General features: G+C 44.2%; 103 protein-coding genes and 2 pseudogenes (1 of these 105 running past the window's edge). 53 read left to right on the top strand and 52 right to left on the bottom strand.

Annotated features, from left to right (window positions below):
- Positions 1 to 578, bottom strand: partial view of a M9 family metallopeptidase gene (locus R7070_RS09155; protein WP_054574450.1) — the 5' end (the start) only. The gene continues 1,849 nt to the left of window position 1, outside the view; the window shows 578 of its 2,427 coding nt (coding positions 1-578); it begins with the start codon at positions 576 to 578; its stop codon lies off the left edge, out of view.
- 448 nt (positions 579 to 1,026) lie between these two features.
- Here R7070_RS09155 and R7070_RS09150 point away from each other — a divergent pair, with 448 nt between their 5' ends.
- The gene (locus R7070_RS09150; protein ID WP_065275418.1) at positions 1,027 to 2,004 is read left to right on the top strand and encodes a hypothetical protein; all 978 of its coding nucleotides are present in this window, start codon (positions 1,027 to 1,029) and stop codon (positions 2,002 to 2,004) included.
- Between the two features lie 31 nt (positions 2,005 to 2,035).
- On the opposite strand, the gene accD is transcribed toward R7070_RS09150, so the two are convergent.
- Positions 2,036 to 2,899 carry an acetyl-CoA carboxylase, carboxyltransferase subunit beta gene (gene accD, locus R7070_RS09145; RefSeq protein WP_017821534.1) on the bottom strand — a complete coding sequence of 288 codons (864 nt, stop codon included), beginning with the start codon at positions 2,897 to 2,899 and terminating at the stop codon, positions 2,036 to 2,038.
- Between the two features lie 141 nt (positions 2,900 to 3,040).
- Here accD and R7070_RS09140 point away from each other — a divergent pair, with 141 nt between their 5' ends.
- Entirely contained in the window at positions 3,041 to 3,940 is a 900-nt protein-coding gene (locus R7070_RS09140; RefSeq protein ID WP_005375376.1) for a LysR family transcriptional regulator, read from the top strand.
- Positions 3,941 to 4,088: 148 nt separating this feature from the next.
- Here the strand turns inward: R7070_RS09140 and R7070_RS09135 are convergent, their stop codons facing one another.
- Both R7070_RS09135 and R7070_RS09130 read right to left on the bottom strand, forming a co-directional pair.
- The gene (locus R7070_RS09135; RefSeq protein WP_031778895.1) at positions 4,089 to 5,648 is read right to left on the bottom strand and encodes a methyl-accepting chemotaxis protein; all 1,560 of its coding nucleotides are present in this window, start codon (positions 5,646 to 5,648) and stop codon (positions 4,089 to 4,091) included.
- 549 nt (positions 5,649 to 6,197) lie between these two features.
- Positions 6,198 to 7,274 carry a nickel/cobalt efflux protein RcnA gene (locus R7070_RS09130; RefSeq protein ID WP_213904544.1) on the bottom strand — a complete coding sequence of 359 codons (1,077 nt, stop codon included), beginning with the start codon at positions 7,272 to 7,274 and terminating at the stop codon, positions 6,198 to 6,200.
- A 137-nt stretch (positions 7,275 to 7,411) separates the two neighbouring features.
- Between R7070_RS09130 and rcnR the strand changes: the two genes are divergently transcribed.
- On the top strand, positions 7,412 to 7,684 hold the full coding sequence (rcnR, locus tag R7070_RS09125) for a Ni(II)/Co(II)-binding transcriptional repressor RcnR (RefSeq protein WP_005375370.1): 273 nt from the start codon (positions 7,412 to 7,414) through the stop codon (positions 7,682 to 7,684).
- Positions 7,685 to 7,950: 266 nt separating this feature from the next.
- Here the strand turns inward: rcnR and R7070_RS09120 are convergent, their stop codons facing one another.
- The 6 genes from R7070_RS09120 to ltnD form a co-directional block, all read right to left on the bottom strand.
- Positions 7,951 to 9,444 (bottom strand): GntP family permease, encoded by a 1,494-nt coding sequence (locus R7070_RS09120; protein ID WP_005375369.1) that lies wholly within the window; start codon positions 9,442 to 9,444, stop codon positions 7,951 to 7,953.
- Entirely contained in the window at positions 9,444 to 10,403 is a 960-nt protein-coding gene (gene denD / locus R7070_RS09115) for a D-erythronate dehydrogenase (RefSeq protein WP_064369125.1), read from the bottom strand. The genes R7070_RS09120 and denD overlap by 1 nt, the downstream gene beginning before the upstream one ends.
- Before the next feature lie 61 nt (positions 10,404 to 10,464).
- Positions 10,465 to 11,241 (bottom strand): 2-oxo-tetronate isomerase, encoded by a 777-nt coding sequence (otnI, locus tag R7070_RS09110; RefSeq protein ID WP_005375365.1) that lies wholly within the window; start codon positions 11,239 to 11,241, stop codon positions 10,465 to 10,467.
- Positions 11,241 to 11,888, bottom strand: coding sequence for an aldolase (locus tag R7070_RS09105; protein WP_256900393.1), 648 nt, complete (start codon positions 11,886 to 11,888; stop codon positions 11,241 to 11,243). The genes otnI and R7070_RS09105 overlap by 1 nt, the downstream gene beginning before the upstream one ends.
- Positions 11,889 to 11,899: 11 nt before the next feature.
- Positions 11,900 to 13,156 carry a 3-oxo-tetronate kinase gene (gene otnK / locus R7070_RS09100; protein WP_033906866.1) on the bottom strand — a complete coding sequence of 419 codons (1,257 nt, stop codon included), beginning with the start codon at positions 13,154 to 13,156 and terminating at the stop codon, positions 11,900 to 11,902.
- A 25-nt stretch (positions 13,157 to 13,181) separates the two neighbouring features.
- The gene (ltnD, locus tag R7070_RS09095; RefSeq protein WP_213893300.1) at positions 13,182 to 14,090 is read right to left on the bottom strand and encodes an L-threonate dehydrogenase; all 909 of its coding nucleotides are present in this window, start codon (positions 14,088 to 14,090) and stop codon (positions 13,182 to 13,184) included.
- Between the two features lie 274 nt (positions 14,091 to 14,364).
- Between ltnD and R7070_RS09090 the strand changes: the two genes are divergently transcribed.
- A complete protein-coding gene (locus R7070_RS09090; protein WP_005375354.1) occupies positions 14,365 to 15,123 on the top strand; it encodes a DeoR/GlpR family DNA-binding transcription regulator in 759 nt (252 codons plus the stop codon).
- Positions 15,124 to 15,300: 177 nt separating this feature from the next.
- Here R7070_RS09090 and R7070_RS09085 read toward each other — a convergent pair whose 3' ends face one another.
- From R7070_RS09085 to ppiC, 6 genes are all read right to left on the bottom strand, one after another.
- Entirely contained in the window at positions 15,301 to 17,055 is a 1,755-nt protein-coding gene (locus tag R7070_RS09085) for an ABC transporter permease subunit (RefSeq protein ID WP_390509592.1), read from the bottom strand.
- Between the two features lie 4 nt (positions 17,056 to 17,059).
- Positions 17,060 to 18,574 (bottom strand): ABC transporter substrate-binding protein, encoded by a 1,515-nt coding sequence (locus tag R7070_RS09080; RefSeq protein ID WP_025768505.1) that lies wholly within the window; start codon positions 18,572 to 18,574, stop codon positions 17,060 to 17,062.
- The gene (locus R7070_RS09075; protein WP_225491760.1) at positions 18,564 to 19,412 is read right to left on the bottom strand and encodes an ABC transporter ATP-binding protein; all 849 of its coding nucleotides are present in this window, start codon (positions 19,410 to 19,412) and stop codon (positions 18,564 to 18,566) included. The genes R7070_RS09080 and R7070_RS09075 overlap by 11 nt, the downstream gene beginning before the upstream one ends.
- A gap of 20 nt (positions 19,413 to 19,432) precedes the next feature.
- The gene (locus R7070_RS09070; protein ID WP_225491761.1) at positions 19,433 to 20,194 is read right to left on the bottom strand and encodes an ATP-binding cassette domain-containing protein; all 762 of its coding nucleotides are present in this window, start codon (positions 20,192 to 20,194) and stop codon (positions 19,433 to 19,435) included.
- Between the two features lie 171 nt (positions 20,195 to 20,365).
- Positions 20,366 to 21,670: an MATE family efflux transporter gene (locus R7070_RS09065; protein WP_225491762.1), complete on the bottom strand. Its 1,305-nt coding sequence runs from the start codon at positions 21,668 to 21,670 to the stop codon at positions 20,366 to 20,368.
- Positions 21,671 to 22,013: 343 nt separating this feature from the next.
- Entirely contained in the window at positions 22,014 to 22,355 is a 342-nt protein-coding gene (gene ppiC / locus R7070_RS09060; protein ID WP_081007916.1) for a peptidylprolyl isomerase PpiC, read from the bottom strand.
- 215 nt (positions 22,356 to 22,570) lie between these two features.
- Between ppiC and R7070_RS09055 the strand changes: the two genes are divergently transcribed.
- A complete protein-coding gene (locus R7070_RS09055) occupies positions 22,571 to 23,485 on the top strand; it encodes a chemotaxis protein (RefSeq protein ID WP_005385059.1) in 915 nt (304 codons plus the stop codon).
- 80 nt (positions 23,486 to 23,565) lie between these two features.
- Here R7070_RS09055 and R7070_RS09050 read toward each other — a convergent pair whose 3' ends face one another.
- From R7070_RS09050 to hutW, 4 genes are all read right to left on the bottom strand, one after another.
- Entirely contained in the window at positions 23,566 to 24,102 is a 537-nt protein-coding gene (locus R7070_RS09050) for an ATP:cob(I)alamin adenosyltransferase (RefSeq protein WP_033906781.1), read from the bottom strand.
- 97 nt (positions 24,103 to 24,199) lie between these two features.
- Complete coding sequence (gene hutZ / locus R7070_RS09045; protein WP_005375331.1) at positions 24,200 to 24,730, bottom strand: heme utilization protein HutZ; 531 nt, start codon at positions 24,728 to 24,730, stop codon at positions 24,200 to 24,202.
- Between the two features lie 56 nt (positions 24,731 to 24,786).
- Entirely contained in the window at positions 24,787 to 25,290 is a 504-nt protein-coding gene (gene hutX / locus R7070_RS09040) for a heme utilization cystosolic carrier protein HutX (RefSeq protein ID WP_005375329.1), read from the bottom strand.
- Positions 25,291 to 25,322: 32 nt separating this feature from the next.
- Positions 25,323 to 26,693 carry a heme anaerobic degradation radical SAM methyltransferase ChuW/HutW gene (hutW, locus tag R7070_RS09035; RefSeq protein ID WP_256900392.1) on the bottom strand — a complete coding sequence of 457 codons (1,371 nt, stop codon included), beginning with the start codon at positions 26,691 to 26,693 and terminating at the stop codon, positions 25,323 to 25,325.
- A 160-nt stretch (positions 26,694 to 26,853) separates the two neighbouring features.
- Here hutW and R7070_RS09030 point away from each other — a divergent pair, with 160 nt between their 5' ends.
- The 6 genes from R7070_RS09030 to R7070_RS09005 are packed head-to-tail and all read left to right on the top strand — an operon-like array spanning position 26,854 to position 31,432.
- The gene (locus R7070_RS09030; protein ID WP_081008275.1) at positions 26,854 to 27,597 is read left to right on the top strand and encodes an energy transducer TonB; all 744 of its coding nucleotides are present in this window, start codon (positions 26,854 to 26,856) and stop codon (positions 27,595 to 27,597) included.
- The gene (locus R7070_RS09025; protein WP_005385044.1) at positions 27,597 to 28,295 is read left to right on the top strand and encodes a MotA/TolQ/ExbB proton channel family protein; all 699 of its coding nucleotides are present in this window, start codon (positions 27,597 to 27,599) and stop codon (positions 28,293 to 28,295) included. The genes R7070_RS09030 and R7070_RS09025 overlap by 1 nt, the downstream gene beginning before the upstream one ends.
- A complete protein-coding gene (locus R7070_RS09020; protein ID WP_005375322.1) occupies positions 28,292 to 28,705 on the top strand; it encodes an ExbD/TolR family protein in 414 nt (137 codons plus the stop codon). The genes R7070_RS09025 and R7070_RS09020 overlap by 4 nt, the downstream gene beginning before the upstream one ends.
- Before the next feature lie 28 nt (positions 28,706 to 28,733).
- Positions 28,734 to 29,603 carry a hemin ABC transporter substrate-binding protein gene (locus R7070_RS09015; RefSeq protein ID WP_005375320.1) on the top strand — a complete coding sequence of 290 codons (870 nt, stop codon included), beginning with the start codon at positions 28,734 to 28,736 and terminating at the stop codon, positions 29,601 to 29,603.
- 9 nt (positions 29,604 to 29,612) lie between these two features.
- The gene (locus R7070_RS09010) at positions 29,613 to 30,650 is read left to right on the top strand and encodes a FecCD family ABC transporter permease (protein ID WP_054578656.1); all 1,038 of its coding nucleotides are present in this window, start codon (positions 29,613 to 29,615) and stop codon (positions 30,648 to 30,650) included.
- Positions 30,650 to 31,432, top strand: coding sequence for a heme ABC transporter ATP-binding protein (locus R7070_RS09005; RefSeq protein ID WP_005385036.1), 783 nt, complete (start codon positions 30,650 to 30,652; stop codon positions 31,430 to 31,432). The genes R7070_RS09010 and R7070_RS09005 overlap by 1 nt, the downstream gene beginning before the upstream one ends.
- Positions 31,433 to 31,544: 112 nt before the next feature.
- Here the strand turns inward: R7070_RS09005 and R7070_RS09000 are convergent, their stop codons facing one another.
- Positions 31,545 to 32,006: a TetR/AcrR family transcriptional regulator gene (locus R7070_RS09000; RefSeq protein ID WP_005385033.1), complete on the bottom strand. Its 462-nt coding sequence runs from the start codon at positions 32,004 to 32,006 to the stop codon at positions 31,545 to 31,547.
- Positions 32,007 to 32,613: 607 nt separating this feature from the next.
- Between R7070_RS09000 and R7070_RS08995 the strand changes: the two genes are divergently transcribed.
- Complete coding sequence (locus R7070_RS08995; RefSeq protein ID WP_005375307.1) at positions 32,614 to 32,913, top strand: YfcZ/YiiS family protein; 300 nt, start codon at positions 32,614 to 32,616, stop codon at positions 32,911 to 32,913.
- An 88-nt stretch (positions 32,914 to 33,001) separates the two neighbouring features.
- Here the strand turns inward: R7070_RS08995 and R7070_RS08990 are convergent, their stop codons facing one another.
- Positions 33,002 to 33,274: a YnjH family protein gene (locus tag R7070_RS08990; protein WP_104976467.1), complete on the bottom strand. Its 273-nt coding sequence runs from the start codon at positions 33,272 to 33,274 to the stop codon at positions 33,002 to 33,004.
- A 319-nt stretch (positions 33,275 to 33,593) separates the two neighbouring features.
- On the opposite strand from R7070_RS08990, the gene R7070_RS08985 reads away from it, so the two are divergent.
- Entirely contained in the window at positions 33,594 to 34,193 is a 600-nt protein-coding gene (locus R7070_RS08985) for a hypothetical protein (protein WP_017821237.1), read from the top strand.
- 74 nt (positions 34,194 to 34,267) lie between these two features.
- Here R7070_RS08985 and R7070_RS08980 read toward each other — a convergent pair whose 3' ends face one another.
- Positions 34,268 to 35,377, bottom strand: coding sequence for a 1-acyl-sn-glycerol-3-phosphate acyltransferase (locus tag R7070_RS08980; protein ID WP_005385027.1), 1,110 nt, complete (start codon positions 35,375 to 35,377; stop codon positions 34,268 to 34,270).
- Positions 35,378 to 35,568: 191 nt separating this feature from the next.
- Here R7070_RS08980 and R7070_RS08975 point away from each other — a divergent pair, with 191 nt between their 5' ends.
- Positions 35,569 to 36,177 carry a hypothetical protein gene (locus R7070_RS08975; RefSeq protein ID WP_005375302.1) on the top strand — a complete coding sequence of 203 codons (609 nt, stop codon included), beginning with the start codon at positions 35,569 to 35,571 and terminating at the stop codon, positions 36,175 to 36,177.
- A gap of 118 nt (positions 36,178 to 36,295) precedes the next feature.
- On the opposite strand, the gene R7070_RS08970 is transcribed toward R7070_RS08975, so the two are convergent.
- Both R7070_RS08970 and R7070_RS08965 read right to left on the bottom strand, forming a co-directional pair.
- On the bottom strand, positions 36,296 to 36,778 hold the full coding sequence (locus R7070_RS08970; protein ID WP_104976466.1) for a hypothetical protein: 483 nt from the start codon (positions 36,776 to 36,778) through the stop codon (positions 36,296 to 36,298).
- Positions 36,779 to 36,792: 14 nt separating this feature from the next.
- Positions 36,793 to 37,326, bottom strand: coding sequence for a nicotinate-nicotinamide nucleotide adenylyltransferase (locus R7070_RS08965; RefSeq protein WP_005375300.1), 534 nt, complete (start codon positions 37,324 to 37,326; stop codon positions 36,793 to 36,795).
- 178 nt (positions 37,327 to 37,504) lie between these two features.
- Here R7070_RS08965 and nadE point away from each other — a divergent pair, with 178 nt between their 5' ends.
- Positions 37,505 to 38,335, top strand: a complete 831-nt coding sequence (gene nadE, locus R7070_RS08960) for an ammonia-dependent NAD(+) synthetase (protein ID WP_005385021.1) — start codon at positions 37,505 to 37,507, stop codon at positions 38,333 to 38,335.
- 100 nt (positions 38,336 to 38,435) lie between these two features.
- Here the strand turns inward: nadE and R7070_RS08955 are convergent, their stop codons facing one another.
- Positions 38,436 to 40,253, bottom strand: coding sequence for a hybrid-cluster NAD(P)-dependent oxidoreductase (locus tag R7070_RS08955; RefSeq protein WP_104976465.1), 1,818 nt, complete (start codon positions 40,251 to 40,253; stop codon positions 38,436 to 38,438).
- A gap of 267 nt (positions 40,254 to 40,520) precedes the next feature.
- On the opposite strand from R7070_RS08955, the gene R7070_RS08950 reads away from it, so the two are divergent.
- Together R7070_RS08950 and pyrC are read left to right on the top strand one after the other, a co-directional pair.
- A complete protein-coding gene (locus tag R7070_RS08950; RefSeq protein WP_005375297.1) occupies positions 40,521 to 40,685 on the top strand; it encodes a YqaE/Pmp3 family membrane protein in 165 nt (54 codons plus the stop codon).
- 155 nt (positions 40,686 to 40,840) lie between these two features.
- Positions 40,841 to 41,869, top strand: a complete 1,029-nt coding sequence (gene pyrC, locus R7070_RS08945; protein WP_104976464.1) for a dihydroorotase — start codon at positions 40,841 to 40,843, stop codon at positions 41,867 to 41,869.
- A 95-nt stretch (positions 41,870 to 41,964) separates the two neighbouring features.
- Here pyrC and R7070_RS08940 read toward each other — a convergent pair whose 3' ends face one another.
- Positions 41,965 to 42,870 carry a DUF808 domain-containing protein gene (locus R7070_RS08940; protein WP_104976463.1) on the bottom strand — a complete coding sequence of 302 codons (906 nt, stop codon included), beginning with the start codon at positions 42,868 to 42,870 and terminating at the stop codon, positions 41,965 to 41,967.
- Between the two features lie 172 nt (positions 42,871 to 43,042).
- On the opposite strand from R7070_RS08940, the gene R7070_RS08935 reads away from it, so the two are divergent.
- From R7070_RS08935 to R7070_RS08905, 7 genes are all read left to right on the top strand, one after another.
- Positions 43,043 to 43,963, top strand: coding sequence for a M14 family metallocarboxypeptidase (locus tag R7070_RS08935; RefSeq protein WP_104976462.1), 921 nt, complete (start codon positions 43,043 to 43,045; stop codon positions 43,961 to 43,963).
- Between the two features lie 761 nt (positions 43,964 to 44,724).
- Positions 44,725 to 45,669, top strand: a complete 945-nt coding sequence (locus R7070_RS08930) for an ABC transporter permease (RefSeq protein ID WP_033906772.1) — start codon at positions 44,725 to 44,727, stop codon at positions 45,667 to 45,669.
- Positions 45,666 to 46,619, top strand: a complete 954-nt coding sequence (locus R7070_RS08925) for an iron chelate uptake ABC transporter family permease subunit (protein ID WP_318141186.1) — start codon at positions 45,666 to 45,668, stop codon at positions 46,617 to 46,619. Before R7070_RS08930 ends, R7070_RS08925 begins: the two co-directional genes overlap by 4 nt.
- Positions 46,620 to 46,672: 53 nt before the next feature.
- Complete coding sequence (locus R7070_RS08920) at positions 46,673 to 47,641, top strand: siderophore ABC transporter substrate-binding protein (RefSeq protein ID WP_104976460.1); 969 nt, start codon at positions 46,673 to 46,675, stop codon at positions 47,639 to 47,641.
- A gap of 94 nt (positions 47,642 to 47,735) precedes the next feature.
- The gene (locus tag R7070_RS08915; RefSeq protein ID WP_104976459.1) at positions 47,736 to 49,916 is read left to right on the top strand and encodes a TonB-dependent receptor; all 2,181 of its coding nucleotides are present in this window, start codon (positions 47,736 to 47,738) and stop codon (positions 49,914 to 49,916) included.
- Between the two features lie 264 nt (positions 49,917 to 50,180).
- Positions 50,181 to 51,791 carry an ATP-binding cassette domain-containing protein gene (locus R7070_RS08910; protein WP_005375287.1) on the top strand — a complete coding sequence of 537 codons (1,611 nt, stop codon included), beginning with the start codon at positions 50,181 to 50,183 and terminating at the stop codon, positions 51,789 to 51,791.
- On the top strand, positions 51,788 to 53,479 hold the full coding sequence (locus tag R7070_RS08905) for an ABC transporter ATP-binding protein (RefSeq protein WP_017821247.1): 1,692 nt from the start codon (positions 51,788 to 51,790) through the stop codon (positions 53,477 to 53,479). The genes R7070_RS08910 and R7070_RS08905 overlap by 4 nt, the downstream gene beginning before the upstream one ends.
- A gap of 203 nt (positions 53,480 to 53,682) precedes the next feature.
- On the opposite strand, the gene R7070_RS08900 is transcribed toward R7070_RS08905, so the two are convergent.
- Complete coding sequence (locus R7070_RS08900) at positions 53,683 to 54,471, bottom strand: AraC family transcriptional regulator (RefSeq protein ID WP_005385013.1); 789 nt, start codon at positions 54,469 to 54,471, stop codon at positions 53,683 to 53,685.
- Positions 54,472 to 54,569: 98 nt separating this feature from the next.
- Here R7070_RS08900 and R7070_RS08895 point away from each other — a divergent pair, with 98 nt between their 5' ends.
- The 3 genes from R7070_RS08895 (at position 54,570) to R7070_RS08885 (ending at position 56,523) form a co-directional block, all read left to right on the top strand.
- A complete protein-coding gene (locus tag R7070_RS08895; protein ID WP_085569343.1) occupies positions 54,570 to 55,475 on the top strand; it encodes a DMT family transporter in 906 nt (301 codons plus the stop codon).
- A 145-nt stretch (positions 55,476 to 55,620) separates the two neighbouring features.
- Positions 55,621 to 56,106, top strand: coding sequence for an acyl-CoA thioesterase (locus R7070_RS08890; protein ID WP_005375279.1), 486 nt, complete (start codon positions 55,621 to 55,623; stop codon positions 56,104 to 56,106).
- A 171-nt stretch (positions 56,107 to 56,277) separates the two neighbouring features.
- On the top strand, positions 56,278 to 56,523 hold the full coding sequence (locus R7070_RS08885; RefSeq protein ID WP_005375277.1) for a hypothetical protein: 246 nt from the start codon (positions 56,278 to 56,280) through the stop codon (positions 56,521 to 56,523).
- Between the two features lie 367 nt (positions 56,524 to 56,890).
- On the opposite strand, the gene malG is transcribed toward R7070_RS08885, so the two are convergent.
- From malG to malE, 3 genes are all read right to left on the bottom strand, one after another.
- Complete coding sequence (malG, locus tag R7070_RS08880; protein WP_005375275.1) at positions 56,891 to 57,781, bottom strand: maltose ABC transporter permease MalG; 891 nt, start codon at positions 57,779 to 57,781, stop codon at positions 56,891 to 56,893.
- Between the two features lie 12 nt (positions 57,782 to 57,793).
- Complete coding sequence (gene malF, locus R7070_RS08875; protein ID WP_005375273.1) at positions 57,794 to 59,368, bottom strand: maltose ABC transporter permease MalF; 1,575 nt, start codon at positions 59,366 to 59,368, stop codon at positions 57,794 to 57,796.
- Positions 59,369 to 59,447: 79 nt separating this feature from the next.
- On the bottom strand, positions 59,448 to 60,626 hold the full coding sequence (gene malE, locus R7070_RS08870; RefSeq protein WP_318141185.1) for a maltose/maltodextrin ABC transporter substrate-binding protein MalE: 1,179 nt from the start codon (positions 60,624 to 60,626) through the stop codon (positions 59,448 to 59,450).
- Between the two features lie 672 nt (positions 60,627 to 61,298).
- Here malE and malK point away from each other — a divergent pair.
- The 17 genes from malK (at position 61,299) to R7070_RS08785 (ending at position 79,432) form a co-directional block, all read left to right on the top strand.
- Positions 61,299 to 62,417 (top strand): maltose/maltodextrin ABC transporter ATP-binding protein MalK, encoded by a 1,119-nt coding sequence (malK, locus tag R7070_RS08865; protein ID WP_005375271.1) that lies wholly within the window; start codon positions 61,299 to 61,301, stop codon positions 62,415 to 62,417.
- 423 nt (positions 62,418 to 62,840) lie between these two features.
- Positions 62,841 to 64,241, top strand: coding sequence for an undecaprenyl-phosphate glucose phosphotransferase (locus R7070_RS08860; protein WP_042521578.1), 1,401 nt, complete (start codon positions 62,841 to 62,843; stop codon positions 64,239 to 64,241).
- A gap of 10 nt (positions 64,242 to 64,251) precedes the next feature.
- Positions 64,252 to 65,457 (top strand): outer membrane beta-barrel protein, encoded by a 1,206-nt coding sequence (locus R7070_RS08855; RefSeq protein WP_213899129.1) that lies wholly within the window; start codon positions 64,252 to 64,254, stop codon positions 65,455 to 65,457.
- A gap of 12 nt (positions 65,458 to 65,469) precedes the next feature.
- Positions 65,470 to 66,003 (top strand): polysaccharide biosynthesis/export family protein, encoded by a 534-nt coding sequence (locus R7070_RS08850; RefSeq protein ID WP_005375265.1) that lies wholly within the window; start codon positions 65,470 to 65,472, stop codon positions 66,001 to 66,003.
- A gap of 15 nt (positions 66,004 to 66,018) precedes the next feature.
- Positions 66,019 to 68,199 carry a GumC family protein gene (locus tag R7070_RS08845; RefSeq protein ID WP_171342490.1) on the top strand — a complete coding sequence of 727 codons (2,181 nt, stop codon included), beginning with the start codon at positions 66,019 to 66,021 and terminating at the stop codon, positions 68,197 to 68,199.
- The gene (locus R7070_RS08840; RefSeq protein ID WP_005375261.1) at positions 68,177 to 68,986 is read left to right on the top strand and encodes a putative capsular polysaccharide synthesis family protein; all 810 of its coding nucleotides are present in this window, start codon (positions 68,177 to 68,179) and stop codon (positions 68,984 to 68,986) included. Before R7070_RS08845 ends, R7070_RS08840 begins: the two co-directional genes overlap by 23 nt.
- Before the next feature lie 2 nt (positions 68,987 to 68,988).
- On the top strand, positions 68,989 to 70,041 hold the full coding sequence (locus R7070_RS08835) for a glycosyltransferase (RefSeq protein ID WP_206949078.1): 1,053 nt from the start codon (positions 68,989 to 68,991) through the stop codon (positions 70,039 to 70,041).
- Positions 70,007 to 71,254: an O-antigen ligase family protein gene (locus tag R7070_RS08830; RefSeq protein WP_206949079.1), complete on the top strand. Its 1,248-nt coding sequence runs from the start codon at positions 70,007 to 70,009 to the stop codon at positions 71,252 to 71,254. Before R7070_RS08835 ends, R7070_RS08830 begins: the two co-directional genes overlap by 35 nt.
- Positions 71,255 to 71,269: 15 nt before the next feature.
- On the top strand, positions 71,270 to 72,103 hold the full coding sequence (locus tag R7070_RS08825; RefSeq protein ID WP_005375258.1) for a putative capsular polysaccharide synthesis family protein: 834 nt from the start codon (positions 71,270 to 71,272) through the stop codon (positions 72,101 to 72,103).
- On the top strand, positions 72,100 to 73,131 hold the full coding sequence (locus tag R7070_RS08820; RefSeq protein ID WP_206949080.1) for a glycosyltransferase family 4 protein: 1,032 nt from the start codon (positions 72,100 to 72,102) through the stop codon (positions 73,129 to 73,131). Before R7070_RS08825 ends, R7070_RS08820 begins: the two co-directional genes overlap by 4 nt.
- Before the next feature lie 8 nt (positions 73,132 to 73,139).
- Positions 73,140 to 74,447, top strand: a complete 1,308-nt coding sequence (locus R7070_RS08815) for an oligosaccharide flippase family protein (RefSeq protein WP_206949081.1) — start codon at positions 73,140 to 73,142, stop codon at positions 74,445 to 74,447.
- A gap of 2 nt (positions 74,448 to 74,449) precedes the next feature.
- Complete coding sequence (locus tag R7070_RS08810) at positions 74,450 to 74,845, top strand: VanZ family protein (RefSeq protein WP_206949082.1); 396 nt, start codon at positions 74,450 to 74,452, stop codon at positions 74,843 to 74,845.
- Positions 74,846 to 74,912: 67 nt separating this feature from the next.
- A complete protein-coding gene (yqfB, locus tag R7070_RS08805; RefSeq protein WP_005385855.1) occupies positions 74,913 to 75,233 on the top strand; it encodes a N(4)-acetylcytidine aminohydrolase in 321 nt (106 codons plus the stop codon).
- Between the two features lie 50 nt (positions 75,234 to 75,283).
- Positions 75,284 to 75,883 (top strand): TetR/AcrR family transcriptional regulator, encoded by a 600-nt coding sequence (locus R7070_RS08800; protein ID WP_005385858.1) that lies wholly within the window; start codon positions 75,284 to 75,286, stop codon positions 75,881 to 75,883.
- Positions 75,884 to 76,034: 151 nt separating this feature from the next.
- Complete coding sequence (locus R7070_RS08795; RefSeq protein WP_256900390.1) at positions 76,035 to 77,069, top strand: NADP-dependent oxidoreductase; 1,035 nt, start codon at positions 76,035 to 76,037, stop codon at positions 77,067 to 77,069.
- 14 nt (positions 77,070 to 77,083) lie between these two features.
- A complete protein-coding gene (locus R7070_RS08790; RefSeq protein ID WP_005375238.1) occupies positions 77,084 to 77,701 on the top strand; it encodes a glutathione S-transferase family protein in 618 nt (205 codons plus the stop codon).
- A 291-nt stretch (positions 77,702 to 77,992) separates the two neighbouring features.
- Positions 77,993 to 79,432 carry a catalase gene (locus tag R7070_RS08785; protein ID WP_017821260.1) on the top strand — a complete coding sequence of 480 codons (1,440 nt, stop codon included), beginning with the start codon at positions 77,993 to 77,995 and terminating at the stop codon, positions 79,430 to 79,432.
- A gap of 195 nt (positions 79,433 to 79,627) precedes the next feature.
- On the opposite strand, the gene R7070_RS08780 is transcribed toward R7070_RS08785, so the two are convergent.
- The 4 genes from R7070_RS08780 to norV form a co-directional block, all read right to left on the bottom strand.
- Positions 79,628 to 80,506, bottom strand: coding sequence for an NAD(P)-dependent oxidoreductase (locus R7070_RS08780; protein WP_017821261.1), 879 nt, complete (start codon positions 80,504 to 80,506; stop codon positions 79,628 to 79,630).
- A 184-nt stretch (positions 80,507 to 80,690) separates the two neighbouring features.
- Positions 80,691 to 81,029, bottom strand: coding sequence for a DUF1971 domain-containing protein (locus R7070_RS08775; RefSeq protein WP_005375231.1), 339 nt, complete (start codon positions 81,027 to 81,029; stop codon positions 80,691 to 80,693).
- 42 nt (positions 81,030 to 81,071) lie between these two features.
- On the bottom strand, positions 81,072 to 82,220 hold the full coding sequence (gene norW, locus R7070_RS08770) for an NADH:flavorubredoxin reductase NorW (RefSeq protein ID WP_318141184.1): 1,149 nt from the start codon (positions 82,218 to 82,220) through the stop codon (positions 81,072 to 81,074).
- 8 nt (positions 82,221 to 82,228) lie between these two features.
- Positions 82,229 to 83,734: an anaerobic nitric oxide reductase flavorubredoxin gene (norV, locus tag R7070_RS08765; RefSeq protein ID WP_167415893.1), complete on the bottom strand. Its 1,506-nt coding sequence runs from the start codon at positions 83,732 to 83,734 to the stop codon at positions 82,229 to 82,231.
- A gap of 190 nt (positions 83,735 to 83,924) precedes the next feature.
- Here norV and norR point away from each other — a divergent pair, with 190 nt between their 5' ends.
- The 4 genes from norR (at position 83,925) to azu (ending at position 88,082) form a co-directional block, all read left to right on the top strand.
- Positions 83,925 to 85,457, top strand: a complete 1,533-nt coding sequence (gene norR / locus R7070_RS08760) for a nitric oxide reductase transcriptional regulator NorR (RefSeq protein ID WP_033906752.1) — start codon at positions 83,925 to 83,927, stop codon at positions 85,455 to 85,457.
- A gap of 398 nt (positions 85,458 to 85,855) precedes the next feature.
- The gene (locus R7070_RS08755; RefSeq protein ID WP_005375218.1) at positions 85,856 to 86,374 is read left to right on the top strand and encodes a hypothetical protein; all 519 of its coding nucleotides are present in this window, start codon (positions 85,856 to 85,858) and stop codon (positions 86,372 to 86,374) included.
- 269 nt (positions 86,375 to 86,643) lie between these two features.
- Complete coding sequence (locus R7070_RS08750; protein WP_053307895.1) at positions 86,644 to 87,294, top strand: HAD family hydrolase; 651 nt, start codon at positions 86,644 to 86,646, stop codon at positions 87,292 to 87,294.
- A gap of 335 nt (positions 87,295 to 87,629) precedes the next feature.
- Positions 87,630 to 88,082: an azurin gene (gene azu / locus R7070_RS08745; RefSeq protein ID WP_005375211.1), complete on the top strand. Its 453-nt coding sequence runs from the start codon at positions 87,630 to 87,632 to the stop codon at positions 88,080 to 88,082.
- A gap of 226 nt (positions 88,083 to 88,308) precedes the next feature.
- On the opposite strand, the gene R7070_RS08740 is transcribed toward azu, so the two are convergent.
- From R7070_RS08740 to R7070_RS08715, 6 genes and pseudogenes are all read right to left on the bottom strand, one after another.
- On the bottom strand, positions 88,309 to 88,659 hold the full coding sequence (locus R7070_RS08740) for an ethanolamine utilization protein EutQ (RefSeq protein ID WP_005385875.1): 351 nt from the start codon (positions 88,657 to 88,659) through the stop codon (positions 88,309 to 88,311).
- Complete coding sequence (locus R7070_RS08735; protein ID WP_005385877.1) at positions 88,656 to 89,972, bottom strand: NAD(P)/FAD-dependent oxidoreductase; 1,317 nt, start codon at positions 89,970 to 89,972, stop codon at positions 88,656 to 88,658. The genes R7070_RS08740 and R7070_RS08735 overlap by 4 nt, the downstream gene beginning before the upstream one ends.
- Before the next feature lie 12 nt (positions 89,973 to 89,984).
- Positions 89,985 to 91,268: an NAD(P)/FAD-dependent oxidoreductase gene (locus R7070_RS08730; RefSeq protein WP_256900734.1), complete on the bottom strand. Its 1,284-nt coding sequence runs from the start codon at positions 91,266 to 91,268 to the stop codon at positions 89,985 to 89,987.
- Positions 91,257 to 91,418, bottom strand: a pseudogene (locus R7070_RS08725) (rubredoxin); the annotation flags it as partial. The pseudogene R7070_RS08725 and the gene R7070_RS08730, both read right to left, overlap by 12 nt.
- A 157-nt stretch (positions 91,419 to 91,575) precedes the next feature.
- A complete protein-coding gene (locus R7070_RS08720; RefSeq protein ID WP_005375192.1) occupies positions 91,576 to 92,997 on the bottom strand; it encodes an aldehyde dehydrogenase family protein in 1,422 nt (473 codons plus the stop codon).
- Between the two features lies 1 nt (position 92,998).
- A complete protein-coding gene (locus tag R7070_RS08715; protein ID WP_005375185.1) occupies positions 92,999 to 94,186 on the bottom strand; it encodes an aromatic ring-hydroxylating oxygenase subunit alpha in 1,188 nt (395 codons plus the stop codon).
- Between the two features lie 319 nt (positions 94,187 to 94,505).
- Between R7070_RS08715 and R7070_RS08710 the strand changes: the two genes are divergently transcribed.
- On the top strand, positions 94,506 to 96,242 hold the full coding sequence (locus R7070_RS08710; RefSeq protein ID WP_115386779.1) for a BCCT family transporter: 1,737 nt from the start codon (positions 94,506 to 94,508) through the stop codon (positions 96,240 to 96,242).
- A 93-nt stretch (positions 96,243 to 96,335) separates the two neighbouring features.
- Here R7070_RS08710 and R7070_RS08705 read toward each other — a convergent pair whose 3' ends face one another.
- The 6 genes from R7070_RS08705 to R7070_RS08680 all read right to left on the bottom strand — a co-directional run bounded on the left by R7070_RS08705 (position 96,336) and on the right by R7070_RS08680 (position 103,496).
- Entirely contained in the window at positions 96,336 to 97,262 is a 927-nt protein-coding gene (locus tag R7070_RS08705; RefSeq protein WP_115386780.1) for a LysR substrate-binding domain-containing protein, read from the bottom strand.
- 247 nt (positions 97,263 to 97,509) lie between these two features.
- A complete protein-coding gene (locus R7070_RS08700; RefSeq protein WP_115386781.1) occupies positions 97,510 to 98,874 on the bottom strand; it encodes a TrkH family potassium uptake protein in 1,365 nt (454 codons plus the stop codon).
- 1 nt (position 98,875) lies between these two features.
- Positions 98,876 to 99,529 (bottom strand): potassium channel family protein, encoded by a 654-nt coding sequence (locus R7070_RS08695; RefSeq protein WP_005375180.1) that lies wholly within the window; start codon positions 99,527 to 99,529, stop codon positions 98,876 to 98,878.
- Between the two features lie 151 nt (positions 99,530 to 99,680).
- Complete coding sequence (locus R7070_RS08690; protein WP_256900733.1) at positions 99,681 to 100,379, bottom strand: response regulator transcription factor; 699 nt, start codon at positions 100,377 to 100,379, stop codon at positions 99,681 to 99,683.
- On the bottom strand, positions 100,376 to 101,410 hold the full coding sequence (locus R7070_RS08685) for a DUF4118 domain-containing protein (RefSeq protein ID WP_256900732.1): 1,035 nt from the start codon (positions 101,408 to 101,410) through the stop codon (positions 100,376 to 100,378). The genes R7070_RS08690 and R7070_RS08685 overlap by 4 nt, the downstream gene beginning before the upstream one ends.
- 259 nt (positions 101,411 to 101,669) lie before the next feature.
- A complete protein-coding gene (locus R7070_RS08680) occupies positions 101,670 to 103,496 on the bottom strand; it encodes an ABC transporter ATP-binding protein (RefSeq protein WP_256900731.1) in 1,827 nt (608 codons plus the stop codon).
- 145 nt (positions 103,497 to 103,641) lie between these two features.
- On the opposite strand from R7070_RS08680, the pseudogene R7070_RS08675 reads away from it, so the two are divergent.
- The 4 genes and pseudogenes from R7070_RS08675 (at position 103,642) to fhuB (ending at position 109,465) form a co-directional block, all read left to right on the top strand.
- Positions 103,642 to 105,744, top strand: a pseudogene (locus R7070_RS08675) (TonB-dependent siderophore receptor).
- A gap of 51 nt (positions 105,745 to 105,795) precedes the next feature.
- Complete coding sequence (locus R7070_RS08670; protein WP_256900729.1) at positions 105,796 to 106,581, top strand: ABC transporter ATP-binding protein; 786 nt, start codon at positions 105,796 to 105,798, stop codon at positions 106,579 to 106,581.
- Entirely contained in the window at positions 106,572 to 107,501 is a 930-nt protein-coding gene (locus tag R7070_RS08665) for an iron-siderophore ABC transporter substrate-binding protein (RefSeq protein WP_250654564.1), read from the top strand. The genes R7070_RS08670 and R7070_RS08665 overlap by 10 nt, the downstream gene beginning before the upstream one ends.
- Positions 107,498 to 109,465, top strand: coding sequence for a Fe(3+)-hydroxamate ABC transporter permease FhuB (gene fhuB, locus R7070_RS08660; RefSeq protein WP_115386784.1), 1,968 nt, complete (start codon positions 107,498 to 107,500; stop codon positions 109,463 to 109,465). The genes R7070_RS08665 and fhuB overlap by 4 nt, the downstream gene beginning before the upstream one ends.
- Positions 109,466 to 109,560: 95 nt before the next feature.
- Here the strand turns inward: fhuB and R7070_RS08655 are convergent, their stop codons facing one another.
- The 5 genes from R7070_RS08655 to R7070_RS08635 all read right to left on the bottom strand — a co-directional run bounded on the left by R7070_RS08655 (position 109,561) and on the right by R7070_RS08635 (position 115,144).
- A complete protein-coding gene (locus tag R7070_RS08655; RefSeq protein ID WP_005375171.1) occupies positions 109,561 to 110,409 on the bottom strand; it encodes a mechanosensitive ion channel family protein in 849 nt (282 codons plus the stop codon).
- A gap of 95 nt (positions 110,410 to 110,504) precedes the next feature.
- Complete coding sequence (locus tag R7070_RS08650) at positions 110,505 to 111,845, bottom strand: HlyD family type I secretion periplasmic adaptor subunit (RefSeq protein WP_065275455.1); 1,341 nt, start codon at positions 111,843 to 111,845, stop codon at positions 110,505 to 110,507.
- Entirely contained in the window at positions 111,820 to 113,538 is a 1,719-nt protein-coding gene (locus tag R7070_RS08645; RefSeq protein WP_005375169.1) for a type I secretion system permease/ATPase, read from the bottom strand. The genes R7070_RS08650 and R7070_RS08645 overlap by 26 nt, the downstream gene beginning before the upstream one ends.
- A gap of 152 nt (positions 113,539 to 113,690) precedes the next feature.
- On the bottom strand, positions 113,691 to 114,281 hold the full coding sequence (locus R7070_RS08640) for a calcium-binding protein (RefSeq protein ID WP_005375168.1): 591 nt from the start codon (positions 114,279 to 114,281) through the stop codon (positions 113,691 to 113,693).
- 206 nt (positions 114,282 to 114,487) lie between these two features.
- Entirely contained in the window at positions 114,488 to 115,144 is a 657-nt protein-coding gene (locus R7070_RS08635; protein WP_031777174.1) for a LuxR C-terminal-related transcriptional regulator, read from the bottom strand.
- Between the last annotated feature and the right edge of the window lie 199 nt (positions 115,145 to 115,343).

Genomic DNA, 115,343 nt, shown 5'->3' with positions numbered 1-115,343 from the left:
TCGACCCATTGCGTGTCCTGCGCGGTTTCACGATTAAAGTGCATCAACGCGGCCATCATGCTATCCATGGTCAGCGGCAACTGCTTAACGTTATCAACCATCAAAGTCAGGCTCTTCATTGCACCAACTTGTTCACGACCTTGATCCAAAGCATGAGGGTTGTTTAGGAATAGGTTCGTCGACTGAGCAAAACGCTGACTCAACGCTTGCGAAAACTCAGGTGTACCAGTACCAGCGTTGTAGCGAACGTAGTAGGCCGCTCGAATAAATTCGCCTAGGTTCTCTAGAATACGAGCTTGATCTGCTTCACCACGATAGCGAGCGATTTCTTGATCCAGCGCGACTTGGATACGGCTTAGGCTCGCTTCACTATAGATATCATTCAGCGTTTCTGAAGGTGCTGAAAACCAAGCGTGGTAGCAATCATACTCAGCACCAGAAACGGCAGTAGCCAGATCTCGCGATTGTTGTAAATCAGCAACAGCACACTGATTTTGTGCAAAAGAGAAGCCAGACACACTCGCTAGCATACAAGCAAGCGCCAAACGATGGCGCGGGAAAAAACGGATATGAGACATAACAACACTCATTGATTATTAACATACATTGAGTGGGGGTTTATATTCTTTACAGCTCAAACAGTGAAATCAGTGTCATAAAATTTATGAAACCGCTCCCAAAAATAGGTCTTTTACTCTAATTAAATGGGAGCAGTCCCACTCCAAAAAAACTCACAATTATCAATAAAAACATTAATTTACCTTTTTCTAAATAACGACTTTATGAGGAAAATTGCCCTTAAACGCCCCCCTTAACTCTTCCAGATAGAGTTCACGACAATCAAAGGTTCTAAATTAAATTTTGATGCTTGATACCATCTATTTTTATTTGTGACTCATTCCCAATAAGTCATAGAGTGCATATCAAAAGGTTGGCATTAATGGTAAATTCTCCGCCAAATCAAACACATTTACTCCTCCAGTCATTGATGAGTGAATAAAGCAGATATTTGGCTAGGGATAATACATGTCACTTTGGGGATTTTGGGGAGCGGGGATTGCCTACTTCATGACAACGTTTGCCTTTGTTTTTGGCGGCATTTTTTGGTTATGTTCTGAAGGTAATACATTAAGAGAAACAAAGCGCCAATCATCAATAATGTCCGGGGTTATTGCTTGTACTATTGGAACTTGGGTGCTTGCTTTTGGTGTTTACGTTTACGGTTACTTTTGGGATAACTCTTCTCACTATTATTTTTATTTGCTCGCTCCATGGGGACTTGCCATTTTTGGGGTAAAACTTCGTAACCGCTGGGTTAAGCAATACGCGCGTGTAAAACACGCAAAAGAAGAACAGTGGCAAAAGCACTGGCGAGAATTATTAGGGGAAGATACTGAAGAGCTTCCACCATATACACATGATTACGAGCTCTACTCGGGCATTTGGCAAGCCAATGAAGCGCTTCAAGAACAGTGTTTTGCAGCCCTTCCTCACGGGAAAGCAGTCTACGAGAGAGTGAAAGCCTTCCAAACGATGGCCTCCCCCGCTGGTGACATAAACAATCAAGTTTTGCTGAGTAAACTCGATCAACTAGAGGATGAAATCATTCAAGTTCTTGAGCAACACTCGCAAAAGAAAGTAAGCATTGAAACTGGCGCAGGTACTTTACACAAAGAGTCAAAACGCAATGTTTATCACCATGAGAATGGCCCAACAGAAGAGCAACTGTACGACTCAATCAACCTCCAACATGATTTGGATCGAGAGCTACGCAACATTATCTATGATCGGCTCGGTTACGATGGCGAAGATGAGTACTTTTTCCTCCAAGCGCCACTCGAAGAGCTTACCGAGAATGAAACCGCAATCAACTGGATGCTCTGGGGGTTAGTAAGCAACCATTTTGCTGTTGACCCATACCAAACGGCGTTGGATCTCAGCCTAATGAATGCGGAACCAAGATGGGGGCAAAATGAACGGTTTGTAATGATTACGGCTCAATAAACGCAAGTACTAAGTCTAATTTTAATACAACCTATTCTGAGACCACCCTCGCGTTGGTTAACTTAGCCAGTAAGCGGCCAACGCGATCGCGCATTTCACGTCTATCGACAATCATATCTAGCGCACCATGCGCTAGTAAAAATTCACTTCGCTGAAACTCGTCTGGTAACTTTTCACGTACCGTTTGCTCAATGACCCGTCTTCCCGCAAAGCCAATACTTGCTTTAGGTTCACCAATATTGATGTCTCCTAACATGGCTAAACTCGCCGAGACGCCACCATAAGTTTGGTCCGTCAATACTGAGATATAGGGTAATCTGTGCTCAGATAAGTGGTTTAACGCGGCGCTGGTTTTTGACATTTGCATTAGTGCCACCAAAGACTCTTGCATGCGCGCCCCTCCGCAAGCGGAAAAACATACTAACCCAGATTTTGTATTAATTGCGCTTTCAACTGCTCGGACAAACTTCTCGCCAACCACTGCGCCCATCGAGCCTGCCATGAAAGAGAATTCGAATGCACACGCAACAACAGGCAGCCCCAATAACTTGCCCTCCATCACCACCAACGCATCTTTTTCTCCAGTCGTTTTCTGTGCTAAAGCTATTCGCTCTTTATATCGCTTTAAGTCTTTAAAACCCAAAATATCTTGTGGCTCCAACTCACTTGCCAACTCTTGTTGTGTTCCATGGTCCAGAAAAGAGATCAACCTTTGACGCGCAGCCATTCTCATGTGATATGAGCATTTAGGGCATACTTCCAAATTTTCTTTTAACGCGGCACGATAAAGTATTTGTTCACACTCAGGACACTTTGTCCAAACGCCCTCAGGGATAGACGCTTTGCGCGAACCTATTATATTTTTATTCTCAAATAACCGTTCTAACCAGCTCATAAATTCACCACTATTGATTACGTTCTAGCGCGATATCTCGTTGTTTGTTCGCTTAAACTTGTAAATAAAATTGTATGTAACTTAGTACAGGGATAAAGTGCGATATGCTGGCTTGATAATCCAATAAAGTGGGATAATGAAATGTTTGATAACGTTGACCAAATCTGGTTAAAAAGTTTTCACTGTGTTTATGAGAACAACAGCTTTAAGCGAGCCGCTGAGTGTTTGAATATACCAACATCAAATATCAGCCGACACATTGCCCTGCTTGAAGAAAAGTTAAACATTAGGTTGTTCAATAGAACAACAAGGCGAATGACGCCTACCGAGGCTGGAGAAGAGCTCTATAGCAGCACTCGTCCGTTATTGGAGCAACTCAACGCCGCACTAGAAACGGTAACGCGCCACTCGCACACGGTAACAGGGGAACTGCGAATTCTTATGCCAGACACACCTGTACTGGCCAAAGCGGTTGTCACCTTTTGCACGCAATACCCGTCAATCTCTTTGTCTTGCGATACAACGCTAAACCCTAAAGATGATGTTATTGACAGCTTTGATGTCATTTTGAGTTTTCATAGAGGGACTTTGTCAGACAGTAACTGGGTGGCGAGAGAGATAAAACGCTGGCCCAGTGCCATTTTAGCCGCGCCTCAACTAATTGAGAAATACGCCACCCCTTACAAAATTACGGATCTAAGTCATGTTCCCTGCATCACGACGCTTACCGCAGTAAATGGTGCACCATGGGTATTCAGAAACCCTGTTGGAGGCCATATTACTCAAACTGTGCAATCTTCATTCAAAGTAAACAGCGGTCATCTCGCCAGATATGGCGCGTTATTAGGGCTTGGATACGCAATATTGCCAATTGAGTCATGCCAAAATGAGATCAAAAATGGTGAGCTAGAAATCGTCACTCTAGAGTACGAACCTGAGGATTTAGTGCTTTACGCCTTTTACTCGTCTAGAAAACATGTAGCGAAGAAAATATCTATGTTTGTTGAACATTTAAAGCAAAACGCAAAACTTAACGCCTAGCTAAGCTTTACTCAACTAATTTATCATATTTTGTTTTATCGTCTAGAAAGGACAGACACCGCTAAGCGATTTGAGACTCGATTTTTTCAAATAAAAAAGCCAGCAATTAACATTTACTGGCTTTTTATTAAAGAGGGTCAGTTGGCGTTTAGATTCTAAACGCTCCCACGTGACGATCGAGTGTTCGCGATAGCTCCGCGAGTTGTTGACTTGATGCTTCTAGTTGCTCACTCGCCGTTAGCGCACTTTTCACTGAGTGGCTGACGGTATCCATGTTCATATTAATTTCGTTTGCTACCGTTGATTGCTGTTCTGTTGCGGTTGCTACTTGAGTATTGATATCTGAAATAGTCGTCACTTGTGCAGCTATTGCTTCTAAAGCCTGTCGAGCTAACTCAGTTTCTGCCGTTCCTTCTTCAATAAGAGTCTTACTATTACTCATTGAATTCACCGCACTTTGAGCTTCAGTTTGTAGCTGGTGAATCATATTGTCAATTTCATCGGTAGAATGAGCCGTTTTAGTCGCTAGGTTGCGAACTTCATCAGCTACGACTGCAAAACCTCGGCCGGCATCACCAGCGCGTGCAGCTTCGATAGCCGCATTGAGAGCCAATAGATTGGTTTGCTCCGAAATACCTCTAATCACCTCTAGAATACTACCAATCGACTGAGTATTTTCAGCAAGACTCACGATAATGTTGGAAGTGCTGTTCATCTCGTTTTCAAGATTAGTCATCGCCGTTTTGGTTCTTTCTAGCGTCGTGTAGCCATCTTGCGCTTCATTACTTGCTGCACTCGCAGCATTTGCCGCTCCAGCAGCATTGGAGGCAATTTCATTGACCGTCGCAATCATTTCGTTCATGGATGTGACAACCAGCATGGTTTGCTCGTTCTGCTCTTGCCCTCTTGTGAGCGCTTGTTGAGATTGCCCACGCAAAGCGACAGCTGAACTATTAAGCTCCACACCAGTATTTACAACTTGTGTAATAATCTCATGTACTTTCCCAACAAAAACGTTGAAAGCAGAAGAAATTTGCGCGACTTCGTCATTACCTTTCGCTGGCAAACGAACGGTTAAGTCTCCGTCTCCTTTTGAGATGTCTTGTAGAGCGTCTTTAAGCGCAGAAAGCGGTCTCATCAGTTTATTTAGCAGAAGTGACAGAATCAAAACACACATAACGAAGATCGCCACCATAGAGATCAACTGGTAAGTAATAATTCCATTCGTCGCTTGGCTCACTTCGGTAATAGGAATACCAATATCAAAAGTACCGTATAACTGACCATCCACATAAATTGGTGCCATGATGTCAAACACCCATACTTTCTGTACATCGGCATACCACTTTGAGTACTGTTGAACACCTCTCGTCGCGCCTTCAACAGTATATTCATCGTTATAGGTTTTGTTCAGCTTGTGCTTATCACTGTGGGCTACTGCCGTCACGTTACGATCAATTACAACGGCATAACTCACGTCTGAACGTTGTTTCAGCCCCTCAACAAGCGATTGTAAATCTTGCATTGGATTGGCTGAGTTCTCCAAAATATAACTCGCATTTCCCGCTAGAAACTCAGCTTGAACTTGGGATTTGTTTAAGATGATGTCATCGATTTTCTGACTCGAAATTAGGTACGTTGATGCCATACTCGCCACGACAGCAATACCAAACATGGCGCAGACTGCTAATAAGATGATTCTTTTCATTATAATTGTCTCAATACAATTCAATTGATGCTCATTAATCGAGCGCTAAGCCTTTCTTCTCCAAAACCAACCAAACTGCATTTTGGGTCTGTTTGGCAGAGCAAGACATAACTTTATAACTATGTATCTGCTTGGTTCCCGATTACTTTAGACAGAAGGAAAAAAAGTCTTCAAAACGTCACATTTCTACGAGGTTTGGCGAAGGGACGAGTACGCAAAAGGAAACGTTTGCATAGTTAAATTTAACTATGCGACCAAATTGGTATCGAACATTAAAGAAAAGACTTCTAATTAGCGTTTTGACCGTCGGGAGCGCTGTGGTCAGTGCTCCCGTTTTATCATTTAGTATCTCAGGTTCAGATATTAGAGCCACAATCGCAGCGGTTGTAATACGAGATGTTTGGTGAAGCGAGAATGACTTGGTTTGTAGATATGGCAGCGATGTCAGATCGAGTGATTCTCAATAAAGAATCGGCAGCAAAATAGGCAAACCAAGGCATTAAGCCATTGCCCATAAAAAAGAAAGGAAAAGAATCTTTACCACAGAGTTTAACTCGTCAGCGATATGTATCCATGCATACCCATGTACAAACCAACTGCACTGATCAAGACGCCCGATAAGTAAGGAGCTCGACGTGCAACATCATTCAAACCGCTCCATTTAGATGTCGCTTTTTGCACGCCCACTGCTGCCACAACGCCAACAGCAACCAGAGTCAAGGCTAAGCCAATACTGAATGACACAACTAAAGTCGCACCAAGAGTCATTGCCTTAAGCTGCAAACAGATAAGCAAAACCGTTACCGCAGCAGGGCATGGAATCAAACCGCCCGTTAATCCAAACAGCAGAATTTGCCCATTCGTCACGTCTCGATTCTCAAAGCGCTTTTGAATGTCTAAAGCGTGAGCGCGCTCGTGAGCATCTTGATATTCCTTATCTTCGCTTTCTAAATGAGAACCAGGACGAAAATGTACATCAAAGTCATGGGTATGATCATGGTGCCCGATGATCAAAGTGACAGAAAGTCCATTAGAGACTTCAATGCAAGACGCCGATTCCAAGTATCCATCACGCTCTATAAAGTGATAAATATCAGAAGGTTGATAACCATCACTCGATACCGAAACCTTGATACCTTCAGCAGTTAAAGGTTTACCGCTGAGTGTTCGCAACTGGAAACGGTGATGCTCCCCTTCCTCTGTAATCGAAAGCGAAACATGCCCATGTCCTGTATCCACAACTTGCGTCGTCCAGTCGCGAGCATGATCCTGAGCTTTGTTCCAAGCTCGCTCATCGCTCCATGTCCGCCAAAACATCCATACGCCGGTTGTCACGATAATGACCCCAGAGATAAGTTGCATCCATGGTTCAGCCGCTTCAGCGGTGAATTTCTGGCTAATATACATCCCGCCAACAGCGATTAACCATACAATTATAGTGTGAGAAAGTGTGGCAGCTAAACCCAGCATCACGGCTTGTTTGACCGTTCCTTTCACAGCGACAATGAACGCCGCCATCATCGTTTTAGAGTGCCCAGGTTCTAAACCATGCAAAGCGCCAAGCAAAATGGCACTGGGAATAAAGAACCACCCATTACCTTGTTGTAGTAACGCGACAAAATCCATTGTTGTTCTCTGTTGTTGATTCTAATTTATCGCAAACTATACTCCCCCCCCTAGTATTAAATACTACCCCCCAGTATAAATTGAGTGCTACATTATCAGTTAGAATAACTCGGCCCGTAACTTAAAGAAGATAAGACATGTCGCATACAACCAGAGATCAAAAGAAGCTCAACACTCGAGTCAGTAAAATACAGGGTCAGGTGAATGGACTTAAAAAAATGCTGGAAGAAGAGCATGAATGCCAAGATGTGTTGCAGCAGATTGCCGCTATTCGGGGAGCAGTAAATGGTTTGATGCGAGAAGTAATTAAAGGTCACTTACTTGAACACGTCGTACTTGAGGAAGACAAAACTCAACGTGAAAAAGATATGGAAGTCGTATTAAAAGTACTGGACTCTTATATAAAGTAACCCTAATTCGCTAGAGTAAAGTCACTAGGGTTAAACTCGAATAGATCCTTTATAGGTAATCGCTTACTAAGCGGGAAATAACAATTCCATTTCATATTGATTAAGTTGAAAACGGAACCTATATCGGTTCAATTTAAATAGTTTATTTATAAGAACTAAAACGGCCCAAACATAGGGCCATTCATATTATTAACAATCTCTAAACCATCTGATAAAAATACATGTTGTGATAGGTTTTTACTTTATGGAAGAGTACAAGTAAACCTTTATACCTCTTGTAATTCGACGTGCTTAGCGCTGTAAGATTTTGTAAATGCAACACACCCCAAAAGTACAGCAAGTGGTAACACGGGATCAAAGATTGAACCATGAGATCCGAAGAATAAGTTAAGAATCATGACTAATGAACCACCAATAGCCCAAGCAATTGTTGTTGGAATAGTCCAAATAATGAGTTGTTTCTTAACCTCAGTCACCCCCATTAGTCGATTAACAATATGGAATAGCGAGTCATTAAAGTAGCCAGCAAATAGAGATCCCATCGTAGCTGCCGTCGCTGCGAATAAAAGGTTAACGTCAGGAATATTTACTAAAACTGGGGCAGATATAGAAGCAGCGGTTATCATGGAGACTGTACCAGAGCCCTGAATAATACGAACTAACGTCGCAATAATAAATGGAATCATAACCGCAGAAATAGGAAGCCCTGCAACTTGGTTAGCAATCTCTGCGCCCGCACCCGTTTCACGCAATACGGCACCTAACGCGCCACCAGCTCCTGTTACTAACAAAATGATGCCACAAGTGGAGATTCCTTGTTCCATCTTTTCATTCGCTTCTTCTTTGGTAAGGTTATTACCCAATGTGTAAACCGCTAATAACGTCGCTATTGATAGTGCAATAGTAGGGCTGCCGATAAAAGCGATAAATTGACCAAATGTTGTTGCAGTCAGCCCTTCGAAACCGAAAGTCCCCTCTAATAAACCCATCACTGATTTCGCAAGTATAAGTAAAATAGGGATAATAATTGGAGCGATAGATTTACTTAAAGATGGTAGGTCTTTCGCTTCTTTACTTGCAATGTACTCTTTGTGATCATTAATCAGTTGCTCACTAGACTTCGAGAAATGTTCGGTTGGAATGAATTCAGGAAACTGCTTTTCTAACCATCTTGCATACCAAACAATACCCATGACACAAGGCGCTGCGATCATCAAACCAAAACCTAGCATGCTGGCAAGATCGACACCAAAGATACCAGCAACGCCCAAAGGCCCTGGAGTCGGCGGAATAGCGTGATGCGCTACGACCAAGCCGCCCGCCAGAGCAACCGTAAGCGTTAAAATCGAGCGATTGGACGTTTTTGACAAAGACTTCGCAATTGGATAAAGAATGATAAGCGCGCTATCCACAAAGATTGGGATGCTAACAATATAGCCAGTTACAGCAAGAGCGGCCTCTTCTTTCTTTTTTCCTAACCACTTTATAAAATTATAGGCAATACTTTCTCCTGCTCCAGAAGCCTCTAAAATAGCCCCCATCATAACGCCGAGACCGATGACAATCCCTATACCGCCTAATGTTCCACCAAATCCTTTGCTAACGGTCGCAATCGTGTCATCAACACTTAACCCACCAATAATACCTGCGATACATGCCGCAATTAACATCGCAATTAACACATGTACTTTTGTACGTAACACAAGAAAAACAAGGACTGATACGGCTACTATTAGTCCAATTACTGAGGTTGGTAACATTAGACAATCTCCATATTGTTAACAGAAATAAATTGTTGTAATACATCCTTGAAATTACTGTCTGCTTTAAATCCAAGCTCCAGTTCTTTAGTACAATCAATTTTTTGTGGCCAACTACTCACAATACGATCAATACCCGCATCATGCTCATAGGTAATATAATTAGAAAGTTGTTTACCCGTTAGAGTGTCCATTGTTTGAATCATCTCAGCTGGTGTAGTTTGAATACCAGGTAAATTAAGCGTTCTATAGGACAGATTATTTAACTGCTCATAAGGCATTAGCCCTGCATATTGAATATTGTCCACCACTCTAGACGGGCTCGATATCCAAAGTTTTAGCGTAGGGTCTACAGGACAATTTGATTCTTGAGCATTCAAAGGCTCACGAATAATTCCGCTTACGAAAGAGCTAGCGGCAAGGTTTGGTTTCCCAGGGCGAATACAAATAGTCGGTAAACGTACGGATACAGCTTTAACAAAGCCTTTACGGGCATAGTCGTTCACCAATAACTCACCTATAGCTTTTTGCGTCCCGTAGGATGACTGAGGATGAAGTGCTGTTATTGGTGTAATCGTTTCCGGAAGATCACCACCAAATACAGCTAAAGATGAAGCAAACGTAAAACGAATATTAGGGTTTACTTTACGGCAACGCTCAAGCAATAACTGTGTGGTCGTCAGATTTACAGCTACGCCTAAATCAAAATCTTGCTCAGCATGGCTCGATACAATTGCCGCTAAATGAAAAATGTGTGTCGTTTCGGCAGTAATAACTTGGTCTATATTTTCTCGTTTTGTCATATCCATGACTAAAGAAACGACTCGGTCATCAATGCCCTCTAAGCGCGACTTTTGAATGTCGACAATAGTAATACTTTCAGCTTTGTTTTCTTTTAGTAGTGATTTGGCAAGTAGGGTTCCGAGAAAACCCGCCCCTCCAGTTATGATAATATTCATAGTCACGACCCTTTGTTTTTGTAATTGGTTTCAAGTTATTTATGGATAGAAATTAAAATTGTTATAGGTATGGTTTAACCCAACTAAGGCCCAGCTGCGTGCTATGCCTTGGGTTGTATTCACAACCGATCCAGCCTTGGTAACCAGAGTCATCCAAAACATTGAATAGGTGTGGGTAATTCAGTTCGCCTTCCGATGGTTCGTGCCTTTCAGGCACAGAAGCAATTTGAATATGGCCTGTGTATGGCGCCACATCGCGAATCAACGTACTCAGATCACCGTCCATAATTTGTGCGTGATAGAGATCGAGCTGCAATTTCACGTTTGGACGAGCCACTTGTTTGATGAGTTCCACCGCTTCACGTTGATGTGCAACAAAGTAGTTCGGTACATCGCGATTGTTGAGTGGCTCAATCATCAGCTCAACACCATGTTCGGCAAACTTATCCGCTGCATAACGAATGTTTGAGATAAAGGTTTCAATATGCTGATCACGAGTGAAGCGTGAATCAACAATGCCAGACATAGCGTGAACCTTTTTACAGTTCAGTGCCTTGGCGTACATCAGCGCAGTCTCGACGCTCGTTTTAAATTCATCCTCACGCCCCGGAATAGCTGCAAAACCTCGTTCACCTGCATCCCAATCACCTGGAGGCATGTTGAATAACGCTTGCTCAAAACCAAACTGCTGTATCTTGCTTGCTAGTTCTTGCGCTTCGAATGCGTATGGGAAAAGGTATTCCACCGCTTTGAAGCCCGCTTGGTGTGCTTTTTCGAAACGATCTAGAAAAGGAACTTCTGTGAATAACATTGTCAGATTTGCCGCGAATTTAGCCATTACTTACCTCTCCCTTTTAGGTCTTGAATCTCAGTATCCGTTAAGTAGCGGATGTTGCTATCTTTAAGAATGAACGCTAGCTTCGCTGTCTCTTCTAGCTCTTCTGCGTTATCCACTGCATCTTCAAAGTCCGTACCCGTGATCACTGGACCATGGTTCGCCAGGAGGAAAGCTCGGTAGTCACTAGCCCGCTGCGCAAGTTCTTCAGCAATCTGAGGGTCGCCCGGGCGCAGGTACGGAATCACTGGCAGTTCGCCAATGCGCATTACAAAGTAAGGTGTGAAAGCTTTGATGGCATTCTCGCGCTCTAAACCTTCAAGACAAGAAAGCGCCGTCAAGTAAGTAGAATGTAGATGCACAATCGCATTACACTTTGAGTTATTTCGATAAATCGCCAGATGAAAAGCCACTTCTTTTGATGGCTTTTCACCAGAGATATGGTTGCCATCAATATCCACAACCGAAAGCTCTTCAGCAATCAAGCGGCCGAACGAAGAACCAGTTGGCGTTGCCAGAAAGTGTCCATTAGGCAGTTTTAGAGAAAGGTTGCCAGCGCCGCCAGTCGCATAGCCACGTTCAAACATAGAGCGCGCCATAGTGACCATTTGCTCTCGCAGTTGTTGTTCTGTCATCAATTCTTTATTCATCACAACCTCACCTATTCAAAAAACGACTGTGCTTTGGCAAAGAAGTGTTCATCGCCGAAGTTGCCCGATTTCAGAGCCAAAGAAAGCTCGCCTTCAAGTGACTTCACCCAAGGTACACCTGGTGCGATTTGAGGACCGATATGAAAACCTTTTACGGCTAGGCTTTGGGTTACAACCCCTGAGGTTTCCCCACCCGCAACGATGAAATTTTTCACACCGTGCTGCTGAAGTTTGATTGCAAGTTGGCTAAAGAATTGTTCAACCGCGTGACTTGAAGAATGCGCGCCAAACTCTTGTTGAATCGCTTTTAACGCCGCTGCATCTGCGGTTGCGTAAACCAGTGGTGCGAACTCGCTTTCGATGTTGGTCATGACCCAATCAAACACTTGATTTGAGTAATCTTCTTCCGTCAAACACGCCTTCACATCAATAGCAAAGTGTGGCGCTTTTTCTTTGTAAACAGCGACCTGTTGGTTGGTCATGACAGAACAAGATCCAGATAACACAACGGTTGGTGCCTTTTTAGGGTTCCCCTCTTGCTTCGCATCACTTTGATCTTCAAGGTTCTCTATCCAGTTCTTAGCAATACCCGCAGCCAAACCAGAACCACCAGTTACCAGTTTTAGAGACTTCGCCGCTTTGCCAAGTGTGACAAGATGCTCTGCATTGAATGCATCAACCACTGCATAGCGGTTGCCTTGTACTTTTAGCTCTTCAAAGCGCTCAATTACCGCTTTTGGACCTTGTTCAATTATTTGGAAGTTCACCAGGCCAGATTTGCCTTGAGATTGAGCATCCATCATACGAACTAGGCTTGAATCAGTCATTGGGGTCACAGGGTGATTACGCATACCCGAGTCGCTTAGCAAGTCTTGGAATACAAATAGATGGCCGTTGTAAACTGTGCGACCATTCACTGGTAATGATGGGCATACAATGGTGAACGCTTCACCTAGCTCTGCAAGCAGTGCATCCGTTACAGGACCAATGTTACCTTCTGCTGTGCTGTCAAACGTTGAGCAGTACTTGAAGTAAAACTGCTGACAGCCATTTGCTTGCAGCCACTTAAGCGCAGCTACTGAATCCTCGATTGCCTCATCTACAGGACAGGAACGAGATTTAAGACTGATCACGACCGCATCTGCGTTTACATCAATCTCTTCTTTTGGAATACCGTTAAGCTGAACTGTGCGCATGCCGTTTTCTACAAGAAAACCTGCGATGTCTGTTGCGCCAGTAAAGTCGTCTGCGATAACGCCTAATAACATCATTTTTTCTCCGTTTTACGTGCGCTTACTTCTGTTTGTTTTCTACACCTGGAAGCTCAATACCATCAAAAATCTTGATAACGGCACTGTCGTCCTCCTGGCCAAAACCAGCATTGCTTGCACTCAAAAACATGTTTAGTGCTGTGCTTGATAGAGGAAGTGGAAATTTGAGATCTTTTGCTGTGTCCGATACGAGGTTTAAATCTTTCACAAAGATGTCGACCATAGATTTAGGGGAGTAATCACCATCAACTACATGCTTCATGCGGTTCTCAAACATCCAAGAGTTACCCGCTGCATTCGTCACCACGTCGTACATCAGGTCAAGAGGAATGTTTGCACGTGCCGCTAATGCCATTGCTTCAGCACTAGCTGCGATATGAACACCTGCTAGCAATTGGTGGATAATCTTCACAGTTGCGCCTAGGCCAATCGCTTCACCGATGTTGTAGACTTTAGCTGCCGTTGCGTTGAGTACTGGTTCAAGTGCATCAAATGTGCTTTGCGCTCCCGACGCCATAATAGTCATCTCACCTAATTCTGCTTTTGCAGCACCACCAGATACCGGTGCATCAAGCATCACAAGATTGTGTTCTGCCAATTTCGCTTCAATTTGTTTTGCGTCTTCTGCTGAGATGGTTGCTGAAACCATTACTGGCGTATTCGGCTTAAGCGCTGTAGCAAGACCGGTTTTGAACAAGACCGTGTTAACTTGAGCTGCGTTCACAACAAGAACTAGAACCGAATCAAGCTTATCTGCAAACTCAACTGCATTTGTAGAAACAGCTTTTGCACCGAATGAACCTAACTCTTCAAGCGCTTGAGAATTTAAATCGAAACCATAGACATCTAGGCCTGCACGCACACATGACTTTGCGGCGCCCATTCCCATAGAGCCTAAACCGATAACACCTACAGATTGAACTTCACTCATAAAAACAATGCCTTCTGGTCTATTAAACTTTGTTAATTCTTGTTTGGTTGATGTGATTATATGTGAAGATTAATACTAAGACCTCGCTTTGAATCACATTTTTTCACACAAATTAACAATGTCGTGATATATACCTCTTTATGGGCAGAGATATTCCGAGCAGTTAACACAAGCGAAGGCTGTTCTTACAACGTTGAGAACATAATTCACAGATATTCACAACAAATGAAAAGATTGGTAGGATACTGAAAAACAAGAATATAGAAGTGAAACTATGATCCCAGCAGAACGTCAAAGAACCATATTATCCCTGTTATCACATCAAGAAGTGTTAAGCATTTCAGATTTAACCGACCACCTTGGCGTATCACATATGACCATTCGTCGTGATATCGTGAAGCTTGAATCCTCAGGTAAAGTCGTTTCTGTTTCTGGTGGAGTGCAACTCGCTCAAGCTCTACATTCCGAACTTTCCCATGATGCGAAGGTCGAGCAACAAGCGGATGAAAAAATTCAAATTGGTAAGCTGGCGGCTACGTTAATTGGTCAAGACGCTACGATTTACTTGGATGCGGGAACAACCTCTCTAGAAATCGCCCATCAAATAGCAAATCGTAATGATCTTTTAGTGATCACCAATGACTTCTCTATTGCTGCTTTCCTTATGACGCACAGTGAATGTGAGCTTTACCACACTGGGGGAAAAATTGACCGCGAGAACCAATCCACCATTGGAGGAAAAGTCGCAGAGTTCTTGAATGGGCTAAATATTGATATCGCCTTTATTTCGACTTCATCTTGGAGCTTGAAAGGCTTATCAACACCTAATGAAAATAAAGTTCTCGTTAAAAAAGCAATCATCAAGGCGGCACAAACCAATTATCTGATCTCAGACTCAACTAAATACGGTCAGATAGCGAGCTTTCATGCATTAGACATCGAGCAATTGGACGGAATTATTACCGATCGAAACCTATCCGAAGTGGTCACTCAAGAATTAACGGATAAAGGATTACGTGTGTATAAAGAGTAACACTACCTAAACATCTGAGTTCGCGTAACTTTTATACTCGTTAATTTATAGATGCTTCCAATATACATAGACCGTGCTGTGTACTTTCTGGCAGAAAACACATCCTTTTGTTTTCTAAATTACCAAATTACTGATTACATCTGGATATGGAAGCTCACTTCGCTTTATCGCTGCTCGTCACTTGTCATCAAAAATCAAATTCACCGCAATTGCAATCAAAACCAAGCCTGAGATAGGCAGTAAGACACCCAATGGTGAGCGCTCGATGTAAGGCAGATTCTCTGCAATCAATAAACCCCACTCAGGTTCTGGCGGCTTAACGCCAAGTCCGATAAAACTCAGAGAAGTCAGGCTAAGCGTAATGTAAGGCAAACGCAGAAACGCGTGGCGAATCAATGGCGGCAGCACATAAGGCAACAAGTAGTAACGGAGTACTCGCCACTGACTGGTTCCCCAAATGGGCGCAAGATGCGTGTAAGGCTGCGCTTTGGCTTCCATCAACAAACTTGCACAGTGCGCCGCTAATGGTGCCCATGACACCATAACAATAGCAATCAAGGCACTGTTTGGGTTCATTCCCGTTAGACCAGCAATCAGCAGACCCGCCACAATGTATGGCACACCTTTGGTGATCTCAATTAAGCCTTGGCTATAACGAGTCACAAAGCCGAGCAGCAAACCAATCACCAAACTAAGGGAGGTTGCGATGATGCCCATTTTGATTGTCGACATCATACCGCCGCCAACACGAGCAAGCAGATCTCGCCCGACCGCATCGGCACCAGACGGTGCTGCTAAGCTTGGCGATTCAAGGCGGGTAAATTGGATAGTGTAAGGATCGCGCATTAAGGCCCATCCCGCACAACCAATCAGCAAGGCAAAGATTGTCGCACTGACGATGCGTTTGGTGGTGCTTTGGGTAAAACGGAACGTGCTGTGACTGCTGATCAACTTACCACTTGTGACACTGTGCCCGAGTAACCAGCGTTGCAATAAGATGCTCGCACTACTGATCAACATCGAGAACACCAGCAACACCAACAAACCACCTTGCAGCATCGGCAGATCTTGTGACTTCGCCGCGCCTAAAATTAGTCGTCCGATACCCGGAATGGAAAACACTTGTTCCACAGCAACCGCGCCGCCGGTTAAACCAATCACCGTCATTGCGATTTGAGGAATCAAGTTACTAACGGCACGCCACAAGGCAAAGCGTAAGATTTGAAACTTACTGACGTTCGCCGATAGCCAAGTGATCACCCAAGGCTCATCTAGTACACGCTTGAGGCTGTCATTGAGCAAGCGCCCGAACAAACCAGCAGCAGGCAATGCCATTGCCAAACTTGGTAACCAGAGGTTTTGCACGCCCTGCCAACCATAAGGTGGGAACCAACCCAACCAGATGGAAAACACCATGATCAGCAATGAAGCAATCACGTATTCCGGCAATGAAACCAACACCGAACTGAGCGTGTCATGATGTTTGTCTAAACGATTCTGTTGCCAACGACGCACAGTGTAAAACACGCTCGCCATGCACATTACAAATGCCATGCCTAGCGCTGTAAGCATCAGTAATAGCGACGTTTTTGCGGTTTGTTGAACGCTCTCCATCACGGATGCGCCACTCACCCAAGAGACACCTAAGTCACCTTGCATGGCAAGCGTCAACCAATCCCACAGTCGCTCAGCAGCGCTGCGGTCAAGTTGAAGATCTTCTCGAATTGCTTGCAGAGCTTCTGCCGTCAGCAATTGTTGAGCACCCGCACGAGCACGGAGGATTGATTGGCTTGGGTCGATACCGGCAATATCCGGCATCAAACCCACCAGCACAACCACTACCCCGAGTGACAGGAAGCGCGACAAAAAACGCGTAAACCATTCAGGCATACAAGCGCTCCAACGAGAGCGCATGTTGGCAACAGACGACATCGAGTTAGTTCACCTCAGTAAACTGGTCGATCAGGCGACGCTCACGTGGGTCACGTTGTGCGTTCTTCACGCGGTCACTCTCACCTTGGATTACACGCTCGTGAAGCAGTGGAATCACAGCGTATTGCTCAAGGATTTTGCTTTCTGCTTCGATGATCGCTTGTTGGCGTTTCTCACCCAAAGGCTGACGATCAGCGTGTTTCAATGCTGCGTCCACCTCTTCTGAGCAGAACTGCCCTAGGTTGTAAGAACCTTTACAGCTAAAGTCACTTTGCATATACGCCACTGGGTCACCAGAATCCAGCACCGTTGCACGTGACAACAAGAACGCATCGAACTTACCTGCTAGTGCATCGTTTTCGATTTGTGCATATTCACGAACGTCTAGTTCAACCACAAAGCCAGCCGCTTCAAGTTGTTGCTTTAGCAGCACCGCCACTTCTGGCAACTCAGCACGGTCGGTAAACGTACCAATGGTGATCTTCTCCCCATTCGCGTGGCGCATTTCCATGGTTTCCATACGAGGGTTCGCGTCACGAATTGGTTGAGCCCATGCCAATGCTGGACCTAACAGACCTTTCGCTGAATCGGCGTGGTTCTCGTAAACCGTTTTGATGATTTGCTCACGGTTAACCGCTTGAGCCGCTGCTTTACGCAAACCGAACTGGCTAAACACATCTGATTTATTGTTTAGGTAAAGCGTGTTGGTACGCGGCATTGCGACTTCGTGCAGCTGTGAAGATTCCATCATCGCGATTTGCGAAACAGGAACGGCTTCCACTACATCCGCCTCACCAGTACGCAGTGCTGCAGCACGAGCAAAACCGTTTGGTACGTATTCAGCAAAGATACTGTCTACTTTTGCTTTTTCACCCCAGTAACCGTCAAAACGCTTCAGTTTTGCGCTGGTTGTCCCGTTGATTTCTGTCAGAACGAATGGGCCCGTACCTGCTTTGATTGGCACAACACGACCGTTTTCTTGATATGCAGCACCAGAAAGGATCGCTAGCTGTGGGCTAGAAAGACGGCTTGGCAACAGTGGATCGTTAAAGGTCGTTTTGATTTCAACAGTGAAGTCGTCCAATGCGCGAACTTGCCATTCGATACCGTCCAAGATGCGTGGTTTAGGTGCGGCATCTAATGCTTTTTGTAGAGAGTTCACAACCGCGTTGGCATCAAGCTCAGAACCATCGTGGAATTTCACGCCTTTACGTACCTTAAATTGCCACGTCATTGGGTCAACTTGTTCCCACTCTGTTGCCAGCATAGGCTCTGCTACCGACTGATCGTTTAGGTTCACTAGCGTTTCTGCCGTGCTCCAACGTGACAGTTTGAACGCGTCATCTGAAAGTGGTGACAAACCTGTGCGTGGTGGTTGCATCATGGCAACGCGAATTTCCGTTGCTTGCGGTGCAGCTGCTTTTTCCGCTTCTGGCTTGCTTTCGCCAGAGTCAAAACAACCGGTCAGCAGTGCGCTTAAAGCCAGCGACAAAGCTAACTTGGGAGTACTAAGGTGCATAAGAAACCTCTCCAATGGTTTTTGTGAATTCATTACTTTTGTGTTGAGCGCTCATCAAGGCTCTCGTGATCAAGTGTGATGGGTTATTTGTCACGTTTTGTGCCGTGCCGTGCTCGACAACGCGTCCTTTGTCTAACACTAGGATTTCATCGCATAGGGTTTGTGCCGCATCGAGGTCATGTGTCACCAAAATCAGGCGCATCTGACGACTCTTTTGAATGCCTGCCAACAAGTCGAGAATCTGTTTACGACTGACGGGGTCTAGGCTGCTGGTTGGCTCATCGGCAACCAACACACAAGGCTCAACAATTAAAGCTCTGGCGATAGCCACACGTTGCGCTTGCCCAACTGATAGTTGCTGCGGGTTACGATCCAGCAATGTGAGATCCAAACCGACATCCGCCAAGACCTTTTCCACCTTCTCGTTAAGTTCTTGCGTTAAACCAATGTTGCTCAAAGGCTCCAGTAAGATCTGGCGAACGGTGTAATAAGGATTCAAGCTCGATTGCGGCTCTTGCGGAATCAATTGAATGTGCTGACACAACTCTTGGCGCTGCTTAGCCGAGCTACGCGATAGCGGATAACCACACACATACACTTCACCAGATGTGGGTTTACGAAGACCGAATAGAAGCTCAATCAAGGTCGATTTACCCGCACCAGAAGGACCAACAATCGCAATGTTCTGTGTATCAATGGCAAGATCCAATTGTTCGAGCGCCTTAAACGGTTTGCCCCCTAACCAACTTGGTTTGGAGTAATAGTGAACACTGGCTTGCGCAAAGCGAACTTCCGCCGATTTAGGCTGCATGTGCCCGCTCAAGTTGTGCTTAGTCAAAATAGGCTCCAGAGATGAGGTTAAGGCAGCAGTTGCGCAAGTTGTTGACAGAAAGGATGCGAACTTTGCTGAATGGCTTGCCATGGTGCGCCATAAGCCACCATGGTGTTGTCCGCAATCACCAAGACTTTGTCACACGCCAAAGCCGCAGATAGATCGTGCGTGATCAACAAACCACTGATGTTGCGTTGCTGAACACTGCTGCGGAACAACTCAAGGATCTCCGCTTCGGTGATTGGATCGAGCGCACTGGTGGGCTCATCTGCGATGATCAAGTTGGCACTACCAAGCAACGCAATCGCAATACAAATACGCTGACGCTGACCACCAGATAACTGGCTTGGATGCTGCGCTAATGCTGCTTTTGGATCCGTAAATCCGAGTTGAGACAACAAGGTCGTCACCGTTTCTCGGTTTGCTGAAGACAAGCGTGTTTTGTTGCCTGTCCATGCCAAACACAGTTGTTGCTCGACAGAGGCCAATGGATTCAGTGCTTTAAGTGCATCTTGGAAAATGACCGCGGGGCGCTGCGGTTGACTACGTTGCAGTATGGCAGTTTGTGCGACTTCACTGCTGTTAAGCTGGATACTTCCGTCGACCCAAATATCAGACGGCAAAAAACCTGCGACGGCTTTCGACAACATGGATTTACCAATGCCGGAAGGTCCCATAATGGCAAGAACTTCACCTTGAAACAGCTCAAAAGAAATGTCTTTGAAGAGTGTGCGTTCTGAGTCTGTAAGGCTGAGATTATTAACGGAGAGTATTGGTTGAGAAATCACGGCATAAACTAAATGTAATAATATAACATCACAGATAATATCATGCGGGTTAAAGCAAGGAAACCAGTCGGAAAGGTTATTTCATCACCTTTTTCAGATTTATCAGCAAGGGCAGATGGCTCCACCCTTGTTTTAAGAACATCTAAATTAGGTCGTTTGTGACAGTGTGAATTAAAGACACTTTTGTTTAACTTGACCGAGGTATGGGAACAAGAAGACAAAACGCCCAACGTAGAACAAAGTGAATGCCAGCCACAAACCGTGATTGCCCCAATATTGCACCGCAATAAATTGGGTCACTAAGAACAACACCATGGTTAGAAAGGTAGAGTTACGCACTGGTCGCGTCGTCCCTGTACCGGTAAAGATGCCGTAAAACGTAAGACCAAAACCAGCAACCAACGGGAATGCCAATAACCAAGGGCTCATGTCTAGATACAGCTCAACAAGGTTTGGCAAAGTGGTAAATAACGACACCACTTGATGTTTGAACAGCACCAGCAGCAAGGTCAAGACAACAACGAACGCCGCGGTCCATTGCGTGTTTAGCTTAATCACGTTATCAAGCAATGTAGGATTCTTCTGCCCTACGGCTTTACCTGCGAAGACGCTCGACGCATTCGCCACACCGTCGAACATGTAGCTGACGATAAAGGTCACTTGCATCAAGATTGCGTTCGCAGCGAGCACATCAGAGCCTAGCTGAGAGCCCACACGCGCCATCATGTTGAAGAACACCAATAGACACACTGTTCGAAGCAACAGATCCATATTGGAAGACGCGATAACTTTGAGATCTTTACGCGTCATTTTTGCTGTTTGAATGTAATCAAACAGCGGGAAGCGACAAGTTTTCAGCACCAGTACCGCACCAATAACAAACGTCGAGATTTGCGCGATAAGTGTCGCCACCGCAACACCAGCAATGCCCATATCGAAGTACAACACAAAGACGATATCCAGCACGATGTTCAGCACGTTACCAAACACTTGCGTGAGCAAGGTTTCTTTGGCTTTCGCCTGCCCCATCAGCCAACCAATCACGGTGTAGTTCAGCAGTACAAACGGTGCACCAAAGATCATGATATCGAAGTAAATCTTCGCGTTTTCGGCCACGACTGCATCAGGGGAGATAATCAGCTCTGCCCCCATCCAAATCACGGACTGCAACGCAATGAAAATCAAGCCAAGGCAAAGCGAAAGCACGAAAGGACGAAATAAGCTGCTCGCTTGATCTTCTGGGCTATTTTTACCTAATGCGATTGCACTTTGCCCCGTAGTACTTACGCGGAAAAAGCCAAACAACCAATACAAGGTGTTCATGATGACGGTGCCGATCGCCACACCACCAATCATCTCAGCCACACCGAGTTTACCGATCACCGCGGTGTCCACCGCCCCCAACAATGGTTGGGTAACAGTAGAAACAATGAAAGGAAATGCGATTTTAAAATAGTCTTTATGAGTCAGGGACATCTTAAATTATGAACGGGGTTAATTTTTATAAGGTCGCTATCATATGCGAATGGCGCCCGAACATGAACCAAAGTTCGCCAGCAAGGAATAGCATTGATAATTGATACAACCAGCAAACGTATTCTCATACCAAAGCTTGAAATAGGATAACGACTTATGAGAAAAGCCAAGTTAACTGCATATAAATGAGTTTCTAGTTTGGAAAGATTAGCGTTTGGTGGAGCATGGCAAATCAGAATGTATCTGCCATGTCATAACGGTAGTGATTGGTGAAAAGAGACCGTACAGATGATATTTAATGCTTGTGGGTTTCATCTGACAATGTTTAGGTCGATACCAAGCCTTATGTTCTGTAAAGCACCTTCACAACATGCCAACCGAACTTGGTTTTAACTAAATGCGGCGTTAACACTTCGCCAGAAAAGCACACTTTGTCGAATTGAGGTACCATTTGACCACGGCGGAATTCACCAAGGTCACCACCGCGTTTGCCTGACGGGCAAGTTGAATACTTCTTCGCTAATGTCTGAAACTTTGCGCCTTTTTTCAGTTGCTTGATTATGTCTTCCGCTTGCTCTTTGTGCTTCACAAGAATATGTAATGCGGCTGCTGTATTTGCCATTGTTCTATCTCTCACTATTCTGGTCGCGCAAGTGTACCCAATCCTTTTTAACAGACCAAACATTTCTTAATAATAGCTCAGCGGTAAAGGCCCCAATACACGAGGAATATAAAATCGTCTACATAATGAGTTTAAAATACAAACAAGTTTTGCTCAGTTAATCACTATGTCTCTAAAAGATTGTCTAAAAAGCTCACATTTGTCTCTCCGATGGTTGAAGCCTTCGTCTGATAATATTAGATTAGACACAATTCGGTGGTGTTTATAAGGTTATTTTCATGGCAAAAGTCGTTAGCAAAGCGAATCAATCTCAGGGCATGTTGATGTTTAAGCTCACCCTGCAACAGAGTTTCGCTATCGGTACGCTAAAAGTCCGTGAAATCGTCCCGTACATGCCAACGACAAAGATCCCTTACTCGCATCATCACGTCATTGGAACCGTTACGATACGTAACTTAACAGTACCAGTGATCGATATGTCAGCGGCTGTTGGCTTTCGTCCTATAAGTGAAGAAGAATATAAAAGCTGCTACTTGATCGTGACAGATTGCTTGCGAACCGTGGTAGCTTTTATGGTTCGTAGTATAGAGAAGATCATTGAGTGCGATTGGAAAGCTATTGAAACGCCACCTCCGAGCGCTGGAAAAAATATTTTCGTGACTGGAATTACTCGCTACGAGGATAAAACTGTTCAAATGCTGGATGTGGAACTGCTACTTTCCAAAATTTATCCGCAGTACGAGAATTCAAAGATCCCAATGCTGACAGATATTGAGCGAGAACGCCTAAAAGCACTCAGTATTCTATTGGTGGATGACTCTTCCATCGCTCGTAAACAGCTGTGTGACGCACTCGATAGCATCAATATTGGGTATCAAATCTGTAAAAATGGTTTAGATGCATTGGAACTGATGAAAAGTGACGCTGCGGCTCATCGCCCAATTGATATTCTGGTCAGCGATATTGAAATGCCCGGATTAGACGGTTATGAATTAGCATTTGAAGTTCAGAATAATTCCTCTCTGAACCATTCATACCGCATTTTACATACATCGTTATCGAGCGAAATCTGTGTAGACAGAGCTCACCAAGTTGGCGCGCATGAGGCACTTGAGAAATTCAATGCAGGAGAACTAATCGAAGCGATGCTTCGCGGAGCAAAAGAGCTAGAAGCCAAAGCTATGACTTCTTAACTCTTATTGGACGAGTTGATTTGAGAATATAATGCAGTGCTTGTCCTATCCCTGATGCTCACATCCGCTAATTTCTCAGCTCACTTCTTTGGCATCGCGTAACTACGAGAAACGAATTCCGTCTCTTTGACTTGATGAGTATGATTAATATAAGAAGCTAGGCTGTAAAGTACATTCGCTAATAAGTTCGCGTAACGAAACAAAATAGGTGCGGGCTGCTTCTTACCTGTATGTTCAACGGCAACTAATGCTCGTACCGTTTTTTTAGCTTGGCAACGGCACAAATGCAATTGACTGGCTGCCGGGTGTCCTCCGGGTAGAACAAAGCCTTTGAAGCCACCATCAATGCGTTGCTTGAGCAAAGCATAATCGGCCTTTAACTCTTCAACTTCCGTCTCTGTAATCGCTAATTTTCCGCGAACCGAACCATTTAGATGATAAACATTAGGCTGCATTCTTGTCAGTATATCACGGCTAAACTCGTCCAACTCCATAGCGAGAACAAGGCCAATACGACTACAAAGTTCATCTGCTGTAATTTCAAAGTCACAAACCGGACTGTCCTCGTAAATAAACGGATAGCAAATCTCGCTCAATTCCTTGCTTACAGGTTTCATGCTTTTGTTCCAATATAAAAAAGGGAGTCAGTATAACCTAACTCCCTTTAAACGTTCATTATGCCAAATAATCGACATTCATATGATCGGTTTACAATCAGGCACTTTCGACTTTCTTGTGACCTTCTTGAAGGTGAACAAAATCGACTAAATCATCACCAGACACTTGATACGCCTGACCAAAACCTTTAACAAATAGCCCCGATTCTGGCTTTAAGTTGAACAAAACGAAATCCTCTAGCTGGCTTAGACCATCAATAATCTCACCAAAACGCTCTTTCATTTGTCCAACAACTTGTTGCCACATCTCTGTGTCTCGCTCAACTACATTTGCTACCGCATCAAAAGTTAAGCGCTTACGAGCAAACAGCTGCTTTGAAGACTCTTCATCTTCGATCATCATCAATGAAACATTTGGATTTTCTAAAAGGTTACGGGCATGACGAGCGATTTTAGAAATGAGAACGAAATAACCTTCCTGGTTTTGAACATAAGGCGCGTAGCTTACATTCGGGCGACCTTCTGCATCGACAGTTGCAAGCTGAAGTGTACGGCGCTCCTGACGAAACTCTTTGATCTCTGGCCCTAAACGACCTTGCAAACGCTCTTGTTTAACTTGTTGATCCATATTGATACCTGACTTTACTAATTAGTATTCGAGTTAAGCCTCGATTATGTTTGTGATTACTTTTTTAATTCGGCTTGTAGGGCGCGAAATGCGGTTACTTGTTCTTCAATCAACTCGCGCTTTTCGTTACGGCCTAAATAAATCTTGAAAATATTGCTTCCGCACTCTGAGAAAAAACCAAAATAGTGACTCTCTCTACCCATAAACGGTTTACTGACTAATGCGACATTTTTAACGTTATCTAATTTAAGGTGGCCGTGCAGTTCACCTTCTCTACCCATTAAATTGTAATAGCCACGCGCCACTTTTCCTTTTGGAAACGGCGCTTTAACTTCAAAGATAGAACCAAAAGAGTGGACGATGGTCGTCACCGGGCCAAAACCAACCAAACTTTCTAAGATGCTTTGCGCTTGCTCTCCTGGTGCAATAGCCACCATTTCCTGAGGTAGAGCCGCAACAACCTCAAACTCGGAAATGCCAAGACGCTCTGCCATCGCAGCTGGCAATAATTGTGGTTCTTGCTCTAGTAATACTTCAACTTGTTGCTTGATTGATTCCATTGTGTCTTCCGTTTTTGTTCAATTTGTTTTCATTAATTATTGAATGCTTTCGGTACCGTTTCGTTCATCTCTGACGTGAGTACCTGAATACAACTTTGAGCCAATGACACTGCCCAGAAGCTGCCTGCAAGAGTAAGGACTGCGCTACGTTCATGTAGCTGTACTAAGCCTTTCGCTTGCCACACTTTAAATAGAGGCAATAAAAACACGAACGCGTCCTCTCCCATAAATGATGGAAGTTGATTTGCTTGAACAATGCCACGGTCAAACGCAGATTTGAGTGCAGAAAAAAGTGGTTCTAGAGGGCTTTGCTTCATCATCATCGCGATGGTGCTTTGACCTTCTTTGACCGCTTTAATATAGGTCTCTAGTGTGCGGTGTTGCATCATCCCGTAGCCACCGATATTACCTCCAGCACCACAGCCAATTGGCAATACCTCTGCATAAGTCTTGGCTAAACTATTGTATAAACTACGCTCGCGGTTATCGATTGCCCAATGGTTCACGCTCAGTTGCTTCATATGGTGTTTGGCCATAAAGTTCACACCGAGCTCGTACATTCCCGCTTTTTCTGGTGTGGTCGCAGGTGGCGGGATTTTTCCCTTTTCTACGAGGTTGAGCATGGGAGCTGACCCACCAACCACTAACTGATACAAATCCAGTCCGTGTGCGCCAGTCGAGAGGAAATCATTTAAATCTTGCTCTAACACTTCTTTGGTTTGATAAGGTAAGCCATAGAGTAAATCGATAATGACCGGAATTTTGTCTTCTTTGGCGATCTCGCTCACTCGTTTGAGGACATCTTCCCTATCATCTAAACGTTTTGCGCTGCGGCGCACTTGTGTATTAAAACTTTGCACACCAAAAGAGAAACGATTAAACCCACCCTCTAAAGCGCCTTGATACAACTCATCAGAAAAACGATTGATGCGACCTTCTAAGGTGATTTCGCAGTCTGCAGCCAAAGGAAAGTGGTCTCGGATAGCCTGGCCTAACACACGAACCTGTACTGGAGATAAATCCGTTGGCGTTCCGCCCCCGATATATACGGCGTGAAAAATACCATTTTGTGTCCAAGGTAATGCCGCTTTCTCTCTAAGCTCCTGCATTAATGCTTCAAAGTACTCATCAACCAGTGTGCGACTTGCAGCATTTTGAAAGAAGTTACAAAAAGTGCAACGAACGCGACAAAACGGAACATGAATATAAAGACAGCGTTTATTGGTCGCTTTAACTGAGTTAGCCGTAATACTCGAAAAAATCGCCTGTTGTTGAGACGAGGGCACAGGTACGCTCGCTCCCCCGGCATGTGCAGAATGCTTCTTAACAAAAGCAAATCGCAATGGATCAGGACTATCACTGCCCAACACTGATTCATCAAGCTTATCGATATCGACGCTCATATATACTCGCTTAACTCCCATCATGTAAGGGATGGAAGCTGATCTTAAAAATTCTGCAAGAATCATAATTTGAGCGTAATGATAATGCAATTGATAATTGATCTTATTTCCATTGTAAGTAATAATCTGCCCAAGTTTTCATAGTTTCCCGAGGTATTCCGTGAACGTACAAAGATATGTCATTGCAGGAGGTGCTTCCCTTGCCATCCATGCCGCACTTCTTTTTGTTTCTCAAGAGACAAAGGTTTTCGCGATGCCGGCTGGAAACCCAGCAAGTTCGGTAAGTCTAAATCTTGTGTCTGCTCCTCCCGCTGTCGAAAAATCTACACCAGAAAATGTAGCGCCACCAAAAGAGCAGCCTCAAGACCAACCTGAACCAGAAAAGAAGATTGTAAAAAAACAGGTCGTCAAGAAAGACGCTGTTAAGAAGAAGGTAGTAGAGAAAAAACCTGAACCGGTTAAACAATCTAAACCTAAAGCGGTCGAGCCCACCAAAACCATAACAAAGCAAAAGGTTCAGCCCGAAGCGAAACCAAAGAAAAAAACGGAACCGGTGAAGAAAGAGACGGTAGCTCAACAATCCGCACCTGCGAGCAAATCCAAAGGGGCAACATCTCAGCCTGTCTTGGTCGACAAACCAACGTTTGTGAGTCAACCAACACAACCCCGTTACCCAAGGTCTGCACAAAGACGCGGTATTGAAGGTGTAGCCTTGTATGAGATATGGCTAGATGAGAATGGTAACCAGATTAAACAGGTTTTGATTGAGTCTTCCGGCACAGAGTCGCTAGATGCCTCAGCACTTCGTGCGATCAAACAGTGGCAATTTACACCACATATTTCAGGTGGGCTAAAAGTCGCTCACCGAGTACAAGTACCTGTTCGTTTTAAGTTGGATGGATAATGGAACAACTACAAGAATTACAAACTCAATTTGGGCTGATGACATGGCCTTTGATCATTTGCTCAGCTCTAACCGTGATGATCATCGCCGAGCGATTATTCCATGTGTTAATTAGCCTTGGTGTAGGAAAGCGAGCCATTCGCCAAAAGCTCACAGGATTAGACCCAACAAATGGGAGCGAGCTTGAAGCACTTGCTGAAGAGTTGTCGAATAAGCGGCCGCTTCTGTACCGTGGTGTTGCGATGTTGCTTGCTCATCATTCTTTCTCTAAATCTTTAAGAGAGGATGCCGCAGGTATTTGGCTGCAAGAAAAACGCCATCAGCTGCATTCCGGCCTTCGTTTGCTGACGCTGATTGGTGTCATCAGTCCTTTAATTGGCTTGCTTGGTACGGTACTTGGCCTAATTGACATGTTCAAAGGCATCGCGGTTTCAACGGGGAATATCACTCCGAATGATTTGGCTGACGGCCTAGGTCTTGCTATGCGCACCACTGCCGCGGGTCTCATTATCGCACTTCCTGCCATTTCAGGAGCGCAGATCATTGGTTTGTGGGCGGATCGTGTAATCGCCAAGCTTGAGCACACTTTAAATTACGTCAACTTATGGCTTGAAGGTATCTCGTTACAGCATGTCTCGCCAGACCACTCAAAAGTAACACTGCGCTCTTCTGAGAAGATTGAGGCTGCAACTCAATGATTAAAACACCACAAGAAAATAGTCGTAACGGTTTAACCCCCGATTTAACACCGCTGTTAGACATTATTTTTATCGTCATGGTTTTCCTGATGTTAACCGCAGCGGTCAAACTCGATTCATTAGACGTCAATTTACCGAGCACAGAATCTCAGGCTGTTGCAGATGTCGATAAGCAATCCATCACGGTAAATATTCTTAAAGACGAGCCTTACTGGGCTATTAACGGCAAGACATATATCGATTGGGACAACTTTACCCTCGCGCTGTTAGAAGAGAGTAAGTCAAGCGATAAACCGATTGTAATTGGAGCAGAAAAAACCGCGAATATTCAGTCGCTAGTACAACTTCTCGGCTTTTTACAAGAAAACGGAATTCAAGCAACTCAGTTACTCACTGAAGAGCCATCATAAAAATAAGTAAGATAGAGATCCTTTCAAAATGAAGAACACACGCATCACTATTCATGCTGTTGTCACGGCAGCTATTTCCCTACTTGCGAGTAGTCAACTTTTTGCCAATGAAACGCCATCCTCAGAGCGCGTTGTTAGCGCAGGCAGCGCCGTCACTGAACTCTTGCTTGAACTCGACGCTAAAGATAGCTTGGTTGCTATCGACGTCACCAGTCAATTACCAAAAGGAATGGAACTGCCTAAAGTGGGCTACCATCGTCGTCTTTCAGCGGAGGGGTTGCTCGCCTTACGTCCGACAAAAGTCATTGGTTCTGATGAGATGGGGCCGAAAACAACATTGAGCCAATTGAAATCGGCTGGCGTAGATGTAGAAATCGTTAATACTGATGCAAATGTCGAGGGCCTTTATCAACGTATTGATCAAATTGCGAACCTTATGGATCGCAAAGCTCAAGCTGAAAGCTTAAAGCAAGATGTCCAGGCGCAAGTACAAGCACTCAATGCAAACCAACCTGATCAAGCGAAGAAAAAGAAAGTGCTCTTTCTGCTGATCCATGAAGGGCGACCTGCAAATGTTGCGGGCTCACAAACGACACCCGATGCAATTATTCAACTCGCCGGCGGACAAAACCCAGCCGCTACACAACTCTCGTCTTACAAGCCTCTATCCACAGAAGCGATGGTAGAGATGCAGCCTGACGTGATTCTTGTTAGTGGTCGCAGCTATGAAACGTTGGGTGGTGCCGATGCAATTTTAAAAGCAATGCCGCTTCTTGCTGCAACACCCGCTGGAAAGAACAAAGACATCATAACGATTGATGGCCATGCTCTGGTAGGTGGTTTGGGCCTTAAAAGCCTTGCAGAAGCTAAACGCTTGAATGCACTGCTTTACCCATAGAGACATGACATGTTGTTAAGACGCATCCCCCTTTCAACGACGTTATCAGTGCTTAGTGGATTTTTAGCATTTATTGCTATCGCCTCTATTACCGTTGGCCCAATGAACATTAGCTTTGCTGACAGTTTGCGTAGCCTAACGGGAGGCAGTTCTGATCTCGCTCCTCACATTCAGTTGGTCATTAACGAAATCCGATTGCCTCGCACCATTTTGTGTATGTTCATCGGCGCCATTTTAGCAATTTGTGGTGTGGTTATGCAGGGCTTGTTCCGTAACCCATTAGCCGAGCCTGGTATCATTGGTGTGTCTGCTGGCGCTGCTCTTGGTGGTGCATTCGCTATTGTTGTATTTGCTGAATTTAGCCAAAACTATCCGCAACTAATGAACTTAGCGGCTCTGCCTCTTTTTGCTTTCATTGGCGGTGCACTAACGACTATTCTCGTTTATAAACTCGGCACAAGTAAGTTTGGTACCTCAGTTACAATTATGTTGTTAGCCGGCGTTGCCATCAGCGCGCTCTCGGGTGCTGCGATTGGCTACATGAACTTTATCGCAGATGATCAGATGCTGCGAGACTTGACGCTTTGGTCGATGGGCTCATTAGCTGGTGCAAATTGGTCAGGGATTGCTCTATCTGCTGTAACACTCGTCATCCTATTGCTCTGGTTTCAGAAGAAGTCGATGGCGCTGAATGCTCTGTTGTTAGGGGAATCAGAAGCAAGACACTTAGGAGTTCCGGTTCAAAAACTCAAACGTCAGCTTATTTTACTTTCTGCACTGGGTGTTGGTATTACGGTGAGCATCAGTGGTGCAATTGGCTTTATTGGGCTCGTGATTCCTCACTTAGGGCGCATGCTCGCTGGGCCTGACCATCGAACGCTATTACCAATATCTGCCTTAATGGGAGCACTGCTTCTTACTGCCGCAGATATGTTTGCTCGTGTTGCCGTGGCACCAGCTGAATTACCAGTTGGAATCGTGACCGCATTGATTGGCGCGCCCTTTTTCATCTACTTATTGTTCCAGCAAAAAGGGAAGATTTTGTAATGAACCAGATCGTTTTATCGGGGAAAAACATTTCGATGACGTATGGCAACCGTGTGGTGCTCGATGACATCAACATTGATATCCGAGCTGGTGAAGTGACCGCCCTACTCGGCCCCAATGGCGCAGGTAAAAGTACTTTGCTCAAGCTTCTATGCGGTGAGATCTCTTCGAATCATCACATCACCTACTTCGGTAAACAAAAGCATGATTGGGAGCCTGAAAAAAGCGCCAAACATATTGCAATGCTCCCGCAGCACAGCACCTTAACCTTCCCATTTCTAGCCAGAGAAGTAGTAGAGCTGGGGGCAATACCGCTATCACTGTCCAATAAAGAAACCACTAAACTGGCTTTACATTACATGGAACAAACCGACGTATTGCATTTAGCAGAAAGCCTGTACCCGTCTTTATCTGGTGGAGAAAAGCAACGACTGCATCTAGCACGAGTGATGACACAACTACATCAATCTGGCGAAAAACGAATCTTAATGCTTGATGAACCTACCTCAGCGTTGGATCTCGCCCACCAACACAACACGTTAAAGATTGCTCGTGAAACGGCAAAAGCACAAAACGCAGCGGTGGTTGTGGTGTTACATGACTTGAATCTAGCCTCTCAGTACGCAGACCGCCTTGTACTCTTGCATAACGGGAAACTAGTTTGTGATGACACGCCATGGAATGCACTAACGTCAGAGCGCATTGAGCAAGTTTATGGCTATCGATCTATTGTGACAAAACATCCGACGCTAGACTTCCCTCAAGTGCATGCCGCAGCATAAAGCGTATCTCCTCTAAGCCGTCTCTAAAACACTTTGATACGACAAAGGCCCGCAATATGAGAATTGCGGGCCTTTGCTTTGATAGTGGCAGAATTTGGTTCTTTAAAGGCTATTACTTGCTCATTTGGATCAATGATCGACCAATCAACCACTCAAGCTCTTTGTCACCACCCGCACCAAACTGGCTTTCAACCATTTTGTATAAGCGGTCAATACCATTAGCAGCAAATTCTTGCGCATTTTCAGCGGTGACAATGTGATGGAATAGCAGTCGTAAAATCGCGAGAAACTCAGCATCTTCCAGCGCTTTAATCCAACTTTGTGAAAATGCATTTAATCCTTTATCAAACTCTAAGTGTTCAATAAACATTTTAAAGATACGGCCATCCAGTGCGGCGGTGAAGTCCGTTTTCTTAGGGAAGTGATGGCTAATACCGGTACGCGATATACCTGTCTGCTGGCTTAGCGTCGTGTACGACATTTTGTCGTAACCTAATCTGAGTAGCTGATCAATAACGGCATCCATGATCTTTTGGATAGTGATTTCGGTATCTTCTTTACTACGCTTTGGCATATTTTAAGCTCTTCTCTTTGTAAATCCATCTAACTCACTATTAAATGAGGCCAGAATGAAATCATTCTTAGCATTATACCCGGCTCGCCGATGCGGTTCGATTAGCGAAAACCTAGAAATCAGGTTGCTAAGCGCTGCACTTGAAAGCGCTTTGGGTATATGTATTGCGACTATTTAATATCATGTCGAGTTCCAAACCATAACGTCTTTACACTGCGTAATGTGTAATTTTCAGTTATGTTTTTGTCAATACATGCTACTCAAAATAAGGCGAAAAGTTAGTCTCATCAAAACCTTGCGCCAATTATTCATCGAAACTATTCAAAGACCAAGAATGATAATTATTAAAAATAATCAATCAAGAAATAGTCTTATAAATTAACCATTAGTTCAACTGGACTGAGCAAAATCTCGTCACTATGTTCGTTAATTGATTTTAAATGTTGATATATATCACATTAACGTTCTTGATGATTTAGTAATCCAATCTTTAACCCTTACTTAACAAGTGCCTATTCTGTTCCTTTTTTACGCAAAAGTCGTCATTTTTGTAGATACAGATCAAATACCTGATAGAATACCCTTAGTATTTACAAGAGGATTCGTTATGAGTGTCGAATTAGAAAAAAACCAAGTATGTGAGGCCTGCGGCTGTGCTGGCGAGATAGGCTTTATCATCAAAGAAGGTGACGAAGTTGCCGACGTAACGGTTTTCGCACAGACAAAAACAGAGCTAGAGTCTGAACTACAAAAATACATCGAGCTCGCTAAATCAGTATGTGCTGATGTTGAATACAATGTTTCAGAAATAACCGAAGAATCGAACCAAGCGACGGCTCGATTCAAATTTGAAGTAAGTGCTGAAAAACTTATCTTTGAATTAAAAACTCGCTCACTCGCGCGTTAATGAAAAAAGCGAGCATGATGCTCGCTTTTTATTTTTCCAATCTCTTAATCTTAAACCGCTCTAAATGAAACAGACAACTTCGGCGCGTTTATTTATCTTTTTTGAACACGACCCACTTTAACGAGCCATTGGTTTCAAAATCGTTCTCAGCGGTACACATCAGTAATACGCCTTCAACATTAATCACGGCCCCTGTGGTGTAGGCTTTATCATCGTAGTAACAGATACGCTGACCTACCTTACCGTCAACAACTATTAGCGCTTTGTTTTCTGGTGTACTGTATGATTTAGCAAAAACGGAACCCGACAGCAGTACTGCAAAAACACCAGCGGTAAAAATAGATACACTTTTTAACTTCATGAAAATCTCCCTCAAACCTCAATAATACTAACAAGGACCCTTGTGAAGTTCTTGGAAGAATCTCATATTATTCAAATATCTACTGATATTTTTCTCACCTCTACACTTGGGTCTGCTTCACATTCAATCATTTAATTTATCTCATTTTAGTAAGCTTGAAGTTACTTAACTCAGTAAAGAAGCGCACACTTTTAACGTGTATCTCTAATTTGAATATTTAAGTTATGAATCAAAAACTGTGAGCAAAAAATGCATAATAGGTTTATTTAAGTATAAGATAAGCACCTGTTGATCTCGGTATTTAACTAACTCTTTGACTATGCGTTTTGTTTCCCTATGCCTTACTTCAATCCTACTCTGCTCGTCTCCTTTGGCATATGAGCTAGATTACTATTCTAAGTTTGGTCACATCGATAATTACGGCAATCTTGATCTTAGAAACAAGCCTTACACCCAACTACCCTCTGGCCTAGTGGTAAAGGGCAACTTAAACATCTCACAAACCCCTATCAAAACCTTGCCTAAAGGGCTTGATGTTGAAGGCAGTCTGGAAGCAACTAACAGCGCACTCAAAGTTATTCGCTCAGGAACAAAGATAAAAGGCTATGCAAACCTACTAGGTAGTAAGATCGAAAACTGGCCTAAAGGCATCAAACTAGGCGGTTACCTAAATCTGACAGATACACCGTTAAAAGCGCTTCCAGCTAAACTTCGAGTAAAAGGTGATCTAAGTGTTATTCGCACCCCCATTTCTGAACTTCCTGAAGGATTGGTGGTTGATGGTAATCTTTATATTGGAGGATCAGCGCTGAAAGTATTTCCAGACACAATGACGGTGAAAGGGAATATCTATTTAGGTGGTAACAGGATCACCAAATGGCCTAGCAATTTAACCCTTGGTGGCGCCGTCGCACCTTAAAGAGCAGATAAACAAAAGCCCCGGCAGACCGAGGCTTTAAGGCATTCTGAATCAACAGCGTTCAGTGACGAAAGTTACTCTTGGTTATTCACAGGATTGGCATAGCTCGCCACCAAATAAGGTCTTGCGCCTTCAGGTAGCTGATCCAACTTATCCGCGAGATGACGCTTAACTGCTTCCGTAATGATGCTCGAATCTTCATGCCCAGCAGCTAACAAGTTGATTGGGTACAACTTGTAGTTGTTGTGAATTTGGCGGTCGATTTCACCAGCAAGAGATTCCGGCGTTTCAAACTCTTGCTCAATCACATCACCAAACGCAACATGTACACGGCCTTTATAGCCAACGATACCTTGAATGATGCTTTCGATATCTTCAAATTCGCCTTTTTCATAGCGGCCATTTTCTGCTTTTTCGTACAGCTCTTTTGCTTTGGCAATGTCACATGGATCATTTTCATAGGCAATCGAGACAGGAACGATTTTCAGAGAACGCGTGTACTCACCAAAGCTGATCTTTTGTTTACGACCTTCAACATGGAACATTTTTAAAATCGCAGGATCAGTAAAGTCGTTTCCATCTTTAGCACGGCCTTCCTTTTGGGCAATCCAAATTGAATTGCCAGTATCAAGCGAATGTTTGATATAGCTTGAAAGTTGTCCCAATGCTTTCATCATTTCTCTAGGCGCTTTAGCAGAGCGCTTAACGATGAAGCTCTTATTGAGTCGCATCAATTCTGTCGCACATGGCTTCTTCAGCAGGTTATCGCCAATCGCTATACGAACTGTACGGTGCCCACTTTGGTACAAGCCATAGTTTACGAGCGCAGGGTCCATCGCAATATCACGGTGGTTAGAAACGAATAGGTATGACGTGTTTTTATCCAGCTTATCCAAACCAGAAAAAGTGACGCCATCCGTTGTCTTATTCAATGTATCTTTCAGATACTTCTTCACTTCAATCTGAATTGCTTCGACAGAATCAAGCTTGCTCCACTTAGCTTTCAGGTAGATGCGCAGGATCGGGCTCATTAGCGTTTTGAACCATGCTGCTTTATTAGCAAAGCGATGTTCTAGGATAGCAGTGATAAATTCATCATCTTGAATTAGACGATCCAGCGCTGCTGGAATTTCTTCGTCGTTGTAAGGACGAATTTCAATATAAGGATCGGTATTGGCTGTCATTGTTCATTACATATCAAAAAAAGCTGGCACATTTTACGCATAGTTTTGCTGACAAGCAGCATTTCAACCCATACTTTTAACATGGTCATACCAGTTAAGCCACCATTTATCATGCTAAAAAATTCTCTCAGCAGGTTGGAATCGTATGGGTTTAACGTTACCCTTAGCGCCAAAAAACACTGGTACTCATAATGAACTACGCAATTGAATTTCACGACGCTAAATACCCCTTTCTTGATGTAGCTGCGCGTAAAAAAGCACTGAAGCACAGTCTACTATCTGTCATCGAAGGGTTAGCCGTCATTAAATTGGGTAAGCAGGAGTATGCCATTGAACCAGGCCAATATTTTTGGATTCCTCAAGGATGTTTGAGCTCCCTCACCTTTTTACCTAATTCTCGTGTATATCGTTGTGATTTTTCTGTGCGTTTAAATGACGACTTCTCACAACAGGCGGGCTTTGTGAAGCCTTCACCGCTACTAAAAGCGCTCGTCGAGAAGCTAGCAACCACTGCCGAACGCTCGGATCTGCAAACCGATCTACTGACAGTAGTAAGACATGAAGTATTGACGCTGTCTCCTAAACTAGCGCACTCAACGTTAACGAGAACCATCAATCAATGGACTCCTGGCTGTGACATGAATATTTCTAAAGAGCTTTGCTTGGTACTAACACTACGTGAAGCAAGAAAAATGAAACTGTCTGGGAAGAAGGAAGAGCAAATTGTTGACTCTCTTTTTGCTGGTAACACCGAAGAATATGAACAGCTTTGCTTTTTAGTCTTTGGAGAAGCGCTATAACTGCTCTTCAACAAGCTACGTGTTCAGCATTACGTAGAATTACGGACACAGAAAGTAGATTAAAACAAAAAGGGCGTACATTGATAATGTACGCCCTTTTTTCATTTGCTTGAGATGCCTAGAAAGGTACTTCTATCTGCATCATCCAGTCAGCGTCATAATATTCGTGCCAACGATAATCAAACCGCATTCTTGGCTGTCCGTCGGATTTATCACCAAAACCAACGCTGAACATCAACCCGTGACTACGAAGCCACTCTTCTGTATCCATTTTACTCTCTTCGTCTCGAAGCTCTTCCGGCATCCAAAAACCAAGACCAAAGTAATTCTTTTCTAAGTTTTGAGTTAGAAGTGGGGTGTCTTCCGGCTTAATCGCCCACTCCTCCCAATAGTTTTCTGTTGGTCCTTCAAGCTTCGCTTCCGCTGCATACCAAATCAATGCTTCAGTACTTAACACGCCGATGGAATCTAAAATTTCTTCACAGATTGGAAGCGTGTTATCTTCAAACACCACGGAACGATCAGAAAAATAGTTACACGCGGAATGAGCTTGTGTCACCACAAGCAGCGCACATGCACTAAATAAAACTGCTCTGACCATGAAAATCTGACCTCTCAGTTCCCAGACAATGTTTCTCTGTATAAGCCTTTACTAAGTAATAAATCACGTACGGAAGGTGTTGTATAGGCGCCGATCTCTTCACCCTCGGCCAATGCTTTGCGAATATCTGTGCTTCTGACTTTTACTTTTTCAGGACATGCCATAACAGTCCAACGTTCCGTAATCTCTTCAGCTCTACTAAATTTAGCAAATTTGAAGAAATTATCAGGACCAATGACAAAAGTTATATCGGCAGTTGGGTAAATTTCTTGAATTTTTTCTAACAACGCATAGGTCGTCACACTTTGTCCAGGTTGGTATAAAGCTTGCTCTGCATCAGAACGCTGAACATTAGAAAGCCCCATATCCTTGATGAACGCGTCAACCATTTTGCACCGAGTTGGGTAATCAAGCATGTTCTTGCCCCAAGCGTGTGCAATGCTTGGCTCAAGTAGCACAAGATCAAAGTGGCTCAAAGACTCAATAACACTTTTATGCCCTAAACTAGGTGGGTTAAATGCACTACCAAAAATGGCGATTTTTTTCATATCCGGTGATTACCTGGTTGAAGAGAGTTTTCTAATCTGATGATTTCGGTATGATACTACTAATCTTTACAGCTTTTGACCCTAAAGTCGCGTTTAATGAGCCTCAACTGTATGGTTTATGACCATTTGAGCAAATGCGCTTTAGAGTCTGAAATATTTGCAGGAAAAGGAACCCTAAATGGAACAATCCATCCGTGACGAAATGCGCGTACTCCCTTCAATTGATCCGCATTTTGAAATTGAACGCCGTGTCGCTTTTATTAAGCGTAAATTGCAAGAAGCGGGCTGTAAGTCTCTTGTTCTTGGCATCAGCGGTGGCGTTGACTCAACGACATGTGGTCGTTTAGCTCAGTTGGCTGTAGACCAACTAAACGAAGAAGCGGGCAACAATAGCTACCAATTTATCGCAGTTCGCCTGCCTTACGGGGAGCAAAAAGATGAAGATGAGGCTCAGCTCGCTCTGTCTTTTATCCAGCCAACCCATTCTGTATCGGTGAACATCAAAGCAGGTGTTGACGGGCTTCATTCGGCTTCTCACGTTGCATTAGAAGGCACAGACCTTCTACCAACTGATGCAGCAAAAGTCGACTTCGTAAAAGGCAATGTAAAAGCGCGTGCTCGCATGGTTGCTCAATACGAGATCGCGGGCTACGTAGGCGGCCTTGTTCTTGGTACTGATCACTCAGCAGAAAACATCACTGGTTTCTACACTAAATTTGGTGATGGCGCTTGTGACATGGCACCATTGTTCGGATTAAGTAAGCGCCAAGTTCGTGAAGTGGCTGCTACATTGGGTGCACCTGAGCAACTAGTGAAGAAAGTGCCAACGGCAGACTTAGAAGAGCTTGCTCCACAGAAAGCAGACGAAGATGCCCTACGCCTAACTTACGAGCAAATCGACGACTTCTTAGAGGGCAAACCTGTTCCACAGCAAGTGAGTGACCGTCTGGTAGCGATTTACAAAGCAACGCAGCACAAACGCCAGCCAATCCCGACGATTTACGACTAAGCGATATTTTCAGCTCTCTTTAAAACTCAAAACGCTGCTAAAAATAGCAGCGTTTTTTTGTCTAGGAACAGTTTTTGTCGAAGGACAAAATTGCTCTCGCCTAGTTGGTTACTGTTACGTCCGTCTCTGGCACAGCACAACACGCCAACACGGTTCCCATTGCACGTTCCTCATCAGTCAGCGCGGGCACGTCCGGATGATGAACTTGCCCCGACGTAAGCTGAACTTTACACGCGCCGCATAAGCCAGCACGACAGCTATTGCTGATGGCCTTCCCAGCATCTTCGAGCTGATCTAACAACGTTTTTTGGTTGTTGCCTACGACTTTAGCTCCATTAAAGTCAATAGCGAGACTTTTCTCTGGCTTTGACGTAAGAGAAGAAACTCCAAACGCTTCTTGATGGTAGTTTTCCTCTGGCAGCCCTTTTCTTAGTAGAAGACTTTTTGCTTTATCCATAAAGCCATCCGGGCCACACACAAACACCTGCCGCTGTTCAACATCTTTGATTTGCTTAATGTGTGACAAACTTAAACGCCCTTTCAAACCAAACCAATCAACAGCAGGTTGCGTTAAACAGATTTTTACTTCTAGCCCTGGGTGCTCACGCTTTAACTGCTCCAACTCTGAGCGACAAGGAATATCATTCTCGGTGCGACATTGATGGTAGAAAACCACATTATCCAACTGATTGTGATCCGCTAAGTAACGCACCATTGATAACATTGGTGTTACTCCGCTACCCGCAGAGAGTAACAGCAGAGGCTGCGCTTCATGCGTTTTAAGGTGGAACTGACCGTCAGGTTGTTCTGCCTCTAAAACATCACCGACTTGTAAGTTGTCTAAGAGTGAGTTAGAGACTCTTCCACCCGCGATACGCTTTACAGAAATAGCATAACGACCCGGGCGAGAAGGACTGGATGATAAGGTATAGCGTCGACCCACTTTCTTACCATCAATATTCACCTCTATTGGCAGGTGTTGTCCTGGCAAGTAATTAGGCAACGAACCTTTGTTTGGCTCTAACCATAAGGTCACAAAGTCTTGGGCAATTTCTTCACGCTCAACACATGTAAGCTTCATGCGCACTGGCGAGTTATCTGCGTAAAACTCCGGCTCTTTGTACTCCAATACTTCAACTTTATCGCCTTGACGAATAATGCCTTCATTTCGCGCGACAAGATTCTGGCCAAAGAACACACCACCGACATCGTTTGCACGGAACTGTTGCAAGGTTTTGAGCGGCTCTTTGCTCTCACGGAATGTGCCTCTTTGGGTATTCACCGTAGTCAGGATACAGCGCTCGCAAGGTTTGAGAGACTCAAACTCTACCTCACCGATTCGTATGCGCTTCCATGAATCTTCTTCAAATGGCTTAGTATCAGAGACAACTAAGTTAGTACGAAACTGATCCATTGAGTGTAGCTCTGAACTTCTTCGGTTCAGCTCATCAAGTGAAGCTTGGCTGATCACTAAAACCGGATAACCATCAGCAAAACTGACGTTTTGACCTAGCTTTTCACGGACACGATTCGATTGCTCACCACTAAACAACAACTCAACGCGTTGCCCCAACACACGACTAAACCAGTCATCTGCATCATCTGTCGTGGTATAGGCAGTAAATGTATCTTTCCAAACCGTTGCAGGTGTCTCCTGCATTTTGAAATCTTGGTAACGGATTTTAAGTGGCTCCATACCCAAACTACTAAACACCACTCCATCGGACAATAAGGCAGACTTAATGGTTACCATTTGCGGATACTTTCGCGCAGTGATCATCGAGCCATCAGCTTTCGCAATCATAAAGCGACGATCGAAGCTCAATCCTTGCTTCTCAACCCATACGGACGACAGCGATAATCCGCCAACTGACTTAACCGGAAAAACATTAATTTGGGATAAAACGGGTTGCGACATGGCCTTCTTCCTACGGGTGTTTTTAATTTGTTGCGGTATTGTATACTCAAATCACATTAAGTTGCAGAGTCTACTGCCTCTTCATCCATCGCAACTTTCTCGAAACCATATTCTTATAAATTTGGTTTTAGTGACAAGTATTTACTACACTCAATATTCGCGTTTTTTAACACCGTTCTGACCAAATACCGTTTGATAAAGTGTGATACGACACACATAATTCACCCAAGTTATCACTACTCCCATTTATCGATTTGGAGCTTAATTATGGATACAAGAAAACTGGTTCTGATTTTGTTATGTATCTTTCTTCCGCCTGTCGCGGTGTTTATGGAGAAAGGTCTAAATAAAGACTTTTTGATTAATCTAATATTGACGTGTTTCTTCTTTCTACCAGGTACGATCCATGCGCTTTGGTTAACAATGAAGTAACCACTTACACTCTCACTCTTTATAAAATTGAAAAATGGGATGAAATATGAGGACAATTCCTCTATCATCCTGTCGCCTAAGCGCAAGCGTTTGCTCAAAAGCAAATACGGCGCTTAGGCTCCAATCAGACAACTTTTCAATGGTGGGAGCAATTAATGACAACACTGACTATCACTCGTCCTGACGACTGGCACGTTCACTTACGCGATGGGGAAGTTCTTAAAGACACCGTTCGCGACATCAGCCGCTACAATGGCCGTGCGCTGATTATGCCAAATACCGTCCCACCTGTTACTACAACTGAGCTCGCCCTAGCCTACCGTGACCGAATTCTCAAAGAGCAACATGGCGAACAGTTTGAGCCTTTAATGGCGCTTTACCTTACAGATAACACGACACCAGACGAAATACGTAAGGCTAAAGCAACCGGACACATTGTTGCTGCCAAGCTCTATCCTGCTGGCGCCACAACAAACTCAGATTCCGGTGTGACCAATGCGAAAAACATTTATCACGTTTTAGAAGCAATGGAAGAAGTAGGAATGTTACTTTTGGTTCATGGGGAGGTAACACATCACGATGTTGATATATTCGACCGAGAAAAAGAATTCCTTGATACCGTCCTCGCTCCTATCGTCAATGATTTCCCTAATCTTAAAATCGTACTAGAACATATCACCACCGCCGACGCAGCAAACTTCGTTAGCAACGCCTCAGACAACGTAGCGGCTACCATCACTGCCCACCACCTTCTTTTCAACCGTAACCACATGCTTGTGGGTGGTATTAAACCTCATTTCTACTGTTTGCCAATTCTTAAGCGCGGAACCCACCAGCAAGCGCTGATCGAAGCAGCAACTAGTGGTAGCAAGAAGTTTTTCCTAGGTACAGACTCAGCGCCACATGCGAAAGGGGCAAAAGAATCGGCTTGCGGTTGTGCTGGTTCTTACACTGCACACGCTGCGCTAGAGCTTTATGCAGAAGTCTTCGAAAAAGAAGGCAAGTTGGAAAACTTGGAAGCTTTCGCAAGCTTCAACGGTCCTGATTTTTACGGCATTGCACGTAACACAGATACAGTAACGTTAGAAAAATCCGCTTGGGATGTGCCAGAAACGATGCCATTTGGCAATGATATCGTTGTGCCTATTCGAGCAAATGAACAGATCGAGTGGAAAGTGAAGTAAGTACTTTACTGACGTTTCACCCATAAAACAGGGTCATGCTTTTTGTAAAAAGAAGTCATGACCCTTGTTATTATCGTCTCATGTTTTAGATGTGATTATTGACCACGAAGCTTTTCAACCATCGTCCATACAGCAACCACAATCAAACCCGCTACAAAACCGATAATGCCGTTAAGCAAAATAGGCAGAATGGCTGTAGCAACCGAATGACCACTAAAGTTCATAATAATCGGTTCTACAAAGTGGTGAATGGCGGGCACGTTATGCACTACAATCCCGCCACCGACTAAAAACATCGCAGCAGTTCCCACAATCGTTAACAACTTCATCAGCTTTGGTGCAAAAGCGACCAAGGCCCCTCCGACTTTCGCTACCCAACCTTTACCGTTTGAGCGACTTTCAAGGTAAAGGCCTAAATCATCTAGCTTCACAATCCCAGCGACTAGTCCATAAACTCCAACCGTCATAATCACTGCAATTAAACTGACAACTAAAATTTGCGTAACAAGACTGGCTCCTGTCACGGTACCTAACGCAATCACGATGATCTCTGCTGAAAGGATAAAGTCTGTTCGAATCGCACCAGAAACTTTACGCTTTTCATACTCTTCTATCGACTCGCCAGTATTAACTAGCTCCTCTTTTTCTTCGTGCGGATGCGAGTGAGGAAACACTTTCTCAAGTACTTTCTCTGCCCCTTCAAAGCAGAGAAATAAGCCGCCAATTAGCAATAATGGCATGATAAGCCATGGAATAATCGCGCTAATAAGTAAAGCTGAAGGAACTAAAATCAATTTATTTTTGAATGAGCCTTTTGCAACCGCCCAAACCACTGGAATCTCTCGCTCAGATGCAACACCAGACACTTGTTGAGCGTTTAACGCTAGATCATCTCCCAACACACCTGCGGTTTTCTTTGCCGCCATTTTTGACATTAAGGCGACATCATCAAGCACCGTGGCAATATCGTCCAGCAGTGTGAGTAAACTTGCTCCAGCCATTTTTGGTCTCTTATATTAAATTGAGTAAGTAACAAAATGTAACACCAATGAATCACTCATCAAAGTGATGATTTTGCAAAGAATACCACCCCAAATGGTGTTTTATATTGCCGTAAAGATAAGACAGGTCTAGTCTTGTGATACCTTTCAGCAGTCAAAAGAAAAAGTATAGATGAAAAGTGGATACATTTACCCGATTGGTACTCCTGGCCAACCTTGGACCGAAGAAGAACGTAAAGCTTGGTTAGCAACGCAAGAAGTAAAACGTAGCTACCAAGATGAAGTCGTCAGTAAAATCGATGCCCTACGCGAGCGTTTTGATGTTGAACAATATGGTGCGCTCTCATACAACGAGGCACGCTTCCCTCTGTTTTGTATCAAAACACGCAATTGGGATTCAACTAAACCTGTTGTGTTGGTCACAGGCGGCGTGCACGGTTACGAAACCAGCGGTGTACATGGCGCATTAAAGTTTGTAGAAACAGAAGCAGAGCGCTATGCAGAGCATTTCAATATTGTCGTTGCACCCTGCGTAAGCCCTTGGGGTTACGAGGTGATCAACCGCTGGAATCCAAACGCGATTGATCCAAACCGCTCTTTCTATAAGGATAGCCCTGCCGAAGAGTCCGCTAACCTCATAAAGCTAGTTGCAACTTTAGGCGATGTGTTAATGCACATTGATCTACATGAAACGACAGATTCTGACGAAACTGAGTTCCGTCCAGCCTTAGCTGCTCGTGATGGTATTGAGTACATTGAAGGTATGATCCCAGATGGCTTTTACACGGTGGGAGATAGTGAAAACCCTCAGCCTGACTTCCAAAAAGCGGTCATTGAGTCAGTTGCAAAAGTGACTCACATTGCACCAGCAGATGAAAACGGCGAAATCATTGGTTCACCCGTCGTACAGTTTGGCGTTATCAACTACCCAATGGTAAAACTGGGCCTGTGTGGCGGCGTAACAAATTGCGTTTACGGCACGACAACGGAAGTGTACCCAGACAGCCCAACGGTGACCGACGAAGAATGCAACGATGCACAGGTTGCAGCCGTAGTTGGTGGTTTGAATTACGTACTAAGTAAGCTCGAATAACACAGGTTAACAATAAAGCAACTGACGATGTCTTTGAATTGTGAATCAGCTTTACTTTGCTCCAAAAGCAAGTTGAGACATTAATCCGCTAGTTTATTAGAAATTACCGCATTAACATCGCTAACACTGAAGATGCGAAGCATCACGACTTTATGACGCTATTTTAATGCGGTATCTAATAAATCCTAAAATACAAACGACATCTAGACATCATCGTCACTACTAACTCCTCTTCCTGAACAAACTATCGTCATACCATTTAAATCAAACCTCAACCAACGAGCTTCTGAAGCGAAAAACATCCTTAAACAATAAGAAAGCTTAATGCTCTTTGGCTTTATTTTTTAATCACTTACCCAAAAGCACATGCATTAACCATTGCCTTGTTTTTTATACGCGATTGATCCTTTTAGAGAAACATATATGAGCCTCATTGCTTAACCGAAAAAACAAAGATATAATGAAAATAATTATCATTTGTATTTTAATTTTAAATCGAGAACCTCTTTCTCTTTGCATTGAAAGCGGCACTTTTCTTTTGCTAGTTAATCCAGTTTTAAAGCCAAATCAGCACGTTGAATTTTTAGGTATGGCCTAGTGATACTTTGAGGGCTGGATTGTGACCTTAATGTTTATAAAAAATAACTTGGTTATGTTTTGTTGGAATTTAGAACCTATATGCGAATAGATATTCATTATTCGTATTCCATCCCCAAGTCATAAGTTAAGAGAAACTCATTTTATTTTGGGGCAGATTCTGTATGAGTATTCACGTAGTAAGCCTGTTTTTTATACTGTGCTTAACTTCAATTTTCGTCGGCGCAAACCAACTAGATTGGTCGTTATTGCTGACCATGGATGACAAAGCTTGGCTACCGATTACTGCTAGCAGATTACCAAGGCTAATCGCACTAATTCTTACCGGATCTGGTCTCGCAATATGTGGTGTTATTCTTCAACATATTGTTAGAAATCGTTTTGTTGAGCCGGGCACCACAGGCGGTATCGATGCGGCAAAGCTCGGTATTTTGGTATCTATCGTCATGCTTCCATCCTCAGACAAGCTTGAACGTATGCTCTTCGCCGTACTATTTTGCTTCGCCGCTGGCCTTATCTACATTGCCATCGTACGAAAAATTAAATTCAGTAACTCTGCGTTAATACCTGTGATTGGGCTTATGTTTGGTAGTGTACTAAGTGCTATAGCGGAGTTTTATGCTTATCAAAACAACATCTTACAGAGTATGTCCGGTTGGTTAATGGGAGATTTCTCCAAAGTGGTCCAAGAACACTATGAAATAATTTTCTTGATTTTACCCATCACCCTACTGACTTACTTATATGCACATAAGTTTACTGTGATGGGAATGGGCGAAGATGTTGCGTCCAACTTAGGAATTAATATTGCGTTCACTGCCGCCTTGGGTCTAATGCTAGTTTCCGTGACAGTTGCTATAACAGTGGTGACCGTAGGTGCCATTCATTTTATCGGTTTAGTCATACCTAACCTAGTCGCACTAAAATATGGCGATCACCTTAAAAACACCCTACCAATCGTTGCACTAGGCGGCGCTTCGTTACTTATTTTTTGCGATGTCATAGGCAGAGTTGTTGCCTTTCCTTTTGAAGTCCCAATTGGATTAACAGCCAGTGCTATCGGGGGAGTCATGTTTCTTGTGTTTCTTTTGAAAGGAGCACGAGTATGAGATCACATTACTCAAACATGCGAGTGAGCATTATACTCGTTTGCATGCTGTCTATCGCCTTTATCTTTACAAGCTCTGGGTGGGATTTTGATTACGTCATCCCTAAGAGGCTGATTAAACTTGGTGCCATAGTTATTGGGGGCAGCTGCGTGGCCATCTCTGCTGTTATTTTCCAAGCTTTAGCTGGTAATCGTATTCTTACGCCATCCATTATGGGATATGAGTCGGTTTATCTGGTTTGGCAAACCCTACTCTTATTACTAGGGGGCACTTCTGGCATTGCTACATTAGGTGTTGTCGGTAATTTCGCTGTCTCTGCAATACTCATTCTGTTGTATTCCTTAACGATTCAATCTTGGGTACTCAATAGATTTAAACATGACATGCACCAAGTTCTGCTGATTGGCTTTGTTTTGACAATGGTGCTGACAACTCTTGCTCAATTTATCCAGCTCAGAATAAGCCCTGGAGAATTCTCTATCCTTCAAGGGCTCAGCTATACCTCGTTTGAGCGAGCGAAACCTTCTACGTTACTTTTTTCCAGTATTGCGTTAAGCGTTTTGGCACTCTTTGCTAACAGATGGTCACGCGAGCTAGATGTGATAGGTCTAGGTCGAGACCAAGCGATGTCATTAGGACTAAATGATAAGCAATATGTAACAAAGTTCTTTGCTGTAATCGCCATTTTAGTAGCAATTTCGACGAGCTTGATTGGCCCAACGGCTTTTATGGGAATTTTTATTGCCAATATTGCTTATTCCGTTACTAGCGCACCGAACTACAGACACATATTGCTCGTTGCTTGTGCTATTGCAATTGTCATGTTCTTGTCTGGTCAACTTCTGGTAGAGCACTTATTTAACTTTAAAACCACCGTCTCTATTTTGGTGAATGTCCTTTGTGGGGGATATTTCCTAGCCATCACGATAAGAACAAGAAGCCACATATGAAAACTGTTACTCGCCTGTTTAAAGACAACTCACTGACAAAAAGGAAATACCCCATGTTTAAGAGCCCCCTACGTTTGAGTATCGCGCTTGCTTGCTGCGCTCTAGGAACCTTATCAGGTTGCGAGCCGGAAATAATTAAAATTGAAGATACTCAGCCATTAGAAAAGCTCATCGTGATTGAACACAATCTCGGAGCAACTACTATTTCTCATCGCCCTCAACGAGTGGCAGCATTAGATATGAACGAAGTGGACTTTTTAGATCAGCTAAATGTTCCAATCTCAGGAATGGTGAAAGACTTTGTTCCTCACTTTCTAGCGAAATACAAAGACACACCTGAGATAGCGGATCTTGGTGCGATAGTTCAGCCTAATATGGAAAGGATCTATGCCCTAAAACCAGATCTCGTATTGATGACTCCGCTACATGCTAATCAGTATGAAGAACTCTCTCAACTCGCTCCGACTTTACATTTTGACATCAACTACCGTAATAGTCGTGACCATCACGTCGATACCATTAAGAAACACCTTGTAGAGCTTGGTGAGATCTTTGAAAAGCAGGAGCTAGCCCAACAGAAAGTTGCCGAAATCGATGCAAAAGTCGCAGAAGTGCGCGCTGTTACGAAAGAGCGTTCTGAAAAAGCTTTGGTTGTCATGCATAACAATGGTGCTTTCAGCTCATTTGGCGTTGAGTCTCGTTATGGCTTCGTTTTCGATGTTCTGGGGGTAAAACCAGCGAGTGAAAAAGTGGAGACAGGTTTGCATGGTCAGCCAATTTCTAGCGAGTTCATTAGCCAAGCTGATCCAGACATTCTTTACATCATTGATCGAACAGCAGTAATGGAAGGAAAGCCTGTCATTGATGCGGAACACTTAGCAAACCCACTACTCCGTCAAACCAAAGCATGGAAAAACGACAACGTCGTTTTTGTTGATGCCGATGCTTGGTACATCACTTCAGCAAGCATCACATCTCTGAAAATCATAATTGAAGACATCCTAAAAGGTTACCAAAGCTAAATCTAATAACAATGAGTTGGATCTTAAGTAATTCAACACTCAATCGACGTCAGAACGGATGTGAGCTAGCCCAAACAAAGAAAAGGAATCTATAATGACTCATGACTATCATCAGATAGCGATGGACTCTTCACAGAAAAACAAACCAAGCCCATGTCATATCGCCCTCTTTATTTCACTTCAATTTAGTACTTTTGTCGTACCAATTAGTATCGCTCAAGCTGAAGAAGTCGTAGATGAATCAATGACAGTTTATGGTGAAGCAAACAGAGTTTATGCCGCTGGCAAAGTTTCTCACGCGAGTAATATAGGAATGCTTGGCGACAAAAACTTCATGGAAACGCCTTTCAATACGATTGGATACACAGAAAAACACATTCAAGACCAACAAGCACGCGATATCTCAGATGTAATCTCAGCTTCTGATCCCTCTGTTTTCACCAGCGGTGAAACCGGCTTAAACAAAGAAAGTTTCAAAATAAGAGGTTTCAACTCAGACATTAGCGACGTTATGTTTAATGGATTGTATGGTATCGCTCCTTATTACCGAACCTCTCCTGAAATGTATCAACGTATTGATGTACTTAAAGGTCCTGCTTCTTTGCTCAACGGTATGCCACCGAATGGATCTGTTGGTGGCACCATCAACTTAGTGACAAAAAGAGCACAAGAAACACCAATCACATCTTTCACCGGCAGCTACTTATCGGACACTCAATTCGGAGGACATATCGATATTGGACGTCGCTTTGGTACAAATGAAGAATTTGGTATTCGTTTCAACGGTGCATTTAAAGATGGAGACACCGCTATAAACAACCAAAGCAACAAAACTCAACTTGCATCATTAAGCCTTGATTGGCGTAATGACATTGCTTTCCTTGAAGCAGATTTTTACTACAGTACAGAGCGAGTTGAAGGTGCAAACCGTGGGTTAAGCATCGCTTCTGGTCTCAAAATCCCATCACCTCCTCCATCTGACACATTATTGACGCCAAGTTGGGCCTACAATGATAGCGAAGATAAAGGGATGATGATTCGCGGGGAGCTAAGCGTTAGTGACTCTGTAACTGTATACAGCGCATTGGGTGGTAGCCGTACAGATTTTCATTCAAATGTACCGCAACGAATCAAAATCATCGATAACGAGGGTAACCTAGAGGTATCTCTCGGATCAGTTAAGCTTGAGAACAAACGGACTTCAGGTGAGATAGGTGTTCGTAGCAACTTTGACACTGGCCCAGTAGAACACCACCTTGTACTGAATAGTACTTACTTTAGAGAAGATAAAAATGATTCTCCAACAGGTAATAATAATCCAGCCCCTTGGAACTCGAATATTTATGATCCTGTTTGGGGACCAGAAAATTCAGTTTACGACAACTACTATGGTTTACCTATCGATTCAACTCAGGTCAGCTATGGCATTGCCGATACGTTATCTTTTGTTGATGGGAAATACCAAATCACGCTCGGCTTGCGTTACCAGAGCATTGATTATGAATCTGGAATAATAATGAACGGAATGTCGCTTCCTACCACCAAGTTTAAGGAAAGTACTTACACTCCCGCACTTGCAGCATTATACAAAGTTTCGAGCTCAGTTTCGCTTTATGGTAACTACACCGAAGGCTTAACGAATGGGAAAACAGCAGGCTCTAGCGCTGCAAACGCAGGAGAGGCTTTTGAACCCCAAAAAACCAAACAGACTGAAGCAGGCGTGAAGCTTGACCTGGACGGCTTTGCTCATACGTTCAGTTTATTTGAGATTAAAAAGCCAAATGGGTACCAAGATCCGGATACCAACATTTTTTCTTTCGGTGGTGAACAGCGCAATCGCGGTATTGAATGGGGGTTCTACGGCACACTATCAAAGGACTATACACTCATCGGTGGTATCGCCTATACAGATGCAGAGATTACAAAAGCAACAGATGTGACAGAGGAGGGGAAACAAGCAACTAAGCTACCCGATTTACAAGCTAAACTCGCATTAGAATGGAACCTCCCTGCGATGCGTGATCTCACGCTTATCGGCCAAGCGAACTATATGTCTGAACAATACATTGATGCACAAAACACTCAGGCATTACCTGCACAGACTATTCTTGATCTTGGCGCACGCTACAACTCAAATATTGCTGAAACAAGCGTGGTTTGGCGCCTTAGCGTAAACAATGTACTGGATGAAGATTACTGGACAACCACCCACTATGCGGACCTAGCTCTTGGCGCACCACGTACAGTGATGCTGTCAGCTACTGCGGATTTCTAATCCCTCCACCTCCCCTTTAGCCTGCCTTCTAAGGGGGACTTACTCCCATTTGGCTGTTCATGAAAATTCACAACAAATCAAAGGAAGTACTCATCTTCAACATTCAAGCAGACAAAGAGCTCGCAACACCTACGGCCAAAGTTAATTCAAAACATAATCCATCAACGTCCACTTCCATAGGCTTTATATGAAAAACGATAAGAGCTCAATATGCTCTACCACGTTCTCCTTATTTTCGCTTGATAGGCTAGATAAGGTGACAATATGATAAGTAAAATCAGCCAACATTACGTTACGCCTAGCTTAATGCCAGCCTTAAAGCCATCGATTAAGAAGCTTGCTTTGGGAACGTTTTGTGAAGCACTTGCCGCTGTGGCAAAAGTTGGTGCACTGCTATGCTTGATAAACCTTATCGATAAATTTGCAAACCAATGGATTTACGGTGCCATAGGACTTTGGGCGGCTAGCGCACTTGCCTCATCAGTGGGCTCGTGGTTAGTTCATGATGCCGAGTCGCAGTTTTCCACTCGATTACGTCGCCAAGTTGCTCAGCACTTGACGCGCTTGCCAAGCAAGACCATCTCTCAATATGGTGATAATCAACTGCGTCGCATAGTTTCCGAAGACATCAGCACGCTTCACCACATGGTTGCGCATTTGCCTTCAGAACTCGTGACATTCATTGTCGTACCCGCAACTTCTATTTTTATCATGTTGAATCTCACAGGTCCGGTAGCGATGCTTACTCTGCTCCCTGGTCTAATTGCATCATTGTACTACCTACTCTTTTTACCTAGGTTCGCCGCTAAACATGGCAAAGAGCGCATGACAATAATGGGTGATATCGTTACCGCAGTAAACGACTACACAAGAGGTATCCGAGTAAATCGAATTTACGGCACGCAAGCAGGAGCACTCGACAGCTATAATGATGCCACAAGACGCTTTACTCACGGCATAGTGAAATGGGTTGGTAGCGTTGCCCTTCCAGCAGCAATTGCTACCGCATTACTTCAAGCGGTTTCGACTTTCGCAATGGCCTATACCATTGGCTATGAATTAAGTCCCGTGGCAATGGCGTCGCTATTCTTTTTTGGTTTGGCCGTCGTATCACCCGCACTGAAGCTTGGCCATGGATTGGACTACGTTAACGCAGGAAAGAATGCTGCAAAGAACATCAGCGACTTTTTACAGCAACCACAAATAGAAAGTGGCAGTTTGAGCGCGGGAGAAAAACCGCTATCACTACAAGCATCAAATATCGTAGTGGCTAATGGAACCGTTAATATTATTGATAACTTCTCCCACTACTTCCCACGGGGTTCATTTACAGCCATCATGGGGCCTAGCGGAGCAGGCAAAAGTACGTTACTACGTCTATTAGCAGGTCAAGAAACACCTCTTTCAGGCTTCGTTACCTTAGGAGGCAATCAACTGTCTAAACTCTCTGAGATATCCCGATACTCCGCCATACGCTATGTACCCCAAGATATCGGTGTACTCAAAACTACCATTAGGCAGAATTTGAAACTATCAACGCCAAGTTCAAGTGACGACGAGCTGAACCAAGCTTTGCAACAAGCTCAATTAAAGATTGACCTCAATTCTGATGCAAGCGTGCTTTCAGGAGGCGAGCAACAACGTGTCGCAATAGCTAACACATTTCTAACTCAAGCCAACGTTCTATTACTGGATGAACCAACCAGTGCTCTCGATAAAAATACGGCCTTCACTGTGATCAGAAATCTCGCGAAGTTTGCGAAAACACAAGACAAGATATTGATCATAATTACTCACGACTCAGAACTCGCGAAACTTGCAGACACTACATTGATGCTCAACAGAAAGGCTCAACGACAGGATGAAGAAGTATGACGGCTCACAATACCCTCTATTCCAATTCGACAATTCCACAAAGTGCAAAGCACCGTCTATATCGAGTCGCTATAGGTTGGGGACTAGTTGCATTATTTGAGGCAACGGCTTACACATTTCTTGCAATATCTATTGTCGAACAAGCTTCACCATTGAACGTCATAATAGCTGCTGTTCTAACTGTGATAGTTACCGTTATTGTAACTCGTTCTGGATTTCTCTCTGGTGCGAAACTGGCTGGGGATCTTTATTCATCAGTAGGTCATTCGCTCAGTAAAGCAAAGTTAGCTTGGTTTAATGATCAGCATAGAACTCAGCTCACTCAACTAGCAGAACGAGGAATACCTGGCTTTATGGCCATTCCTGCTCATCAGCTACAAACATTTTTGCACGCTCCAATGTTACCCATATTTTTAATTATCGGTATTGGGGTCGTTGGAGGAGGTGAAATTGCACTACTCAGTGCCGTATTGTTACTAGTTGCACTGCTCGTTCAGTACAAGGCGCAAAGATACCTAAGTCGCTCAGATAGCGACCGACATGACGCAGAGCTTCAAGCGACTAAATCAACACTTGAGCTCATAGATCACCTTGAGTTACTTCGCTCAACAGCGGGGCCTGAGCGCTCAATCGAGCGTATTGAACAGAGTTGGCACGCACAAGAAGAAGCTCATTCAACTATTAATCGTAACGCTTCTATCGCAACCTTAGTATCAGGATTGGCAACGATTTTACCCCTTGCAGGTATCGCCATCTATCTCGTCTTAGAGCCGATTACTCAACCCTTATTAGCCTTGGCTTTATTGATATTGATTACCCGTGCAGCTGCACCTTTGGGTGAACTCGCGTTGGCAGGCTTTGCGATTAACGACGTAAAATCCTCAATTAAAAATTACGCTCAGTTAACGAATGTCCCTGTTCTGCCTGAGCCTAATCCTCAATTTGCAACCTCCCCCAAAAACCATAAGTTCGAACTGAACCTTGTGGGCCATTTAGATCTCTTTGAAGATGCTAGCACGGAGATCAAACAAGGTGATACCGTCGTCATCAATGGAGTCAGTGGCAGTGGGAAAAGCACTTTACTGGGCCTGTTTCTAAGGTTTGATGATCCTGACCAAGGTCTTATTTCGCTCGGAGGGATAGATCTAAAGAATATCCCTTATGACGTGCTCACCCAGCATATAGCCTATGTTGCTCAGGAACCGGTCATTTTTACTGGCACATTGGCGGATAACATTCGGTTAGGTAATCCCAATGCAAGTGATTATGAAGTTGAGAGCTTTGCAAGACACGCACAATTGGACAAACTTATTGACTCATCTCCTAAAGGAATACATCAAACAGTAGGACAAAGAGGCTCAGGGTTGTCAGGAGGTGAAAGACAGAGAGTTGCAATTGCGCGAGCTCTCATTAAAAAGGCGCCAATCCTCATTTTCGACGAAGCGACGGCAGCATTAGACGAAGCAACCGAAAAAAGTATTGCTCAACATATTCAAACATTGAACTCGACCGTGATTATTGTGACGCATCGCGATCAGAATATATGGTCACCCACATTGGAACTCACGATTGAGGGTAGAAGAGTTATAGTTGCACAGTACAACTCTACTTCCTTGAAAAGTAGGGACAAATTGGCGGCTGAAGAAACTAATAACAATCAATACTTAAATCTAAGCGGTGTCAATTGAGTTTTTTGTCACTTTAGCACATTGTATCATCTAAAGAATCTTACAGGCATGTTGTAAAGCAATAATAATAAAGCGAATTCTCAAGGTTATAATTCTGACTCAATCTGACACAAGATAGACGTAGGTCTTTCCAATACCATCAGCTTTTCGAGTCGGTCATCATACAGCGCATTGTCAATTTTTTTAAAATAGACTCTACACTTTTACAACAATCGATTCTTGTATTGCTCCGGTGTCATGCCGGAGTATTTCTTGAACATCGCGATAAAAGGGCTGGCTTGGTTATAACCTAACGTCAGAGCGACTTCTTTTACGGTCTGCCCTTTACGCAGCAACTCCATAGAATGCAAATAACGTACACGTAAGCGCCACTCAGTAAAGCTCATTCCTAATTCACTCTGGCAATGTCTCGCTAACGTGCGTTCTGTGGTATGCACTTTTGCCGCCCACTCCGCCAAACTGATCTCATCCGTCGGCGATTCTTCTACTGCTTTTAAAATCGGTTCAAGATACTTATTGTCGGTAGTCGGTAAAAAGTGATGTTCGACTTCTTGCTTTGCAAGCTGGTCCAATAACACTTGTACCAAGCGCTTGTCTTCATCAGTTTGCGCCACATTAATGTCTCGCTGACGAAAGTCCTCAATAATAGATGACACGATTGGAGTCACTTTGATCAAGCTCGTTTTGGTAGGAAAATGCGCTGTCAATTCAGGGGCAATGTTCAAAGAACAATATTCGATTGGCTTACGGTTGTAGCTAGTGTGACGAATTCCGGCGGGAACCCAAATAGCAAGATGTGGAGGTGCTAGAAATCTTGTGTCTTCTGCATCCATCTCCAGAATCCCACCGCTGATCAGTTGCACTTGCCCCCAAGGGTGGCTATGAATTCGTGTTTCTGTATTAGAGAGAAACGCTTCGAAATTCATAAATACATCTGATGGCGCACGATCGATTGATAAGGAGGGGTGAAGATTTCTGGCGCTCTTTTTCAAAATTGTCTTCCTATCGCTTACGATGTCTTTTAAGAGATACTTTTTATTATAAAGACCTGCCAGACTAGCGCCATCAATAATTGTGCTATAGGGTTCTCATGATTTATTTACTTCCGTTTTTCACCGTTATGATTTGGGGTGGTAACTCAATTGTGAACAAGATGGCTGCGAGCGCCATTGAACCAAGTGCGATGAGTTTCTACCGTTGGTTTGTCGCAATGGTACTCCTAACGCCATTTTGCCTGCCTGCAATCATCAAACAACGACACATTATTCGACCTTACTTAGCTAAGTTGGCGTTTCTTGCGTTACTTGGTATGGTTCTCAACCAGTCACTTGGATACTATGCCGGTTTAACAACAACGGCCTCTAATATGGCCCTGATCACCTCTTTAGTTCCTTTGATCAGTGTGTTTTTAAGTGTCCCATTGCTCGGTAAATCTATATCAATGTTAAGTATCGTCGGTGGTGTCATTTCGCTCGGCGGCTTAGCATTTATGCTTGGTCACGGTGATATCACTTACTTTTTACATCAAGACTTAACGCAAGGTGACAGCTTAATGCTCGTTGCTGCCATGGTATACGCGGCTTATTGTGTTCTGCTAAAACGCTGGAAAATGCCATTCAGTAGTTTGACTCTGGTTTACATGCAGGGCTTCTTTTCTGTTTTGATGCTCACACCACTTTGGCTCTCTAGTGAGCAACTGTTACCAAGCCAAGACGCGCTACCATTAATCGCTTATGCTGGTATTGCTGCTTCCATTTTCGCGCCGCTGATGTGGGTCAAAGCGATTGATTCAATTGGTGCTGATTCAAGTGCTATGTTCATGAACCTAATGCCTGTGGTTTCCGTCATACTTGCTTCAACACTAATTGGTGAGAAAATTTACACTTACCACATTATTGGTGGGTTGTTAGTCATCTCTGGCGTTATCTTGTCGCAAATAAAAGTAAGACAGAGAAAACCATTGTCCAATTCTGAGATTGCCTCTACCGCCAATTAACATCTACACCCCAAGCCACAGAACTACGCTGTGGCTTGTCACTTCCAGCGTTCGAATAAAAGTTAATATTTTGTTTCATTCGCTATTCCCGAAAATTCATCTTGCTGCTAAATTGGGAAAACAATAACCCATCAAGGAAAGACAGATGAGCAGTGGTCAAAGAGACATTACCCTTCGCTTTTTAGCAGAACCCAGCGACGTAAATTTTGGCGGAAAAGTGCACGGCGGCGCCGTAATGAAATGGATCGACTTGGCAGCATACGCCTGCTCTGCAGCGTGGAGTGGTAAATATTGCATTACCGCATATGCTGGCGGCATTCGGTTTGTTGCGCCGATTCATGTCGGCAACTTAGTCGAAGTTAGCGCGAAAGTCATTTATACCGGACGAAGCTCAATGCACATTGCGATTGACGTGCAAGCTAGTGATCCAAAGCAAATGAAAAACAGACTCACCACTCACTGTATCGTTATCATGGTTGCTGTAGATGAAAACGGAAAACCAACCGATGTACCGAAATGGATTCCAGAGTCAGATGAAGACAAAGCCTTAGAGCAATCCGCTATCCGTCTTATGAACATGCGTAAAGAGATTGGGGAAGAAATGGAAGCACACGTTAAATATCTCAAGTAACTGGCATCCGTTAAGAACGCTATTAAGTACCTCAACGTTACCTAGACCCAGAGTGTGGAGCAACATCATGGTTTTGCCATTTGTTTCACGCTCGCCCTTCTCTGTCATAAATCCTTCACCTAGCTTTGCTTAAATCCATCCATTATTTTAGAGTTGGATAGAGTTTGGATCTTGAGACTAAAAGAAACGACCTTAAGTGAAGAGACGTTGACCAATTTAAAAGCGGTCGAGTACCAGTGGGTGAGAACCATGTACGTCGAGGGGTATAACGAAACAGAAATTAATCATTACATTCAAACTTGCTTTGGCGGTGACGTTACCTTTGCTAATCTATTTCGTCGCGTCGCACTGCAGCAAGAAAGTTTGTACACGCTGCTTCAATACGTTGGATGCGCACCTTCCAGCCGAGAGTTTTAATCTCTTCCTTCCCTACCTCAATTTAGCTTTTTACTAAGCTCTAGTTATTTATGTGAAGTGCTACGCAGGGCATTATTCAAGCCCTGTGTAATCCATTGCAAAGCCGCTAATCTCTATCTACTTATTGCACAATTGCCTTTAACAGGCATAAAAAAACCTGAGTCTAAACTCAGGTTATGGTTACAAAAACTGTTAGTGATTGAATCGTAAGGAACTAAGCTAACAGCCAGCTATGCGTAACGCCAATAAAAGCCAAGATATTACTGATCGGCGGCCAAACCAAAATTGTAATATCCGCGCTAAGTATAAGGGCGACCATGTGGTCGCCCTTTTCTAGTTATTCTTATCAATCTCAGACCACAAGAGATTATCCTTTCACACCACCAGCGGTTAGACCACCAACCAACCAGCGCTGCGCAAGTAAGAATACGGCAGTGATTGGCACTGCTGAAAGTACAGCAGCTGCGGCAAAGTCACCCCACAAGTAGTTTTGTGGATATAGGTATTGCTGCATACCCACTGCAAGTGTGTATGAGTCTACATCAGAAAGCAGTAGTGATGCTACAGGAACTTCACCAATTACCATGATGAACGACAAGATGAAGACTACCGCTAGGATTGGCACAGACAGTGGCAGCAATACCAAACGGAATGCTTGCCATGGTGTAGCACCATCAAGAGCCGCTGCTTCTTCTAGAGACGAGTCAATACTTTCGAAGTAGCCTTTAATGGTCCAAACGTGCAGTGCGATACCGCCTAAGTAAGCGAAGATCAGACCGCCATGCGTGTTCAGACCAAGGAAAGGAATGTACTGACCCAGTTTGTCGAACAACGCGTACAGAGCAACCAGTGCCAACACCGCAGGGAACATCTGGAAGATCATCATCGCTTTAAGAATGGTGTTCTTACCTTTGAACTTCATACGAGCAAACGCGTAAGCCGATGTGGTTGATAGCGCCACGATTAGGATTGCAGAAATACCACCCACTTTTACCGAGTTCCACAACCATGTCATTACTGGGAATGGTGGCGGTGTAACTGTACCGTCTGGATTAGTCACCGAGAAACCTAATGCCAATTTCCAGTGATCAAGTGTTGGGTTGTCTGGGATCAGGCTACCCGTTGCAAAGTTACCTTCACGGAATGAAATCGCGATGATCATCAGTAAAGGGAAAATAATCAGTGCCAAGAATGCCCACATTGCAATATGAGTAGCCCAAACACGATACTTTAATGACTTACCTTGTACCATTGCCATTGTAATTTCTCCTTAGTCCTGAGCTACTTTAGTTACACGTAGGTTGATAAGTGCCAATGCGCCAACCAATAGGAAGATAAGCGTTGCTACCGCACTTGCTAGACCGAAGTCTTGACCACCAGCACCTTCGAATGCGATTCGGTAGGTGTAACTTACTAGCAGGTCGGTGTAACCCGCAGGCTCTGATGTACCAATCATGTTTGGACCACCGCCAGTCAACAACTGGATAAGTACGAAGTTGTTGAAGTTAAATGCAAAACTCGCGATCAACAATGGTGTTAACGGCTTCAACATCATTGGTAGTGTGATACGTGTGAAGTTCGTGACAAAGTTCGCACCATCAATTGCTGATGCTTCATATAAATCGTCTGGAATCGCTTTTAGTAAGCCCATACACAAAATCATCATGTAAGGGAAACCAAGCCAAGTGTTAACAATTAAGATCATGGTTTTCGCCATGAACGGATCAGAGAACCAAGCCGGGCTAATGCCGAATAAGCCTTCCAACAACATGTTGATCTCACCAAAGCTTTGGTTAAACAAACCTTTAAAGATCAAGATAGAAATAAACGCCGGAACTGCATAAGGCAGGATTAGCAACAAACGGTAAACTGAGCGACCTTTAAGTGCTTCCCACTGAACCACACTGGCAAGGACAAGACCAATAACAAGCGTAAATAATACGGTTAGCGCAGAGAAAACAATGGTCCAGATAAAGATACTGATAAACGGCTCTTTGATACCATCATCTTTCCAAACACGCTCAAAGTTGTGGGTACCAATGTTCACCACGAAACCTGGTGACACTGTGCTACCAACAAATTGACCGTTTTCATCGACAGGCTGGTAGTAACCTACTTCCATATTTGGACGTAGCGTTTCTTCAGTCCGGTTGTTGTAAAGCGTTTCACCATCTTCTTGTAATGTGTACAAAGGTACAACTGCAGCAAATTTGCGCAGCCCACTCATGCGGATATCATCACCACTTGGCAAATGTAAATCGACACTGCTCAACGCACTGCGGTTCTTAACAATCGCCTTGATTGATTCTTTTTCACCCGTTACTTCTTCAATTGGTGAAAGATCAAACTCCGATGCTGAAAGGTTATCAAGCTGAAAAGTCGGGCTTGCAAGTAGCTCACCATCTTTTTCAACCACAAGTTGATGGCCTTGCTCCGTTTTATACAAAGTGAACGGGTAGCTATCACCACTTTGGTAAGTTCGGTCCAAAAGTACGTTCTGAGCGCGATCAAAAGAGAGTTGGTTTTTCGCGCTATAGTTGGTAAACGCCAAACCTATGGTGTACGCCAAAGGAAAAAGAATGAAAAGGATCATCCCTGCTATACCAGGGTAGATGTAACGGTGTGCGTACGTCTTTTTACTACCAAAGATGAACAACGCTAAAGCGGTAAGAATGAGCGTAAGTAGTGCAAACGCAATCTCACCGCGAGAATACATAAGGATTGTTGCGTAGCCATTGATGATGCCGACTGTGCCTAAAAGTGACCATTTCATGAACACTTTTTTGCTGCTCGGAAGGCTGGCTTCTGGTGCTGTCATAGCATTTGTACCTTGAACTGACTGCATAGGGAACCTGCTAGCGAATATAGAATAAATATAGAAAAGTAAGGAGGAGTTGCCTCCTCCTTAAAAAGGTCTTACTTAATTATTTAGTCATTTGTTTTTCTGCATCTGCAAGAGCTGCTTCGACAGTTTGACGACCATCAACTACGTTGATGATTGCGTTCTTAGCCGCACCCCAGAATGCGTTCATTTGAGGGATATTTGGCATGATTTCGCCGTTCATCGCATTGTCCATTGTTGCTGCGATACGAGTATCTGAATCTAGCTCACGTTGGAACGAGTTAAGTGCTACCGCACCTAGAGGCTTATCGTTGTTAACCATACGTAGGCCATCGTTTGTTAGTAGGTAGTTCTCAATGAACTCAACTGCTAGATCTTTGTTTGGAGACGCAGTGCTGATACCAGCCGTTAGAACACCAACGAATGGCTTAGAAGATTGACCTTGGAACTTAGGTAGCGTAGTCACGCCGTAGTTAACGCCAGACTTCTCAATGTTGCCCCAAGACCATGGACCGTTGATCGTCATCGCTGTTTTGCCTTGGTTGAACGCAGACTCAGACACTGAGTAATCCATATCCGCAGAGATTACGCCTTTGTCAACTAAGCCTTTTACGAAGCTCATTGCGTCTTTAACGCCTTCTTTCGCGATACCTGCGTCTTTAACATCGTAACCTTCAGAAGTGTATTTAAACGCGTAGCCGCCATCAGCAGCCATTAGTGGCCAAGTGAAGTACGGTTCTTTTAGGTTCCACATGATTGCAGACTTGCCGTCTTTTTTAAGTTTTGCATCTAATGCTGCAACCTCTTCCCAAGACTTTGGTGGGTTTGGAACTAGGTCTTTGTTGTAGATTAGAGATAGAGACTCAACCGCAACTGGATAGCCGATCAATTTGCCGTCGTAACGTACTGCATCCCAAGCGAAATCAACGATACCTTCTTGAATATTCTTAGAAGGTTTAATTTCTGCTAGCAGGCCAGCTTCTGCGTAACCACCGAAACGGTCGTGAGCCCAGAATACGATATCAGGACCGTCGCCAGTCGCTGCAGTTTGAGGGAATTTGTCTTGAAGGCCATCTGGGTGAGCCACAGTCACTTTAATGCCTGTGTCTTCTTCAAATTTCTTACCAACTTCAGCAAGGCCGTTGTAGCCTTTATCACCGTTGATCCAGATAGTAAGTTGTCCTTCTTCGATGGCAGCATTAGCACCAAAAGAACCCAAAGCAACAAGAGTACCTAGTGCTACAGCGCTTAACTTTTTCATGTTCGTATCCTTTTTATATTTTTGATGTAGGGCTAGTCCATTGAGGTTCAGCCGTATTTCGACATATATCATCTGAAATAATCCAATATGTCTCATCCTCCTAATCCCTACGCCCTTACAATTATGACGTATTTTCGTGATCTAAATCGCCAAGGGTAAGAGACTCAAATCACAAAATGGACAGTTCCTGTGATCGGTTTCAACTTTAGGTGGTGCAATAATGTGATTTCCGACCAACTGCTTTCTTCCTCCTCCTTTTTTACTCCTCCCTTTCTACTCCCCCTACAATTATTTCTATTAGGAGGATGTCGCACTACGCACAATCTTAGAAACTGCAGTCATCCAAGAGTGGATGGTAAGAACCCTTTCCCAGCAGTGCCTACGTATTAGGAAAAAGATTTGCTGGTTTTGCATTGCCAGACGAGTGGAATGTCATTATTAGTGTTGTTTGTGGTAATTATTTCACGGGGGAGACAATACGAATAATGTGGGGGAGAGAAACTCGTACTTGGCTATGATGGGTAGCACTTCTATTCAGGACATTTTATTGAAGTGCTACCCTACTTTTCTTACCAACCGCAAGAACTTACCGATTCCTACTGTTACTGCTCGCTAGATAATTCATATAATGATGAGCGGTGAATAATAAAAAATTGATCGAGGACGAGCTACATGGCGAGTGTCACGTTAAAAAATGTTTGTAAAGCGTATGGCGACGTACTGATTTCTAAGAACGTAGACCTAACAATCAACGAAGGTGAATTTGTTGTTTTCGTAGGTCCATCAGGTTGTGGTAAATCTACCCTTTTACGTTGTATTGCCGGTCTTGAAGACATTACTTCAGGTGATTTGTATATTGGTGACCAGCGCATGAATGACGTCGAACCATCCAAACGTGGTGTTGGTATGGTATTCCAGTCTTACGCTCTTTACCCGCACCTTAACTTATATGACAACATGTCATTTGGCTTGAAACTAGCAAAAGCAGACAAAGCAGAAATCGACAAGCGTGTTGAACAAGCAGCAGAAATCCTACAACTAGGCCACTTGCTTGAGCGCCAACCAAAAGCACTTTCTGGTGGACAGCGTCAACGTGTGGCGATTGGCCGAACATTGGTATCGCAGCCAAATGTATTCCTTCTAGACGAGCCACTATCAAACTTGGATGCGGCACTGCGTGTAAACATGCGTGCACAAATCACGAAACTTCAGCGCCAACTTGGTTGTACCATGATCTACGTAACGCACGATCAGGTAGAAGCGATGACAATGGCAGATAAAATCGTTGTACTAGACGGCGGTTATGTATCGCAAGTTGGTAAGCCGCTTGAGCTTTACCATTACCCACAAAACCGCTTTGTAGCTGGCTTTATCGGTTCTCCGAAAATGAACTTCATGAGCGTATTCATTGATGAAGTAGAAGCAGAGCGCGTCAAAGTTCAACTATCTAACGGCGTATCTTTCTGGATTCCGGTGGATGGTACAACAGTTAACCGCGGCGACCGAATGTCTTTAGGCATTCGCCCTGAGCACCTATTATCCGCTTCTGAAGCCGATGCAAGTATTCACGGTGAAGTGATGATTGTTGAGAAGCTAGGTAACGAAACTCAAGTATACCTAAATCTAGAAGGCGCGGACGCCGACGTTATTTTCCGTCAGCCTGACACACTTGCAGTCGACACTGGCGATAAAATCGAGATCGGTATTCCAGCTCATCGTTGTCACCTGTTCCACAGTGATGGTCGCGCATGCCGCCGCCTATACAAAGAAAACGGCGTAGAAGTCGAATAGTTCATTCGTCCTTACTCAAAAAAATCCCTCTCACTTGAGAGGGATTTTTTTATCTTAATAAATATCAGCAATTCGATACTAAATCATTAATCGTTAACGAATCAAATCACCCGTTTCTTCTACCCTCACATAAACCATTGTCTTTGTACTGATACTTCATTTTTAATACTTTTCCTCATTCCTCATAAGTAAGTACCAGCTTTTTCCTAACCCGCCAAACTTAGCCAAAGGGCTAAATATCATTCTTATTTCCACTTACCTCAACAACGCAAATTTTTACACTTATCAACGAAATTACACGTGACAAAAAAACTCAGTAGCATTCAACAGAATGCTCTGTGCACCAACTACTAATAACGTTCACGACACGGCAATTGGGGAAGACACCCAAGGGCGGTAGCGTGTCAGAAGGGAAACTGAGTCATGAAACAAAAAGGACTTATCCGCTCTCATGAGATGGAGTTCGCTTTTTTATATCGCATCTCAGATCTTGCTGTCATCGTCTCTTTTATGCTGCTTTTAGTGTTCAAAGACATGAATACTGCGATGGGGAAAGATTACGTCATATTGGCTTTCGTTGGAGGCATCTCCTTTCTATTTATGGCAGAAAGCGGCAATCTGTATCGCTCTTGGCGAACCAGTTCGTTTAAAGAGCAGATGTTTATTGTCTGTGTTGCTTGGGCGGTGACTTCTGCACTTATCTTTGTTGTGCTGTATTTTTCTGAAGTCCATACCTTATTTGATAACACAATTTTAGCGCTGTGGTTTGCGATTACGCCCGCTCTGCTTTTGGCATGGCGAGTAACATTCCGTACCGGATTAGCCTATTTGAGAAAAAAAGGATTCAACACTCGCACTGCAATCATCATCGGCCAAACTCCTCACGGCATTACCCTAGCTAACGAAATTCAAAACCACACAGAACACGGCGTGCTTTTTGATGGCTTTTACGACGAACGATCTTCCGACAGATTGCCAAATTCTGATTATCCTATTAAAGGAGCTGTTGACCACGCCCTTGAGCGAGCTAAAAAAGGGGAAGTAGATTACGTCTATATCGCGATGCCAATGCACGCAAAAGAGCGCATTGCGTCACTTCTTAACCAATTCTCAGATACCACCGCAAATACGTATCTGATTCCCGACTTCTTCACTTATAACCTTTTACATTCTCGTTGGGCGCAGATCGGCCAAGTTCAAACACTAAGTGTCTTTGATACACCTTTTGCTGGAATTTCTTCTTGGGTAAAACGGTTTGAAGACATCTTGTTTTCGAGCATTATTTTGGTCTTAATCGCCCCTATTCTATTCGTCATTGCGATTGGCATTAAGGCAACTTCTAAAGGCCCTGTCATCTTTAAACAACATCGTTACGGTCTTGATGGACGCAAGATTGAAGTCTGGAAGTTCCGTTCAATGACAACCATGGATCAAGGTTCCAACGTGAAACAGGCGACAAAGAACGATCCTCGTATTACGCCTTTTGGCGGATTTCTGCGTCGCACTTCTTTGGACGAACTACCTCAATTTATCAATGTACTGCAAGGGACCATGTCTATTGTCGGCCCACGCCCTCATGCCGTGGCACACAATGAAGAATACCGTCAGATCGTGGATCGCTACATGCTACGTCACAAAGTAAAACCAGGCATTACTGGCTGGGCACAGATTAATGGTTATCGCGGCGAAACCGACACCTTAGAAAAAATGGAAAAGAGAGTCGAGTTTGATTTGGATTACATCCACCATTGGTCGGTTTGGATGGACATCAAAATCATCTTTATGACCGTTTTCAAAGGCTTCACTGGTGCTAACGCTTACTAAGGTTGAGATTATGAAGAAACTGACAATGGCAATAGCATTGAGTCTGTTTTCTACTGATTTGCTCGCAGAACCGATGGCTTACCAAACCGAGTCTGGTATAGAGTTGATTCCCCTCGTAAAAACTTTCTACGAGGGAGATGACAACATCAATAAAGCGGAAAAATCCGGCAATGTGGAATCGGTCAATATTTGGGGTATAGAACCAAGCTTACTAGCACGTATAGAACGGAATCGCTATCGCGCAGATATTTTATATAAGTTAAAAGCGGGCTTTTCATCTGACGATCGCAACGACTTCGACGACCACACTTTTCAGTTTTCCAACTTTTTCGAATTTAATCATCGTCATCGTTTAGTGGTTGATTACCGTTTTCGCGCCCAGCATGAAGTTCGAGGAGAAGATATTACCGAAGGTAATGGTAGCGCAATCGACTCACCAATAGAGTTCAACCGTAACGATGTAAAAACCAATTATGTCTTTGGCTCTAACGGTGCCAAAGGCAGACTCGAATTCGGTTTAGGCTATAGTGATAAAACCTATCAAAACTATCGTGACGGCTTGCCTGGGCGCCCAAACGCTAAAACTAAATACAACGATTTTCGAGCTCCCAATGCACATTTGGAGTTCTATTTAAGAGCGACGCCAAGAACCTATTGGTTAGTCGGAACAAACCAAATCGTAACCGATTATCAACACCGAAATTCTGCGCAGCCATCGAAAGATAACAACACCAGTTTCTATTACACCGGTGCCGAATGGGAAGTTACAGGAAAAACCAAAGGCATCGCTCGACTCGGTTATCAAATCAAAGATTTTGACAGCGCTCAACGAGAGACATTTAAAGGCTTTAGTTGGGATATCGGCTTTGAATGGTTGCCTCAAGAACAAACTCTAGTCAGCGTGAAAACCACTCAAGCGGCGGTTAACCCCGATCAAGATGGCGATTACAACCTACAAACTCGTTACCGACTGAACCTGAAGCACGATTGGAATAGTTACCTTGCAACTCGCTTAGGTGCTGTTTATCAACAAGATGATTACACGGGAATCTCCAGAAACGACGATCGGTACACTTTATCTTTTGGTATCGATTATCAGATCAAACGTTGGATACAGCTGCAAGCCGATTGGCAATACCAAGATAAAAACTCTAGCCGATCGGGTTATAGCTTCGAACAAAACATTTGGACTTTAAGCGCACAGTTTTCTCTGTAAAAAGGATTATTAATGAAGGCATTCATCAAATTCATGAGTGTAGCGTTGTTGCTATTTAGCACTTTGGTCAACGCTGACTCAAACGAGGAAGATTACTTACTCGATACTGGCGATACCATTTCCGTGCAGGTCTATGGTGAAGAAGATCTTACGATTAAAAATATTCTAATAACGTCAGATGGCTACTTTGATTACCCCTACCTTGGCCGAATTAAAGCAATCAAAAAAACACCAAAACAACTCAAGTACGAAATAGAAACGGGCTTAAAAGGCGATTATCTCATCAATCCAAAAGTGATGGTCACCATCAATAACTTTCGTCTGTTTTACGTTAATGGAGAAGTCAGGAAACCTGGTGGATTTGAGTACCGTCCAGGGTTAACCATAGAGAAGGCCATCGCTCTAGCAGGTGGCTTGACCGACAGAGCCTCACGCAAAGGCATTAACCTCACCAAGCATAAAACAGGTCAAACGATGGAGGGGGTCAGTATGCACCGCAACGTTGAACCTGGTGACATTGTATTTATTGACCAGAGCTTCTTTTAAGTGACAGGGAATCAAATGAACGGGACTCATCCAAATAATCTCCAGATGAACAAAGTAGAACTGATTCGTTTTGGCCATCACTTCAAAGCGATTAAAAAGAATTGGCTAAGCATCGCAGCATTCACGCTTCTGTTCTCATTAACTTGTACTTGGTATATCTACTCCAAAGCATCGATATACCAAGCTACAGCTACGCTACTCATCCAAGAAGAGCAAAAAAGCGCCCTTTCAATCGAGGAAGTATATGGCGTCGACACGACAAAAAAAGAGTACTTTCAAACGCAAATCGCCATTTTAAAATCGAATCATATTGCAGATAAGGTAATTAGGGAGCTGAACCTCACCCAATTACCTGAATTCACAAGCTCAGGGGGGTTAAATAAAAAAATCGACCAAATAAAGTCGATTCCTTTTGTTCAAGACCTACTGAATGTGGCACCAAGCCCAAAAGAAACCGCGCAGTTTTCAGAGTCCTATTATCAGGCACTTCAAGCTTTCAGAAGTAAACTCGATATTGAGCCAGTACGTAACACCCAATTAGTCAGAATTCGCTTTCGTTCTACCGATCCTAAGCTTGCTACGACAATCGCCAACGCGGTCGGCCAAGCCTATATTGACGCAAATTTTGAAGCCAAATTGGTCGTTACACAAAATGCGGCTACTTGGTTGACAAATAACTCTCAAAAATTGGAGGAGCGATTACGTAACTCGGAGCAAGCGCTGCAAGAATTCTTGTTAAAAGAAGGGTTGATCGATATAAACGGTATTGATGAAATTTACGCAAATGAGCTAGAAGAACTCACTCGTAAGCTGAATATCGCTGTTAATAAGCGTATTGAAGCGCAGACGTTAATCCAACTGTTACGACGTAAATCTTCGCAAAGTTTAGACAGCTTGTTGTCAATTGATGAATTCGCTAATCAAGCGCAAATCCGCGATCTAAAATTGTCGGAAGCACAGGCAGCCAAAAATCTCTCTGAACTGGCACAGCGCTACGGACCTAAGCATGATCGAATGATTCAGGCGAAAGCACAGCTTGCTGAAATTCAATCAAGAACCCAGCAACTCATCCGGGACATTTCCTTCAGTAAGCAACAAGACCTTCTTGCTGCAAAAGCGCAAGAGGACATGCTTCGAGCAGAACTCGATAACAAAAAGTCAGACTTCCAATCGTTAGGGTCACAAAAAGCGCGTTACGAACAGTTAAAACGCGAGGTTGAATCCAATAAGGCACTCTATGAAGCGTTCTTAAATCGTGAGAAAGAGACCAACGCCACCAGCGACTACAAGAATGTCACTGCTCGCTTTACTGATAAAGCCATCATTCCTCTATTCCCGGTGGCACCACAACGAATCAAACTAGTACTGATTGCCACCTTTTTTGGCTTTGCCATTGCTTGCGCTCTGGTCATCATCTTAGAAACGATGCGAGAAGTTATCCGAAGCACAGCCGATGTGCAGGAGAAACTTGGTGTTACGTGTTTAGGTGTGATTCCTATGGTCAAAAAACGCAATTTGCGTAAAAACGGCGTCAGTTATACCGCGTATTTAGATGATGAAGAAAAGCTATTTAGTGAAGCTTGCCGCTCCGTCAGAACCTCGCTTCTGCTCAGATTAACCAACACGAAGCAAAAGATATTGCCCTTTACCTCTGCTATTCCAGAAGAAGGAAAAACATCGACCAGTATCAATATGGCGGTGTCGTTTTCAAAAATGGAAAAGGTGTTGATCATCGACTGCGATTTACGTCGACCTTCCATCGCAAAACGATTCGGTATTGCTGAATCAAGCCCTGGCTTAACGCATATCCTGACGATGGATACGCCAATCAAAGATTGTGTTACACATATAAAAGAAGCCAACTTAGATGTATTACCGGCCGGCCTAATTCCGCCAAACCCACAGGAATTACTGGCTTCTGATCGCTTTAAAAAGTTGCTCGAACATTTTCAAAATAAGTATGACCGGATCATTATCGATACACCACCCCTACTGTCAGTGAGTGACGCACTTATTCTTGGTCAGTATGCCAATGGTCTGATCACCGTCATTCGCTCAGAATCAACAAAATCATCACTGGTTAACCTTGCGTTATCTAAACAAATACAACACTCAGTTCCATCTCTTGGCGTCTTAATCACACAAGCCAAGGCCAAGGAAGGAGAGACGCTTTATGTCCAGAAATACGCCTACTAACGTAAACCTATCTTGGTACCAAACGTTGAAAAGCCAAGAACAGCCGGTATTGATCTATCAAATGGGCAAAGTAGGTTCGAGTGCATTAGAGCATTCCATTCCTAACTCGATTCACTTGCACGACCTTATGACCGTCGATGCGCAAAAACAAATATCCCCCGTTAGAGCGCAATTGCATAAGCCTCAGATCAATGCGTTAAAGCGACGACTAAAGCGTATAACGATGAGCCATATGTTAAAGCGCAAGAAAAAAGTTCGAATTATCTCGCTGGTGCGTGAACCGATCGGACGAAATGTCTCAATGTTCTTTCAAGCACTTCCTTTTTGGATGGCGGACAAATATCTAAAGGATGACAGCGCAATACGTACCGAACGACCGCAATTACTCCAAGAAGCATTTGATAAGCACATGAATCATCAATATGCGCTGCAGTGGTTTGACAACGAGATCAAACAACTAACAGGGATTGATGTGTTTAACGAGTCTTTTAATCACGAAGTAGGCTATCAAACATACCATAACAATAACTTCTCACTGTTGGTCATTCGAAGTGACAAGCTAACGAAGGCTAACTCCGCAGTTGAAGACTTTTTAGGTTACCCCGTGGATGTTGTTTATGAAAATCAATCAGACAACAAATGGTACTCGCCACTAATGAAAGAATTCAAAACGCAATTTCAACCTACACCCGAGTACGTTGAAGAAATGCTGAATTCTAAATTGACGAAGCACTTTTTCTCAAATGCAGAAATCACCGACCTTAAACAGCAATATCTGACCAATTAATCATGAAAACCAAGATTCTACATATTATTAATGATCTTTCTCAGAACGGCGGTGCTCAGAAGTTCTTAGTCGACCTTGTTTTAGAACATAAGCCTGAATACGAAATCAAAATTTTGGTCTTGTGTGATGAAAATGATTACTTACCAATGCTATCCGCCCAAGGGGTAGAGTGTTTTAACTGGCGCACTTTGTCATTGAGTGAGAAATTCTCTTTGCTGCGTTGGCCGGATGTCGTTCACGGGCACCTCTATCCTTCCATTTACCTAGCGCTATTGGCGGTAGGTAAAAAACGAATCCAGACTGAGCACTGTTCTTATAACCGTCGACGTGACTATCCGCTGTTTAAGTTCATGGAATACGTCTTATATTGGGGCCACGACTTGACGGTCAGTATTAGTGAAAAAGTACAAGATGAACTGGTGAAGTTCATGCCTCGCTACCAACACAAATATCACGTGGTGCACAATGGCGTTGATTTAAAAAGGTTTTCTATGACGCCAAGATGCGCCAGCCACCTAATCGACAAACCAGTTATCAAGATTGGAATGGTGGGCCGACTTCACCAACATAAAGATCATGAAACGCTTATCCAAGCACTTATCCATTTACCAAGACGATACGAACTCCACCTTGCGGGAGATGGAGAAAAAAAATCGTCACTGCAAGCATTGGCAACAAAAATCAACGTCGCGCAACGTGTTCACTTTCATGGCGTAGTTTCTGACATTCCAGCCTTTTTGAACGACATGGATATTTACGTGCAATCGTCGCACGTCGAAGGCTTTGGTTTGGCGGCGGTTGAGGCGATGGCAGCAGGCTTACCCGTACTATCGTCGGACGTACCTGGTTTGGATGAAGTCACCGGACGTGCCGAATATTTATTTCAAATTGGTAACGCCACTGAACTGAGCCAAAAAGTTCTCCAGCTGTGTGAAAGTGTTGAGCGGTACGACGCTGCAAGTCAATACTCCGTCAATAGGGCCTCTCTCTACACCATCGATAAATTTCGTGAAGGTTACTATGGAATCTACCAGCAGCTTTGCGCCAACAAATAGTTCCGCGCCATCGAGCCATCGCGCCTCATTGCTTGCAGCATGCCTATTAGCATTGTTCTTTATTCCTATGAAGTTTCGTGCTGGAGGAATAGCGCTAGCCCCATCTGACATCGCAAGCCTTTTGTCTATTGGTTTTACTGCATTAGTGGTATTGGAAGGAAAAGCTGAAAAACTCATGCATCCCTGTATAGGGTTCCTCGTATTGTTCACTGGGTATGTGTTCATAAATGGTCTGCTAAATCGCGTCCCTTTAATGCCGCTAGTTATAGAAACTGTGCAATGGTTAGCGATTTTGTGCCTACTGAGCCTAATGTACGCCTATGGCGTGTTTGATGACGAACGGGTAATGGTTTATTTCACGTATCTGTTGTTTTTCATCTGTACGCTCGTTGCCTTATGGCACTTTGCTCAGGGTTATCAAAGCGGGTTTAAGTTACTCGGGGTAAGTAAATACGGGTTCGGTGTACTGTGCTCACTACTGTACCTTTATCGAGATAAAATTCGCGCTTTTCACCTTTTGATGCTCGTAGCTTTAGTATTACTGGTGTTGTCACAAGAAAGAAAAGCGCTACTTGGTTTTTGTCTGCTTTTCTTCTTTGACCAACTGCTCGTAAAAAACTTAATGAGAAAATCGCTCAGCGAAACGTACACGTGGGCGATTTTATTAGCCTTGAGCTTCATTGTGTTTACTGCCGTCACAACCACACTCTACGTTGGGTTTGAAACGCTAGCAGACACATTGGAAATAACCCAAGAAGACGTCTTATTTGCCAACCAAAGTGAAGCCCGCTGGGTATCGAATCTTCATAGAAAACTTTTACTTGCCAATGGGCTAGATATTTTACTTCAACACCCAGTGCTAGGTGTCGGCGCGAAAATGTTACCCAACTTTATGATCAGTTACTTTAACTATGATGAGCTGGCGATCTACACCCACAACTTTGTGTTAGATACCGCAATTGAATACGGATTGCTTGGTATCGGTCTGCTGTTTGGTGGTTATTTTCTTTTTATTCGCTTTTGCTTCCGTAGTCTTAATGAAAACAGAAAAAGCCTATTACTTGCGATATACGCCCTCATCATGGTGTTTTTCGTTGCGGTAAACACCACCATAATTTTAATACTCTTATTACCCGTCATGATCAGCATGAGCAACGACTCAAGGGCCATTGCTCATACTTTTCCGGTAAACCATCACCACGAATATGAATAATCAAGGATAGGATAGATGAAGTATTCAATCTCTCGACAATTTGAAAAGAACCGAGAACTCCAAGCTGATAATTTTGTTTTAGTTTACCAAATGGGCAAAGTTGGCTCCTCATCAATTGAGCACACGCTAGGGGAGAAAAATATCCCGAGCTATCACATCCACACCTTTGATGATCACGAAGAATTTCACATGTATCACAATAAAAAAGACGTGAGTAAATTCTTCGACTTCCGAAACCGCGCACTCTATCGCTTAGTGCTCAAGCAGCGAAAACGTATCTTACAAAAACGCGAGCAGATTAAAATCGTTACGCTGGTCCGCGATCCAATCGCAACTGTCTTTTCTCGTTTCTTTCAAGACCTCCATTTGCAATTTATCGAAGGCAAAAAGAATGATGCAATTCACCGAGATATGGAAGTCACGTATCAGCACCTCGAGCATTGCTTTGATAACTATATCAATCTCAACTATTTTGCGGACTGGTTCGACAACGAGTTAAAGCGTAATTTCAATATCGATGTGATGCGCCAAGAGCTGGACAACACTCAACCTTTCTTCACATTCCAGAACGATCAGGCCAACGTCATGCTAATCAAGTGCGAACAGCTCAGTTCTCTTGATAAAGAAATCGGTGAGTTTCTTGAGTTGCAAGACTTCGTGCTGAAAAACAGCAACGAAGCGAAAAACAAGTGGTACTCCAATATCCACCAACACTTTAAGAATCACTACGACTTCTCAAAACTGTTCTATATGTACGATCTTCCCTTGTATCGCCACGTTTATTCAGAGCAAGAGCGTGATGCTTTTAAACACAAATGGATGCAAACACCAGGGACAAAATCATCATGAAGAAAGTGCTCCATGTTACAGAAGCATTTGGAGGTGGCGTTCAAACCGCCCTCTATAGTTATGTTCATTCATCCAGAGACGAGCCTTATCAGCATTTCTTGCTAGCCAGAGCCCGAGAAAACGACTTGACCAATGAGAACAGCCACCACATTTTCGTACAGACAAAGTGGGTAGAAGGCGGCTTGCTTCAATTTATTCGCGATGCAAACCACATGATTGCATCACTTGGTCCCGACGTCGTGCATTTGCACTCGAGTAAAGCAGGATTTCTCGGCCGATTTCTAAAGCTTGGCAAGGCACGCTTGGTTTACACACCGCACTGTTATGCCTTCGAACGTGAAGATATCTCAGAGCTTGCACGCCAGATCTATAAAGCACTAGAGAAAGTAAAACTGAGCAAAATTGATGTGGTTGCAGGCTGTAGCCAACGAGAGTGTGACCTAGCCATTAGCATTGGCGTGAAACGTGCCGAACTGCTCAACAACTACGTGTCTTATCAAAGTGAAGATCGTATAGAGCGAAACAAGCAAGAAACGCTGAAGCTCGTTGTACTTGGTCGTGTCACGCCCCAAAAAGATCCTCAGTTTCTTATCAGCACATTGCAGTTCCTTAATCGGTATGCGCTTAACCGCCCGATAGAGATCACATGGATAGGTGGCGGTGACCACGTACTCGAACAGAAATTACGCACTGAAAATGTGGATGTAACGGGCATGCTGCCTCGCGATGAGGTAGTTGAAAAGCTCAAGGGTTCAGACCTTTATCTACATACTGCAGCATGGGAAGGGATGCCGTTAACCATTCTAGAAGCATCCAAGTTACATCTTCCTATGGTTATTCGGACCATCGGCGCAACCAAAGATCTCAACTACCCGTTTTTAGCGCTCACACCTGAAGAAATGGCCAAGCAGATCGCGCATTGTGTCAATCATTATGAAGAGATCGATTTTCGCCAATATACAGCAGAATTAAACGATGCCTTCAGTGAAGAAAAACAGCGCCTCGCACTCAATAAACTTTACGGTTAAATGCCCCTATGTTTCACACTGTTCAACAAAAATTACTGTTGATGCCCAGCGGTACAAAAAGCTTGTTATCTACTGGATTAAAAACCGCAATCACGCGTGTGTTGAGTGCGCTATTTGCTTTTTTACTGACTCTGATTGTATCGAAGACCAGTGACGCTTCGACGGCCGGTCAATTTTTCTTTTTATTCAACCTAGTCTCGCTACTCGCTATCGTTTCTCAGCTAGGTTTTGATGTCTCGTTAGTTCGTTACAATGCGATCGCTTTTAATAACAAAGAGAAGCTTGAACAAAGCCAAAACTATAAAACCGCACTTTATCGAAGTATGGCATTTTGCTTGCTCGCCATAGGCGTTTTGTTGGCAGGGTTTAATCTGTTTCCAGAACAGCTAAACCAGACTCAATCACCAATGTATGCGATTACTTTATGCTTGCTTTGCATACCTTTCTTGGTGCTTGCGCAAACCAACAGTCGGGTGCTTCAAGCATGTAGAAAAGTCGTATCATCTCTGTTTGCGTTGCAGCTTGGGGTAAGCATGTTGATGGTCATTTTTGTCTTTGCCCTAGACTATATCGGTCAGCAAAATATCAACAATCTAATGACCGCACTGCTTTTAGCGAGCATAGGTGTCGCGGTCATATCTAGTGCCAATTGGCTGGGCTCAGATCAATATCAAACATCGGCTTTCGTACCAAACAAAAAAATGGTCTCTTCTGCCAAGCAAGTCTGGGTTGGCAGTATCTTCACGAATGTTCTTCAATGGGGAAGCCTTGTTATTACGGGCTTTTTTATCTCAACAGCGGAACTCGGTTTGTTAGCCGCAGCCCAACGTACATCACTACTGATTGGCTTCGTGCTGATTACCATTAACTTTGTGGTCGCCCCGATGTTTGCCTCTCTCTACAAAGAGCGTCAAATGCGCAAACTGCAGAACCTGAGCCGCTTGGCGTGCCGAGCCAATGTTGGTTTAGCGATTGTACCCGTAATTATTTGCACCCTCTTCCCCGAGTTTGTAATGCAGTTTTTTGGTGAGGAGTTTCTCGCCGCGGCGCCACTATTAGTCGTCCTTTCTCTGGGGCAGTTAGTCAATGTTGCGACTGGTTCAGTAGGTTTTTTATTATTAATGAGTGGTCATGAGAGAACCATGAAATACATTACAATTTCCTCCGGTACGGTGTCCATCTGCCTACTTGTTACGCTTTGCCAAATGTTTGGGGTGATTGGTGCAGCGTGGGCAATGGCAATTGGCATGGCTATCCAGAATTTAGCTGCACTGTACTTTGTAAAACGTTACTTAGGCTTCTTTCCAATAGGTTAATTATGGCTTTAATACTGGCACGCACGAGTTTTGTTTTAGTCCTGACGCTAACCGCTTCACTCTCTCTGTGGAAAAGCTCTGACTTACACCATACTGCTTACCTGCAAATGGAAACCTACTTAGGCGGATCGAGTACGCTTCACTTTACTTTCAGTTTATTGATCGGCTTTTTATCGGTTTTCACGTTCCCTTCTCTGGTGAGCTCGAATAAAACCGACATTTTTGGGATTCGTCTTTTGCTACTGCTGTTGGCTATCGTTTCAATGGAAGAAATAAGCCAACTTTTTATTCCAAATCGATCATTTAGTTTTGATGATCTCAGCACCAACTGGATAGGTGTTATCTCAGGTTACTTTAGTGCCAAGTTAATTCGCTTCATCCGCGCTCGATCGTTCTAGTAATACAGGAATCTCTGAGGGATTTGGGTATATAATTACGCCAAACAACCAGACTAACGAGTACATCATGCCATCTCATCCAACCAAGATTACTTTTTTTGAATTCTTAACTCCGTTGATCACGTCAGGCAAAAAGACGATAACGATTCGAGATGAATCAGAAAGCCATTACGTTCCCAATACAGAAGTCGAAGTTTTTACCTTAGAAACGGATCGTAAAGTCTGCGATATCAAGATACGTTCTGTAGAACCACTTCACTTTGAAGATATTAATGAGTTTCATGCAGAACAAGAAGCCATCGAACTACCAAAACTTAAGCAGTTAATTCGAGAAATCTACCCAAATACCGACACGCTATTTGTTATTGAGTATGAGCTGATTAAATAACCCACAACAAAGGCTAGACGACTGGTCTAATTCATTCTATAGTACACTTCATGAACGCAAAGACGAATGACACACGCCAACATATTCTCGACGTCGGATACGAGTTAATCGTAAACCGAGGGTTCACGAGTGTTGGTCTTTCAGAGCTATTAAAAAAGGCCGCAGTGCCAAAAGGCTCGTTTTATCATTACTTCAAATCCAAAGAACAATTTGGTGAAGCGATGATTCAAGACTACTTTACTAAGTATTTTGAGCGTTTAAACGCACGCTTTACCAATACTGAACTGAGTGGCTACCAACGCCTAATGAGCTATTTCGAAGAAATGGTCAAAGTAGAAGACGACGTGTGTAATGCGAACAAATGTTTATTGGTTAAGTTAAGTGCAGAAGTCTCCGATCTCTCTGAGTCAATGCGCTTGGCATTACGCCAAGGAGCAGACAAAACCATTCAAGCGATAGCGGATTGCATTGACATCGGCATTCAAGATGGCTCAATCCCCAATGGTGACAGTGCGTTATTAGCAAGGCAGATATACTACCTTTGGAATGGCGCTAGCTTGCTGAACAAACTTTATCAAGATCAGGCAGCATTGACGCAAAGTCTGACCTATACTCAACACTTACTGCAGAATACGCGCACTTGCCCATAACGGGCGGCGTGGAAGCAGAATGAACACCCTACACACGTTTCACTGTCAGAAAAAGCGTCAGTGTTAACACAGTAAACCTTCCCGCTTTACATAAGCGGGATATTTTGAAACAAATGCTAGACGACCGGTCTAATCAACAAGTGAGATAGATATGACTAACGCAACAAATCGCAGAATAGTACTCGCGTCACGTCCCCATGGTGCACCGACACAAGAAAACTTTCGTTTAGAAGAGGTAACGAAACCGACTCCGAAAGAGGGTGAAATGCTATTGAGAACGGTTTATTTATCTCTAGATCCATACATGCGTGGTCGCATGAGTGATGCCGAATCATACGCTGACCCTGTTGCAATTGATGACGTAATGGTCGGTGGTACAGTTTGTCAGGTAGAAGCATCAAACCACCCAGATTACGAAGTAGGTGAATGGGTTCTTGCCTACACTGTTGGCTGGCAAGACTACGCTATCTCAACTGGTGAGATGGTCATTAAACTTGGTAAAGAACCGAAAAATCCTTCTTACGCGCTAGGCGTTGCAGGTATGCCAGGATTTACCGCGTACATGGGTTTACTCGACATTGGTCAGCCAAAACCAGGGGAAACCATCGTGGTAGCAGCTGCTACGGGGCCTGTAGGCGCAACAGTTGGTCAAATTGGTAAAATCAAAGGTTGCCGAGTTGTTGGTATAGCAGGCGGAGAAGAAAAATGCCGTTACGCTAAAGAGGTGCTTGGTTTCGATGAGTGTATTGATCACAAAGCTGAAGACTTTGCAGAACAACTGAAAAATGCCTGTGACAAAGGTATCGATGTTTACTTCGAAAACGTAGGTGGCAAAGTATTCGAGGCTGTATTGCCACTTCTGAATACAAATGCGCGTATCCCACTTTGTGGTTTGATTTCTCAGTACAACGCGACAGAGCTGCCTGAAGGTACCGACCATCTTCCATTACTAATGGGTAAGCTCCTGACCAAACGAATCAAGGTGCAGGGCTTCATCATTTTTGATGATTACGGACATCGTTACGGTGAATTTGCGCAAGATATTAATCAATGGTTGGCAGAAGGAAAGATCCAATACCGCGAACATCTAGTACAAGGACTGCATAATGCGCCAGAAGCATTCATCGGTCTGTTGGAAGGTAAGAATTTCGGCAAACTTGTAGTACAGATTAACGACCCATTATAAAAAGGGATATGTAAATGATTAAACTTCACCACCTCAATCAGTCTCGTTCAAAGCGCATCATTTGGTTACTTGAAGAGCTAGATGTAAATTACGAAATTGTACCCTATGTCCGTGATTCCGTGACCTTCATGGCACCGCCAGAACTAAAAAGTGTTCACCCATTAGGAAAGTCACCTGTTCTTGAAGATAACGGCGAGATTATCATTGAGTCAGGTGCAATGACCGAATATTTGATTGAGAAATACAGTGACGGAGCCTTTGCTCCTGAGCGCGGTACAAAAGCACACACAGAATATTTGCAATGGATGCACTTTGCAGAAAGCTCCGCAATTTTACCTATGCTGCTAAAAATCTTCGTAAGCAAAGAGCCAAATGAAACTCAGTTTTTATCAGGCTATGCCGACAAGGAAGCAATGAATGTACTAGGCTACTTCGAGCAATCCTTAGAAGGCAAAACTTACCTAGTAGAAGAGCGTCTGACTGGCGCAGACATCATGATGTCTTTCATTGTCGAATTGGTTCAAAAGTTTGGTTTAGTTAATCACTTCCCTAATATTGAACGTTATGGGAAACAGCTCGCGACACACCCAGCATTTGCAAAAGCTGAACAACTTGAAGTGAAGTACTCTTAATTACTTCCCCCCTTTCGCCCCTTTGATGACACGTAAAACTTCATTTAAGGGGCGATATTACTAGCATCGCAGACACGCTAACTGGATAGCGCTCCCCCCCAGTAAATCGCTTTCGAGAACGCCGATTGTTATGTCAATCAAGCTAATGTAGTAAATTTCTGATTCTAATATAGTTTCGACCATAGTCACCATCTATTGAATTGATAAGCAATATCAGTTTTCTCCCCCAGCTTTTCCGTAATAACCTCCTCTACAGTTTCTAAGGTATTGAACCCTGGAGGGGGAAGAAAAATGACAAACAAGAAATTGACTACAGCAGCAGGTTGCCCTGTCGCACATAACCAAAACGTTATGACTGCAGGTCCTCGTGGCCCTCAACTATTACAAGACGTTTGGTTCCTTGAAAAATTGGCACACTTTGACCGCGAAGTGATCCCTGAGCGTCGTATGCACGCAAAAGGTTCTGGTGCTTACGGTACGTTCACAGTAACGCACGACATCACAAAATACACTCGCGCTAAGATCTTCTCTGACATCGGCAAAAAAACAGAACTATTCGCTCGCTTCACTACTGTAGCTGGTGAGCGCGGTGCAGCAGACGCAGAACGCGACATCCGTGGTTTCGCACTAAAATTCTACACTGAAGAAGGTAACTGGGACTTGGTTGGTAACAACACACCAGTATTCTTCCTACGTGACCCACTAAAATTCCCAGACCTAAACCACGCAGTAAAACGCGACCCTCGCACTAACATGCGTAGCTCTACCAACAACTGGGATTTCTGGACATCACTACCAGAAGCATTCCACCAAGTGACTATCGTAATGAGTGACCGTGGTATCCCAGCGTCTTACCGTCATATGCATGGTTTTGGTAGCCACACATTCAGCTTCATCAACGCAGAAAACGAGCGTTACTGGGTGAAATTCCACTTCAAAACTCAGCAAGGCATCAAAAACCTAACTGACCAAGAAGCAGAAGCGATCGTAGGTAAAGACCGCGAAAGCCATCACCGTGACCTTTACGAAGCGATTGAGCGTCAAGACTTCCCTAAATGGAAGATGTACGTACAGATCATGCCTGAGCTAGAAGCGGATGAAGTCAACTTCAACCCATTCGACCTAACACGTGTATGGTCTCAAAAAGACTACCCACTGATCCCAGTTGGTGAGTTTGAACTGAACCGTAACCCAGAAAACTTCTACGCAGAAGTTGAGCAATCAGCGTTCAACCCAGCTGCAGTAGTACCTGGTATCGGCTTCTCTCCAGATAAGATGCTACAAGGTCGTCTGTTCGCTTACGGCGATGCTCAGCGTTACCGTCTAGGTGTGAACCATCATCAAATCCCAGTGAACGCGCCTCGTTGCCCTGTTCACAGCTACCACCGCGATGGTGCAATGCGCGTTGATGGCAACTTTGGTTCAACACTAGGCTACGAGCCAAACTACAAACAAGAATGGGCAGAGCAACCAGATTACTCTGAGCCACCTCTACGCATCAACGGCAACGCTGATCACTACGACCACCGTGTAGACGAAGACTACTTCAGCCAAGCGGGTGACCTATTCCGTCTGATGAGCGAAGAGCAACGTCAAACTCTGTTCGACAACACAGCTCGCGCAATGGACGGTGTGCCAGAGTTCATCCAACAGCGCCACGTTCAACACGCATACCAAGCGGACGAAGCGTACGGCAAAGGTCTTGAAATTGCACTAGGCTTAAACAAGTAAGCGAACGCTGCAATCATTACACTGTGTGATTTAAAGACGAAAAAAAGGAGGTACTCTACAGTACCTCCTGATTTCAAATCACTAATCCTTAATCACAAGTCACAAAACATGCTCAAGGTGATTCATTATGATTAACTTAGATTTCTTTAAGCTCTTTGATACCAAAGAACTGTTTATCTATTACTGATTCATCAACTACTGATTTTTAGCTACCGCTTTGATCAGTACTGATGTATCCATGCGACCTAAACCATCACGTTGAAGGTCTGCGTATTGCTCATCCACTTTCTTAGTCAGTGGAAGTTCTAGACCCACTCGCTCAGCTTCTTGCAGACAGAAACCTAAGTCTTTGCGCATCCAATCAATAGCGAAGCCAAAATCGAACTTGTCTTCAGCCATCGTATTTGCGCGGTTTTCCATCTGCCAAGAACCTGCAGCGCCATGCTTAAGTGTTTCTACAACTTGAGCAATGTCCAAGCCTGATTTTTGTGCTAGCAACAAAGCTTCACTCAGACCTTGTAAAACGCCTCCAATACAGATTTGGTTTACCATCTTACAGCGTTGACCCTGACCGTTTTCACCCAGTAGCGTCATCTGCTTCGCGTACACATCCATCGCCGGAGACACACGGTCAAAAATGCTTTGCTCACCACCACACATGATGGTTAGAACACCATTTTCTGCGCCCGCTTGACCACCAGAAACTGGCGCATCAATAAAGTGATTACCGTACTTAACACACGCTTCAGCCAGCTCAACCGCTAGGTCTGCAGAAGTGGTCGTGTGATCGACTAGCACTGCGTCCGCTTTCAAGCCGACCAGAATGCCCTCTTCACCGTAAACAACGCTACGAACGTCATCATCATTACCCACACAGGTAAAAACGATGTCACAGCCTTCCGCCGCTTCACGTGGTGTTTCACAAGCTACGCCTTGGTATTCTTCAGCCCATTTGTCGGCTTTCGCTTTTGTGCGGTTGTATACTTTGGTTTCAAAGCCCGCTTTACTTAGGTAACCAGCCATTGGGTATCCCATCACACCCAGACCAATAAATGCTACTCGTTGTTTTTCCATTGCACGCTTCCCTTAGTTCACCTGACTGAAATGTTTCGTAACATGCTACTAAAGAATTGAAATCATTACTCGTGATTTCTCTTTCCTCGGTCTCGATGATCCTGCATTGCAGTCCGTTTATTGCGCCTTCTACACCCCTTTACTTGACGATTAGCGTAACAGTCAAAGCACTTACATAGGTTCACTACTGCTTAGCATGGAACATCGCTTGCCCACTCTTGTCCTTGTTCGACCAGAAATTGATGTTGAACTGAGCATCATCGCTCATCTCAATGCGGTGCCAGTACTGCGGTGGACTTGTAGCAAACTGGCCTGCATTAATCACCACCACTACTTCTGCTTCTGTGGCATTTTCATCAGCAAAGCCGTAGTAAGTCACTTGCCCTTCCATGACGCAAAGCTGTCCAAACACTCCCTCAGCGGTATTGTGATGAGTCAGTAGCGCTGGTGGCACATTGTCTTTAGTGAAGAAAGGCGTTGAACGTTGAACAGTCCAGTCTTTAGGAATTCTTAGATGCGACATAATGATACCCTCTCTAATTACAATTCTTTTCGTTAAAATCGGTTAAGCCTGAGCGGCTTGAGACAACTCTCGAAGCAATGGAAATGCTTGCGTAACTTGTTCTCCCGTCACGACGAAGCACATGAGTCGGCTATTTTCATCTTCTGCTTTCGCGGCAATGCCAGTTTGAGAAATCTGCACGCTCCAGTTCGTCACCGAACTAAAATCGCCTGCCAATTGAATTGGGTAGCTCGGCGTTTTGACCTTTACCATCATAGGCGGTAGTTTCAACTCTGCTTCTTGCCCCAGTAGTTGTTTGCCCAAAGCATTGGCACTTAGCACGATCGGTTGGAGGTACGGCATCATTCGACCTTGGATCTCAGCACAATCGCCTAATGCGAACACATTGGCTGCTGATGTCTGTAATCGAGCGTCCACCTCGATGCCTTTATTGACACTCAACCCACAAGCCTTCGCTAACCAAGTGTTAGCACGTAAACCCGCAGCTGAAATCACTACATCGGCTTCGATTGCTTTACCTTTGCTCAAGCTTGCCACCAGCGAATCATCCGAGTGATTGATCGCGACAACTCCAGTCTCCAAAGCAAGTTGAATACCTTGCTGCTTAAGTTGATTTTCAAGCGGCAATGCGACGAATTCAGGAATCAAGTTAGCGAGCAAACGGGGATTTGGCTCAACCACCGTAACGGCTTTACCACTGGTTGCGAGATCCATGGCGATCTCGACGCCGATCAAACCACCACCCATTACTAGAATTCGTTTCGCACGGCTAATTTGCTCTTCCGCTAATTGATATTCTTGTAGCGAGTTTAGCGTTATCACCTCAGGTGCTGCATCGCCAGATATTGGTGGCACAAAGGCTTTCGCGCCTGTCGCAAGCACCAGTTTGGAGTAAGGATAGGTTTGGCCGTTGGCGACCACTTGCTGAGCTTGCACGTCGACATGCTCAATCATGGTATGGGCGAACAGTTCGATGTTGTGTTCCTGTGCGAACGCCTCACCACTTTTAACTACCAAGTCTTGGGCGGTTTGCTTGTTGCTGAATACATGACTCAAATCAGGCTTGTTGTATTCCGCGCCATCATCAGCAGTAAACACTTGCAGCGGAATATGTGCGTCCATTCGACGCAATGTTTTCACCAATTGGTAAGCCGCAAAGCCGCTACCAATAATCACAATAGGTGCTTGCATATTCCCTCCTAACCGTTGTATTCAACGAAAACGTCTTTACCCAAGTGACATTCTGGGCACAAGAAGTAATCTGGCACTTCAGACCATGCCGTACCCGGTTCAACGCCTTGATTAGGCTCACCTTTAGCTGGGTCGTACACCCAATTACAAACTGTACACACCATGCATTGACAATCTGCGGGATGCGCCTCGGTACTAGGGTTGCTAGGAGCAGCAACTTCTTCTACCGCTTGTGTTGTCGTTGGCGCAGCGGGTTGTGATTGAACTTGTGGTGCAGACGCAGCAATCGCCGGAGAAGTAACAGAACTTTTCAGGTAATGTCTTGCCCACAATTTCGCGATGTTCTGACCATGTTCGCGACATTCACGCATCGCTTTACCATCTGGTCGCCATTTAGTTTTCAAACTCACCGCGGTTTCAAAACCTGCATCAGTCAATCGAGCATGGATACGATCCACCGCGCCACCATTCCACCCGTAGCTACCGAATGCAGCGGCCTTTTTCGCTTTAAAGCGCAGACCGGTAATTTCTTCTAGCATGCCAGCGATCTTCGGCATCATGACGTTATTCATGGTAGACGAACCAACCAAGATGCCTTTTGAGCGGAATACATTGGCGAGAATTTCATTCTTATCATGCTTAGAGACATTAAAGACTTTGACCGCCACGCCAGGGTCGACATCGTGAATGCCTTGCGCGATTGCATCGGCCATCATTCGGGTGTTGTTTGACATAGAATCGTAGAAAATCGTAATGCGATCTTCTTGATAATTGTCTGCCCATGCTAAGTATTGCTCGATGATTTGAACTGGATTATCGCGCCATACAATACCGTGTGACGTAGCGATCATATCGACAGGCAAATTGAAACTCAGCACTTCTTTGATTTTTGCGGTTACCAAGCTGCTGAATGGCGTTAGGATGTTTGAGTAGTAACGCAAACACTGTTCCATCAACTCATTTTGATCCACTTCATCATTGAACAGACGTTCATCGCAGTAGTGCTGACCAAATGCGTCATTGCTGAATAACACTGCATCGCCAGTTAGGTAAGTCATCATACTGTCCGGCCAATGCAGCATCGGCGCTTCCACGAAGACCAATTGCTTACCGTTACCAATATCAATGCTATCGCCCGTTTTTACGGTTTTGAAGTTCCACTCAGGATGGTGATGATGACCCACAATCGAATCAATCGCCGCTTCTGTACAGTAAATTGGCGTGTTCGGAATCTTCTCCATCAATGCCGACAATGCGCCTGAGTGATCTTCTTCAGCATGGTTTACCACGATAAAGTCGATAGACTTAAGGTCGATTTCCATTTCTAAATTTTGGATGAATTGTTGACTGAATCGGTGATCGACCGTATCAATCAATACGGTTTTCTCTTCACGAATTAGATAACTGTTGTAGCTGGTACCTTTTGTCATTTTGTATTCTGTACCGTGGAAGTCTTGAACTTCCCAATCGCGTTGACCTACCCAGTGGATGTTGTTTTTTACGTGAATTGTCATAATTACTACCTTGAATGACGAGATAAACAAAAATAATTTCTTCTTGTATTGCACTGGGCGTGCCAACTTTTAATTACTATATATTTCAATATCTTAATTAAAACCCAACTTTAATGGCTGTCATTTAGACACAGTTGAAAATTGTCATTTAGACACTACAATAGTCATATAGACACAATCGGTATTGGCTATGACTTCTTTAATCGCGCAATGGCTACACATCACGCAAGACCTTAACTCGGCGCTCACTCAACAGGCTCGCTTTGACACGTTATTAACCACAATTCGAGAGGTATTGAAGTGTGACTCTTCTGCCCTTCTTTTGTATGAAGACCAGCACTTTAAACCTTTAGCGATCAATGGATTGGCGAAAGAGGTCCTTGGACGCCGTTTCTCCATTGAGCAGCACCCAAGATTAGAAGCCATTGCCCGAGCAGGCGATATCGTGCGCTTTCCCTCCGACAGCGACTTACCTGATCCATACGATGGCTTGATTCCAAACCACGATGACAAACTGCATGTCCATTCCTGCATTGGTTTACCTCTGCTGATCGACGATCAACTGATTGGTGCCATTACGATTGACGCCTTCGACCCCAATCAATTTGATGGGCTACGCAACCAAGAGTTACGTTTTGTCAGCGCGTTGGCAGCAGGTGGCTTACACACTGCACTCCTACTAGAACAGCTAGAGACACAAGCGAGCCTGCCACGCGACTCTTACGCCGAGAAACGCACCTTAAGTAATGAAATCATTGGTAACTCTGTGGGCATGAAAAATCTTCAAGAGCAGATTGATGCAGTCGCCGATACTGAATTGTCTGTGCTAGTGATGGGAGAAACGGGCGTGGGTAAAGAGTTGGTTGCGAGCGCTATTCACCATCGCTCTAGTCGCTCTAGCAATACTTTGGTTTACCTCAACTGTGCGGCGCTGCCGGAATCAGTCGCGGAAAGCGAGTTGTTCGGCCATATCAAAGGGGCTTTTACAGGCGCAATCAGTAATCGAAAGGGTAAGTTCGAACAAGCCGACGGCGGCACACTGTTTTTGGATGAAGTCGGGGAACTGTCGTTAGAGCTGCAAGCCAAGTTACTTCGAGCCCTTCAATACGGCGACATCCAACGTGTGGGTGATGACCGCCATATTCGAGTCAACACACGCATTGTCGCCGCCACCAATCGTATATTGCATGAAGAAGTGACTGCTGGTCGCTTCCGAGCCGACTTATATCACCGCCTAAGCGTCTTCCCGCTTCATGTTCCACCTCTTCGTGAACGTGAAGACGATGTGGTGTTGTTAGCGGGCTTTTTCGCCGAACGCTTAAGAAGCAAATTGGGATTGAACAGCATTCGTTTGTCTCCCACTTTGGTGCAGGCACTCAAAGACTATTCATGGCCAGGCAACGTGCGAGAGCTTGAACATGTCATTAAACGTGCTGGTGTTTTGGCAAAGGCGCGTACTCACGCCATGGACATTGAGTTAGTTGAGCAAGATTTTGATATTCGAACGCCGAATCAGAACATCAAGAACGTTGAAAAAACGGAACAAAAATCTCGGCTTGAGCTACCAGAAGGCGGATTAAAGCCTGCCACAGACGCCTTCCAAAAAGCGATGATTGTTCGAGCTCTGGAAAAAAACCAAGGCAACTGGGCAGCAACGGCACGTCAGCTTGAATTAGATAACGGCAATTTGCACCGATTAGCAAAACGGCTGGGGATAAAATAGACACTAACGAATATCACCTAATATGGCATATTCATCGCCAAATAAAGAGCCGATGCCCAACCGCTCACTCAGCCCACTATAAGTAGTGAGCTGAGTGCTCAGATAGAATAGCCACCTAAGTTTGACGGTATTTTCTTCTAAATTTTATTGTCTTGAACCACCTCACAGATTTAATAACCCTTAACAATAAACACAATAATAGTTAAGGTATTTTTATGAGCCAGATCTAATAAAATTAAATATATAGTATTTATTTTAAGAATCTAAACTTTCAAAGTTCATCATAATAAATACAACCTCTATGTATACACTTTACCTTCAAAAAACATCAAAATATAATCCCTTCGATAAAAACACTTAAATGAATTTAACTGTATAAAAGTGAGGAGAATAAAAATATGGGATATGGGGCGACAGTATATTCATTAGATACTGAAAAGGTTTTTAACGTACTAAAGAATGAGCGTAATCCAGAGCTAGAAAAAGCCATCATGGAAAGGTGTCAAGACTCCTTTAAAGTGATTAATGAAATGCTGGAAAGTAGTGGCGAAAGCATCCGAGCTGAAGAGCTTCTTATGCAAATGTTGTCTGAAGAGATAAAATACAGTCACTTGGGTTACGCCTATGCTTACTTGCTTGAAGCTATATGTAAGATAACTGGTTATTACTTATCCAATAACTCTTGGTATCCTTGCGATGTAAACGATTTCTGCGATATTCCATTCACTAATACCGATTATCCTATAAAATTCCCATTCCCTGACGATTTCCCTGTTGTTTTTATGATAAAAAATCAAGATATTCACCAAGATAACGTTGACTTCGGAGGCTTATCAGAGCAACAAATATCTGAAGTCAAGAGCTGGTACACTCATGCAGTCGTAAACAATCGTGATTTGGTATTATTTTATTATTAATTTTAACTATTAATAAATTATCCAATAGTTAAAATAACAATAGAATATTAATAAAACTCTAGCTTAATATAAGCTAGAGTTTTATCTATTTAACTGAAATTTTTCTAATTTTAAAAACATTATATTTCACACCTAGTTTATAGACTCTGTGTATAGTGTGTTCAGAGGCAATGTGAACTCATAGGATCAAAATCAAGTTCTAATTTTTAGAAGAAAAACCGATCTGCTTGTGTCAAAATGCGCCATCCCAACCAAAAAGTCTTAATGTAATGAACTACCAAGCTGCTATTTTTGATATGGATGGTTTGCTCCTTGATACTGAGCGCGTCTGTATGCATATTTTCCAAGAAGCATGTGAAGCCCAGAACCTACCCTTCTATAAAGATGTTTACCTTTCAATCATTGGTCGCAATGCAGCGGGCATTGAAGTGATTTTTCGTAAAGCTTATGGGGATGATCTTGACCGCTTACACCAAGAGTGGCGCGACCGTTACGACGCTGTGGTTAAGCACCAAGCGATACCGGTAAAAGAAGGGGTGATTGAGCTGCTTGAGTGGTTGAAAGGCCAAGGGTTGCCAATTGCAGTCGCCACTTCTACAGCAAAAGAAGTGGCACAGAAGAAGTTGGAGTTAGCGGGCCTAAGCAAGTATTTCGACAACTTAACGACAGGCTGTGAAGTGTCACACGGCAAACCTGATCCAGAGATCTACCTGCTTGCAGCAAGTCGTCTAAGCGTAGATCCAACCAAATGTCTCGCCTTTGAAGATTCAAATAATGGCGTACGTGCTGCGGTAGCAGCGAACATGATCACTTATCAAATTCCTGATTTGGTTGAGCCTTGTGACGAAATAAAGCAATTAGGCCATACTGTCGCACCTTCACTGCATGATGTGTTGCATGCGTTAAAACAAACTCGCTAGGTCTACTTGTCGTCTGTTCTCTAGAAGCTCAGCAATTTAGCTGAGCTTCTTTCTTGAAACCTCTCCAATACCGTAAAACCAAACAATTCTGCCACCCGTTTAGAGAGATTATTTTCACCTTAACTCTGGCTAATCACGACTTTTGATTTAACTCACGCAATCGCATGAAATAAGGCATTTGAGTGATCAAATAGCGGAACTGACCAGTACAAGCTTGCAACAAAACGTCAATATACCGATTGAAGCACGTTTTTGGAGTGAAAATTGGCTGATAATGAGAACTATTGGATAAGATCAATCCAAGTCAGCCTAAAATACAAAATGGAGAGTGTTATATGTCTTTACGTTTATTAGCAACAACCTTCGCATTAGTAGGAATGAGCTTTGGTGCCCAAGCCAGTGCCGAGTGTGAAGTGTCATTAGATGCTAACGATATGATGCAGTTTTCTACTAAAACATTGAGCGTACCAGCCACTTGTAAAGAGGTAAAACTGACGCTTAATCACACAGGTAAGATGCCAGCGCAATCGATGGGTCACAACGTGGTCATCTCTGACACAGCCAACCTACAAGCAGTCGGTACTGATGGCATGGCAGCTGGAGCAGAAAATAACTACGTAAAACCAAATGATGATCGCGTCTACGCTCACACAAAAGTAATTGGTGGCGGTGAAAGCACCAGCATTACGTTCAGTACTGAGAAAATGAAAGCCGGCGGTGACTATTCATTCTTCTGTTCATTCCCGGGTCACTGGGCAATCATGCAGGGTAAATTTGAGCTAAAATAAAAGATTTAGCCAAGCCAAAAGAAGACTCATTATAGGGAAGCCAAGGCTTCCCTTTTTGATAGATAAAATAGCAATTGAGAAAGGTCTAACACGTCTGGAAACGTGACCAAGAAACATAGCAAGTAAGAAACCCTTGCTCCATTGAGATTAAGTTCTTTTACGAAAACTCATGGGTAAAAATCGGATTTTTGTTTTGCCTTTCCGAGACACTACTAAATGATAAAAGTCATTCAATACCATGTAACTCTTTCCAGTTTCCTGGATGAACCACATAGCCGAACAGAGCATGCCCACCATAAACCAATTCAGTTCCTTCCGGTATCCAAAGCATCTGACCTGGGTGCACAAAATGTGTCTCACCATTTGCGGTCAGCTCAAAACAGCCTTCAATCACAAAAACAACTTCATCATAAAGCACTGTCCAAGCCACTTTAGCGCCTTCCCATTTAGCAAAGCCTACACCAATGTTTGGTGAAATTTCTGGGCTTAACGCCCTGGCAACATACGCCATTCCCGGCGTATCACCACGAACATTGAAATCTAGACTTTTACTATCAACAAGTTTGACTTGCTTCATAATTCACTCCGGCTTTGCCATTTTGCTAATTGGATACGCGTTTTTACTCCCAAACCTAAAAAAGGCTCTGGCGGATTCAAACAAGGCATTCCTGTCACTTGCTGTATGTCATCCAATGATTTAGATGTCGCACCAACGACATAGTCAGCTAACAGTGTTCCAGAAATGGTTCCCCACGCAGCACCAACACCATTGTCACAAGCGCTGGCATAAACACCTTCATCTAATTGACCGAAAAAGTTAGTAAAGTTACGAGAGATGGCATACACCCCACCCCATGTGTGAGTAAATGGTACGTCGGCCAGCTCGGGATAACGCGCCAGAAAGACCTGACGATGATCGTCGCGAATTTGTTCTCTGACTTTATCGTTCATGCTTGAGCCATATTTCGGCACGTGTTTGTAAGTATTGCGGATCAAAATACGTCGATCGGCGGTCATACGTAACGTCGTTCCCGCATGATCAGCTGGAGTTAACCCCCAATTCAGCTCACCTCCGTATCGTTGCATTTCTGCGTCGGTTAATGGACGCGTCCAGCTTGCAAACGTCATCACTGGAAGTAGTCTGTTTTTAAGATAACCAAACTCCCGAGTAAAAATGCTGGTCCCAAGCAGCAGTTCAGGGGTTTCAACAGAGCCACTATCTCCATGTAATACCCAGCAACCGTTTTCTTTGCTGAGCTTGCGGATTGGCGAGTTCTCTAACACCTCGACGTTCTCTGGAAGGCTTTCCCCTAGCCCACGCACCAAAGCAGCAGGTTGCATTAAATAACCACCTGGCGTGTAAATTGCGCGGCTGTAGTAGTTGGTTCCCAAGACTTTCGCCAGCTCACTGCCATTAACATGGAAGTATGGTTCGCCAAGGTCTTTCATTAGGTGCTCAAAGTGATCGAGATACGCTTCACCGCGCGCCCCTACGGCTCCTTGATATTTGCCCTTTGCTGACCACTGACAAGAAATACTGTGCTTCGACACTAAAGTGTTTAGCTGAGCAATCGCAGAACGGTTGAGCGACAATAACTTTTGTTTGTGCTCAGGGTCGGGATGCTCAAGTGAAAACTTATGAGGCAAATCGATAACAAAGCCCGAATTTCTTCCTGAAGCCCCTTGGCCGATACGTTGCGCATCAATCAGTATAATTCGTGCATTAGGCATAAGTTCAGCTAAACGTCTTGCCATAGCTAGGCCTGCGAAACCGGCACCTAACACGGCATAGTCAGCACTTTGTTTACCTTTTAACGCCGATTTTTCTGGAATACTTGGCAACGCATGGTACCAACCACACGTCACGTCATCATTGGGTAAATGAATCATCTTTTTTCTCCGCTACGCTGCTGACAGTTTCAATGACAATTGATCTAGCCAAGGGCCGCGTAATGACTGTACTTTTCTTCCTAGCAACGAAAAACCGAGCATTGCTCCTTCTGGTGAATAAAACGCAGCGGTCAATTCATCTGCTTGGGTCTCGATGTACCATTGTCCCTGTTCTTCAGCGGCTACCGGGAAAATCGTGAGTGGAAGAATCGGCGTTTTTACAATCACTGGAGTTGGTGTTAACGAGATAGGGGCGACATCGCCTAGCAAGCTTTTCGCTACAGAAGGGATCATTTGATTAATCGGCGCAATATAGGGCTGCCACCCGTGATCAGTTTCAACACAATCACCTAGCGAGTAAATATTCTCATCACTCGTCTGGCCGAATTGATTCACTTTAATGCCCCGGCCTACTTCAAGCCCCGCGCGCTCAGCCAGAGAAACATTTGGCTTGAGTCCAACCGCGCTTAGCACTAGGTCTGCTTCAATCTGCTTGCCACTGTTTAGATGCAAAACCGCGCTTGATTCGGACCTTGGCTCGATTCTGGCGATACTGTCTTGTAGAGCCCATTGCACGCCTCGATCGGCAAGTGCGCTTTGTAATGATTCACCCAACTGTTGCGGGATCAAACGCTCCATTGGCCATTGACCCAACCCGATAACTGTTACTTCATAACCGCTTTCGATCAGATCATTTGCGAACTCACAGCCAATTAAGCCATCACCTAGGATCGCGATGCGCTTTTTGTCTTGCAGCTCCGCCCTGAAACGGCGGTAATCAACTAAGTCGTTCACACTCATAACCCAAGAGCGATCGCCCTCAATTGGGATTTCAATCGGTGATGCACCTGTTGCCAGTACCAAGCGGCTGTAGGCGTATTTACCGATGGAGGTATGTAACGTTGAATTGGCACGATCGATCTGTTCAACACGGGTATGCGGGTAAACTCGGATGTTGAGACGGCTTTCCCACTCCAACGCGCTCTCACTTTGTAGCGCGTCGCCGTCTTTATTCATGACCAGTGCATTAGACAAGGCAGGCTTGCTGTACAGTGCGCCATCATCAGCGGTAAAGACAGTGATCGGAACCGTTTCAGATTGTGCTCTAAGTGCCGCTGCCAACTGGTAACCACTGTGGCCACTGCCGATGATAACGATAGGGTCAGCTGAAAATATAGGTTGAGTGACTTCAGATGGAAGTGGCTGAGCCGTATTTGGCTGAACAGACGATCCTACCGATACCGAAGACACTGCCACGACCTCTTCTACTGGCGCATCGTCGGTGATTTCGATCATTTCAAAATCGGCCTTACCCACTAAACAATCGGGGCATAACCAATCATCCGGCACATCTTCCCATGCTGTTCCTGGTGCAATGCCATCGGATGGCCAACCTTGTGCTTCATCATAGATTAAGCCGCAAATAATACAGAGCCACTTTCTCATCACTTATACTCCAACTACCTTGTTCAGAATTTCCGTGTTTACAAACCGCTGTCAGATTTGTTGTTATTCCATCAACCTCGCCCTAGCTTGTGGTCTGAAATCCAAGCCGGTACGAGGTGATGAAAATACAGTTACACGGTAGCTATACGTTGCTGTCTTACTGCAAACGAATGGCAATATTGCGTGTCTGGACGTAGCTATAAATCGCTTCTTGTCCTTTTTCTCGCCCAAACCCGGACAAGCCCACGCCACCAAATGGTGTTTCGATGCCACCAGCAAACCATTCATTGATGAACACTTGTCCACCACGCAGTTGCTGTGCCACACGCAATGTTTGGTTTAGGCTTTCACCAAAGACACCAGCGACCAGGCCAAAATCGGTGCCATTCGCGATTTCAACGGCCTCTTGCTCGGTTTCAAACGGTGTAATTACCAGTACAGGGCCAAACACTTCTTCTTGAGCAATACGCATATCTGGTGAGGCTTCAATCACCGTCGGTGCCACAAAGTAACCTGACAAATCAGGGGCGTACCCACCCGTTAGGATGTTCGCGCCGTCGGCTTTTGCTTGTTCTATCATTTCAAGCACGCGTGCTTGTTGATCAGCCGATACCAACGGTGTGATGTCCGGCTGGCTTTCGCCTTGACCAATAGTTAGGCTTTTTGCCATTTCCACTACCGCCGCTTTTACTTCTTCATAACGCTCTTTTTGAATTAGCAAACGAGACATTGCCGAACAAACTTGACCAGCGTTAAAGAAAATACCGACTTGAACGCTTTGTAAAAGCGTTTCGAGACTCACATCTTTCAGTGCGATAGCGGCCGATTTACCACCCAGCTCCATCACAGATGGTGTGGCGCGTTGCGCTGAATCTTTCAGTATGCGTTGGCCGGTCGGCACAGAACCTGTAAAGACAATTTGATCAACGTCTTGATGCTGCACCAAATGACTGCCAACGACTGAGCCTTTGCCACATAGCAAGTTAATCGTGCCTTTTGGGAAGCCCGCTTTTTCAATCGCTTTAATCAACAACGTCATAGCGAGTGGGGAAATCTCTGGCGATTTGATCACCACTGCGTTACCAGCAGCTAATGCAGGTGCTAATGAGCGTGCACAAATAGAAACTGGGAAATTCCACGGCACAATCTGCACTGACACACCAAACGGCACATATTGGGTGAAATCGACATAATCTTTACCCAATGGAATTGACGTGCCTTCCAGCTTGTCGGCCATGCCAGCGTAGTATTCGAAGTAACGTGCCGATTCTAAAAACTCATCTTTGGCATCTTGCAAAGATTTCCCATTTTCACGGCAGGCAACTAACCCACCTTCATCAACCATTTCACGAATAGCCGCGGAGGCTTTTAACATCCACTCGGTTCTGACGGCTGGACGAACGTCCGAAAGAAGACCTTGCTTGACCACTCGACGTGCCGCTGCCATTGCGCGGTCGGCATCGGTGATAGTGGCTTCTGCAATCGTCGCATACGCTTCGGCTGTGCCAGGGTTAATGACGGTCAGCGCTTGCTCTGAATCGCACCACTCACCATCAATATAATTAAGGTAATGCATCATATTACTGCTCCAGTGCCGCTTTCACTTGCTTTGCCAACCAGGTTTGAAAGAAATGCGTCGGAACATCCATTTCTGGTGAGAACACACCACCACCAAAGCCAGGTGAGTAACGACCTTCCTGCATGCCCTCGACCGCTCCAATATCTTCGCCGAATACGACTCGCCATGACTCAACGGTAGCAGTACGGCACGCAGCGAACTCATCTTTCGTTGCTTCATCACCCACATAGAAAACACGTAGGTGCTCAACACTTTTATTCGCAGTGATTGGTTCAATCATCATTGCAAAGGCATGATCGGCTTGAATACCAAGCAACACGTTTGGAAAGAGTGCAACATATTCTGCATGACGCAGTTTATCTTCTGGCCAGCTTGGAAATTTAGGTAAGTGTGTTCCTGCAGTATCAGAGAGGTTGTATGCGAGACTACCTTGGCCAGCAAAACGCTCTGCAAACATGATGTTGTAGTGATCCTCTAGGCGAGAATAACTGTTCAAACTCGGATGCACCCAAGGTAAGTGGTAAGCTTCACAGTAGTTTTCTACGGCAAGCTTCCAGTTACTTTTCACTTCTATCTCTAAGTTGCCACCCATGTTCACGCGGCGAAGAAGCCCTAATCCTTCTTCACCTAAGAATTGCTGCCAACGTTGCTCTAGCGGCGCGATATGCTCTTCAAAGCTTTCTGCATTGCCCGATAAGTTGACGAATACCATGTCCATCCAAACGGCTGAACGAAGTGGCTTAAGGCCGTGCTTTTCACACTTAAATCGGTCATCTTTGTGTTTTGCGATACCACCGATGTGTGGTGTGCCTTTTAGATTGCCGTCAAGATCGTACGTCCATGAATGGTAAGGACAGCGAATCATGCCTTGAACTTCGCCTGCCTCATGAACCAGCTTCATACCTCGGTGGCTACACACGTTGTGGAAGACTTGGACTTCACCTTGACGATTTCTCATCATGAGTAGTGGAAGATTCATGAAATCAAGTGGCATTACATAACCATTTCTAAGCAGGTCTGATGCAAAACCAATACATACCCAAGTGTTACCAAACACCTGATCACGCTCAAAAGTAAAATACTCTTCGCTGGTGTAGGCCTGATTCGGCATTCCTGTTGCTTCACTGATTGGGTTCAGTACATTATCAACAAGTTCAACAGGAATAATGGTTTGGTTGACATTGCTCATATTCTTATCTCCGAGAGTCGAGTTGCATCCAGTGCGTACAACATCGTGTTGTGTTAGTGGAGATAATCTTGATTAACAACCCGGCAACAAACAAACGACTTTTTCGCCGGGCTTGGATGAGTTTTTGTCATTCATGCATTGATCTCGAACAAAAAAATAACCTTTTAATTAACAATGATCTTCTTGTCATGATTAATACTCATTAACCGATGAGTATTAATCAGTTGAAACACAAAAGCCCTCTCTCTACTCTCTTTCAAAAATTAACAATAACGCAACAAACAATAACATTAAAACAAACGCACTGTGAGGGATGCCTATGAGAGCAACATCTGGGATATTGAAAGGACTCAATCCGACTGTGACAATCGCATCAAAGATCGTCGTTATCGGTTTTGTACTTTTCTGCGCCATTCTCGCCAATCAAGCGGGCCAATACTTCGAAACGATTTCCGGCATTTTGCTACAGAATATGAAGTGGTTTTACATCGGACTTGTTTCACTCGTTGTCGGTTTTCTTCTTTACCTTATGGTTAGTCGATATGGGCATATTCGTTTGAGTAAAGATGACGAAAAACCAGAGTTTAGTTATTTGTCTTGGGTATCCATGCTTTTTTCCGGAGGCATGGGGATAGGCTTGATTTTCTGGTCGGTCGCCGAACCGATGTGGCATTACGCTGACAACCCATTTACTCAAGGCCTGACCAATGAAGCCGCAACAACATCAATGAAACTGACATTCTTTCACTGGGGTCTACATCCTTGGTCTGTCTTTATCATTGTTGCACTCGCATTAGCTTACTTTTCCTACCGTAAAGATCTGCCTTTTACCCTACGCTCTATCTTGTACCCTTTGATTGGTGATCGTATTTATGGGCCTATCGGGCACACGGTTGATATCCTAACAGTCGCGGTGACTGCTTTCGGTATCTCTCAAACCTTGGGGATGGGAGTTATCCAAATAAACTCTGGTTTGAATCAAGCCTTTGGTCTAGAAATTAGTTTGGGGATTCAACTCTTTATTATCGTTTCCCTTTGTACTTGTGCGGTTGCGTCGGTGCTATCTGGTGTAGGAAAAGGTATTCGCCGTTTATCAGAATGGAACATGCTGCTTTCACTCGCACTCGTGCTAGTCGTACTTTACATTGGTCCAACTCGCTATATCTTAAATACGCTACTTGAAAGCACAGGGCTTTATGCACAAAACATTGTCGGTATGAGCTTATGGAGCGATGCACAGAATGACTCTGGCTGGCAAAACTGGTGGACGGCTTATTACTGGCCTTGGTGGATGACTTGGGCACCTTTCGTTGGCATGTTTGTGGCTCGTATCTCTAAAGGACGCACAATACGTGAACTTATCGGCGGTGCTCTCATCGTACCCACGCTGATCACGTTTTTATGGATTTCAGTATTTGGTGGTGCAGCGTTGAAGGTAGAGCAAGACGCTCGTGTTGCTCATCAAGAGCAAGTCACTGCGGCACAAGAAACCAAACAAACACCACCTGCGGATTTTTCTGGCGGCCCGATTCTTGAAGCGACTAAAGCCGATACGACACGCGCTTTGTTTACGCTATTCGACAATCTAGATACAGGTATGTTTGGTAAACTACTTAGCGTGCTTGCGTGTCTATTACTCGGTACTTATTTCATTACCTCCGCAGACTCGGGTACCTTGGTTCTATGTACCCTCGATGCCGCTGGGCACAGTGAGCCTCCTACCTCTATACGCGTATTGTGGGGGATCATGATCGCAGCCATTGCGGGAGTACTTCTATACGCAGGAGGGTTAAAAGCAATGCAAACGGCCTCCATTATTGCCGGTTTCCCTATCGCCATTTTTATCGCAGTGATGAGCTTAACGCTGTTTCATAGTATTCGACGCGAACCTAAGCCATGGGCAATGCTTCCAGAGCACGTTCACCCAGAGCAAGAGAAACTTGATGGTCCTGTTGAACCGCTTGTTGAAAGCAAAACAGTGGTTTCCGAGCCTATCGCTTCAACATCCTCACTAAAAGATGATTCCACACTCAATCAGGGACCAGTACTAAGTTAGTGCGTCGTTTCATCAATCAATTAAAACAAAGCGGGAACTGGTACTCCCGCTTTTTAACATGACCAAACTCTGTTATTTTCTCTGCTTATTGATTTAGGCTAAACCTCGATCACCCACCTCATCTGGCAACTGTTGCAAAAGCCACTCTCTAAAACGCTTGACGCTTGCTGGGATTAAACCTCTATTTTTAGGTTCAAGCATAGAGAAATTGGAAGGTGTTGAAAGCACGTGTTCGACTGGCCTAACTAAAGCACCGCTTTGTAAATAGTCGTCCACTAATGACCCCCAGGCTAACGCGATTCCCTGACCATTAATTGCCGCTTGTAACAGCATTGGATAGTTATTGATGTTCATGCGATTACGAGGCGAAATATTTGGCAATCCTACACTCGCAAACCACTGCTCCCAATTCACCCAATCTCTTTGAGACTCTTCCAGATAGAGTAACGTTTTATTGAAGATTTCTTCTGGCTTACTAGGCTGGCCGATTTTCTCTAAATAAAGCGGGCTACACACAGGGAATACTTCTTCTGAAAATAGCGTTGTCACATCCATTTCCGCAGGTGGAGTGCGACAATAAAACAAGGCGAGATCGCAATCTAATCGGCGTAAGTCCAACACATTATCTGAGGCCAATATTCTTATATCGATGTCATCATGTTCATTTTGAAATTGAGCAACCTTAGGCAACAACCACAAGGCTGCCATTGCATTTGTCGTCGCAACCGTGATCTTTTGTTCGCCCTGCCACTTCTTCACTTCACCCGTGATTTGAGCAATATCGAGCAAAGATTGGCTGACTGCTTGATAATATTGAAGACCTGTAGGCGTTAAATTAATGCTTCGATTGGCTCGCGTGAACATAGCCTTGCCTAAGTATTCTTCTAATTGTCTAATTTGGCGACTGATAGCACCTTGGGTCACGTTTAGCTCGTCAGCGGCTAACGTAAAACTCAAGTGCCGCGCCGACGCTTCAAACGCAACGAGGCTATTTAAAGGTGGGAGGGGTTTGATTTTCATGTATCTTCCAGTAAGGCAGTATTGTAATTATTTTTATTCCCGGCAATCTTATGTTGCACGTGGATAATGCCATTCTGGACAACACCTCAAAAACGACAATTTATAAATGATAAAAAATAGAGATGAATCATAAATTGTTGTGAGAGAGACTGCCGTATACAGTTTCGTGGCTACAACGAGCACAAAAAGAGGAGCAGTTACTCCTCTTTTGTCTAGCCTTTTGCTCACTTTGTACGAGTTAGCCCATTTACCCTATTGCCAGTTTAGTACTCGCGTAACGCGCTTTTTTCTTTCTTGGACTGGCTAAGAAGTACGCTAATGTAAGAGGCCCTAATCGTCCCATAAACATCATGAAGATGATCACTAACTCACCCGGTTCGGACAAACTGCCCGTTAAGCCTCGCGATAACCCAACCGTACCCAGTGCCGAGACCGCTTCGAACATAATGTCTAACATAGACGCTTTCTCTGTCAGTAACAGCGTGAATATGGCAAACCAAGTCACCCCCACCGAGATCAGAGTCAGCGCCAATGCCTTGCTGATGGTCTCTTTGGGAATCTCGCGTTGAAAGGCATAGGTTGCTTCATCGCGACGCAAATAGCTGTAAGTCGCCAAGACTAACACTATAAATGTCACAACTTTAATGCCACTTGCCGTACTCAATGATCCACCGCCGATAAACATCAACACCAGAATGATCGCCGTTGTGGCATCTTCCAACTGATCGATAGCTAAAGTGTTGAACCCTGCCGTTCTTGGCGTCACCGCTTGAAACCACGATGCCCACCATTTCCCTGCTTCGCTCAACGGGGCAAGCGTGTTGGGGTTGTCATATTCAATCAGATAAATCGCGATAAGTGCCACCACGTTAATGATCATCGTGCCTAAGATCATCATTCGACTGTAAACGGTGAGTCGATGCCAACGGCGATTGCGTTTTAAGTCAATCCAAACCGAGAAGCCTAAACCACCAATAATGAACAAACTGGTAATGGTGAAGTTAACGACCGGGTCGTCCACGTAAGGCATTAAGCTATCGGCACTCAACGCAAAACCTGCATTGTTAAACGCACTGATGGTGTAGAAGAAACCATGGAACAAACTGGTTTCCCAGCCCAGCTCTTCACTCCAATAAACGCTCAAAATAGTGAAACCAATAAGTTCAACGAGCAGAGCGAACATCAATACAGATTTAGCAGTGGCAATGAGTATCGATGAATCAGTCTGGTTGAACGCCTCTCTCGCGACTGCTCGCTCCAAAAAGCCAATTTTTCCGCCCAGAGCCAGCAAGGTCACGATAGCAAACGTCATCAAACCTAGGCCACCACATTGAATCAGGAAAGCAATAACCACTTGCCCAAAAGGCGTAAACGCCGTGCCCGTGTCCACCACAACTAATCCCGTCACCGTAATGGCCGATGTTGCTGTAAACAGGCTTTGAATCCAAGTGATGGGCTCTGTGGTGGCAATCGGCAGTTTGAGTAAGACCGTGCCGAGCATGATCAAGCACGCAAAGCTGAGGCTAAGTATTAATGGCGGTGCGCCCAACAATTTTTTGCCCGCTTTGGGTTTTCGCTCGATTGGGATAACAGAGGGATGCCACAAAACCATGTTACACCAACCTTGGAGCGACGTATTTCAGCTCAGCGCGACTACCGCAAAGCAACAGCGTGTCGAACTCATTAAGCACAAACTCATCATTGATATTGGTGTAGACGGCTTCTTCGCGCTTCACCAAGATAGGCTGAATGTTGTAACTGCCTCGGCTGATCAACTTAGAAAGCGGCGTATCGTGCAGATTGGATTTAACGTGGATTTCCACCACATACAAACCATGCCCCATTTCCAAATAGTTGTTCACCATCGGATAGTTGAGTGCCTGCGCGACTCTTACGCCCATCTCCTCTTCCGGATGAATAATGCGTTGTACACCAAGCTTAGACACGATGGTGTGGTGTGCTTTGGTGCTCGCTTTGACCCAAATAGATTTCACACCCAGATTTTTCAGCGCCAGCGTACACAACAAACTGGCTTGCATGTCTTCGCCAATCGCCACCAACACCACATCACTGTTCGCTAACGCTAACTCTCTGAGTGCACCTTCGTCTGTTGCGTCACATATGACCGCTTGCGTTAACTCTTCGACGTATTTTTCGACGATTTTCGGGTCGCTATCCACCCCCGTTACGGTGTGTCCAAGATGAATAAGTTCTAAGCTGGCGGCAACGCCAAATCGCCCTAGACCAATTACTGTAAAGTGAGCCATATCAATACCTAACTGTGTTTTATGTATAGAAAATGCTAATGCGTTAAGGGTTAGACTGGTTTTCCGTCACGGAAAATAGGCAACACGAATCCTGTTCGAGTGCCGATAACCAACACTAAACCTTGGCATTAACGTTGATTAAATTTGGAATTTAGTAGTGCTTGGACGTCTCAAGCACTAAACGATAACCCAGCCCTGGCTCGGTTTTTAATAGCCGCTGTTCGTCAGCACTATCGTTCAGTTTTTTGCGTAGTTGACTCACTAACACGCGTAAGTAGTGAGTGTCTTCGACATGACTTTTTCCCCAAATCACCGCTAGCAAATGAGTTTGCTCAATGAGTTTTCCCGGCTTGAGAATCAACTGTTCAATGAAAGAAAACTCTTTCTTGGTGAGTGGAATTTCCCTCTGATCCAACCAAAATTGGTGAGTACTTTTGATGATTTTGACTCGGCCAGCCACCAGCTCATCAGCGACGGTTTGCTCATCCACCAAATCTCGAACCAGCACTTTGATGCGCGCGATGAGCTCTTTTACGCCAAAAGGCTTGCTCAAGTAATCATTCGCGCCCGCTTCTAAAAGGCGGATTTTTTCCTCTTCTTGATCGCGAGCTGTCAGCACTAGCACTGGCGTTTTATACGTCTGACGAAGCGTAGTGAGAAACTCCGCCCCATCGCCGTCGGGCAAGCCTAAATCTAGCAGAATTACGTGCGGCGAATGTGCTTCGAAACACGCTTTGGCTTCTGCAATGGTACTCGCGCCAATGTAATCAAACCCTTCAGCAGACAGCGAAATTCGAATAAAGGTATGAATGCGAGGCTCATCGTCCACAACTAAAACTTTGTAACTCACGCCTGCTCTGCTCCTTGATTGAGTGGAAGTCGAATGCGGATCAGCGTCCCTTCTGATACTGGCATAGATTGAATATATCCATGGTGTGCGGTGATGATACCTTTGGCAACCGCGAGTCCCATTCCGGTGCCTGAATCGGCCGATTTGTTGTTCACACCGGAATAGAAAAGGTTGAATATTTTTTCCGCATCTTCAGCTTTGATGCCAATCCCCATGTCCCGAACATCAATCACGCACGACGAACCCTGCTTAGAAAGTGAAACCTCGACAGATTCATTCTCTGGTGAAAATCGCATGGCATTATCCAGCACATTAAAAATCGCTTGTTCGATGAGCGAACGACTTACTGACAAATAGCCAACGGCATCATCCATATTCATGGATACTTTCTCGGTGTAATTCGGCAAACGAGAAACCGCATCCCGCACAATATTCGCAATAGGCTCATCTTTTTTGGTAATTTTTAATGTGCCGTGCTGGAGCTTAGTCGCCTGTAAGAGGTTCTCTATATATTGATGCAAGCGGTGGCTTTCTGAAGTCGCACTGTCGAGCAATTCTTTGCGCTCTAAGTCATTGAGCTTGGGCATGTACTCGTTGAGTGTGGTCAGTGTTCCAATAATGGTTGCCAACGGCGTGCGTAGGTCATGGGACACCGATAGCAGGATGCTGTTTTGCAGCTTGGTTTGTTTTAATTCTCCCTGCTGGCGACGATAAAGATCCGCAAAGGTGCTGGTGATAAATGCCACCACCATAAACACGACTAAATTAAAAATGTCTTCCGGACGAAACATCTGCAAAGAGTAACGAGGCGTCGTGAAAAAGAAGTTGAAGCTCAACGCTTCGATCACCGCCGCCGCATAAGCGAATCGCGAGTTGCATTGAAACGCCACTACCACGACTGCTAACTGTAAAATCAGCAGGACTGCGGCTGTAGAGCCAAACAGTTGGTCTAACAGCCATGAGACCACAACCGCTCCAACAATCACGGTAGTAGAAAAGAGAAAGGTGTTATCTCGCCAATGAGCAAACATAAAGTACATCAACCAAAATTCGATGCAGAAACTTTAGCAAAAGCCCATTCGGAGTTCGCGTAAAAAAAGCGTAAAAAATTCAATAACGACAGACAGTTATATACATAACCATCACTAAGTTGGTCTAACTCAATGAATAATCACAAGTTAACGTTGCCCATTAACGCCACCCACTCGGTATAAACGACAAACACAAAAAAGAGGAGCATTCGCTCCTCTTTCGTTTAGTCTCATTTAGATGCAGCTGTTTGGCAGCATCTTACTCAGACAAAAAACCGCCGGTTTGATGCTTCCACAACTGAGCGTAAACACCACCCAATTGCAGCAGTTCGTGATGCGAGCCTTGCTCAATGATTTTGCCGTCATCCATTACAATCAAACGATCCATCGCGGCAATCGTTGATAAACGGTGAGCAATCGCGATCACTGTTTTTCCTTCCATCAGAACTTCAAGGTTTTCTTGAATTGCCGACTCCACTTCTGAATCAAGTGCAGACGTAGCTTCGTCCATGATCAAAATTGGCGCGTTTTTCAGCAGAACGCGAGCAATCGCCACACGTTGACGCTGACCACCAGACAGCTTCACACCGCGTTCACCCACTTCAACGTCATAGCCAACGTTACCTTGCTCGTCTCGTAGAGATTGAATGAAATCATGAGCATGTGCTTTCTCAGCAGCTGCGATAACGGCATCCATTGAAGCATCTGGATCACCGTAAAGAATGTTCTCTTTAATTGAACGATGCAGCAAAGAAGTGTCCTGCGTGATCATACCGATATGTTGACGCAGCGACTCTTGTTCGACTTGAGAAATGTCCTGTCCATCAATACAAATCTTACCGGTATTTACGTCGTAAAAACGCAGCAACAAGTTGACCAACGTGGATTTACCTGCCCCAGAGCGACCGACAATACCGACTTTTTCGCCCGGTTTGATAGTCAGGTTCAAGTTTTCAAATACCGCCTTCTCGTCACTGTAGTTAAAACCTACGTGATCAAAGCAGATCTCACCTTGCGAGATTTGCAAAGGCTTGGCATTTGGCACGTCTTTCACTTCAACATCGTTTGAAATCGTATTAATACCGTCTACTACTGTACCGATGTTTTCAAACAGTGCGCTAACTTCCCACATGATCCACTTCGACATACCTTGTACGCGCAATGCAATACTGATGGCAATCGCAATAGCACCAATTGTTACAGCGTGATCTAGCCATAGATAAACCGAAATGGCACTAATAGACATCAGCAGCAAATAGTTGATGGCATCCACACTAAACAGTAAACAAGTCACCATGCGCATTTGGCGGTAAACCGTCACCAAAAATTGCTTCATGCTGCTTTCTGCGTATTCCAACTCTCGTTGCGAGTGCGCGAATAGCTTTACGGTAGATATGTTGGTGTAAGAATCGACAATGCGCCCAGTCATTACAGAACGAGCATCCGCTTGCTCTGTCGCTACTTGTTTCATTTTAGGGATAAAGTAGAACTGGATAACCGCGTACATTCCTATCCAAATCACAATAGGTAGCATTAGCAAACCATCGGCTTCGCCCATCATCCAAAGCATCGAAAGAAAATAAACGCTGATATAAACCAGTACATCCACCAGCTTCATGACCGTTTCTCGTACCGCTAACGCACTTTGCATCACTTTGGTCGCAACTCGGCCTGCAAAGTCACGCTGGAAAAATCCAACCGCTTGTTTTAGCAAGTAACGGTGAATCAACCAACGGATAGACATCGGGTAGTTACCCAATAACGTTTGGTGCATCACCATTGAGTGGACAAAACCGAGAGCTGGCATCACAACCGCCACTAAGAACAGCATCATTAGCATGCGATCACCCTGGTCTTGCCAGAATGTTGCGCGATCTTGATTAGAGAGAATATCGACGAGCTCGCCCATATAACGCAACAGCGTCACCTCAGTAATGGCAATAAGCGCACTGAACACAGCCATAACGAGTAAAGGGGCTTCAAAGCCACGAGTGTAAAAACGACAAAAGCCAAATAGCGTCTTCGGTGGCTTTTCGGTTTCCATCTGGGGAAAGGGTTGGGTCAGTTTTTCAAACCAATTGAACATAACAATGACTTTAGGTACCGCGAATGAATTTGCGAACGTTTTACTATCTTTTGATACAAAAGTCAGTAAAATACCGAAACAAAAGCTCAAATGATAATAATTACAATTAAGCTTAGCGTTAATCATAATTATCGGGAATAGATTTATGCAAAAGAATAACTCACTGACCATCGTTATCCGCAACGCGTTGGTTTGTGCTTTAGCACCTACAGCAGTGGTTGCATTCACAGCACAAGCTCAAGAAGACGTCGTACAAGATGACGTGATTGCCATGGAGACCATAACGGTCACCGCGCAAGCACTTAAAGTAGAAACCCCGGCAGCAGAAACGCCGCGCAGCGTATCTATCATTTCTGAAGATGAACTTCGTGTTCGTGCACCGAAAAAGCTAGATGAAGCATTACGCTACACGTCTGGTGTAACCGCTCAGCCTTATGGCGCAGACAACGACACTGATTGGTTCAAAGTTCGTGGATTTGATGCAGCGACTTACCTAAACGGCAACCGCCTATTCCGCGATGGTTACTACACATGGTTGGTCGAACCTTACGGCCTAGAAAGTGTAGAAGTCGTTAAAGGTCCATCGGCTATTCTGTTTGGTGAATCGGCACCAGGCGGTATCGTGAATGCTGTTCAGAAAAAACCAACGTTTACGCCTCAAGGCTAAGTAAAAGTCGAAGTTGGCAACAACCAACACCAATCCGTAGGTTTTGACATTGCTGACGAAGCAAACGACGCAGGCACTGTGCGCTATCGTTTGGTTGGCTTGATGACAAGCCAAGATGGTGAACTGGACGGCACAAATAACGAGCGTTTCTACCTAGCGCCAAGTGTCGAGTTCGACATTTCTGACCGTACAATGCTGACCGTTTTGGCAACTTACCTTCATGATGACGGTGTACCAACTAACCCATTCTTCCCGGCAGCAGGTACTCTGATTGGTTCTAACTTTGGCAAAATCGATCCTTCGACTAACCTTGGTCAGCCAAACTACGATAAATACGAACGCACGCAGTTTTCTCTAGGTTACTTACTAGAGCACGACATCAATGACATGTGGTCACTCTCGCAAAACCTCAACTACGGTTCGAATGAGTTGTACTTGCGCAGCTCTTACGCGTTCTCAAACAACGATCCAGCGAAAGAAGAGTTAACGCAAGGCATCGTATTCCGTGACGGAAAAAACCAGAGCATCACGTTCGATAACAATGCTGTCGGCAACTGGATGACAGACAACGCAGAGCACACAGTGCTTATCGGTATGGATCTGCAATTCCACAAAACCGATGGCGACGAGCAAGACAACTATGCATTTGGCACTATCAACCCGTGGAACCCAGTTTACGGCAACTTCACCCCTCTTGATCCTGCCAACAACGTGAAACGTGAGATTGAGAAATCTCAAGCAAGTCTCTATTCACAATACCAATTGAAACTGCATGAACAGTGGATTGGTAACATAGGTGCTCGTTACGACTGGGTGAAAACAGAAAACTCTGGCAAAGGCGCTACCGTTGATCAAAGTGAATCTCGTGATGATGGTCAGCTCTCTCTAAGTGCGGGTGTGATGTACCTTGCAAACAATGGCCTGTCACCTTACGCAAACTACTCTCAGTCGTTTGAAGTGATCAGCACTATTGATGCGGCAACCAATGAACTTTACAAGCCGCTGGAAGGCGAGCAAGTAGAAGTGGGTGTAAAGTATGAGCCAAGCTTTATGGATGGCTTTATCAACCTTGCATGGTTCGACATCACGCAAAAGAACGCGTTGGTCACTAACCCATCAACATGGATTGCGACACAAACAGGTGAAGTGACATCTCAAGGTATTGAGCTAGAAAGCACGGCGCAGCTAACCGACGATCTAAAACTGATGGCAAGCTACACCTACACTAAAGCGAAAACAGATGAGAGCTTTGGCCAAGGTAAAAAACAAGCCGCACTTATTCCTGAGCACCAAGCTTCTGCATGGGTAGACTACAGCGCCTACAGCCTGATTCCAGGCCTCAATATCGGTACTGGTGTGCGCTACGTAGGTGAGTCAAAAGATAACCCTAAGAGCTCGAACCTAACGGTTCCTTCAGTCACTCTTTGGGATGCGTCAGTCACTTACGACATCACTTCACAGTGGCAAGCACAGCTAAACGTGAACAACATCCTAGATAAAGAGTTTGTTTCAGGTTGCGATTACTGGTGTTACTACGGCCAGTCTCGCTCTGTTATGCTAAACGCAAACTACCGCTGGTAATTGTACTTCTACTCCCCTCTATTGAGGGGAGCTTTCTCCTAAGAGCCATCCATGTTTCAACTGTCTAATATTGAGATCGTGCGAGGTGGACGTCAGATCCTCGGCATCGAACAACTTAACATCCCAACAAATGAGCTAACGGTCGTTTTAGGCCATAACGGTTCAGGTAAGTCGACACTGGTGAACCTGCTTTCTGGTCAAATGTCGCCAGATAAAGGTACGGTAACACTAAACGATACTTCCCTTTCATCACTTAAAACCAAAGAGTTGGCAAAACAGATCGCCTATTTGCCACAAAAGCTGCCCTCTTCAGCTGGTTTAACGGTCGAAGAGCTAGTGCGCTTAGGTCGCTTTCCGTGGCGTGGGGCACTTGGTCGTTGGAAAGCTGAAGACAAACAGATCATCACGCAGGCTATGGAACGAACAGGGGTTACACCTTTTGCTCAAGCTTTGGCGGATGACTTATCGGGCGGCGAGCGCCAACGTGCTTGGGTGTCTATGCTACTGGCTCAACAATCGCCAATTTTAATTCTCGATGAGCCAACCTCGGCGCTCGATGTTCACCATCAGTTTCAACTAATGGCGCTGCTGGCAGAACTGAATCGAACCGAGAATGTAGGCATTATCGTGATCCTGCACGATCTGAACTTAGCACTGCGCTACGCCACCCACATTGTTGCGCTCAAAAAAGGTAAGATTGCCTTTGAAGGCAACGCCGACATGTTGTTAGACGAGGCACGCCTTTCTAAACTATATGAGTCACCAATTAAGCTGATTGAACACCCAAGCCCGGCTAACACATTAGCGAGCCAAAAGGTGGCTGTTGTATGCGCATAATAGCTCGTTTACTTACTGTGGTTACACAATCTGCTTTTCTCCTCGCATTTTTTATGACCAATGCACATGCAGTCATCACCGTTACCGATGAATATGGCGAGCATAGTTTTGAGCAAGCGCCTCAACGCGTTGTAGCCTTAAACTGGGACATCTTAGAACAAGTTTTGGCGCTAAACGTAGAACCAATCGCAGCCCCAAATTTACCAGGCTACCGCCAATGGGTCGTCAATCCAACTGCACCAGAGTCAATTGAAGATATTGGAACCCGAGCAGAACCCAACTTAGAAAAAATAGCCAGTTTGAAACCAGATGTCATCCTTGCTGCATCTCCACAGCAAGACTTGATTCCGTTACTCAAACAAATTGCTCCGGTAATCTATTTACCTAATTTTTCTGAAAATGAGGCCGCAGCTGAAACGGCCATTCGTCACTTTCGTACGCTCAGCAAGCTATTCAATAAAGAGGCACTTGCTGAACAGAAACTGGCAGAATTAGATGCTTCATTTGCGCAGATGCGCCAGCGAATTCGCCACTATTACTCTGCTCCACTCAGCGTTCTTGTGATGCGATTTTCAACTCCGAATACTGTATTACTTGCAACCGAAAACTCCACCACTGACTACGTGGTTAGAAAACTGGGATTACAGGCTCCAATTAAAGAGGACCCACGAGCGTGGGGAGTAAAGCAAGATCGAATCAATCGGCTTCAGGGCCTTCAAAACAGCTACGTTCTCTACGTACAACCTTTCCCAGAAGAACGAAAACTGAAAGAGTCGCCACTTTGGCAAGCGATGCCGTTTGTGAAAAAGCAGCGGGTAAATTCAGTCAGAGCAGTGTGGGCGTATGGCGGTGCCATGTCTTTGCAATACACCGCTGAAGCGATTACCGACAGTCTAATAGAGTTGGCACCAGAACAATGAGAACGAAACATTATATTGGTTATCTGGCGCTGATTACGTTACTTAGCGTCTTTAGCCTACAAATTGATACTAATTTATCACTTTTCGAACAATGGCAATTATTAACAAAACCAGAGGTAGCAACCGAGTTTCGTGACGTATTCTTTACGCAAGCGCAACTTCCTAGGTTAAGTATGACCCTGCTTGTTGGTGCCATGCTTGGTCTCACCGGCAGCTTAATGCAGCAATTAACGCAGAATAACCTCACCTCGCCGTTGACTCTTGGCACCTCTTCTGGTGCTTGGCTTGCATTAGTCGTGGTAAACATTTGGTTCGTCGATTGGGTAGCCGATTACTCTGCATTAGCCGCAATGGTGGGGGCTTTAGTGGCGTTTGGCCTGATCGTATCAATTGCAGGCGTGCGTAATATGACAGGTTTGCCGCTGGTCGTTTCGGGGATGGTGATCAATATCTTGCTTGGTTCTATCGCCACAGCCATTATTATTTTAAATGCCCAGTTCGCACAGAATATTTTTATGTGGGGAGCCGGAGACCTTTCTCAATACAGCTGGGATTGGTTTGAGTGGTTATTGCCTCGCTGCGCTATCGCAATCGTAATTTTGATCGTCGCACCACGTATTCTGACCTTAATGAAACTAGGACAAGAAGGCGCAGCAGCCCGAGGCTTAGCGGTATTACCCGCGTTTGGTGCGTTAATGGTGATGGGTATTTGGCTGGTATCTGCCTCAATCACCGCAGTTGGCATTATCAGCTTCATCGGATTACTGACACCCAATATTGCCAGAGCGATGGGGGCAAGAACACCGCGCGACGAATTGATCAGCAGCATGCTTTTGGGCGCAATGCTACTAATCATCACAGACTCTGCCGCTATCTCGCTGAGCTTATGGTTAGAGGAAACCATTCCTAGCGGCGTAGCGGCTGCAGCTATTGGCGCTCCCGCTTTAATTTGGTTTACTCGTAAAAAGCTGACGGCAACCGATCAACTTAACCTTTCAATGAGCCAAGGAAAAACGGCGCTTTCTAAACGCGCGGTATGCAGCATTGCGCTATTCAGTCTGGTTGGGATTCTAGCTTACTCATTCGTTACCCATGGTATAAACGGAATTCAATGGTCTGTGCCAGGTGAGTTCCAATGGCAATTGCGTTGGCCGAGAATGTTAACCGCACTTTCTGTCGGTATTGCGCTATCCGTTGCCGGAATCATTTTGCAACGCATTGTTTATAACCCTCTGGCAAGTCCCGATATTCTCGGTGTGTCTTCCGGAGCCACGTTTGCCATTATTACGACAGGAGTCATCGCTGGGTCGCTTCTCTCCGCATTTAGCTGGGGTATCGCTTTTTTCGGAAGTATGTCCGTATTGATGTTATTGCTGGTTATCGGTAAACGAAGCCATTTTAATCCATCTAACTTCGTGTTGTCCGGCATCGCACTAACGGCACTATTAGAAGCCCTCGTTCAATTTTCGCTAGCTCAAGGCTCAGGTGACAGTTACAAAATTTTATTGTGGCTAACTGGTTCTATTTATCGAGTCACAGCCGACACCGCACTGATGCTATGTTTGGCCATAATAGTTCTGCTTGCCGCTGTATTCTCGATTTCTCGTTGGCTAACACTAATTTCCATCGGGCGACAATTCTCAAATGCACGAGGGCTTAACCCTACCGTAGCCAATACGCTTATGCTCACCATCGTTGCTTTGTTATGCGCCTTTTCTACCGCTACAGTTGGTCCAATATCTTTTGTTGGCTTGGTCGCTCCCCATATGGCGATGATGTTAGGAGCAAGAAAAGTGAAAGAGCAACTGTGTGTCGGTGCCTTAATTGGTGCAACCCTAATGTTGTGGGCAGATTGGCTAGGACAAATCGCTATTTATCCAAGTCAGGTCGCAGCTGGCACGTTGGTCGCTATTATAGGCAGCACTTACTTCCTATTTTTAATGCTGAAGAGTAAATTCAGCTAAGTTGGGAATATTGTTACAGCCTAAAAATACGCTAAGAAAAACAAACCCCGCTATTTTGATAGCGGGGTTTGAAATTAAAGGCGAAGTACGATGCTCTATTCTTCTCGCACTACAGGAAAACGTTGCTCATAAAGTTCCATAAAGTCCTTACGAATTAAGTGCTCTAAGTGGTTCGCTTTATCGGTTGGGCAGAAAATCATCACGTGCAGAATTTGTTCACCATTAATGTTACTAGAAATATGCATATGTGGCTCAGAACCAGGAAGGTCAACACCGGCATGTTTTTCAATCATCGCATTGTAACGATGTGCAACATCAGCAAAGTAACTGCAATGTTCTTCAATTTTATCAGTTAAAATCGGTAGCAGTGGATACAAATTGACGAAGTCTTTCACCACTACAGAAAAGTTGTGGTAAACGTACCGCTTCATGAAGTTGAGGTTCTTTACTGGATAGGTAAAGAACATACTATTAGGCAATGTCGCTGTTTTGCCGGTGTAATGATATTGCCCATGATGCAGGTCGATCTCTTGAATCACCGTCGCCATCATATTGTGCTCAATCACTTCACCGCATAACTTCCCGACCTCAATCCAGTCCCCAACGCGAAAAGAACGTGAACTTGCTCTTTGAATCGAACCCGTAAAACACAAAATGATTTCTTTGGATGCCACTACAATGGCAACGGCAATCGCCGTTACACTCAGAGCAAACTCGTTAATTTCTGATTGCCATAAAATAAATAAAATCAGTAATGTAACAGCAAAGGTGCCATTTTTAGTTCTGGACATCCAACTACGCTGATCTTCTGAGAGAAAAGCGTGATCACCACGAATCATCGATAAAATTGCACGACGAATTAACCACATAATCGCAAAGATCAGTGCGGTAAAAATCAATTTATGAGTGAGAAGAAAATCGACAACTAACTGCACTTTCTCCATTCCACGGCTCCCTCGAATAAAAATACGGCCCAGTAACAGCTAACGATAACAAATTATTTTGTCTGTTGTCCGTGCTCACTCAAGTCTTTTTGAAATTACTCCTCTCTGAAGGCGCGATTCATGCTTTCTGTAATTGGCTTTATTAGGTAGCTCAATGGCGTTCGTGGCTCAGATAAAATAAGCACTTCGGCATTCATGCCTGAGGTTAAACGATGTTTTGTCACATCTTCCGGTGAAATTGCAATTCTAGCGAGATAAAAATCTTCTTGGTTTTCTTGCGAGAGCTTATCGGCAGAAATCGTCAGCACAGTACCGTCTAAAGGTGCCAACATCCGTGCATTCAGAGCGGTCAGACGAACGTGTGCTTGCTGGCCTGGATTCACTAAATCAATATCCTGAGGATTAACACGAGCCTCGACTAACAACTTATCGTCTTGCGGGACCAGTTCTAGTAACGTTTCACCCGAGCCAATCACACCTTTTTCGGTAAACACTTGCATGTTGACTACGCGACCAGAAATAGGTGCGTTGATCGTTGTTCTTGCGACAATATCTTGAGCGGAGCGATATTCTTCCCGAATTGCGACAATTTCCGTTTTGGTATTTCGTAGTTCCTCTACAATCTCATTCAGCCTTTCAAGCTTCAACTCTTCAATTTGCGCCAAGTTCTCATCTAACCTTTTTCGCACGGTGAGCGATTGCCTGTCTAACTGGCTTAAGGTACTTCTCACCTCCGCTGCTAGGCGCTTTAGTTGAAGTAAGGTAGATTTTCCCGAGAAACCTTTTTGCACCAAGGCTTGGTTGCTGTCTATTTCTTCAGCAATAAAGTTGAGCCGTTCCGTCTCAATCACTTTGGTTTGCTGAAGGTTTTCAAGCTCTAAATTTGCTCCAGAAATACTCTGCTCAATGATACTCAGTTTACTATCAAAGAATCGCTTTCTCGCTTCAAAGATCTTGTTTTGAACCAGTTGTGCTTCTTGTACGATATCGACACGGGGAATGCTTTCAAGATCATCAGACCATACAATCGTTGGAAGCTCATCAAGCTCCGCACTTAAACGGTTTTCCTTTGCTAGAGTATGGATAAAACGACCACTTAACGAGTCCAACTTAGCCATAGCTTGACGCTTAGAAAGTTGAATTAATAACTGACCTTTTTCGACTAAATCCCCTTCCTGTACATATAGCTTTTCAATAATACCGCCTTCTAAATGCTGAATTTCTTGTCGCTTAGTGAGAACTGACAAATCACCATAAGCAATCGCTGCACTTTCTAATTTGGCTGTTGCAGCCCAGTAGCCAAGGCCTCCAAGAAAAACACTTAAGGTCACCACACCGAGTAAAATTGGTTTTCGAAAGTTTAGTCTCGCTTTGGGGCTAAAACGATATACGATCTCGGTAGAACTCTGATTAACGGTTGGCAGTTGATTGCTCATTTCTTACCCTTGGGATATCTGTTCTTTCTTCGCCCATCAAACGTTTTAATACTTCATCTTTAGCGCCGTATAACTTGACTCGGCCGTCAGCCAAATACAAGAGCCTATCCATTTGTCGTAACGTGCTCGGATTGTGAGCAATGACGATAATCGTTGTACTCTGTGCTTTTAAATGGGCAATCAAACGTTGATACGCAGCCTCTCCCTCACCGTCGAGGTTGGCATTCGCTTCATCGAAAATCACAATAGATGGGTCGCCATAAACGGCTCTTGCAAGAGCGATTCTCTGCCTTTCCCCCCCAGATAAACCGCGGCCATTTTCACCAATAATGCAATCATAGCCTTTGTTTTTCTTGAGTATTAATTCATGACATCCTGCTAGTTGCGCCGCCTTGATAACTTTAACCGGATCTTCTTCTTTAAAGCGCGCGATGTTCTCTCGAATTGTGCCAGGAAATAACTCCACCTCTTGAGCGAGATACCCAAAATGCACGCCGCGATCTTCAGATGCCCATACGGAGACTTCCATTCCATCAAGAGTCACTTTACCCGCTAATGGCTTAACCGTACCTAATAACAGCCGAGCAAACGTCGATTTACCCGTACCAGAAGGGCCAATCACCCCAACAGCAACACCCGGAGGAATCGATAAGCTGATCGATGAGAGCACTGGTTCGGTTGCTCCAGGATGGCGATAGGCCAGTCCGGTAAGCTCATAGTGTCCTTTTGGTTTAGGCAGTGGCATATCTGATTCATCTTGGCGCACGATCGCATCGATTTCTTTCAACCTTTTATAGGCGCCTTTAGCAGACATCGCGCTTCGCCACGTGCCTATCGCCTGCTCCATCGGCGATAATGCCCGACTCATTAATATGGAGCTCGCGATCATCGCCCCTGCCGTTATCTCATGTTGGATAACTAACCATGCACCACCTCCCAGTAAAAATATCTGTAATGAGCCACGCACAAACTTAGAAAAGTTAGCCATGTAGATAGACTTACCTGCAACTCGCTCTTCAAGCACATTCACTTCGCTCACGCGCGACTGCCACTTCTCTAAAAATGCATTCATCATCCCCATTGCGAGAATTGAATTGGAGTTTTGCGTGGCTAATTCTGCGTTGTTGATATGAGAAATCGCTCTGACTTCGCTCTCTTGCATTGTTTTACGCGTCATTAGCTCATTAAGTAGACCTAGGCTAAACAATACGATAGATCCAAGTAACGCGATGTGACCTAGTATCGGGTGCAATAAATACACAAATAAAATAAATAGCGGTGTCCAGGGCGCATCCAACAGTGGATAAGGTGCTTGACTGCTCAAAAAGCTTTTGATGTTCTGAATGTCTCTCAGAGTTTGCGAGGTATAACTCTTCCCAGTATGTGATTGATATTGAATCGTGCGCTTGAGCATGAAAGCGGAGAGTTTTGTGTCCATCCAATAACCAAAAGATTTACTCATTTGTGCTCGTGCAATGTCGATGATGGACATGGTTAACAGCGCAACAATTACGATGACAGTGAGCAAGAATAAAGTATCGGTTGAGTAGGAAGATATCACTCGGTTGTACACTTGAAGCATGTACAACGGAATCGAGAGAACCAATAAGTTGATAAAAAGGCTAAAAACGATCAGCAAGCCCGCAAGCGTGCATAGTTTTTGTTTCACTTCTTTGAAAACCGTTTTTTGCACGACTACTTCCGTTTAACGTGAAAATTGTAGGCGCCAGAAATACTAGCGCCTAGCTTAAGGTAACCTCAAATCGCTCTAGAGTGTCCGATTAGTGCACCTCAGCATGGCAGAGCCACGCAAACTAATTCCCATCCAGAGTTATTTTCAGTCGTTTAGATTACGAACAGATCTGCACCATAGGTGTTGATGTCAGTTTCAGTCACGCCAATAAGTTTCACTGTTAGATCAGCCCCATCGGTAAACACTGCATTCCCAACTGCATCGTAGCTAAAGCTTAAATCACCAAAGTCAGTGACAGAGTCGCTAATGATGTGCAAAGAGTCTTCACCAATGGTGAAATCAACAACTTTGGCTTCGCCATGGCCACCAAACTTATCCGTGAACACAAACTTATCGCCATTGCTGCCGCCAACTAAAACGTTGTCACCAGAACCAGCAACAAGAATATCTTCACCGACACCACCATTTAATTTATTGTCACCCAACAAACCCAACAGCAAGTCATTACCGGTACCACCGCCGAGGTAGTCGTTTCCTGTACCAGCCCTAAGGATGTCATCTCCAGCACCACCAGTTAGGCGATCGTCGCCGTCGCCGCCGATCACATAATCATTACCGCCACCGCCAACAAACGAGTCATTACCACCAAAACCGATAAACAAATCATCGCCGCCATCGAAATCAGCAAATTGGTTATTTACACCTGCATCGCCTAAATACGTGTCATTGTCACTTGCGCTCATTTTTATTCCCTCTTAGCTTATTAATTGAATAGACCTTCTGTTCCACGTCTGACTAGATTAGTCACGACATGAGAAGTCTAATAGTCAACTGAATAGGAATAAGTTTGAATATGGGATGATATTTCAGACTGACATTTTAATAATAAATATAAAATTTAGTACTTTATAGAGTATTTTCTTTTTATTACAGCAAGTTAATACTAGTACTACAGGTTTCTCTTAGCCCAACTTGTAGCTTGCGTACGGTTCTTTACTTCTAACTTTCTAAAAATATTGTATAGATGTGATTTAATAGTATGCTCGCTGATAAATAAAGAATCAGCGATTTCCATATTTGAACCACCTTCTTTCAACATTTTTAAAACCTGAACTTCACGCCGAGTAAGCTCAACCTCAATAGCAGGTTCGATAATGCTATTTACTTCTCTGCCTCGATAATAATTTACTAGCTGATCAAGTAATCTTCGAGACAGCCAATTATCCCCTTTTATTATTGCTTTTAATCCCTGACAAACCTTGTCCATTGAATCTCCTGGACCAAATATACCTTTTACATGAGGCCAAGAAGCGAGTTCTTCTGTGTCTAAGTCATAACCTAGATTAAGCATTATGGTTCCTAGCACTTTATTACTATCTTTTAAATAAACTAAAGTTTCGGAAGGAATCTCAACTGAAAAATCAACAAGCAAAAAGTAGCGTTCCGGAATGAGTTCATGATAACTAGGGTTTTTAGTATCAATGATCGTTATTTTAGTTTCTGTATTTTTAGAAAGCATTTCCTTAAAGTTTTCACTCTGTAAACTTTGTTGAGTGAGCATTAGGATTTCAGGCTTTTCCATATACTGTTCCATAATGTTTCTCATACTTTCAGTGACTTAACATTCTTAAATTAGTAGTTAATCGTCAGCACTTAGTTGGCTTTGTTGCTTAAATCGATGGAACTAAATCAAGAAGCTACGATCTGATCGGCTACACCCATTAATCGTCGTAGCCTCATGCCTAAACCTCGTTACAAAACAACTAACTGGACGCAGTACAACAAAGCCTTAATAAACCGTGGTT

The organism is Vibrio sp. 1557, assembly GCF_033340175.1.
Classification (GTDB): domain Bacteria; phylum Pseudomonadota; class Gammaproteobacteria; order Enterobacterales; family Vibrionaceae; genus Vibrio; species Vibrio alginolyticus.
This window is presented reverse-complemented; position numbering and strand designations above follow the sequence as displayed.

Excerpts from the sequence above, each read along its gene's own strand:
- R7070_RS09150 (WP_065275418.1), top strand. The coding sequence starts at position 1,027 with ATGTCACTTTGGGGATTTTGGGGAGCGGGGATTGCCTACTTCATGACA.
- accD (WP_017821534.1), bottom strand. The coding sequence starts at position 2,899 with ATGAGCTGGTTAGAACGGTTATTTGAGAATAAAAATATAATAGGTTCG.
- R7070_RS09140 (WP_005375376.1), top strand. The coding sequence starts at position 3,041 with ATGTTTGATAACGTTGACCAAATCTGGTTAAAAAGTTTTCACTGTGTT.
- R7070_RS09135 (WP_031778895.1), bottom strand. The coding sequence starts at position 5,648 with ATGAAAAGAATCATCTTATTAGCAGTCTGCGCCATGTTTGGTATTGCT.
- R7070_RS09130 (WP_213904544.1), bottom strand. The coding sequence starts at position 7,274 with ATGGATTTTGTCGCGTTACTACAACAAGGTAATGGGTGGTTCTTTATT.
- rcnR (WP_005375370.1), top strand. The coding sequence starts at position 7,412 with ATGTCGCATACAACCAGAGATCAAAAGAAGCTCAACACTCGAGTCAGT.
- R7070_RS09120 (WP_005375369.1), bottom strand. The coding sequence starts at position 9,444 with ATGTTACCAACCTCAGTAATTGGACTAATAGTAGCCGTATCAGTCCTT.
- denD (WP_064369125.1), bottom strand. The coding sequence starts at position 10,403 with ATGAATATTATCATAACTGGAGGGGCGGGTTTTCTCGGAACCCTACTT.
- otnI (WP_005375365.1), bottom strand. The coding sequence starts at position 11,241 with ATGGCTAAATTCGCGGCAAATCTGACAATGTTATTCACAGAAGTTCCT.
- R7070_RS09105 (WP_256900393.1), bottom strand. The coding sequence starts at position 11,888 with ATGAATAAAGAATTGATGACAGAACAACAACTGCGAGAGCAAATGGTC.
- otnK (WP_033906866.1), bottom strand. The coding sequence starts at position 13,156 with ATGTTATTAGGCGTTATCGCAGACGACTTTACTGGCGCAACAGACATC.
- ltnD (WP_213893300.1), bottom strand. The coding sequence starts at position 14,090 with ATGAGTGAAGTTCAATCTGTAGGTGTTATCGGTTTAGGCTCTATGGGA.
- R7070_RS09090 (WP_005375354.1), top strand. The coding sequence starts at position 14,365 with ATGATCCCAGCAGAACGTCAAAGAACCATATTATCCCTGTTATCACAT.
- R7070_RS09085 (WP_390509592.1), bottom strand. The coding sequence starts at position 17,055 with ATGTCGTCTGTTGCCAACATGCGCTCTCGTTGGAGCGCTTGTATGCCT.
- R7070_RS09080 (WP_025768505.1), bottom strand. The coding sequence starts at position 18,574 with ATGCACCTTAGTACTCCCAAGTTAGCTTTGTCGCTGGCTTTAAGCGCA.
- R7070_RS09065 (WP_225491762.1), bottom strand. The coding sequence starts at position 21,670 with ATGTCCCTGACTCATAAAGACTATTTTAAAATCGCATTTCCTTTCATT.
- ppiC (WP_081007916.1), bottom strand. The coding sequence starts at position 22,355 with ATGTTTGGTCTGTTAAAAAGGATTGGGTACACTTGCGCGACCAGAATA.
- R7070_RS09055 (WP_005385059.1), top strand. The coding sequence starts at position 22,571 with ATGGCAAAAGTCGTTAGCAAAGCGAATCAATCTCAGGGCATGTTGATG.
- R7070_RS09050 (WP_033906781.1), bottom strand. The coding sequence starts at position 24,102 with ATGAAACCTGTAAGCAAGGAATTGAGCGAGATTTGCTATCCGTTTATT.
- hutZ (WP_005375331.1), bottom strand. The coding sequence starts at position 24,730 with ATGGATCAACAAGTTAAACAAGAGCGTTTGCAAGGTCGTTTAGGGCCA.
- hutX (WP_005375329.1), bottom strand. The coding sequence starts at position 25,290 with ATGGAATCAATCAAGCAACAAGTTGAAGTATTACTAGAGCAAGAACCA.
- hutW (WP_256900392.1), bottom strand. The coding sequence starts at position 26,693 with ATGAGCGTCGATATCGATAAGCTTGATGAATCAGTGTTGGGCAGTGAT.
- R7070_RS09025 (WP_005385044.1), top strand. The coding sequence starts at position 27,597 with ATGGAACAACTACAAGAATTACAAACTCAATTTGGGCTGATGACATGG.
- R7070_RS09020 (WP_005375322.1), top strand. The coding sequence starts at position 28,292 with ATGATTAAAACACCACAAGAAAATAGTCGTAACGGTTTAACCCCCGAT.
- R7070_RS09015 (WP_005375320.1), top strand. The coding sequence starts at position 28,734 with ATGAAGAACACACGCATCACTATTCATGCTGTTGTCACGGCAGCTATT.
- R7070_RS09010 (WP_054578656.1), top strand. The coding sequence starts at position 29,613 with ATGTTGTTAAGACGCATCCCCCTTTCAACGACGTTATCAGTGCTTAGT.
- R7070_RS09005 (WP_005385036.1), top strand. The coding sequence starts at position 30,650 with ATGAACCAGATCGTTTTATCGGGGAAAAACATTTCGATGACGTATGGC.
- R7070_RS09000 (WP_005385033.1), bottom strand. The coding sequence starts at position 32,006 with ATGCCAAAGCGTAGTAAAGAAGATACCGAAATCACTATCCAAAAGATC.
- R7070_RS08995 (WP_005375307.1), top strand. The coding sequence starts at position 32,614 with ATGAGTGTCGAATTAGAAAAAAACCAAGTATGTGAGGCCTGCGGCTGT.
- R7070_RS08990 (WP_104976467.1), bottom strand. The coding sequence starts at position 33,274 with ATGAAGTTAAAAAGTGTATCTATTTTTACCGCTGGTGTTTTTGCAGTA.
- R7070_RS08985 (WP_017821237.1), top strand. The coding sequence starts at position 33,594 with ATGCGTTTTGTTTCCCTATGCCTTACTTCAATCCTACTCTGCTCGTCT.
- R7070_RS08980 (WP_005385027.1), bottom strand. The coding sequence starts at position 35,377 with ATGACAGCCAATACCGATCCTTATATTGAAATTCGTCCTTACAACGAC.
- R7070_RS08975 (WP_005375302.1), top strand. The coding sequence starts at position 35,569 with ATGAACTACGCAATTGAATTTCACGACGCTAAATACCCCTTTCTTGAT.
- R7070_RS08970 (WP_104976466.1), bottom strand. The coding sequence starts at position 36,778 with ATGGTCAGAGCAGTTTTATTTAGTGCATGTGCGCTGCTTGTGGTGACA.
- R7070_RS08965 (WP_005375300.1), bottom strand. The coding sequence starts at position 37,326 with ATGAAAAAAATCGCCATTTTTGGTAGTGCATTTAACCCACCTAGTTTA.
- nadE (WP_005385021.1), top strand. The coding sequence starts at position 37,505 with ATGGAACAATCCATCCGTGACGAAATGCGCGTACTCCCTTCAATTGAT.
- R7070_RS08955 (WP_104976465.1), bottom strand. The coding sequence starts at position 40,253 with ATGTCGCAACCCGTTTTATCCCAAATTAATGTTTTTCCGGTTAAGTCA.
- R7070_RS08950 (WP_005375297.1), top strand. The coding sequence starts at position 40,521 with ATGGATACAAGAAAACTGGTTCTGATTTTGTTATGTATCTTTCTTCCG.
- pyrC (WP_104976464.1), top strand. The coding sequence starts at position 40,841 with ATGACAACACTGACTATCACTCGTCCTGACGACTGGCACGTTCACTTA.
- R7070_RS08940 (WP_104976463.1), bottom strand. The coding sequence starts at position 42,870 with ATGGCTGGAGCAAGTTTACTCACACTGCTGGACGATATTGCCACGGTG.
- R7070_RS08935 (WP_104976462.1), top strand. The coding sequence starts at position 43,043 with ATGAAAAGTGGATACATTTACCCGATTGGTACTCCTGGCCAACCTTGG.
- R7070_RS08930 (WP_033906772.1), top strand. The coding sequence starts at position 44,725 with ATGAGTATTCACGTAGTAAGCCTGTTTTTTATACTGTGCTTAACTTCA.
- R7070_RS08925 (WP_318141186.1), top strand. The coding sequence starts at position 45,666 with ATGAGATCACATTACTCAAACATGCGAGTGAGCATTATACTCGTTTGC.
- R7070_RS08920 (WP_104976460.1), top strand. The coding sequence starts at position 46,673 with ATGTTTAAGAGCCCCCTACGTTTGAGTATCGCGCTTGCTTGCTGCGCT.
- R7070_RS08915 (WP_104976459.1), top strand. The coding sequence starts at position 47,736 with ATGACTCATGACTATCATCAGATAGCGATGGACTCTTCACAGAAAAAC.
- R7070_RS08910 (WP_005375287.1), top strand. The coding sequence starts at position 50,181 with ATGATAAGTAAAATCAGCCAACATTACGTTACGCCTAGCTTAATGCCA.
- R7070_RS08905 (WP_017821247.1), top strand. The coding sequence starts at position 51,788 with ATGACGGCTCACAATACCCTCTATTCCAATTCGACAATTCCACAAAGT.
- R7070_RS08895 (WP_085569343.1), top strand. The coding sequence starts at position 54,570 with ATGATTTATTTACTTCCGTTTTTCACCGTTATGATTTGGGGTGGTAAC.
- R7070_RS08890 (WP_005375279.1), top strand. The coding sequence starts at position 55,621 with ATGAGCAGTGGTCAAAGAGACATTACCCTTCGCTTTTTAGCAGAACCC.
- malG (WP_005375275.1), bottom strand. The coding sequence starts at position 57,781 with ATGGCAATGGTACAAGGTAAGTCATTAAAGTATCGTGTTTGGGCTACT.
- malF (WP_005375273.1), bottom strand. The coding sequence starts at position 59,368 with ATGCAGTCAGTTCAAGGTACAAATGCTATGACAGCACCAGAAGCCAGC.
- malE (WP_318141185.1), bottom strand. The coding sequence starts at position 60,626 with ATGAAAAAGTTAAGCGCTGTAGCACTAGGTACTCTTGTTGCTTTGGGT.
- malK (WP_005375271.1), top strand. The coding sequence starts at position 61,299 with ATGGCGAGTGTCACGTTAAAAAATGTTTGTAAAGCGTATGGCGACGTA.
- R7070_RS08860 (WP_042521578.1), top strand. The coding sequence starts at position 62,841 with ATGAAACAAAAAGGACTTATCCGCTCTCATGAGATGGAGTTCGCTTTT.
- R7070_RS08855 (WP_213899129.1), top strand. The coding sequence starts at position 64,252 with ATGAAGAAACTGACAATGGCAATAGCATTGAGTCTGTTTTCTACTGAT.
- R7070_RS08850 (WP_005375265.1), top strand. The coding sequence starts at position 65,470 with ATGAAGGCATTCATCAAATTCATGAGTGTAGCGTTGTTGCTATTTAGC.
- R7070_RS08845 (WP_171342490.1), top strand. The coding sequence starts at position 66,019 with ATGAACGGGACTCATCCAAATAATCTCCAGATGAACAAAGTAGAACTG.
- R7070_RS08840 (WP_005375261.1), top strand. The coding sequence starts at position 68,177 with ATGTCCAGAAATACGCCTACTAACGTAAACCTATCTTGGTACCAAACG.
- R7070_RS08835 (WP_206949078.1), top strand. The coding sequence starts at position 68,989 with ATGAAAACCAAGATTCTACATATTATTAATGATCTTTCTCAGAACGGC.
- R7070_RS08830 (WP_206949079.1), top strand. The coding sequence starts at position 70,007 with ATGGAATCTACCAGCAGCTTTGCGCCAACAAATAGTTCCGCGCCATCG.
- R7070_RS08825 (WP_005375258.1), top strand. The coding sequence starts at position 71,270 with ATGAAGTATTCAATCTCTCGACAATTTGAAAAGAACCGAGAACTCCAA.
- R7070_RS08820 (WP_206949080.1), top strand. The coding sequence starts at position 72,100 with ATGAAGAAAGTGCTCCATGTTACAGAAGCATTTGGAGGTGGCGTTCAA.
- R7070_RS08815 (WP_206949081.1), top strand. The coding sequence starts at position 73,140 with ATGTTTCACACTGTTCAACAAAAATTACTGTTGATGCCCAGCGGTACA.
- R7070_RS08810 (WP_206949082.1), top strand. The coding sequence starts at position 74,450 with ATGGCTTTAATACTGGCACGCACGAGTTTTGTTTTAGTCCTGACGCTA.
- yqfB (WP_005385855.1), top strand. The coding sequence starts at position 74,913 with ATGCCATCTCATCCAACCAAGATTACTTTTTTTGAATTCTTAACTCCG.
- R7070_RS08800 (WP_005385858.1), top strand. The coding sequence starts at position 75,284 with ATGAACGCAAAGACGAATGACACACGCCAACATATTCTCGACGTCGGA.
- R7070_RS08795 (WP_256900390.1), top strand. The coding sequence starts at position 76,035 with ATGACTAACGCAACAAATCGCAGAATAGTACTCGCGTCACGTCCCCAT.
- R7070_RS08790 (WP_005375238.1), top strand. The coding sequence starts at position 77,084 with ATGATTAAACTTCACCACCTCAATCAGTCTCGTTCAAAGCGCATCATT.
- R7070_RS08785 (WP_017821260.1), top strand. The coding sequence starts at position 77,993 with ATGACAAACAAGAAATTGACTACAGCAGCAGGTTGCCCTGTCGCACAT.
- R7070_RS08780 (WP_017821261.1), bottom strand. The coding sequence starts at position 80,506 with ATGGAAAAACAACGAGTAGCATTTATTGGTCTGGGTGTGATGGGATAC.
- R7070_RS08775 (WP_005375231.1), bottom strand. The coding sequence starts at position 81,029 with ATGTCGCATCTAAGAATTCCTAAAGACTGGACTGTTCAACGTTCAACG.
- norW (WP_318141184.1), bottom strand. The coding sequence starts at position 82,220 with ATGCAAGCACCTATTGTGATTATTGGTAGCGGCTTTGCGGCTTACCAA.
- norV (WP_167415893.1), bottom strand. The coding sequence starts at position 83,734 with ATGACAATTCACGTAAAAAACAACATCCACTGGGTAGGTCAACGCGAT.
- norR (WP_033906752.1), top strand. The coding sequence starts at position 83,925 with ATGACTTCTTTAATCGCGCAATGGCTACACATCACGCAAGACCTTAAC.
- R7070_RS08755 (WP_005375218.1), top strand. The coding sequence starts at position 85,856 with ATGGGATATGGGGCGACAGTATATTCATTAGATACTGAAAAGGTTTTT.
- R7070_RS08750 (WP_053307895.1), top strand. The coding sequence starts at position 86,644 with ATGAACTACCAAGCTGCTATTTTTGATATGGATGGTTTGCTCCTTGAT.
- azu (WP_005375211.1), top strand. The coding sequence starts at position 87,630 with ATGTCTTTACGTTTATTAGCAACAACCTTCGCATTAGTAGGAATGAGC.
- R7070_RS08740 (WP_005385875.1), bottom strand. The coding sequence starts at position 88,659 with ATGAAGCAAGTCAAACTTGTTGATAGTAAAAGTCTAGATTTCAATGTT.
- R7070_RS08735 (WP_005385877.1), bottom strand. The coding sequence starts at position 89,972 with ATGATTCATTTACCCAATGATGACGTGACGTGTGGTTGGTACCATGCG.
- R7070_RS08730 (WP_256900734.1), bottom strand. The coding sequence starts at position 91,268 with ATGATCGAAATCACCGACGATGCGCCAGTAGAAGAGGTCGTGGCAGTG.
- R7070_RS08720 (WP_005375192.1), bottom strand. The coding sequence starts at position 92,997 with ATGATGCATTACCTTAATTATATTGATGGTGAGTGGTGCGATTCAGAG.
- R7070_RS08715 (WP_005375185.1), bottom strand. The coding sequence starts at position 94,186 with ATGAGCAATGTCAACCAAACCATTATTCCTGTTGAACTTGTTGATAAT.
- R7070_RS08710 (WP_115386779.1), top strand. The coding sequence starts at position 94,506 with ATGAGAGCAACATCTGGGATATTGAAAGGACTCAATCCGACTGTGACA.
- R7070_RS08705 (WP_115386780.1), bottom strand. The coding sequence starts at position 97,262 with ATGAAAATCAAACCCCTCCCACCTTTAAATAGCCTCGTTGCGTTTGAA.
- R7070_RS08700 (WP_115386781.1), bottom strand. The coding sequence starts at position 98,874 with ATGGTTTTGTGGCATCCCTCTGTTATCCCAATCGAGCGAAAACCCAAA.
- R7070_RS08695 (WP_005375180.1), bottom strand. The coding sequence starts at position 99,529 with ATGGCTCACTTTACAGTAATTGGTCTAGGGCGATTTGGCGTTGCCGCC.
- R7070_RS08685 (WP_256900732.1), bottom strand. The coding sequence starts at position 101,410 with ATGTTTGCTCATTGGCGAGATAACACCTTTCTCTTTTCTACTACCGTG.
- R7070_RS08680 (WP_256900731.1), bottom strand. The coding sequence starts at position 103,496 with ATGTTCAATTGGTTTGAAAAACTGACCCAACCCTTTCCCCAGATGGAA.
- R7070_RS08670 (WP_256900729.1), top strand. The coding sequence starts at position 105,796 with ATGTTTCAACTGTCTAATATTGAGATCGTGCGAGGTGGACGTCAGATC.
- R7070_RS08665 (WP_250654564.1), top strand. The coding sequence starts at position 106,572 with ATGCGCATAATAGCTCGTTTACTTACTGTGGTTACACAATCTGCTTTT.
- fhuB (WP_115386784.1), top strand. The coding sequence starts at position 107,498 with ATGAGAACGAAACATTATATTGGTTATCTGGCGCTGATTACGTTACTT.
- R7070_RS08655 (WP_005375171.1), bottom strand. The coding sequence starts at position 110,409 with ATGGAGAAAGTGCAGTTAGTTGTCGATTTTCTTCTCACTCATAAATTG.
- R7070_RS08650 (WP_065275455.1), bottom strand. The coding sequence starts at position 111,845 with ATGAGCAATCAACTGCCAACCGTTAATCAGAGTTCTACCGAGATCGTA.
- R7070_RS08640 (WP_005375168.1), bottom strand. The coding sequence starts at position 114,281 with ATGAGCGCAAGTGACAATGACACGTATTTAGGCGATGCAGGTGTAAAT.
- R7070_RS08635 (WP_031777174.1), bottom strand. The coding sequence starts at position 115,144 with ATGAGAAACATTATGGAACAGTATATGGAAAAGCCTGAAATCCTAATG.